At 73.3% G+C, this 115,343-nt stretch carries 70 protein-coding genes and 1 pseudogene (1 of these 71 running past the window's edge); 32 read left to right on the top strand and 39 right to left on the bottom strand.

The window, feature by feature from the left end; translation table 11 throughout:
• The 8 genes from AB0G84_RS20340 to pssA form a co-directional block, all read left to right on the top strand.
• Nucleotides 1-503, top strand: partial view of a TetR family transcriptional regulator gene (locus AB0G84_RS20340; RefSeq protein WP_361322248.1) — the 3' portion only. Its footprint begins 298 nt before the window's first position; only the last 503 of its 801 coding nucleotides appear in the window; the start codon falls outside the window, past its left edge; the stop codon is at nucleotides 501-503.
• Nucleotides 504-1,058: 555 nt separating this feature from the next.
• Nucleotides 1,059-2,396, top strand: coding sequence for a crotonyl-CoA carboxylase/reductase (gene ccrA / locus AB0G84_RS20335; protein ID WP_361322245.1), 1,338 nt, complete (start codon nucleotides 1,059-1,061; stop codon nucleotides 2,394-2,396).
• Nucleotides 2,397-2,418: 22 nt separating this feature from the next.
• Entirely contained in the window at nucleotides 2,419-4,431 is a 2,013-nt protein-coding gene (locus tag AB0G84_RS20330) for a protein meaA (protein ID WP_361322242.1), read from the top strand.
• Nucleotides 4,428-5,399 (top strand): CoA ester lyase, encoded by a 972-nt coding sequence (locus tag AB0G84_RS20325; protein ID WP_361322239.1) that lies wholly within the window; start codon nucleotides 4,428-4,430, stop codon nucleotides 5,397-5,399. The genes AB0G84_RS20330 and AB0G84_RS20325 overlap by 4 nt, the downstream gene beginning before the upstream one ends.
• Before the next feature lie 5 nt (nucleotides 5,400-5,404).
• A complete protein-coding gene (locus tag AB0G84_RS20320) occupies nucleotides 5,405-5,929 on the top strand; it encodes a MaoC family dehydratase (protein WP_361322236.1) in 525 nt (174 codons plus the stop codon).
• Nucleotides 5,930-5,934: 5 nt separating this feature from the next.
• Nucleotides 5,935-7,140, top strand: a complete 1,206-nt coding sequence (locus AB0G84_RS20315) for an acyl-CoA dehydrogenase family protein (RefSeq protein WP_361322233.1) — start codon at nucleotides 5,935-5,937, stop codon at nucleotides 7,138-7,140.
• A gap of 170 nt (nucleotides 7,141-7,310) precedes the next feature.
• Complete coding sequence (locus tag AB0G84_RS20310; RefSeq protein WP_066930416.1) at nucleotides 7,311-7,958, top strand: phosphatidylserine decarboxylase; 648 nt, start codon at nucleotides 7,311-7,313, stop codon at nucleotides 7,956-7,958.
• The gene (pssA, locus tag AB0G84_RS20305; protein WP_361322229.1) at nucleotides 7,945-8,805 is read left to right on the top strand and encodes a CDP-diacylglycerol--serine O-phosphatidyltransferase; all 861 of its coding nucleotides are present in this window, start codon (nucleotides 7,945-7,947) and stop codon (nucleotides 8,803-8,805) included. The genes AB0G84_RS20310 and pssA overlap by 14 nt, the downstream gene beginning before the upstream one ends.
• A gap of 229 nt (nucleotides 8,806-9,034) precedes the next feature.
• Here pssA and AB0G84_RS20300 read toward each other — a convergent pair whose 3' ends face one another.
• The gene (locus AB0G84_RS20300; protein WP_361322552.1) at nucleotides 9,035-10,177 is read right to left on the bottom strand and encodes a glycerate kinase; all 1,143 of its coding nucleotides are present in this window, start codon (nucleotides 10,175-10,177) and stop codon (nucleotides 9,035-9,037) included.
• A 276-nt stretch (nucleotides 10,178-10,453) separates the two neighbouring features.
• Here AB0G84_RS20300 and AB0G84_RS20295 point away from each other — a divergent pair, with 276 nt between their 5' ends.
• Both AB0G84_RS20295 and AB0G84_RS20290 read left to right on the top strand, forming a co-directional pair.
• Complete coding sequence (locus AB0G84_RS20295; RefSeq protein WP_361322549.1) at nucleotides 10,454-10,957, top strand: NUDIX hydrolase; 504 nt, start codon at nucleotides 10,454-10,456, stop codon at nucleotides 10,955-10,957.
• A gap of 38 nt (nucleotides 10,958-10,995) precedes the next feature.
• Nucleotides 10,996-11,805: a nucleotidyltransferase domain-containing protein gene (locus AB0G84_RS20290; RefSeq protein ID WP_361322226.1), complete on the top strand. Its 810-nt coding sequence runs from the start codon at nucleotides 10,996-10,998 to the stop codon at nucleotides 11,803-11,805.
• Here AB0G84_RS20290 and AB0G84_RS20285 read toward each other — a convergent pair.
• Entirely contained in the window at nucleotides 11,795-11,962 is a 168-nt protein-coding gene (locus tag AB0G84_RS20285; protein ID WP_361322223.1) for a hypothetical protein, read from the bottom strand. The two genes, AB0G84_RS20290 and AB0G84_RS20285, sit on opposite strands and share 11 nt — an antisense overlap.
• A 47-nt stretch (nucleotides 11,963-12,009) precedes the next feature.
• Between AB0G84_RS20285 and AB0G84_RS20280 the strand changes: the two genes are divergently transcribed.
• From AB0G84_RS20280 to AB0G84_RS20260, 5 genes are all read left to right on the top strand, one after another.
• Entirely contained in the window at nucleotides 12,010-12,663 is a 654-nt protein-coding gene (locus AB0G84_RS20280) for a TetR/AcrR family transcriptional regulator (protein WP_361322220.1), read from the top strand.
• Nucleotides 12,664-12,823: 160 nt separating this feature from the next.
• A complete protein-coding gene (locus tag AB0G84_RS20275; RefSeq protein ID WP_361322217.1) occupies nucleotides 12,824-13,195 on the top strand; it encodes a type VII secretion target in 372 nt (123 codons plus the stop codon).
• Between the two features lie 85 nt (nucleotides 13,196-13,280).
• On the top strand, nucleotides 13,281-14,879 hold the full coding sequence (locus tag AB0G84_RS20270; RefSeq protein ID WP_361322214.1) for a peptidoglycan-binding protein: 1,599 nt from the start codon (nucleotides 13,281-13,283) through the stop codon (nucleotides 14,877-14,879).
• A gap of 11 nt (nucleotides 14,880-14,890) precedes the next feature.
• Nucleotides 14,891-15,367 carry a protease inhibitor I42 family protein gene (locus AB0G84_RS20265; RefSeq protein ID WP_361322211.1) on the top strand — a complete coding sequence of 159 codons (477 nt, stop codon included), beginning with the start codon at nucleotides 14,891-14,893 and terminating at the stop codon, nucleotides 15,365-15,367.
• A gap of 17 nt (nucleotides 15,368-15,384) precedes the next feature.
• Nucleotides 15,385-15,798, top strand: coding sequence for a hypothetical protein (locus AB0G84_RS20260; protein ID WP_361322208.1), 414 nt, complete (start codon nucleotides 15,385-15,387; stop codon nucleotides 15,796-15,798).
• A gap of 10 nt (nucleotides 15,799-15,808) precedes the next feature.
• On the opposite strand, the gene AB0G84_RS20255 is transcribed toward AB0G84_RS20260, so the two are convergent.
• Together AB0G84_RS20255 and AB0G84_RS20250 are read right to left on the bottom strand one after the other, a co-directional pair.
• On the bottom strand, nucleotides 15,809-16,360 hold the full coding sequence (locus tag AB0G84_RS20255) for a methylated-DNA--[protein]-cysteine S-methyltransferase (protein ID WP_361322205.1): 552 nt from the start codon (nucleotides 16,358-16,360) through the stop codon (nucleotides 15,809-15,811).
• A gap of 10 nt (nucleotides 16,361-16,370) precedes the next feature.
• Nucleotides 16,371-17,843 carry an AlkA N-terminal domain-containing protein gene (locus tag AB0G84_RS20250; protein WP_361322202.1) on the bottom strand — a complete coding sequence of 491 codons (1,473 nt, stop codon included), beginning with the start codon at nucleotides 17,841-17,843 and terminating at the stop codon, nucleotides 16,371-16,373.
• Between the two features lie 325 nt (nucleotides 17,844-18,168).
• On the opposite strand from AB0G84_RS20250, the gene AB0G84_RS20245 reads away from it, so the two are divergent.
• On the top strand, nucleotides 18,169-18,396 hold the full coding sequence (locus AB0G84_RS20245; RefSeq protein ID WP_361322199.1) for a DUF5133 domain-containing protein: 228 nt from the start codon (nucleotides 18,169-18,171) through the stop codon (nucleotides 18,394-18,396).
• A gap of 193 nt (nucleotides 18,397-18,589) precedes the next feature.
• On the opposite strand, the gene AB0G84_RS20240 is transcribed toward AB0G84_RS20245, so the two are convergent.
• A complete protein-coding gene (locus AB0G84_RS20240; RefSeq protein ID WP_361322196.1) occupies nucleotides 18,590-19,612 on the bottom strand; it encodes a hypothetical protein in 1,023 nt (340 codons plus the stop codon).
• 181 nt (nucleotides 19,613-19,793) lie between these two features.
• On the opposite strand from AB0G84_RS20240, the gene AB0G84_RS20235 reads away from it, so the two are divergent.
• Nucleotides 19,794-20,603 (top strand): SMI1/KNR4 family protein, encoded by an 810-nt coding sequence (locus tag AB0G84_RS20235; protein WP_361322193.1) that lies wholly within the window; start codon nucleotides 19,794-19,796, stop codon nucleotides 20,601-20,603.
• Nucleotides 20,604-20,789: 186 nt separating this feature from the next.
• Here the strand turns inward: AB0G84_RS20235 and AB0G84_RS20230 are convergent, their stop codons facing one another.
• The 4 genes from AB0G84_RS20230 to AB0G84_RS20215 all read right to left on the bottom strand — a co-directional run bounded on the left by AB0G84_RS20230 (nucleotide 20,790) and on the right by AB0G84_RS20215 (nucleotide 26,023).
• Nucleotides 20,790-21,311 carry an O-acetyl-ADP-ribose deacetylase gene (locus AB0G84_RS20230; RefSeq protein WP_361322190.1) on the bottom strand — a complete coding sequence of 174 codons (522 nt, stop codon included), beginning with the start codon at nucleotides 21,309-21,311 and terminating at the stop codon, nucleotides 20,790-20,792.
• Between the two features lie 20 nt (nucleotides 21,312-21,331).
• Complete coding sequence (locus tag AB0G84_RS20225) at nucleotides 21,332-22,753, bottom strand: NAD(P)/FAD-dependent oxidoreductase (RefSeq protein WP_361322187.1); 1,422 nt, start codon at nucleotides 22,751-22,753, stop codon at nucleotides 21,332-21,334.
• A gap of 40 nt (nucleotides 22,754-22,793) precedes the next feature.
• Nucleotides 22,794-23,627 (bottom strand): inositol monophosphatase family protein, encoded by an 834-nt coding sequence (locus AB0G84_RS20220; RefSeq protein ID WP_361322546.1) that lies wholly within the window; start codon nucleotides 23,625-23,627, stop codon nucleotides 22,794-22,796.
• 488 nt (nucleotides 23,628-24,115) lie between these two features.
• Complete coding sequence (locus AB0G84_RS20215; RefSeq protein ID WP_361322184.1) at nucleotides 24,116-26,023, bottom strand: gamma-glutamyltransferase; 1,908 nt, start codon at nucleotides 26,021-26,023, stop codon at nucleotides 24,116-24,118.
• A 400-nt stretch (nucleotides 26,024-26,423) separates the two neighbouring features.
• On the opposite strand from AB0G84_RS20215, the gene AB0G84_RS20210 reads away from it, so the two are divergent.
• A complete protein-coding gene (locus AB0G84_RS20210; protein ID WP_361322181.1) occupies nucleotides 26,424-27,188 on the top strand; it encodes a Sir2 family NAD-dependent protein deacetylase in 765 nt (254 codons plus the stop codon).
• 275 nt (nucleotides 27,189-27,463) lie between these two features.
• Here the strand turns inward: AB0G84_RS20210 and AB0G84_RS20205 are convergent, their stop codons facing one another.
• The 15 genes and pseudogenes from AB0G84_RS20205 to hydA form a co-directional block, all read right to left on the bottom strand.
• The gene (locus AB0G84_RS20205) at nucleotides 27,464-27,976 is read right to left on the bottom strand and encodes a GNAT family protein (RefSeq protein ID WP_361322178.1); all 513 of its coding nucleotides are present in this window, start codon (nucleotides 27,974-27,976) and stop codon (nucleotides 27,464-27,466) included.
• 489 nt (nucleotides 27,977-28,465) lie between these two features.
• Nucleotides 28,466-28,669, bottom strand: a complete 204-nt coding sequence (locus tag AB0G84_RS20200; RefSeq protein WP_361322176.1) for an MbtH family NRPS accessory protein — start codon at nucleotides 28,667-28,669, stop codon at nucleotides 28,466-28,468.
• Between the two features lie 194 nt (nucleotides 28,670-28,863).
• Complete coding sequence (locus AB0G84_RS20195) at nucleotides 28,864-48,906, bottom strand: non-ribosomal peptide synthase/polyketide synthase (RefSeq protein ID WP_361322173.1); 20,043 nt, start codon at nucleotides 48,904-48,906, stop codon at nucleotides 28,864-28,866.
• A gap of 11 nt (nucleotides 48,907-48,917) precedes the next feature.
• Nucleotides 48,918-67,577 carry a non-ribosomal peptide synthase/polyketide synthase gene (locus AB0G84_RS20190; protein WP_361322170.1) on the bottom strand — a complete coding sequence of 6,220 codons (18,660 nt, stop codon included), beginning with the start codon at nucleotides 67,575-67,577 and terminating at the stop codon, nucleotides 48,918-48,920.
• 134 nt (nucleotides 67,578-67,711) lie between these two features.
• Nucleotides 67,712-69,061, bottom strand: a complete 1,350-nt coding sequence (locus AB0G84_RS20185; RefSeq protein WP_361322167.1) for a serine hydrolase domain-containing protein — start codon at nucleotides 69,059-69,061, stop codon at nucleotides 67,712-67,714.
• Nucleotides 69,062-69,236: 175 nt separating this feature from the next.
• Complete coding sequence (locus AB0G84_RS20180) at nucleotides 69,237-70,445, bottom strand: cytochrome P450 (protein ID WP_361322164.1); 1,209 nt, start codon at nucleotides 70,443-70,445, stop codon at nucleotides 69,237-69,239.
• Between the two features lie 1,736 nt (nucleotides 70,446-72,181).
• Nucleotides 72,182-72,787, bottom strand: a complete 606-nt coding sequence (locus AB0G84_RS20175) for a DJ-1/PfpI family protein (protein WP_361322161.1) — start codon at nucleotides 72,785-72,787, stop codon at nucleotides 72,182-72,184.
• Nucleotides 72,784-73,755: a DJ-1/PfpI family protein gene (locus AB0G84_RS20170; RefSeq protein WP_361322158.1), complete on the bottom strand. Its 972-nt coding sequence runs from the start codon at nucleotides 73,753-73,755 to the stop codon at nucleotides 72,784-72,786. Before AB0G84_RS20170 ends, AB0G84_RS20175 begins: the two co-directional genes overlap by 4 nt.
• 96 nt (nucleotides 73,756-73,851) lie before the next feature.
• Nucleotides 73,852-74,382, bottom strand: a pseudogene (locus AB0G84_RS20165) (class I SAM-dependent methyltransferase).
• Nucleotides 74,383-74,567: 185 nt separating this feature from the next.
• Nucleotides 74,568-75,812: an MFS transporter gene (locus AB0G84_RS20160; protein ID WP_361322155.1), complete on the bottom strand. Its 1,245-nt coding sequence runs from the start codon at nucleotides 75,810-75,812 to the stop codon at nucleotides 74,568-74,570.
• Complete coding sequence (locus AB0G84_RS20155; protein ID WP_361322152.1) at nucleotides 75,773-77,017, bottom strand: HEXXH motif-containing putative peptide modification protein; 1,245 nt, start codon at nucleotides 77,015-77,017, stop codon at nucleotides 75,773-75,775. The genes AB0G84_RS20160 and AB0G84_RS20155 overlap by 40 nt, the downstream gene beginning before the upstream one ends.
• Nucleotides 77,014-79,065, bottom strand: coding sequence for a M3 family metallopeptidase (locus AB0G84_RS20150; protein WP_361322149.1), 2,052 nt, complete (start codon nucleotides 79,063-79,065; stop codon nucleotides 77,014-77,016). The genes AB0G84_RS20155 and AB0G84_RS20150 overlap by 4 nt, the downstream gene beginning before the upstream one ends.
• A complete protein-coding gene (locus AB0G84_RS20145) occupies nucleotides 79,062-80,375 on the bottom strand; it encodes a tetratricopeptide repeat protein (protein WP_361322146.1) in 1,314 nt (437 codons plus the stop codon). Before AB0G84_RS20145 ends, AB0G84_RS20150 begins: the two co-directional genes overlap by 4 nt.
• Before the next feature lie 831 nt (nucleotides 80,376-81,206).
• The gene (locus AB0G84_RS20140; RefSeq protein ID WP_361322143.1) at nucleotides 81,207-82,208 is read right to left on the bottom strand and encodes a TIGR03842 family LLM class F420-dependent oxidoreductase; all 1,002 of its coding nucleotides are present in this window, start codon (nucleotides 82,206-82,208) and stop codon (nucleotides 81,207-81,209) included.
• Between the two features lie 96 nt (nucleotides 82,209-82,304).
• Complete coding sequence (hydA, locus tag AB0G84_RS20135) at nucleotides 82,305-83,714, bottom strand: dihydropyrimidinase (protein WP_361322140.1); 1,410 nt, start codon at nucleotides 83,712-83,714, stop codon at nucleotides 82,305-82,307.
• A 298-nt stretch (nucleotides 83,715-84,012) separates the two neighbouring features.
• Between hydA and AB0G84_RS20130 the strand changes: the two genes are divergently transcribed.
• Nucleotides 84,013-84,897 (top strand): ABC transporter substrate-binding protein, encoded by an 885-nt coding sequence (locus tag AB0G84_RS20130; protein WP_361322137.1) that lies wholly within the window; start codon nucleotides 84,013-84,015, stop codon nucleotides 84,895-84,897.
• Nucleotides 84,898-85,036: 139 nt separating this feature from the next.
• On the opposite strand, the gene AB0G84_RS20125 is transcribed toward AB0G84_RS20130, so the two are convergent.
• Nucleotides 85,037-86,305, bottom strand: coding sequence for an aspartate aminotransferase family protein (locus AB0G84_RS20125; protein ID WP_361322543.1), 1,269 nt, complete (start codon nucleotides 86,303-86,305; stop codon nucleotides 85,037-85,039).
• Nucleotides 86,306-86,355: 50 nt separating this feature from the next.
• On the bottom strand, nucleotides 86,356-87,198 hold the full coding sequence (locus AB0G84_RS20120) for a nitrilase-related carbon-nitrogen hydrolase (protein WP_361322134.1): 843 nt from the start codon (nucleotides 87,196-87,198) through the stop codon (nucleotides 86,356-86,358).
• Nucleotides 87,199-87,283: 85 nt separating this feature from the next.
• Between AB0G84_RS20120 and AB0G84_RS20115 the strand changes: the two genes are divergently transcribed.
• Nucleotides 87,284-87,913, top strand: a complete 630-nt coding sequence (locus AB0G84_RS20115) for an MFS transporter (RefSeq protein ID WP_361322131.1) — start codon at nucleotides 87,284-87,286, stop codon at nucleotides 87,911-87,913.
• A gap of 129 nt (nucleotides 87,914-88,042) precedes the next feature.
• Entirely contained in the window at nucleotides 88,043-88,189 is a 147-nt protein-coding gene (locus tag AB0G84_RS20110; RefSeq protein WP_361322572.1) for a hypothetical protein, read from the top strand.
• Here the strand turns inward: AB0G84_RS20110 and AB0G84_RS20105 are convergent.
• Complete coding sequence (locus AB0G84_RS20105) at nucleotides 88,173-89,669, bottom strand: amidase (protein WP_361322128.1); 1,497 nt, start codon at nucleotides 89,667-89,669, stop codon at nucleotides 88,173-88,175. The two genes, AB0G84_RS20110 and AB0G84_RS20105, sit on opposite strands and share 17 nt — an antisense overlap.
• Before the next feature lie 149 nt (nucleotides 89,670-89,818).
• Nucleotides 89,819-91,642 (bottom strand): gamma-glutamyltransferase, encoded by a 1,824-nt coding sequence (gene ggt, locus AB0G84_RS20100; RefSeq protein ID WP_361322126.1) that lies wholly within the window; start codon nucleotides 91,640-91,642, stop codon nucleotides 89,819-89,821.
• Between the two features lie 147 nt (nucleotides 91,643-91,789).
• Between ggt and AB0G84_RS20095 the strand changes: the two genes are divergently transcribed.
• The 3 genes from AB0G84_RS20095 (at nucleotide 91,790) to AB0G84_RS20085 (ending at nucleotide 94,696) form a co-directional block, all read left to right on the top strand.
• Nucleotides 91,790-92,533 carry a hypothetical protein gene (locus tag AB0G84_RS20095; protein WP_361322123.1) on the top strand — a complete coding sequence of 248 codons (744 nt, stop codon included), beginning with the start codon at nucleotides 91,790-91,792 and terminating at the stop codon, nucleotides 92,531-92,533.
• 87 nt (nucleotides 92,534-92,620) lie between these two features.
• On the top strand, nucleotides 92,621-93,718 hold the full coding sequence (locus AB0G84_RS20090) for an ionic transporter y4hA (RefSeq protein WP_361322540.1): 1,098 nt from the start codon (nucleotides 92,621-92,623) through the stop codon (nucleotides 93,716-93,718).
• A gap of 120 nt (nucleotides 93,719-93,838) precedes the next feature.
• Nucleotides 93,839-94,696: a polysaccharide deacetylase family protein gene (locus tag AB0G84_RS20085; RefSeq protein WP_361322120.1), complete on the top strand. Its 858-nt coding sequence runs from the start codon at nucleotides 93,839-93,841 to the stop codon at nucleotides 94,694-94,696.
• Nucleotides 94,697-95,053: 357 nt separating this feature from the next.
• Here the strand turns inward: AB0G84_RS20085 and AB0G84_RS20080 are convergent, their stop codons facing one another.
• Complete coding sequence (locus AB0G84_RS20080; RefSeq protein WP_361322117.1) at nucleotides 95,054-95,791, bottom strand: SDR family oxidoreductase; 738 nt, start codon at nucleotides 95,789-95,791, stop codon at nucleotides 95,054-95,056.
• A 227-nt stretch (nucleotides 95,792-96,018) separates the two neighbouring features.
• On the opposite strand from AB0G84_RS20080, the gene AB0G84_RS20075 reads away from it, so the two are divergent.
• The 4 genes from AB0G84_RS20075 to AB0G84_RS20060 all read left to right on the top strand — a co-directional run bounded on the left by AB0G84_RS20075 (nucleotide 96,019) and on the right by AB0G84_RS20060 (nucleotide 101,101).
• A complete protein-coding gene (locus AB0G84_RS20075) occupies nucleotides 96,019-98,307 on the top strand; it encodes an MMPL family transporter (RefSeq protein ID WP_361322114.1) in 2,289 nt (762 codons plus the stop codon).
• Nucleotides 98,308-98,371: 64 nt separating this feature from the next.
• Nucleotides 98,372-99,340, top strand: coding sequence for a non-homologous end-joining DNA ligase (gene ligD, locus AB0G84_RS20070; protein ID WP_361322111.1), 969 nt, complete (start codon nucleotides 98,372-98,374; stop codon nucleotides 99,338-99,340).
• 200 nt (nucleotides 99,341-99,540) lie between these two features.
• Nucleotides 99,541-100,599 carry a glutathione S-transferase C-terminal domain-containing protein gene (locus AB0G84_RS20065; protein WP_361322108.1) on the top strand — a complete coding sequence of 353 codons (1,059 nt, stop codon included), beginning with the start codon at nucleotides 99,541-99,543 and terminating at the stop codon, nucleotides 100,597-100,599.
• 202 nt (nucleotides 100,600-100,801) lie between these two features.
• A complete protein-coding gene (locus AB0G84_RS20060) occupies nucleotides 100,802-101,101 on the top strand; it encodes a hypothetical protein (protein ID WP_361322106.1) in 300 nt (99 codons plus the stop codon).
• Nucleotides 101,102-101,160: 59 nt separating this feature from the next.
• Here the strand turns inward: AB0G84_RS20060 and AB0G84_RS20055 are convergent, their stop codons facing one another.
• On the bottom strand, nucleotides 101,161-102,489 hold the full coding sequence (locus tag AB0G84_RS20055; protein ID WP_361322104.1) for a PLP-dependent aminotransferase family protein: 1,329 nt from the start codon (nucleotides 102,487-102,489) through the stop codon (nucleotides 101,161-101,163).
• Between the two features lie 121 nt (nucleotides 102,490-102,610).
• Between AB0G84_RS20055 and AB0G84_RS20050 the strand changes: the two genes are divergently transcribed.
• Entirely contained in the window at nucleotides 102,611-103,441 is an 831-nt protein-coding gene (locus tag AB0G84_RS20050) for an alpha/beta hydrolase (RefSeq protein ID WP_361322101.1), read from the top strand.
• 51 nt (nucleotides 103,442-103,492) lie between these two features.
• Here AB0G84_RS20050 and AB0G84_RS20045 read toward each other — a convergent pair whose 3' ends face one another.
• Nucleotides 103,493-104,305: a methyltransferase domain-containing protein gene (locus AB0G84_RS20045; RefSeq protein WP_361322098.1), complete on the bottom strand. Its 813-nt coding sequence runs from the start codon at nucleotides 104,303-104,305 to the stop codon at nucleotides 103,493-103,495.
• Between the two features lie 171 nt (nucleotides 104,306-104,476).
• On the opposite strand from AB0G84_RS20045, the gene AB0G84_RS20040 reads away from it, so the two are divergent.
• Nucleotides 104,477-106,087: an alpha/beta fold hydrolase gene (locus tag AB0G84_RS20040; protein WP_361322095.1), complete on the top strand. Its 1,611-nt coding sequence runs from the start codon at nucleotides 104,477-104,479 to the stop codon at nucleotides 106,085-106,087.
• 51 nt (nucleotides 106,088-106,138) lie between these two features.
• Nucleotides 106,139-106,603, top strand: a complete 465-nt coding sequence (locus AB0G84_RS20035) for a hypothetical protein (protein ID WP_361322092.1) — start codon at nucleotides 106,139-106,141, stop codon at nucleotides 106,601-106,603.
• Between the two features lie 31 nt (nucleotides 106,604-106,634).
• Here AB0G84_RS20035 and AB0G84_RS20030 read toward each other — a convergent pair whose 3' ends face one another.
• The 5 genes from AB0G84_RS20030 to AB0G84_RS20010 all read right to left on the bottom strand — a co-directional run bounded on the left by AB0G84_RS20030 (nucleotide 106,635) and on the right by AB0G84_RS20010 (nucleotide 110,434).
• Nucleotides 106,635-107,504 carry an amino acid ABC transporter permease gene (locus AB0G84_RS20030; protein ID WP_361322089.1) on the bottom strand — a complete coding sequence of 290 codons (870 nt, stop codon included), beginning with the start codon at nucleotides 107,502-107,504 and terminating at the stop codon, nucleotides 106,635-106,637.
• Nucleotides 107,501-108,145 (bottom strand): amino acid ABC transporter permease, encoded by a 645-nt coding sequence (locus AB0G84_RS20025; protein WP_361322086.1) that lies wholly within the window; start codon nucleotides 108,143-108,145, stop codon nucleotides 107,501-107,503. The genes AB0G84_RS20030 and AB0G84_RS20025 overlap by 4 nt, the downstream gene beginning before the upstream one ends.
• A 19-nt stretch (nucleotides 108,146-108,164) precedes the next feature.
• Nucleotides 108,165-109,094, bottom strand: a complete 930-nt coding sequence (locus AB0G84_RS20020) for a glutamate ABC transporter substrate-binding protein (protein ID WP_361322083.1) — start codon at nucleotides 109,092-109,094, stop codon at nucleotides 108,165-108,167.
• A gap of 13 nt (nucleotides 109,095-109,107) precedes the next feature.
• Complete coding sequence (locus tag AB0G84_RS20015; RefSeq protein WP_361322080.1) at nucleotides 109,108-109,851, bottom strand: amino acid ABC transporter ATP-binding protein; 744 nt, start codon at nucleotides 109,849-109,851, stop codon at nucleotides 109,108-109,110.
• 142 nt (nucleotides 109,852-109,993) lie between these two features.
• A complete protein-coding gene (locus AB0G84_RS20010) occupies nucleotides 109,994-110,434 on the bottom strand; it encodes a DUF6278 family protein (RefSeq protein ID WP_361322077.1) in 441 nt (146 codons plus the stop codon).
• A gap of 214 nt (nucleotides 110,435-110,648) precedes the next feature.
• Here AB0G84_RS20010 and AB0G84_RS20005 point away from each other — a divergent pair, with 214 nt between their 5' ends.
• Nucleotides 110,649-112,457, top strand: a complete 1,809-nt coding sequence (locus AB0G84_RS20005) for an SGNH/GDSL hydrolase family protein (protein WP_361322075.1) — start codon at nucleotides 110,649-110,651, stop codon at nucleotides 112,455-112,457.
• A 17-nt stretch (nucleotides 112,458-112,474) separates the two neighbouring features.
• On the opposite strand, the gene AB0G84_RS20000 is transcribed toward AB0G84_RS20005, so the two are convergent.
• The 3 genes from AB0G84_RS20000 to pcaC all read right to left on the bottom strand — a co-directional run bounded on the left by AB0G84_RS20000 (nucleotide 112,475) and on the right by pcaC (nucleotide 115,339).
• Nucleotides 112,475-113,254, bottom strand: coding sequence for an exodeoxyribonuclease III (locus AB0G84_RS20000; RefSeq protein ID WP_361322072.1), 780 nt, complete (start codon nucleotides 113,252-113,254; stop codon nucleotides 112,475-112,477).
• Between the two features lie 54 nt (nucleotides 113,255-113,308).
• The gene (locus tag AB0G84_RS19995; RefSeq protein ID WP_361322069.1) at nucleotides 113,309-113,950 is read right to left on the bottom strand and encodes an MBL fold metallo-hydrolase; all 642 of its coding nucleotides are present in this window, start codon (nucleotides 113,948-113,950) and stop codon (nucleotides 113,309-113,311) included.
• Between the two features lie 105 nt (nucleotides 113,951-114,055).
• On the bottom strand, nucleotides 114,056-115,339 hold the full coding sequence (pcaC, locus tag AB0G84_RS19990) for a 4-carboxymuconolactone decarboxylase (RefSeq protein WP_361322537.1): 1,284 nt from the start codon (nucleotides 115,337-115,339) through the stop codon (nucleotides 114,056-114,058).
• Between the last annotated feature and the right edge of the window lie 4 nt (nucleotides 115,340-115,343).

Below are 115,343 nucleotides of genomic sequence, written 5' to 3'. Positions count from 1 at the left end.
CGCTCGACACGGTCTGCCGCGGCATCAAGGAGGTCATGCGGATGTACGCGGCCTCCCCCGCGGTCTCGGTGGCCCGTTACCGCCTGACCCGCGAGGTGCCCACCCTGCGCGAGGCCGAGATCGCCTCGGTGGCCCGTTACGAGCGGCTGTTCACCCGGTACCTCCTGGGCCACTTCGACGAGGGCGCGCACCGCGAAGGCGACGACGACCCGCTGCTCGCCGAGGTCGCCGCGTCCGCCGTGGTCACCGCGCACAACCACGTCCTGCGCCGCTGGCTGCGGGCCGGCGCCGAGGGCGATGTCGAGGCACAGCTGGACCACGCCTTCGAGATCGTCCGGGAGACCTTCGGCGCCGGCATCGGCGCGGGCCGCACCGAGGCCGGCGGGCAGCCCCCGGCCTCGGTCTCGCGGGAGGGCGAGGTACTGGTCGCGGTGGCCCGTACGGACGCCCCGCTCGACGAGGTGATGCGGACGATCCGCAAGGCGATCAAGGAACGGAAGTAGCGGCCGGACGTTCCGCCTTCGCCCCGTCGCGCCCCGGACCCCCCGGGCACGACCGGGCCACGACCCGAATGGCCTAGTCCCGCCGGTGCGCACGCTGCGCACCGGCGGGACTTCTTTGCGTGACGATCAGGCCCCCGATCGGGGCCTCTGTTGCTCATGCGTGCCGCCTGAATGACATCTGAGAGAAATTCTTGGCACTCAGTGTCTTGTCGACTGGCACGCGGTGTCATACGTTGAGGGTGTCCGGGCGGCCGGCGTGCAGAGGACCTACGTGCGCCGGCTGTCCCACCAGTCGTACGTGACTGTCCGCCCGGATGCCTGCGTCACAGGCAACACCCAGCTGCCACTGGGTTTCGCGCACACCAGCGCTGCCACGGCACCGCGGCCGACGGCTCTGCGACCCCGCAGAGGCGCCGGAGCGGTGCCACCCCGGCCGAACCGACGGCACCACCCCCAGCACCACCCCTGACGTTCCCCCCAAGCCGTTCCCTCAACGGTTCCCCGAGCTCTCCACTTCGGTCGAGCAGGGGAGGCCCCAACCGCCGGAGGCACCCCGTGAACGAAATCCTGGACGCAATCCTCGCGCCCGACACCACCAGCGCCGACTTCGCCGGCCTGACCATCCCCGAGTCCTACCGCGCGGTGACCGTGCACAAGGACGAGGTCGAGATGTTCGCCGGCCTCGAGACCAAGGAGAAGGACCCGCGCAAGTCGCTGCACGTCGACGAGGTGCCGGTGCCCGAACTGGGCCCCGGCGAGGCGCTGGTGGCCGTGATGGCCTCCTCGGTGAACTACAACTCCGTGTGGACCTCGATCTTCGAGCCGATGTCGACATTCGGGTTCCTGGAGCGCTACGGAAAGCTCTCCCCGCTCACCAAGCGGCACGACCTGCCGTACCACGTCATCGGCTCCGACCTGGCCGGCGTGGTGCTGCGCACCGGCCCCGGCGTCAACGCCTGGGGCCCCGGTGACGAGGTCGTCGCGCACTGCCTCTCCGTCGAGCTGGAGTCCTCCGACGGCCACAACGACACCATGCTCGACCCCGAGCAGCGCATCTGGGGCTTCGAGACCAACTTCGGCGGCCTGGCCGAGATCGCGCTGGTCAAGTCCAACCAGCTGATGCCCAAGCCCAAGCACCTGAGCTGGGAGGAGGCGGCGTCGCCCGGTCTGGTCAACTCGACCGCCTACCGCCAGCTCGTCTCGCAGAACGGCGCGGCGATGAAGCAGGGCGACAACGTCCTGATCTGGGGCGCCAGCGGCGGACTCGGCTCGTACGCCACCCAGTTCGCGCTGGCCGGCGGCGCCAACCCGATCTGTGTCGTCTCCTCCGCCCAAAAGGCGGAGATCTGCCGGAAGATGGGCGCCGAGGCGATCATCGACCGCAACGCCGAGGGCTACAAGTTCTGGAAGGACGAGAGCACTCAGGACCCGAAGGAGTGGAAGCGCTTCGGCAAGCGCATCCGCGAACTCACCGGCGGTGAGGACATCGACATCGTCTTCGAGCACCCCGGCCGCGAGACCTTCGGCGCGAGCGTCTTCGTCACCCGCAAGGGCGGCACCATCACCACCTGTGCCTCGACCTCGGGCTACATGCACGAGTACGACAACCGCTACCTGTGGATGTCGCTGAAGCGGATCGTCGGCTCGCACTTCGCCAACTACCGCGAGGCGTGGGAGGCCAATCGCCTGATCGCCAAGGGCAAGATCCACCCGACGCTGTCGAAGACCTACACCCTGGAGGAGACCGGGCAGGCGGCGTACGACGTGCACCGCAACCTGCACCAGGGCAAGGTCGGCGTGCTGGCACTGGCCCCCGAAGAGGGTATGGGTGTGCGTGACGAGGAAATGCGCGCCCAGCACCTCGACGCCATCAACCGGTTCAGGAACATCTGAACCCCGAGGATTCGGGCTTGATATGACAGAGCGTCAGAAGGATCGTCCGTGGCTGATGCGGACCTACGCCGGCCACTCCACCGCCGAGGCGTCCAATGAGCTGTACCGGCGCAACCTCGCCAAGGGCCAGACCGGCCTGTCGGTCGCGTTCGACCTCCCGACGCAGACCGGCTACGACCCCGACCACGTCCTCGCCCGCGGCGAGGTGGGCCGGGTCGGGGTCCCGGTGTCCCACCTGGGTGACATGCGACGGCTGTTCCAGGACATCCCCCTGGACCAGATGAACACCTCGATGACCATCAACGCGACGGCCATGTGGCTGCTGGCGCTGTACCAGGTGGTCGCCGAGGAGCAGGGCGCCGACATCACCAAGCTGTCCGGCACCACCCAGAACGACATCGTCAAGGAGTACCTCTCGCGCGGGACGCACGTCTTCCCGCCGGGGCCCTCCCTGCGGCTGACCACCGACATGATCACGTACACGGTGGCGCAGATCCCCAAGTGGAACCCGATCAACATCTGCAGCTACCACCTGCAGGAGGCCGGGGCCACGCCGGTGCAGGAGATCGCCTATGCGATGTCCACCGCCATCGCGGTGCTGGACGCGGTGCGGGACTCCGGCCAGGTGCCGTCGGAGAAGTTCGGCGACGTCGTGGCCCGGATCTCGTTCTTCGTGAACGCCGGCGTCCGGTTCGTCGAGGAGATGTGCAAGATGCGCGCCTTCGGCCGCATCTGGGACCGCATCACCCGCGAGCGCTATGGCATCGAGAACCCCAAGCAGCGCCGCTTCCGCTACGGCGTCCAGGTCAACTCCCTCGGGCTGACCGAGGCGCAGCCGGAGAACAACGTCCAGCGGATCGTGCTGGAGATGCTGGCCGTCACCCTCTCCAAGGACGCCCGGGCCCGCGCGGTCCAGCTCCCGGCGTGGAACGAGGCGCTGGGCCTGCCGCGGCCCTGGGACCAGCAGTGGTCCCTGCGCATCCAGCAGGTCCTCGCCCACGAGAGCGACCTGCTGGAGTACGAGGACATCTTCGCCGGTTCGCACGTCATCGAGGCCAAGGTCGACGCCCTGGTCGAGGACTGCTTCGCGGAGATCGAGCGGATCCAGGAGATGGGCGGCGCGATGGCCGCGGTGGAGTCCGGCTACCTCAAGTCGCAGCTGGTCTCCGCGCACGCCGAGCGGCGGGCCCGGATCGAGGCCGGCGAGGAGAAGATCGTCGGCGTCAACTGCTTCGAGGGCACCGAGCCCAACCCGCTCACCGCCGACCTGGACACGGCCATCATGACCGTCGACCCGGCCAACGAGGCGCGGGTGGTGCAGGCGCTGCACGAGTGGCGGGACAACCGCGACGAGGTGCGGGCACAGGAGGCGCTGTCGGCGCTGAAGAAGACCGCGGCCGGCGACGGCAACCTCTTCGCGGCCACCCTGGAGTGCGCCCGCGCCGGCGTGACGACCGGCGAGTGGGCCTGGGCCCTGCGGGACGTCTTCGGCGAGTTCCGGGCGCCCACCGGCGTCTCCAGCGCCCCGCTGGCGGTCGCCGCCGAGGAGGGCAGCCCGCTCGCGGCGGTCCGCGAGAAGGTCGCCAAGACGGCCGCCGAGCTGGGCAGCGGCAAGCTGCGGCTGCTGGTCGGCAAGCCGGGCCTGGACGGGCACAGCAACGGCGCCGAGCAGATCGCGGTCCGCGCCCGGGACGCCGGCTTCGAGGTGATCTACCAGGGCATCCGGCTCACCCCGGAGCAGATCGTCTCGGCGGCGGTCGCCGAGGACGTGCACTGCGTGGGCCTGTCGATCCTGTCCGGCTCGCACGCCGAGCTGGTGCCGGACGTGCTGGCCCGGCTGCGCCGCACCGGTGTCGACGACATGCCCGTCATCGTCGGCGGAATCATTCCGTCCGCCGATGCGGCCGCGCTCCGGGAGGCCGGAGTGGCGGCCGTGTTCACCCCCAAGGACTTCGGCATCACGGAGATCATCGGCCGTATCGTCGACGAGATCCGGAAGGCCAACCAGCTCGACCCCCTGGAGGTCCCCGCATGACCCAGGCGAACCGCCCGCCGGGCGGCCGGCCGCGGCGCTCCTGTCTCGCGGTGCCCGGCAGCAACCCCCGCTTCCTGGAGAAGGCCCAGGGCCTCCCCGCGGACCAGGTGTTCCTGGACCTGGAGGACGCCTGTGCCCCGCTCGCCAAGGAGGGCGCCCGGCACACCATCGTCGACGCGCTGAACAAGGGCGACTGGACCGGCAAGACACGGGTCGTACGGGTCAACGACTGGACCACGCACTGGACGTACCGGGACGTCATCACGGTCGTCGAGGGCGCGGGGCAGAACCTCGACTGCATCATGCTGCCGAAGGTCCAGGACGCTCAGCAGATCGTGGCGCTGGACCTGCTGCTGACGCAGATCGAGAAGACCATGGGCTTCGAGGTCGGCCGGATCGGCATCGAGGCGCAGATCGAGAACGCCAAGGGCCTGGTCAACGTCGACGCCATCGCCGGCGCCTCACCGCGCCTGGAGACCATCATCTTCGGCCCCGCCGACTTCATGGCGTCGATCAACATGAAGTCCCTGGTGGTCGGCGAGCAGCCGCCGGGCTATGGCGCGGATGCCTACCACTACATCCTGATGCGCATTCTGATGGCGGCTCGCACCTACGATTTGCAGGCCATCGACGGCCCGTACCTTCAGATCAAGAACATCGAGGGGTACCGGGAGGTGGCCGGCCGCGCCGCCGCGCTGGGCTTCGACGGCAAGTGGGTGCTGCACCCGGGTCAGGTCGAGGCCGCCAATGAGGTGTTCTCGCCCTCCCAGGAGGACTACGACCACGCCGAGCTGATCCTGGACGCCTACGAGTGGCACACCTCGGAGGCGGGCGGCAAAAAGGGTTCGGCGATGCTCGGGGACGAGATGATCGACGAGGCGAGCCGGAAAATGGCCCTCGTCGTCGCCGGCAAGGGCCGGGCCGCAGGCATGATCCGTACATCCACGTTCGAGGCCCCGGAGGCTTAAGCACCATGCAGTTCGGCCGTACCTACGAAGAGTTCACCGTCGGCGATGTGTACAAGCACTGGCCGGGGAAGACCGTCACCGAGTACGACGACCACCTCTTCTGCCTGCTCACGATGAACCACCACCCGCTGCACATGGACAGCAACTACGCGGAGCAGACCACCGACTTCGGGAAGAACGTCGTGGTCGGCAACTACATCTACTCGCTGCTGCTGGGCATGTCGGTGCCGGACGTCTCCGGGAAGGCCATCGCCAATCTGGAGATCGAGTCGCTGAAGCACGTGGCGCCGACCTTCCACGGCGACACGCTCTACGGCGAGACCACCGTGCTCGACAAGACGCCGTCGAAGTCGAAGTCGGACCGCGGCATCGTGTACGTCGAGACCAAGGGCTACAAGCAGGACGGCACCCTGGTCTGCGTCTTCCGCCGCAAGGTCATGGTCCCCACGGCCGCCTACATCAAGGAGCGCGGCGGCGAGCAGCCCGGCCGCCCGGAGCTCAAGGCCCCCGCGGCCAAGAAGGAGAAGTGACCGCCATGACCCGTCTTGCGCAGACCGAGGGCCTGACCGACATCCAGCGGGAGATCCTCTCGACCGTCCGCGACTTCGTGGACAAGGAGATCCTTCCGGTCGCCACGGAGCTGGAGCACCGCGACGAGTACCCGACGCAGATCGTCGAGGGCCTGAAGGAACTCGGTGTGTTCGGGCTGATGATCCCCGAGGAGTACGGCGGGCTGGGCGAGTCGCTGCTCACCTACGCGCTGACCGTGGAGGAGATCGCCCGCGGCTGGATGAGCGTCTCGGGCATCATCAACACGCACTTCATCGTGGCGTACATGCTCAAGCAGCACGGCACGCAGGAGCAGAAGGACTACTTCCTGCCGAAGATGGCGGCCGGTGAGATCCGGGGCGCCTTCTCGATGTCGGAGCCGGCGCTGGGCTCGGACGTCTCGGCGATCTCGTCCAAGGGCGTGCGGGACGGCGACGAGTACGTCCTCAACGGCCAGAAGATGTGGCTCACCAACGGCGGCTCCTCCACGCTCGTGGCGGTGCTCTGCCGTACGGACGAGGGCCACCCGGAGGGCACCGCTCCGCACAAGTCGATGACGACCTTCCTCGTGGAGAAGGAGGCCGGCTTCGGTGAGGTGCGACCGGGCCTCACCATTCCGGGCAAGATCGACAAGATGGGCTACAAGGGCGTCGACACCACCGAGCTGATCATGGACGGGCTGCGAATCCCGGCCGATCGGGTGCTCGGCGGCCAGACCGGACGTGGCTTCTATCACATGATGGACGGCGTCGAGGTCGGCCGGGTGAATGTGGCGGCGCGTGGCTGCGGCGTCGCCCAGCGCGCTTTCGAGCTGGGAGTTTCCTACGCGCAGCAGCGACACACCTTCGGCAAGCCGATCGCCCAGCATCAGGCCATCCAGTTCAAACTGGCCGAAATGGCAACAAAGGTCGAAGCCGCCCATGCAATGATGGTCAATGCTGCTCGCAAAAAGGACTCCGGCCAGCGAAACGACCTCGAAGCGGGCATGGCGAAGTACCTGGCCTCCGAGTACTGCAAGGAGGTGGTGGAAGACGCCTTCCGCATCCACGGCGGCTACGGCTTCTCCAAGGAGTACGAGATCGAGCGCCTCTACCGCGAGGCTCCGATGCTCCTGATCGGCGAAGGTACCGCCGAGATCCAGAAAATGATCATTGGGCGACGGCTACTGGAGGAGTACCGAATCCAGGCGTGAAAGTCCCGTTTGGGGCGCTTTGGTCTAGACAAAGATCACACCCCGTCATTGTTCTTCGGCCATGGATTGGCTCTGGCTCTTGGCCAGTTGCCGCTCACAACCGATAGCATCCCGGGAAAGCCGCCGTCCCCCGTATCCCTACGCGGCCCCCTCCGCTACGAAGGTCATTCATGCCCCACAGCCAATCCTCTGCACCTCGCGGTCGTGTCCGCCTCGCGCGCGGAGCGTCGCCGTGGCTCCTGCCGACCGTTGCCACGGCAGCGGTCAGCCTCGCCCGGTCCCGCCGGTCGGGGCGCTGGGCCGCCGTTGCCGTGCCCACCACCGCTCTGGCGGCGGGCATGCTGTGGTTCTTCCGCGACCCCGAGCGGGAGATCGCCCAGGGTCGCGTCATCTCCCCGGCCGACGGCGTGGTGCAGAGCATCATGCCGTGGAAGGACGGGCGCACCCGCGTCGCGATCTTCATGAGCCCGCTGAACGTCCATGTCAACCGTGCGCCGCTGGCCGGCACGGTGACGTCCGTGGAGCACATCCCCGGCGGATTCGTTCCGGCGTTCAACAAGGAGAGCGAGAACAACGAGCGGGTCGTCTGGCACTTCGACACCGAGCTCGGCGACATCGAGATGGTGCAGATCGCCGGCGCAGTGGCCCGCCGCATCGTCCCCTACGTGCCCGAGGGCACCAAGGTGGAGCAGGGCGAGCGGATCGGCCTGATCCGCTTCGGCTCGCGCGTCGACGTCTACCTCCCGGAGGGCGTCGAGGTGGCGGTCGAGGTCGGCCAGGCGACCACCGCGGGGGTGACTCGACTTGACCGTGATTGATCCCGAGACACAGGCGGGCTGGGCGCCCGAGACCGACGAGGACGACGATGACATGCCGCTGTCCACGCGGCTGTCGATAGCGGACACCCTTACCCTCGGCAACGCCATCTGCGGCTTCATGGCCGTGTACTTCACCACCACGGGCGTGCTGATCCCGCACCTCACGGGGACCGAGGACGGCGGGATGGCCCGGCACAGCGCGGCCATGGCCGTGATCCTGATGCTGTTCGCCTCGGTGTTCGACCTCTTCGACGGGCTGGTGGCGCGCAAGCTGCGGGCCTCGGCGATGGGGGCCGAGCTGGACAACCTCTCCGACCTGATCAGCTTCGGACTGGCACCGGCGTACTTCGTCGTGACCTGGGGCATGGTCGCCCAGGACGCCCACCAGCGGGTGTCGGTGGTCGCGGCGGTGGTGGTGCTGCTGGCGGTGGTGCTGCGGCTGGCGCGGTTCTCCTGCATCCCGATGCGCGACGGCATCTTCCAGGGCATGCCGAGCCCCTTCGGCGCCCTGACCGTCGTCGCCATCGTCCTGCTGGAGCTGCCGTTCCTGCCGACGCTGCTGGCGATCCTCGGGGTGGCCTGGCTGATGGTGAGCCGGGTCGAGTACCCCAAGCCGCAGGGCCGGCTCGCGGTGGCGATGCTCAGCTGGATCGTGCTCAGCATGGGCATGCTCGCGGCCTGGGCGCTGGACGCCCCCGGCGGCCAGCTGCTGCTGCAGACCGGCTGCTCGCTGCAGGTGGTCCTGGGCGCGATGATCCCGCTGTTCGCGACGGCCCGGAGGGTGAACACCTTCCGCGACAACCGCCGCGAGTCCCGCGCCGAGGCGCGCGCCGCACAGCTCCGCTAGCGGGACACGGAGCACCGCGGCAGCACGCCGTACCACGTCAGGAGCCCCGGGCGAATTCCTCGCCCGGGGCTCTTGCGTTGCCGCCCGCGGGGCTCCCGCGTCACGGTCCGCGGGGCTCTCGCGTCGCGGTCCGCGAGGCTCTCGCGTCACGGTCCGCGGAGCTCCCGCGTCGCGGTCCGCGGGGCTCCGCCGTCCGCCCGGCGCGGCCCGGGCTCCGTCCGGCGCCGGCTCAGACCAGGAAGTCGCGCGCCAGCTGCTCCGCCGCCCGCTCCAGCAGCGGACCCGCCTGCGCCATGCAGCGGGCCGGGTCGGGCTCCAGGTCGGTCAGCGGGTACGCCCGGCGGATGCCGGCCCTCTCCAGCGCCTCCTGCGGCAGCCGGAGCCGACCGCAGACCGCGACCACGTCCAGGCCGGCGGCACCGGCCGCGGCGGCGACACCGGCCGGCGCCTTGCCGTGCAGCGTCTGCTCGTCCAGCGAGCCCTCACCGGTGATCACGAACGTGGCCCGGGCCAGCGCCGGGGCGAAGCCCAGGACGTCGAGCATCACCTCGATGCCGGGCCGGAACTCCGCGTCCAGGGCCACCAGCGCGCCGTAACCGATGCCACCCGCCGCGCCCGCACCGGGCGCCAGCGCGTACTCCGCGGCCTTGGGGCCCACCGCGCGCTCCAGCACCTCGGCGTAGTGGGCCAGCGCGGCGTCCAGCGTCGCGACGTCCGCCGGGCTCGCGCCCTTCTGCGGGCCGTAGACCGCCGGGGCGCCCTTCGGCCCCGTGAGCGGGTTGTCCACATCGCTGGCGAGCACGATCGCCGTGCCGGCCAGCCGCGGGTCCAGCCCCGACAGATCGGCCGTCGCCAGCTCCCGCAGCGGTCCACCACCGGGCGCCACCGGACGGCCGTCGGCATCCAGGAAGCGGGCGCCCAGCGCAGCGAGCATGCCCGCGCCGCCGTCGGTCGTGGCGCTGCCCCCGACGCCGAAGACGATCGAGGTGGCGCCCGCGTCGAGGGCCGCGAGCAGCAGCTCGCCGGTGCCGTACGTGGTGGCCGTCAGCGGCGCGAAGGCGCCGTCGGTGAGGTGCTGGAGACCGGAGGCCTCCGCCATCTCCACCACGGCGGTGCCTCCCCCAGCTGGGGATGCCCCCACGCGCAGCGCGAAGGTGGCCGTCACCGGCGCGCCGGTGGGACCGGTCACCCGCACCTCGTGGCGGGTGAAACCGGCCGCGAGGGCCGCGGCCACGGTGCCGTCGCCGCCGTCCGCGACCGGCACGGCCACCACGTCCAGACCGGGGACCACGCGCCGCAGACCGGCCGTGACATGCTCGGCGACCTCGACGGCGGTGAGTGAGCCCTTGAACTTGTCCGCGGCGATCAGCACCCGTGCGGTGGGTGTCCTTGCTGCGTCCGCCACTGTTTCCCCTTGCTTTCGAACTGGCAGTCGCGCCGCTGCGACCCTATCCGGCGAGCGGCCCCGCGAACAGGGCACTTCGGCCCGCCGGGCGCCCCAGGGCGCTCGGTGGAGGTGCATCTACGGGAACGACCGGCCAGGCCTGACAAGCCCTGCCGCGACTCCCCCGTCGTCCACCCGGGAGGGAGACGTCCGAAAGGGAGACGGAGGGGTGAGGGCAGGGCTTAGGCTCGCGCCGTGACGACCATGGACTACGCCAGCTACCTCGCCGGCCTGCCCCGCGTGCTCGCCGGGGCGGGGGCCGTCTTCCGCGACGCGGAGGGCCGCATCCTGCTCGTGGAGCCCAACTACCGCGACACCTGGATCCTGCCGGGCGGCACCGTCGAGTCGGATGCCGGCGAGTCGCCCCGCCAGGCCGCCCGCCGCGAGACCGCCGAGGAGATCGGGCTGGACATCGAGCTGGGCACGCTGCTCGCCGTCGACTGGGTGCGCAGCAAGGACCGGCCGCCGTTGGTGTCGTACCTCTTCGACGGCGGAGTGCTCAACGCGGCGCAACTCGCCGCGATCCGGCTGCAGGAGAGCGAGCTGCTGTCCTGGCGCATGGTCGACTGGGACGAGGCGCAGACGCTGGTGAACCGGGGGATGGCGCTGCGGATCGGTGCCGCCCTCCAGGCCCTCGCGGCCGGGCACGGCCCCGCGGAACTGGAGGACGGGGTACCGCCGTTGGGGGCGCACGGCACTGCGAAATGAGGTGCGGTCCGGTCCCGCGTGATCTTAGGGTCCGCGGTATGGACGAACTTGCCGCACGGATCGCCCGGGTGCCGGGCGTGGTCGGGGTGATGTTGGGCGGGAGCCGGGCACGGGGGACGCACCGGGCGGACTCCGACTGGGACCTGGGGGTCTACTACCGGGGCGCGCCGGATCTGGCGGCGCTGGAGGCGCTGGCCACCGAGGTGACCGGCGGGCCCGTCGAGGTCCACGGGCCGGGGGCCTGGGGTGCGTGGGTCAACGGCGGGGCCTGGCTCGTCCTCCCCGACGGCCGCCAGGTGGACTGGATCCTGCGGGACGTCGACCGGGTGCGGCGGGTGTGGCAGGAGTGCCGGGCGGGCCGGTTCGAGATCGGGGTCCAGACCGGTCATCCGCTGGGCTTCTGGTCGCCGGCCTATCCGGGCGAGGTGGCGCTGGGCCGGGTCCTGGCCGACGACGGCGGGGAGTTGGCCCAGTTGAAGGAGGAGGCCCAGGACTACCCGGAGCCGCTGCGGGCGGCGCTGACCGGCACCGCGGTGTGGGACGCGGGCTTCTCGCTGGCGATGGCCGGGAAGTCGTCCCCGGCCGGGGACGTGCTCCATGCGGCGCTGTGTCTGTCCCGGGCGGTGGGCGGTCTGGTCCAGGCGCTGCATGCACACCACCGCGTCTGGTGCCTCAACGAGAAGGGCGCGCTGGCGGCTGCCACGGCCCTGCCGGGTACCCCGTCCGGTTTCGCCGACCGCGCCGGCGCCCTGCTCGCCCGGCCCGGGGCCACGGCGGAGAAACTGCGCGCCACCCTGGCCTCGGCCGAGCATCTGGTGGCGGAGGTGCGCGGGGTGGTCAGCGACTGACGCCGACGGCGTGGCCGTGGGTCCGCGCGTCGGGGACGAAGTCGAGCATGGCGCGCGCCACGTCGGCGCGGGCGATGGCGGATCCGGCGGGTCCGGCCTCGACGGCGTGGCGGTAGCGGCCCTCGCCGGGCCCGTCGAGCAGGCGGGGCGGGCGCACCGACGTCCAGTCGAGGCCGCTGTCGCGCAGGACGGCTGGCTCGCGCCATGCCCGCAGACGCTGCCCCGACCGGAGGCGCCCTGACGCGCTCGCGCATCCTGGATGCCGCCGCCGCCCTGATGACCACCGTGGGCCTGACCCGTACGACCACCAAGCAGATCGCCCGGGAGGCCGGCTGCTCCGAGGCGGCGCTCTACAAGCACTTCCGCAACAAGGAAGAGATCTTCATCCGGGTGCTGCACGAGCGCGCCCCGCAGTTCTCGGCCGCGCTGGAGCAGCTCCCCCGGCGCGCGGGCGACGAGCAGGGCCCCGAGGAGCACCTGCGGGAGGTGGCGCTGGCCGCCGTCCACTTCTACCGTCGCTCCTTCCCGATGGCGGCCTCCCTCTTCGCCAGCCCCGAGCTGCTGCAGACCCACCGCCGCACGCTCCGTGAACTGGGCACAGCGGGACCGCAGAACGCCACCCAGCACCTGGCCGCCTACCTGGAGGCCGAACAGGCACGGGGCCGGGTCAGGCCCGGACTCGATCCACGGGCGATGGCCACACTGCTCATCGGAGCCTGCTTCCACCGGGCCTTCCTCGACCTGTTCTTCGACGGCGAGGCGCCGCCCGGTGCGCTGCAACCGGAGAGCGAGGAGGAGTTCGCGACCGAGACCGTACGGGCACTGCTCGCGGGGCTCAGCCCACGGGTCGGGGCGTAGTCCGTGGGTGGCCCCGCCCGACGGGTTCGGGTCGATCCGCCCTACGGGAAACGACCGGAGCCGGCCGGCCATTAGGATGCTCTTCGCGTGGCGAGTCCTGCGCATGCGGTGAACCCGCAGGACCGCGCGGGGCGTCACGGATGAACACACGGGGGGATCTATGGCCGGCAGTTCCGGATACCACGTCCAGCAGGGCGGCATGGACGCCGAGGCGAAGAAGCTCGACTCGGCCGGGGACGACACCGGTGACATCAAGTCCGGCATAGCCGACGCGGTCTGCTTCGACGACGACATGCTCGGCGGCTCCGATTCCGGCCCCGCCTACCGGGAGTTCTCCACCGCCTGGCAGGACGAGGCGAAGACCCTCGAGAGCGCGCTCCACGAACTCGCCGACAAGGTCCGGGCGTCCAAGGGCAATTACGACCAGGCCGATCACGAGGTCATCTCCCAGGTCAGCGGAGCGGCGGGCGCGGGGAACCCGTCGTGGACGACCAGGCCGGCCGCCGTGACCGACCGGTCCCCCTTCGGCTGATCCAGCGCCACGACGGTCCGCCTGGTCCGCCCGGTCCGCACCCTTCCGCCCGACGACACCGCACACAAAGGTCTTTTCACTCTCGATGGCTGAGCAGGGATCCACCACCGAGCGCCGCGCCAAGCTGGAGGCGTGCTACAAGCAGCTCCTCGACTGCGACGACAAGAACGAGATGATCAACCTGATCAACTCCGCCCTCGCGGTCCCGGCTCCGGTCGGCTCCGCCGGCACGCTGGAGCTGCTGGGCAAGCGCTACCGCACCCAGTCCAAGAACGCCGACGAGGTCGCCCACAAGGTCGACCAGGTGGCTTCCTCCGGACTGCCGGAGGTCTGGGTGGGCAAGGCCAGCGTGGGGGCGTCCGAGGTCGTCCAGGCCGCCGCCCGGGCGGCCAGGCAGATGGCCGAGGCCCTACAGAAGGGCGGCAAGGCCCTGTTGACCCTGAGCGACGCGGTCAGGGACGCCCAGAAACTGGACGGGACCGGTCGCGGCCAGCTGCACGAGGCGCTGTCCATCCTCGGGCCGGCGGACGGCTTCTTCGACGACATGGTGGACACCGACGAGGAGGAGGACGCGATCTGGCGGGCCGGCACGGCGGCCTCCGCCGGTGTCGAGAAGATGCGCTCCGCGGCCCGGTCCGTCGACGACGCGGCCCGCGCGGCCGCCCGCGACCTCAACAAGTTCGCCTCCGAGGCGCGGGCCGGCAAGATGCACACCAGCGGCCTCTCCGCCGCCGACAAGCTCGCCCTCGCCGACACCGCGGGCGTCTACGGCCCGGCGGAGATGAACGAACTGCTCAGCGCGAACGACCTGGAGCGCTCGGGCCGGTACATGGAGAAGATGAACGCCCGGGACCGCGCCGAGTTCGACAAGATGCTCGCCGAGTCCAAATCGCCGCAGGAACGCGCCTACTTGGTGAAGGCACTGGCCGCGGGCTACGACCTGGACGCCGTGTCGGACTTCCGGGAGAAGATCCACGGCAAGGACCCGGGATGGCTCCAGCGGCACCTCACGCCGGTGTCGACCGCCGCCGACAGCATGGACGACGAGGGACGCGCCAAGGACGGCAGGAACAACAACACCGACGACCAGGCCTTCGGCGACGAACGGTGGTCGCAGGACGGGAACACCTGCGTCCCGTCCTCCACGGTGAGCGCCCGGGCCATGGTCGACCCCGTCTACGCACTGGAGTTGACCGGCGGCCCGTCGGGCCAGGAGGACGACCCCGACGCCTTCCGGGAACGGCTGGGCGCCGAGCAGCAGCGGGTGCACGACGAAGGCGACGGGGACTACGACTACGACTTCCCGTTCTCCCGGCACCCCGACGGCATGGACAACGACGGCAAGACCACCGTGGTCAACAAGGAGATCAGCCCGCACACCGGTGCGTCGTACGACTTCCAGGAGACCAAGAGCGCCGATGCCCGGCGCGATGTGCTGCCGGACATCGAGAAGGCCGTGGCCGACGGCAAGCCGGTGCCGATCGGCGTCGAGGGGTACAAGGACGGTGACCGCACCGGCCACGCGATGATGATCATCGGCCAGGAGGGCGACAAGCTCCAGGTCTACAACCCCTGGGGCACCACCACCTGGGTCAGCGAGGACGACTTCGTCAACGGCCATATGGGCAAGGCCTCCGACAACCGCATGCCCGACGCCTACGCCGTCCACCTGCCCGCCGACTGAAGCGAACCACGATGCCCGACCGACTCCCGTACACCGCCCTCCGCCGGGCCCTCGCCCCGGCTCTCACCACGCTCACCGCCCTCGCCGCGCTCTCCGGCTGCGGGCTCTTCGGCCCCGCCACCTACGACACGGACGAGACCGCCATCGAGGCCGACACCGGCGAGGAGTTCACCCTGTCGGTGCCCTCCAGCCCCTCGCTCGGCGAGCGCTGGTACGTGGCCCCGCCGAAGCCCGACGCCGCGGTGCTGCGCGCGGTGGGCGAGGAACAGCAGAACTCGGGAAGCGACGCGGACGGGGCGGGCGACGGCAGCCAGCTCTTCCACTTCAAGGCCCTCCGCCCGGGAAGCACCAAGATCCGGCTGATCCACTGCCCGGTGCACGCCTGTGTCGACCAGGGCGACTCCGCCACCGCCTCCCCTGCCCCGCCCACCGGCTCCCCGACGTCGGACCGACCGACCTACCACAGCTACACCGTCACCGTGAAGTGAACGATTCCGAGACAGGCATGCATCCCACCCCTCCCCCAGGCAAGACCGACGACGAACTCGCCGCGCTCGATGTCGCCGCGCTGGTGCGCTACGGCTTCGGCTTCGGCGGCTCACACCGCGCCACGCTCTTCGGCGACGGGGCGGCGGGCGCCGCCGTGGCACTCGACCGGCAGGGCGTACTGCCGCGCGCGGTCGCCTTCCTCGCCGCGATCGTCCGCAGCGGCGGAACCACGTACGCGGCGGAGCTGCCCGAGCCGGTGCCGGGCGACGCCGCCGTCCAACTGGTGCGCGGCTGGCTGGAGTCGGCGGCGTCCGTGGTCCGTACCGTGGACGGCGAACAGGACGTCGCCCGCTGGCTGGAGTCCGTCGCCGCCCTCATGGCGCTCCGGCTGACCTACCGGACTCGCAGCGCCGGGCCCGGTACCGGCTGAGCCCCGGGCTTCAGCCACACGCCTCCGCCGGGAAGAGGGCGTCCTCGGTCCGCTCGAAGGCGAGCAGCCGGCGCTTGCGGTCCAGTCCGCCGCCGTAGCCGGTGAGGCTGCCGTCGGCGCCGACGACGCGGTGGCACGGGACGATGATGCCGACGGGGTTGCGCCCGTTGGCCAGCCCGACCGCGCGGGCCGCCGACGGGACGCCGAGCCGCGTGGCGAGCTGCCCGTAGGACAGCGTCTCGCCGTACGGGATGGTGCACAGCGCCGCCCAGACGCGGCGCTGGAAGGGGGTACCGCGCAGCGCCAGCGGCAGGTCGAAGGTGGTCAACTCGCCCCGGAAGTACGCCTCCAGCTGGGCAATGGCCTCGGCGAACGGCGGGGTGCCGGGGTCCGCCGGGGCGCCGAAGCTCTCCTGGGGCGGACGGTGGCGCTGGTCGGTCATATAGAGGGCGGTCAGGGCGTCCCCGGCGGCGACGAGGGTGAGCGGGCCCACCGGGGTGTCGTCCAGGACGGTGTGCGTCAGTGGGGTGTCGGGCGCGGGCCCGGATGCGGTAACGGTCATGGCTGGGGGCTCAGTTCGTCGGGAGGCGGTTGATGGGGTGGTCGTCGGTCGCCCAGAGGTACTGGACGGCGTAGGCGCGCCAGGGGCGCCAGACCGCGGAGTGCCGGACCAGGGCGGCCGGGGTGTGCGGCAGGCCCAATCCGGCCGCCGCCCGGCGGAGCCCGAGGTCGGTGGGGGTGAAGGCGTCCGGGTCGCCCAGTCCGCGCATGGCGATGGACTCCACCGTCCAAGGGCCGACACCGGGCAGGGCGGCGAGCCGGGCGCGGGCCTCGTCCCGGTCGCTGCCGACGCCCAGACGGAGCGCCCCGGAGTTCAGGGCGGCGATCACCCCGGTGAGCGTGGCGCGTCGACTACGGGGCATGGCCAGCGCCTCGGGGTCCAGGTCGGCGAGCGCGGCGACGGACGGGAAGAGGTGGCTGAGCCCGCCCCCGGGGTCGTCGACCTTTGCGCCGTGCGCCCGGACCAGCCGGCCGGCGTGGGTGCGGGCGGCCGCGGTGGAGACCTGCTGGCCGAGCACCGCGCGCAGGGCAAATTCCTCGGCGTCGACGGTGCGCGGGACCCGGCGCCCCGGCGCCTTGTCGACCAGTGGCGCCAGGTCCGCGTCCTCCCGCAGCAGCCCGTCGACGGCTTCCGGGTCGGCATCCAGGTCCAGCATCCGGCGGCAGCGGGCGATGGCGCCGGCCAGGTCGCGCAGATCGGTCAGGGCGAGCCGGCAGTCGATGTGGTCGGGGCGGGGGGCGAGTGTGACGATGCCGTGCCCGTAGGGCAGGCGCAGGGTGCGGCGGTACGCGCCGTCCCGCCACTCCTCGACCCCGGGGACGGCGGTGGCAGCGAGGTGTCCGAAGAGGTTGTCGGGGTTCAGCGGCTGGCGGAAGGGCAGCCGCAGCGCCAGCGTCCCGGGCGCCACCGCGCGCGGGCCGGGCGTGGCACGCCGCCGCAGCTCGGTCGGGGAGAGCGCGAAGACCTCCCGGACCGTCTCGTTGAAGGCCCGGATGCTGGCGAAACCCGCGGCGAAGGCGACCTCGGCCATCGGCAGTGCGGTGGTCTCCACCAGCAGCCGGGCGGTCTGAGCGCGCTGGGCACGGGCCAGCGCCAGCGGTCCGGCGCCCAGCTCGGCGAGCAGCTGGCGCTCTACCTGGCGGGTGCTGTATCCCAGTCGCACGGCGAGGCCGGGCACCCCCTCGCGGTCGACGACCCCGTCGGCGATCAGCCGCATGGCCCGCGCGACGAGGTCGGCCCGCTCGTCCCACTGTGGCGACCCCGGGCTGGCGTCCGGGCGGCACCGCTTGCAGGCCCGGAATCCGGCCTGCTGGGCGGCGGCCGCGCTGGGGTAGAAGCGCATGTTCTCCGGCTTGGGCGGCACGACCGGGCAGCTGGGGCGGCAGTAGATACGGGTCGTGATCACGGCGGTGTAGAACCAGCCGTCGAAGCGGGCGTCCTTCGACTGCACGGCGCGCAGACAGCGCTCGGTATCGGTGTGCATGCCCTCCAGGATTGCTCAGCGCCCGGGCCTCCGCTGGCGGAAATCCGACATCGACGTCGGGCTGCCAGGGCCTTCGGAACGGGCTCGGTACAGGTGTCGGTACGGGTGTCGGTACGGCTTCCACACCGCACCGTGTCCGTTCCGTACCGCGTCCCTTCTGCGCCGCACCGTGTCCGTTCCGTTCCGTACCGCACCGCGTCCCTTCTGCACCGCACCACTCCGCACCACAGCCTTTCCGCAACACACCGCACCGCAACGTTCCGGGAGTGGACCGCCGACGACCGGGCAACAGCGACTTGAACGGACGCGACGGAAGGAGACCACCGTGCTGATGGCTCACCCCGCAGTACTGCAGGGCCTTGTGCAGGAGTACCGGACGCTGGAGGCGTTGCAGGCGGAGCGGGGCGGCACGGAGGTCCGGCGGCGGATGGACGACCTCGCCTACACCCTGTGCACCTCCACCGGGACCCGCGATGTGCAGGCCGCACTGATCGCCGCCTGCCACCACCTGCCGGGCGCCCGGGTGGAGGACGACTCCGTCATCAGCCACTGAGCGGCAGGGGCCAGCTCGGCACCGGGCCGCGCGCGCCGACTGTCCGTCGAGGGCGGGTGGACGTCCGGACGCTCCGCCGGATCCGGTCCCGTGTACCGGGGAGAGGTATGTCGTGAAGGCAGCAGCGATCAATTCCTTCGGCGGACCCGAGGTCGTCGAAATGTCGGCTGAGGCTGGACGCGAGCGTGGTGGGTCAAGGATGTCCCGCGCCGAAGGGCGGACGGTCGCCTCCGGCGACCGCGCTCCGCGTGCGTTCAAGTACCGGTCGAAGCCCGTCCTCCACTGCACTGCGCAGCGGGTACCGCGGACGGACCTTGACATCCGTGGTGTCAAATCTGACGAACTGCGGCTGCCAGCTGACGTCGAAGGAGATGGCACCTTTGATCGCGAAATGCGTCCGGGGAGGGGGCACCCACCCTTCCGGATAGTCCGGCAAGCCGGGCGGCGTCCACTTCTCTCCGTCGGTGGCGCGAAGGGTCTCCGCGTGCTCTTGCAAAGCACGTAATGCCAGGATGCGGAAGTCGTCGTACTCCGCAGAATCCATGGGCACCAACAAAAGCACACGCTCAGGTGACACATCGTGCACTGTCTGCACCAGCTCCCACATGAAGCCGGGTCGTGTGCCTGCTACCAGTACCACCAGCTGTGCTCCTCGTATCAAGGTCAGCACGGTGTCCTGCCAGTCGTTCAGCGGGAGGTAGAGCCGTCGTGCACCGACCAGCGGTAGCTTTTCGTCGGGCCGGCCAACGGCCACCATCGGAGCCACTTTTCGCCGGAACGCGTCAGCCAGCTGCTCCTCCTGGGTGCGATAACTGTGGAAATGTGGTGCCGTCAGCCCCCGCAGGAGGTTGGTACGGGTACCCAGCGGCGCCTCCAGGGCCGTCCGCAGCTCGTCATCATCAAACACCCGGAGGTACAGGACGTAGCGCTCGCCCACCAACTCCTTCGATGAGTGGATGACGGGGGCTAGATGCTGCCGCCGAAGGCGGTTGAGGCGCATCCCTGCGGTCAGAAGGAGAAATCCCAGACCCATCAGGATCGTGGGAAGTCCGTAGGTTGCCCAAACCGAATGATCAACGTAGGGATTGTCACTGGTTGCGATGCGCCAGCGCATGAAGCCGGAGACCCCACAGAGCGCACCTGCGATGCGCGAGGTCCATCCGAACAGACCAAGGACAAACGCCCGCACCCGCGACTGCGCTGATATCGCAGGCACCGCCCCGGCCTGGTCTCGTCCCGCAGATCCTGGATCCGAGCATCGACGCTCTTCCCATCCCGCCCCCGATAGCCTAGCCACTCGTGGCCGTGCAGCCCTCGACCCGAGATTGCCGTATCCAGAGCGGTCGGACAAGCCGCTCGTTGCCCCATTGTCAGTGCGGTGCGCTTCACTGTCCGCCATGAAGCTCACGCAAGCGACCGTCAACGACCTGCTGGCCCAACTCGGCCCGGGGGACGGCTACATGTACCTGCCCAGCGCCCTGGACCCGCAGAACCTGACCGACCTCCTCAACAGCAGGTACGGCGCCCCGCGCACTCTCGTCCTCGACGGCTTCACCGATCCGACGGTCGATGATTCCAGGGGCGCGGCTCTCCTCGTTCCCTTCGAGGACCGGGCCGTGAAGATACGGGCGTGGGCTTACGGGGATCAATGGGTCGGCACGGGTACGGTGCGCGACGCAGAAGGGGTCCAGCGACCGGTGTTGGTGGTCGCGCACAGGGAGGTGCCAAAGCCTTTGGCGATTGCTCCGGATAAGAGCGAGGACGAGGACGTCGATTGGATGGAGCGGCTCAGAGGGATCACCGGCTGGACGCAGCCCGCCCAGCGGCCGGACATGGACTGGGCGGAGGTGGAGTCGCGCCTGGGCACCGCACTGCCGAGCGACTACAAGCGCATGGTCGAGACCTTCGGCAAGGGCGCCTTCGACGGATACCTGGACCTGAACCAGGAGCCGTGGACCGATCTCAGAGAGGACGGTCTGCTGATCTGGGCAGGCACTGAGCACGAGGACCTGTACTGCTGGAGGGCCGACGGCGACGACCCCGACCGTTGGCCCGTCGTGGTCCGGTCGTTCGACGGCGGAGACGTCTCCTTCGACTGCCAAGCCGCACAGTTCGTCTGCCGCATCCTCGTCGACCCGCACCACCCGTTCACGATGGCTCGTTATTTCGACACCCACTGGTTCATGAACTACCGGGAATGCGGCTGACCGAACCCCGCTGCCAACGGCATCCGCAGCCCGGTGAGCAGCGCCTTCGGGGAAGCGGGCAGAAACACCGTCTGCCGCGGCCTTGGCCGGGCAATCGGTCCCCTGCCGGGCCGGTGGCTCGGGTGCGAAGTCGGTCGTCGGCTCGGCGCGCCTGTTCCGCCAGCGGAGGCAGGCGGCGTGCCGCAGTCAGCGCACGTGTGTGGCGAAGGCTGCGTACGCCGGCTCGTCGAAGAGGACGAAGCGGATCTCGTCGGCGGCCGTCTCGACTTCCCGGACGGTCTCCACCGCGATCCGCGCCGCGTCGTCCATCGGCCAGCGGTAGACGCCGGTGGAGATGGCCGGGAAGGCGATCGTACGGGCGCCCAGTTCGTCGGCGATCCGTAGCGATTCGCGGTAGCAGGAGGCCAGCAGGTCGCTGCGGTCCTCGCCGGCCGAGTAGACCGGGCCGACGGTGTGGATCACCCAGCGGGCGGGGAGCCGGCCGGCCGTGGTGGCGACGGCCCGGCCGGTGGGCAGGCCCCGGCCGTACCGGGAGTCCCGTAGGGCGCGGCACTCGGCCAGGATCTCCGGGCCACCGCGCCGGTGGATCGCGCCGTCCACGCCCCCGCCGCCGAGCAGCGAGGAGTTGGCGGCGTTCACCACGGCGTCCACGGCCTGTTCGGTGATGTCGCCCTGGACGAGGGTGAGGGAGGTGCGAAGGGGGCTCATGGTGTCCGAGCGTAGAGCGGTCAGCGGCGGTTCGCGCGCAGACGGCGCCACACCGCCTTGGCGGCGTAGTGGCCGGACATGCCGTGCACACCGGGGCCGGGCGGGGTGGACTGGGAGCAGAGGAAGACGGCCGGGTGGGCGGTCTCGTAGGGGACGCGGGCGAGCTTGGGGCGGATGAGCAGCCGCAGCCCGGCCGCGGAGCCGGTGGCGGTGTCGCCGCCGACGTAGTTGGCGTTGCGGACGGCGAGTTGTGGCGGGCCGGCGACCGCGCGGGCCAGCACGAGGTCCCGGAAGCCGGGGGCGAAGCGCTCGATCTGCCGCTCGACGACGTCGGTGGCGTCGCCCTCCCAGCCGTTGGGGACATGGCCGTACGCCCAGAAGACGTGCCGGCCCTCGGGGGCGCGGGTGGGGTCGATCAGGCTGGGCTGGGCGGTGATCAGGAAGGGGACGGAGGGGTCCTGTCCGTGGACGGCGGCGTTCAGCGCGGCGGCGATCTCGCCGCTGGTGGGGCCGATGTGGACGGTGCCGGCGCGGCGGGCCTCCACGGCCGTCCACGGCACCGGCCCGGAGAGCGCATAGTCGATCTTGAAGACGCTGGGGCCGTACCGCACCTCGCGGTAGGCGTTGCCCAGGCCCGCGATCCGGGCCAGCGCCGTCGGGGAGGTGTCGAAGACGTACGCCCGGGCGGGCGGCAGGTCGTCCAGGCGCTTGACCTCGAAGTCGGTGTGCACCGCACCGCCGTGGGCGCGCAGCAGGCCGGCCAGCGCGTCGGAGATGGCCTGGGAGCCGCCGCGGGCCACCGGCCAGCCGTGGGCGTGCGCGGCGAGCGCGAACATCAGGGCGATGCCGGAGGTACCGATGCCGCCGAGCGGGGCGATGGCGTGCGCCGCCAGGCCGGCCATCAGGGCGCGGGCCTTCTCGTCCTGGAAGCGGCGGTTGAGGAGGGTGACCGGCTGCGCGGCGACCAGGCCGAAGCGCGCGTACGTCACCGGGTCGGTGGGCACGCCGAGCCACTGGGTGCGCAGGAAGTCCTGTGCCATGGCCTCCCACCGGCCGATGAACGGCGCGACCAACCGGCGGTAGGCGCCGGCATCGCGCGGCCCGAACGACATCGCCGTCTCGCCGACGGTGTGCGCGAGCACGGCGGCCGTGCCGTCCGGGAAGGGGTGCGCCATCGGCAGCTCGGGGTGCAGCCACTCCAGGCCGTACCGCTGCAGCGGCATCCGGGCGAAGGCGGGCGAGCCCGCGCCCGTCGGGTGCACCGCCGAGCAGGGGTCGTGCCGGAAACCGGGGAGGGTCAGCTCCTCGGTACGGGCGCCGCCACCGATGGTGCCGTGGGCCTCGAAGACCTCGACGGACATCCCACGGCGGGCCAGTTCGACGGCCGCCGTCAGGCCGTTGGGTCCCGCCCCGATCACCACGGCATCGAGCATCCTCGGCACCTACGCCACTCCCCTCACGTCCGACCCTCGTCGGTGAGGGTCAGTTGGCGGCCGCCAGCAGTCCGAGGATACGCCGCGCGGTTTCGGCATCACGCGCTGCCGTGAAGGGCAGTGCATTGCCGCCCTCGATCCGGAACGGCTTTCCTGCGACCGTGCCGCTCGCGCCGCCCGCCTCATGGACGAGCAGCAGCCCGGCGGCGTGGTCCCAGGCGTTCTCCCAGCTGAAGGCCGTGGCGTCGAGCTGGCCACGGGCTACGTGGAGGTACTCCAGGCCCGCCGAGCCACAGGGCCGCGGGGCGACCCCGCCGGTGTCCAGTGCGGCCAGTACCCGCTTCTCGTCGTCGGTGGTGAAGTCGTGGTGGGAGGTGGCGACGTCCAGGACCGCGTCCGCGGCGGGGCTGCCGGTGTGCAGCGGTTCGCCGTTGAGCTCGGCGCCGGCGCCGCGGCGGGCGGTCGCCATCAGGCCGAGGGCGGGGGCGTAGGTCCAGGAGGCCAGCACCTCGCCGCGGTGGGCGAGCGCGACGAGCGTGGCGAAGCCGGGGTCGCCGTGGACGAACTGGCGGGTGCCGTCGACCGGGTCGACGATCCAGACGGGGGCGTCGCCGTGCAGCGAGTCGAGCACACTGGGGTCGGCGTGCACCGCCTCCTCGCCGACCACCACGGAGCCGGGAAGCAGGGCCGTCAGGGCGGCGGTGAGGTGCTCCTCGGCGCGGCGGTCGGCGGTGGTGACGAGGTCGTGCGGGCCGTTCTTCTCGACGACGTCCTCGGCGGAGAGCTGGCGGAACCGGGGCATGATCTCGTCGGCCGCGGCCCGGCGGACGGCGGCGTCGACGGCGGCCAGGTCGAGCGCGGACAGGTCCGGCGAGAGGGTCATCGGGGTGGCGTCGACGGCCGTGGCGGCACGGGCGACTGCGCTGGCACCCGCGGTGGCGGTGGCGTCGGTGATCGCGGTGGCGGCGGTGATGTTCGTGGGGTCTCCCGAATCGTGGGGACGAAGTGCTTCGATCATGTGTCCATCGAACCACGCGCCACTGACACGGGGGCTGGAATTGATGTGAACTCCGGGTGCCGTGGAGGGCACGAGGTGGGGCGGGGACGGGGCGGGGGCGGGGAGCCGGGGCGGGGTGGGAAGCCAGGGCGGGGAGCAGGGGCGGGAGCCGGGGCGGGGCCGACCGGTGCGATCCGCGTCAACGGGCATGGTCGGGTCCGGCAGGTGCGGGCGGCTCCGGCCGGTGCGGGAGGTGCGGGAGGTGCGGGCCGTTCGGCGGCACCGGCTGTGTGTGGGCGGTTCGGTGGCACCGGCTGTGTGTGGGTGCGGCCCGCCGGCGGCTCAGCGGTCCTCCCGGCCGGCAGCTGATGCGCTCAGCGCCCGACCGCGTACCCCTGCATCCCCCGGGGATTCGCCGCCGCGGAGAGCACACCGGTCTCCGGGTCCCGGGCCACCGCGCACAGCCGTCCCTCGGACCAGGCCCCGCCCAGCGTGACCCGGTGGCCACGTCGCCGCAGGTCCTCGACGGTCCGCTCCCCGATGCGCGATTCCACCGTCACGCTGCCCGGGCGCATCCCGCGGGGGAAGAACGAGCCCGGGAAGGAGTCGTGGTGCCAGTTCGGCGCGTCGACGGCCCCCTGGAGGTCCAGCCCGCCGCGGACCGCCCCGCGCAGCGCCACCGCCAGGAAGAAGTGCAACTGCCACTGGTCCTGCTGGTCGCCTCCCGGGGTGCCGAACGCCATCACCGGGACGCCCTCGCGCAGCGCCAGGGACGGCGTCAGGGTGGTACGGGGACGGCGTCCCGGGGTGAGGGAGTTGGGCAGGCCCTCTTCCAGCCAGGCCATCTGGAGCCGGGTCCCCAGCGGGAAGCCGAGTTCCGGGATGACGGGGTTGGACTGCAGCCAGCCGCCGGACGGGGTGGCGGAGACCAGGTTCCCCCAGCGGTCCACGACGTCGATGTGACAGGTGTCGCCCCGGGTGGCGCCGCGCCGGTCGACCTCGGGCGCCACCTCGGACACCGCCCCGGACGGCGGCCCGGACCATGGCTCGGACACCGCCCCGGACCATGGCTCGGGCAGCGGCCCGGCCGGCCCGCGGGCGACGGTCGGCTCGCCCGCTCCGGGTGCGGATGCCTCGGGCGCGTCAGGGCCGTGGTCGCCGGTCGCGACCGCCAGAGCGTGCTTGCCCAGGCGTGGGACCCGGTCGTCCGGGCTGCCCGGCCGTAGCGCGTAGGAGGCCCGTTCACCGATGAGCGTCCGCCGCGCGGCGTTGTACTCCTCGCTGAGCAGGGTCTCCAGCGGCACCTCGGCGGCGTCCCCGTACCAGGCCTCCCGGTCCGCCATCGCCAGCTTGCCGCCCTCGATCAGCAGATGCACGTACTCGGGGCTGCCGTAGGCGGGCAACTCCTCCGGTAGCAGCGCGAGTTGTTGGAGGAGGACCGGTCCCTGGGACCAGGGTCCCGCCTTGGCGACGGTCCAGCCGCGCCACTCGTGGGTGACCGGCGCCTCGTAGGTGGCCGCGAAGGCGGCGAGGTCGTCGCCGGTGAGGGTGCCGGCGTGGCGTTCGCCCGAGGTGTCCATGGCAGGGCGGGCCGCGGACCCGGCGAGCGCCTCCCCGATGAAGCCCTCCCGCCAGATACGGCGGGCGGCGTCGATCTGCGCCTCCCGCCCGACCGAGCCGGCCGTCGCCTCCGCTACCAGCCGCCGCCAGGTGGCGGCCAACGGCCGGTTCCGCAGCAGCCCGCCCGGGGCGACGGCCTTGCCGTCGGGGAGGTAGAGCGCGGCGGAGGAGGTCCACTCCGTCTCGAAGAGCTCCCGGACCGTCTCGACGGTCTCGCCGATCCGCTCGACGGCGGGGTGGCCGTGCTCGGCGTAGCCGATGGCGTACCGCAGCACCTCCTCCAGCGACTTGCTGCCGTGGTCGCGCAGCAGCAGCATCCAGGCGTCGAAGGCGCCCGGGACCGCGGCGGCGAGCGGGCCGGTGCCGGGGACCAGGTCCAGGCCGAGCGAGGTGTAGTGCGCCACGCTGGCGCCCGCCGGGGCCGGGCCCTGTCCGCACAGCACCCGTACCGGCCCGTCCGCCGGCGCAAGGATGATCGGCACCTCGCCGGCCGGGCCGTTCAGATGCGGCTCCACCACGTGCAGGACGAAGCCGGCCGCCACCGCCGCGTCGAAGGCGTTGCCGCCGTCCTCCAGGACCGCCATCGCGGTCTGGGAGGCCAGCCAGTGCGTGCTGGAGGCCATCCCGAAGGTGCCTTGGAGGGTGGGGCGGGTGGTGAACACGGGCGGCTCCTCGTCGGGCGGGCGGTGGGTGAGTGAAGGAGCAGTGGGTGAGTGAGGGAGGGGGGGGCGAGGGGGGCGAGTGAGGAGTGGGTGAGCGGGGGGTGGGGTGGTCGATGCGCGGTGGGGGGCGGGGCGGGCACGGGCAGGGACGGCCGCCGTACGGCGCAGGTGGGGCGGGACGGTCACCGCATCCGCGCCTCCGTGACGCCGTTTCTCCGGGAATGATCAACGGACACCTACCCCGTGCGCCGTCTCCCCATGGCTCTGCGACGGCCAGCGATCTCCCATTCCTTGGGCAGCGCCCGGCCGGACGGCCTCGTCCGCGGTACGCCCCCGGGCCCGCCCCCGGGCGCCGAGAATCGGCAGGACGACGGGACCGGCCCCCGCGTACGCTCGGTCCATGGCCGGCACCGACACCCCACAGGATCCGCCCGCCCGGCGCCCGCTCGTCGCTCTGCTCAGCGGCGCCGGGATCTCCACCGACTCCGGGATCCCGGACTACCGCGGGCCCCATGGGCTCTGGCGGCGGGACCCCGAGGCCGAGAAGCTCGTCACCTACGACCTGTATATGTCCGATCCGGAGATCCGGCGGCGGTCCTGGCGGATGCGGCGGGAGAGCCCGGCGTTCCGGGCGAAGCCGAATGCGGCGCACGAGGCGGTGGCCCAGCTGGAGCGGTCGGGGACCCCGGTGCGGGTGATCACGCAGAACGTGGACGGGCTGCACCAGATGGCGGGCTTGCCGGAGCGCAAGCTGCTGGAGCTGCACGGCACGGTGCGGGCGGTCACCTGTACCCGCTGTCATGCGCGGTCGTCGATGCGGGAGGCGCTGGAGCGGGTGGCCGCGGGCGAGCCCGATCCCGCGTGCCTGGTCTGCGGCGGCATCCTGAAGTCGGCGACGGTGATGTTCGGCGAGCAGCTGGATCCGCAGGTGCTGGGCAAGGCGCTGGGCGTGGCGAAGGCCGCGGACGTCTTCCTGGCGGTGGGCACGACGCTCCAGGTGCAGCCGGCCGGTTCGCTCGCCGGGGTGGCGGCCGAGCACGGCGCGCGGCTGATCATCGTCAACGCCGAGCCGACGCCGTACGACGCGCTGGCCGCCGAGGTGATCCGCGAGCCGATCGGGACCGCGCTGCCCCCGCTGCTGGCCGCCCTCGAACAGCCCGGCTGAGGCGGTCCGGCCCGGGGCGTCAGCGACCAGCAGCGGGCCTCCACCGCCGCGCCGACCCGGGTGCCAGTCCCGCCGAGGGCCGAGGACCGAGGTGACGTCAGACCACCGAGCTGCTCGTCGGCACGTCAGACCACCGGGCTGCTCGTCGGCGCCATCTATCCACCGCTACCGGTGGGTGGCGTCGGTGGAGTAGCTGACGAGTGATCAGGAGGGCGGCACGCGGCGGGTGTTGAGCCCGGAGCCCGCCGGGGTGTGGGCCGGTTTCCGGGGTGCGCTCAGTGGTGGTCCTTCGTGGCGACCACCAGCATCTTCGTCACCGTGCCGTCCTCCCCGACCACATCGCGTACGTGCCGGAAGCCCAGACGGTCGCACAGGGCGAGGCTGGCCGTGTTCTCGGCGCCGACCATGCCGTAGACCTCCGCGAGGCTCAGCGTGTCGGCGGCGTAGTCGATCAGCGTCCGCGCCAGTTCGGCGCCCAGTCCCTTGCGCCAGTGTGCCGGCGCGAGGGCACCGATGACCTCGTACCCGTCGACGTTCCCGGTCTTCTTGATCTCCGCATGGCCGACGTAGGTGCCGTCGGACCACACCCCCCACACGTCGAACAGGTCCCTTCCGTAGATGTCGGTGAGGATCGCCTGGAAGGCCGCGCGGATCTCCGCTTCCGGGACGGCCTCCTGGCCCATCCACCGGCAGACGACCTCGTCGCTGAGGAGGCGCACGAAGTGCTCCTCGTCCTCGGTCCGGTAGGGGATGAACTCCATGCGGGCGGTGCGCAGATACGGGGTCATTCCGGGTCCTTCTCGTCGTGCGGATGGGACGGGAAACGGGAATGCGGCGCGGTGCGGACAGGGCGGTGCGCCGAGGGGGGAAGGGTGGGGCAGAGTGGGGCGAAAGGGTGCCGCAGGTTCGCGCCGCGGGGTGTGGGGGCGGCGCGGGCAGGTGGCGGCGGGCCCGTTCAGCGGGCCGTACGGAAAGCAGGCGGGCGGTGTCGCCGGTGGGTCATGGGGACAGGGCGCACACGATCGGCACAGTCCTCTCCCCCGTGGAAAAGCGTCAATTCCTCACCCGGGAAAGCGCCCACCGGGTGTCGCACCCACTGGTATAGCGCAAAGAACACCATGCGTCATCAGCCAGCGCCAAACCGAAAAGACCGGAATTTCGGACGTGTGCGGGCGGGCATGCCGAAGCGCCCCGTGGCTCTCACGCACGGCGAGGGCCACGGGGTGGACGGTACGTGCGGGGGCGGGCTGCTCTGCCGCGCCCCCGCGCGTCCGGGGTCAGGAGGCGGCGTTCTCCATGCGCTCGCGCAGGCTGCGGGGGCGCATGTCGGTCCACACCTCATCGACGTAGGCGGAGCACTCGTCCTGGGTGCCCTCCTTGCCCACCGCGGTCCATCCGGCCGGTACCTCCAGGTCGGCCAGCCAGAGCGAGTACTGGTCCTCGTCGTTGCGCAGCACCTGGTAGCGGGCGTTCTCGTCCATGTCATGTGCTCCTGTCGTCGGTTGGTGTTCTGACCACCGGTCCGTGGGGAGCCGGTGCCGTGGTGCGTCAGCGGGTGCGCCGGCCCGTGTGCGGCCGGTGCCGGGGTGCGTCGGCGGTGGGTCCGGTGCGTCGGGCGGTGCGCGCCGGCGGCGGCCGGTTCTGGTGCCGGTGCCGGTGCCGGTGCCGGTGCCGGTCACACGTTGTCCCGGGCGTGTTGGGCGATGCGGCGGAGGGCCTCGGCGAAGTCCTCGGCCACGGCCCGTACGGTGGCCTCCTCGTGCACCCCGGGCCGGTAGTGCCAGGTGAAGCCGAGGCGGCCGTCCTGGACCGCGCCGACCGCCTCCAGCAGGTGCGACCCGGTGTCACGGGGGTCGTGATCCTGCCCGACGGAGCCGAGCTCGGCGCGCACGAGTCCCCCGCCGGCGGCGGTGGGGCGGGCGTCCCACTGGCCCAGGTAGTTGAAGACGACCTGCCCCCGGCCGGTGCGCTCCAGGGCGGCGCGCACCTCCTCGGTGCCGTGGGTGCGCAGGGCGCCGAAGCCGAGGCCGTTGCCGGGGACGGCGCGGAGCTGCCGCCGGACCGACTTCACCAGCGCGCGCCAGTCCCGGGTCGGGCCGAGGTCGGTGCGGTCGGTGACCTGGAGGGTGACCGGGTGGACGGTGGTGAACCAGCCGACCGTACGGGAGAGGTCGACGCCGTCCACCACGTCCTCGCGGCCGTGGCCTTCCAGGTCCACGCCGACCCGGTCGTGGCCGGTCCAGCGGGCCAGGGCCAGGGCGAGGGCGGCGAGCAGGACATCGTTGATGCGGGTGCGGTAGGCCGTGGGGGCGGCCCGCAGCAGCGCCTCGGTGTCCGTCTCGTCCAGGGTGACGGTCACCGTCCCGGCCTCGCTCCCCGACCGTTCGGGGTCGTGGTCGACCGGGAGCGGGGCGGCGGCCACCGCGTCCTGCCAGTACGGCAGTTCGTGGTCCAGGCCGCCCTCCGCGACGTGCGCGGCCAGCCCCCGGGCCCAGTCCCGGAAGGGGGTGGTGCGTTCGCCGAGCGTGATCTCCCGGCCCTGTGCGGCCTGTTGGTAGGCGGTCTCCAGGTCGTCCAGGACGATCCGCCAGGACACCGCGTCGATGACGAGGTGGTGAGCCACCAGGAACAGGGCGGCGGGGCGGCCGGGGTCGCCGGTGAACAGCGCCGCGCTCAGCAGCGGCCCTCGGCCGATGTCGAAGCCGGCGTGCAGGGCGTCGGCCCGCTCGCGCAGGGCCCGGTCGGCCTCATCGGCGGACCGGCCGCTCAGGTCGTACCGGGACAGGATGCGGTACGGGGTGGCGGGCGGCGGCGGGTTGTGCTGGCGCCAGCGCCCGTCGTCGCCGCGGGTGAACCGCATCCGCAACGCGTCGTGGTGCACCAGGAGGGCGTGCAGCGCCCGTTCCAGCGCCTCCGGGTCGGGTACGCCGTCCAGTTCGAGCAGCGCGGACTGGTTGAAGTGGTGGTGGTTGGCCCGGGGGGTGGCGAGGAACCAGCTCTGGATGGGGGTGAGCGGGAGGTCGCCGGTCACCGGGCCGTCGTCGGACCGCTCCGGTCCGGTCGTCACGACGGTGGCCAGGTCGGCGACCGTCTGGTGGGTGAACAGGTCCTTGGTGGCCAGGTGCAGTCCGTCCCGGCGCAGCCGCGAGACCACCTGCATGACCAGGATGGAGTCACCGCCCAGTTCGAAGAAGTTGTCGTCGGCCCCCACCGCGTCGAGGCCGAGCACATCGGCCCAGATCCGCGCGATCCGGCGCTCGGTGTCGGTGCGCGGCGCGACCTGGCCGCGGGCGGCGCCGGCGGACGGGTCGGGGTCGGGCAGGGCGCGGCGGTCGGTCTTGCCGTTGGGGGTGAGCGGCAGCGCGGCCAGTGGTACGAACGCCGAGGGGACCAGGTGGGACGGCAGCCGGCGGGCCAGGGCAGCGCGCAGCCCGGGTACGTCCAGCGCCGCCGGCTCGCCTTCGGCCGGGACGACGTAGGCGACCAGGCGGGCCGGGCCGGAGGGCGGTGTGCCGGCCGCGCGGACCACGACCGCGGCGTCCCGCACCTGCGGAAGGCGCCGCAGGGCGCTCTCGATCTCGCCGGGCTCGATGCGGAAGCCGCGCACCTTGACCTGGTCGTCGGCGCGTCCGACGTAGCGCAGTGCACCGTCCGCGCCCCAGCGCACCAGGTCGCCGGTGCGGTACATCCGCCCGCCCGGCGCGCCGAACGGGTCGGCGAGGAAGCGGGCCGCGGTCAGGCCGGGGCGGGCCAGGTAGCCGCGGGCGAGTCCGTCACCGGCGAGGTACAACTCCCCGGTCACGCCGACCGGCACGGGGCGCAGGGCGGCGTCGAGCACATAGCTGCGGGCGCCGTCCAGGGGGCGGCCGATGGGCGGCGCGCCCGCCCCCGGGGTCAGCGGTCCGGTCCAGGTGGCCACCACGGTGGCCTCGGTGGGGCCGTAGGAGTTGATCATGTGACGGCCGGGGGCCCAGCGCTCCACCAGGTCGGCCGGGCAGGCCTCGGCGCCGACGATCAGGGTCCGCAGGTCCGGCAGGGCGCCGGCCGCCTCGGGCGGCACGGTGGCCAGGGCGGCGGGCGGGATCAAGGCGTGGGTGATCCGCCGGTCGGCGAGCACCTGGGCGAGCCGGTCGCCGAGCAGTGGCCCCTCCTCCCCCGCGACCAGCGTCACGCCGGCGAGCAGGGAGATGCACAGTTCCAGGACCGAGGCGTCGAAGCTCGGCGAGGCGAACTGCAGGACCCGGTCGCCGGGGCGCACCGCGTACCGGTCGGCGGCGGCGGCCGCGAAGCCGGCGAGCCCGGTGTGCGTCACCACCACCGCCTTGGGGGTGCCGGTGGAGCCGGAGGTGTAGATGACATAGGCGGGGTGAGCGGTCGTCAGGGGGGCGAGCCGGTCGCCGTCGGTGGGCGCCGTCGCGGGTCCCTCGGTGCACCAGACGTCCGCCGGGTCGTCCAGGACCAGCGTGGCCGCCGCGTCCCGCAGCATGAACTCCCGCCGCTCGTCCGGGTAGGCCGGGTCGACGGGGAGGAAAGCGCCGCCGGCCTTGGCCACTGCCAGCTGGGCCACCACCATCGCCGCCCCGCGGGGCAGGGCCAGGGCGACCACCCGCTCGGGGCCGGCCCCGTGGGCGATCAGCCGGTGCGCCAGTCGGTTGGCCGCGGCCTCCAGCTCGGCGTAGGTCAGCCGGCGGTCGCCGGCGGTGACGGCCGGCTCGTCGGGGTGCCGGGCGGCCCGCTGCTCGAACAGCGCGGGCAGGGTGGCCGCCGGGACCCGGCTGGCGGCGCCGGCGCCGTCGGCGAGGGTGCGCCGGAGGGCGTCGGCGGGGGCCAGCGGCAGCGCGCCCAGCGGCCGGCCGGGGTCCTCGGCGACGGCGGTCAGCAGGGTGGTCAGCTGATCGGTCATCCGCCGGGCGGTGGCCCCGTCGAACAGGTCGGTGCGGTAGGTGAGCAGTCCGTGCAGGGCGCCGGAGTCGGTCTCGGCGAACTCCAGGGTGAGGTCGAAGGCGGCCTCGTCGCGGTCCGGTTCGATGTCGCTGACCTGGAGCCCGGGCAGCTCCATCGCCGCACCGGGGGTGTTCTGCAGCACCACCATGGCCTGGAAGAGCGGGGTGCGGCTGGTGTCCCGGGCCGGCTGGACCTCGTCCACCACCCGCTCGAACGGCACGTCCTGGTGCGCGAAGGCGTCCAGGACGGTCTCGCGGACGTCCGCCAGGAGGTCGGTGAAGGACCGTTCGGGGTCGACCGTGGAGCGCAGCACCAGGGTGTTGACGAAGAAGCCGATCAGCCGCTGGCTCTCGGGTCGGTCCCGGCCCGAGGTGACGGTACCGACCGCGATGTCCTGCTGCCCGGACAGCCGGGCGAAGAGGGCCTGGGCCGCCGCGACCAGCGTCATGAACAGCGTGCTGCGGCGCGCCCGGCCGAGCTCGGTGAGCCGGCGGGCCGTCTCCGCCGGCAGCACCAGGCCAGTGGTGGCGCCGCGCCGGTTCGGTACGGCCGGGCGCGGCCGGTCGGTGGGCAGGTCCAGCGGGGCGACACCGGCCAGCCGCTCCTTCCAGTGCCGCAATTGGCCGTCGGCGGCGGGCCCGGTGAGCACGGTCCGCTGCCAGTGGGCGACATCGGCGTACTGGACCGGGAGCGCGGGCAGCTCGGCCGGGGTGCCGGTGAGCGCGGAGCGGTAGAGCTGGGCGAGGTCGCCGGTGAGGACGCCGGTCGACCAGCCGTCGGTAATGATGTGATGGAGCGTCAGGGTCAGTATGTGGTGGTCCGCCGCCAGCCGGATCAGTCCGGCCCGCAGCAGGGGCCCCTGGCGCAGGTCGAAGGGGCGGGTGCGCTCCTGTGCCAGCAACTCCCCGAGGCGGGCGGTGCGTTCGGCGCCGGGCAGCGCGGACAGGTCGTGCAGCGGCAGCGGGACGTCCGACGGCGGGTGGACGATCTGGACGCCCTGGCCGTCGACGGAGTCGAAGGTGGTGCGCAGCGACTCGTGCCGGGCCGCCAGTGCGGTCAACGCAGCCGCGAGCGCAGCGGCGTCCAGCCGACCGCGCAGGCGGAGCGCCAGCGGGGTGAGGTACGCGGTGCTCTCGGGTGCGAACGAGTCCAGGAACCACAGGCGTTGCTGGGCGGCGGAGAGCGGCAGCGGGACCTCCCGGCCGACCGGGACGGGGCCGGCCGACGGGCGGGCGGAGCCCTCCGGGGCGCCGAGCAGGTCCGCCAGCGCGGCCGGGGTCGGGTGGCTGAACACCGCCCGCGGGGTCAGCTCGGCGCCGAACTCCTCCGCCAGCCGCGAGGCCAGGCGGATGCTGAGGATGGAGTCCCCGCCGGCGGCGAAGAAGTCGTCCTCCACACCGACCTCGGCGGTGCCGAGCACCTCCGCCCAGATCCGGGTGACCCGCAGCTCGGCCGCGGTACGGGGGGCGACCGGCTCGGTCCGGGCGGGGGCGGCGGGCGCGGGCAGCGCCGCACGGTCCACCTTGCCGTTGGCGCTCAGCGGCAGCGCGTCCAGCGGGACGTACGCGGCGGGCACCAGGTAGTCGGGCAGGACCTGCCGGGCGTGGCGGGCCAGCGCCTCGGGGTCGATACCGTCCCGCCCCACCACGTAGGCGACCAGTTGCTTGGCCCCGGAGATCCCCTCGCGGGCCGCCACCGCCACGTCCGTGACGTCCGGGTGGGCCGCCAGGGCGCTCTCCACCTCACCGGGCTCGACCCGGAAGCCGCGGATCTTCACCTGGTCGTCGGCGCGGCCGAGGAACTCCACGGTCCCGTCCGGGCGGCGGCGGGCGAGGTCGCCGGTGCGGTACATCCGGCTGCCGGGTGGACCGGACGGGTCGGCGACGAAGCGGGCCGCGGTCGCGCCGGGCGCGTCGAGGTAGCCGCGGGCGACGCCCTCGCCGGCCAGGAAGAGTTCGCCCGCGGTGCCCGGCGGCACCGGCCGCAGGCGGGCGTCGAGGAGGTGCACCCGCATGTCGTCGAGCGGCTGGCCGATGGGCACCGTGCCGGGCACCGCCGCGGCCTCGGTCAGGGCGTGGGCGGTCGCGAAGGTCGTGGTCTCGGTCGGCCCGTAGCCGTCCACCACGGTCAGGCCGGGGCAGGCGGTCAGCACCCGGCGCACGGCCGCGGCCGGCACCACGTCACCCCCGGTCCACACCTGGCGCAGCCCGGCGAAGCAGTCCGGCGCGTCCTGGGCCAGCAGCCGGAACAGCCCGGCCGTCAGCCACAGCGCGGTCAGCTCCGCCCCGGCCGCGAGGCGCCGCAGGAGGGTGGCGTCGACGGCGCCCGGCGGGGCCACCACGATGCGCCCGCCGTTCAGCAGCGGCGCCCAGACCTCGAAGGTGGCGGCGTCGAACGCCACCGGTGAGTGCAGCAGGACCCGCTCGCAGACGGATCCGCCGAAGCGGCTGTCGGTGGCGAGCGCGGCCACATCGCGGTGGCGCACTCCGACGGCCTTGGGGACGCCGGTGGAGCCGGAGGTGAACATGACGTACGCCAGCCGGTCGGGGTCCGCGGGCGCGGGCGGCGGACCGGCAGCAGGGCCGTCAGTGCGGGCGGCGGTGACCTCCTCGGCGGTCAGGTGCGCGGTGACGCCCGCCCGGGCGAGCAGGGCGCGCCGGCGTTCCTTGGGGGCGCGCAGGTCCAGCGGCACATAGGTGCCGCCCGCCTTGAGCACCGCCAGCTGGGCGACGACGAGTTCGGCGGAGCGGTCCATCAGCAGCGCCACCCGGCCCTCGGCGGGCAGTCCGGCCGCGGCCAGGCGGTGGGCCAGGCGGTCGGACCAGTCGTCGAGTTGACGGTACGTCAGTTCCCGATCGGCATCGGTGAGCGCGAGGGCGTCCGGGGTGCGCCGGGCCCGCTCGCTGAAGAGCCGTACCGGCGAACGTCCCGGGACCCGGCGCGCGGGGGCGTTCCAGCGGCGCAGCACCGCACGGTCGTCGTCGGTGAGCAGGTCGAGTCCGTCCACCGTGCCGTCGGCGCCGTCGGCGAGCGCCGTTAGCAGGGTCCCCAGGCGGGCCGCCGCGCGCTCCACCGTGGCCCGGTCGAAGAGCTCCGGGTCGTAGGCGAGGTCGAAGCCGAGCCGGTCGGCGAGGAAGGCGCGCAGGCAGAGCGGGAAGGTGGGGGCGTCCTCGGCCCGCACGTCCGTGATGCGGATGCCGGCCCCGGCCGCGGCGGCTTCGTCGAAGGGGTAGTTCTCGAACACCACCATGCTGTCGAACAGCGCCTCGCCGGCCGGGAGTGCGCTCAGCGACTGGATGCGGGACAGCGAGACGGAGTCGAAGCGGCGGGAGTCGCTCTGCTGTTCCTGGAGTTCGCGCAGCCAGGGCAGGACGGGGCGGGTGCCGTCGATCCGGACCCGGGTCGGGACGGTGTTGATGAACATGCCGACCATCGACTCCACACCGGGGAGTTCGGCCGGGCGGCCCGAGACCGTGGTGCCGAACACCACGTCCGGCCGGCCGCCGTAGCGGGCCAGCAGCAGCGCCCAGGCGCCCTCCACCAGCGTGTTGACGGTCAGCCCGGCGCGTGCGGCCACCGCGCGCAGCCGGTCGGAGGCCTCGCGGGGCAGCTCGGTGTGGACCTGCTCGGACGCCCGGGCACGGTGCGCCTCGGCGGGCAGCCGGTCGTACGGCAGCGGGGTGCGGGCGGTGAACCCGGCCAGTGCGTCTGCCCAGTGCCGCTCGGCCCGCTCCCCGTCCTGTGCGGCGAGCCACTGGAGGAAATCCCGGAACGGCCGGCGGGCCGGGAGGGCCGCGGACCGCCCCTGTGCGGCAGCGGCGTACTGGGCGCAGACGTCGGCGAAGAGCTGTGCGGTGCTCCAGCCGTCGAGCATCAGGTGGTGCGAGGTCCACACCAGCACGATCTCGTCGCCGGGCAGCGCGGCCACCGCCATCCGGCTCAGCGGGGCGCGGGTCAGGTCCAGTCCGGTGGCGCGCTCCTCGGCCAGCAACCGGTCCAGCGCCCGCTCCTGCTCCTCGGGGGTCAGGGCGCGCCAGTCGTGGTGGACGACGGGCAGCGCGGCGTGCCGGTGGACGACCTGCACCGGGTGCGGCAGGCCCTGCCAGTGGACGCTGCTGCGCAGCGCCGGGGTGTGGTCGGCGACGCGCTGCCAGGCCGCGGCGAAGGCCCGCGGGTCGGCGATCCCGGCGATGCGGACCGCCGTCCGGTCGCAGTAGGCGCCGGCCTCGTCGACCAGGCCGTGGAAGAGCATGCCGGCCTGCAGCGGGGTCAGCGGATGGATGTCCGCCACCTCCCGGCCGTCGCCCGCGAGCAGGTCCACCTGCCGCTGGTCGAGGCCGGCGAGCGGGAAGTCGGAGGGGGTCCGGCCGCCGGCGCCCGGCGCCGCACAGTGCGCGACGAGGTCCTCCAGCGCCGCCACGGTGTCCTGGGCGAGGCGGCGCACGGTGGACTCGTCGTACACGGCCGGCGGGTAGGTCCAGCCGAGTTCGAGCCGGCCGTCCTGGACCACGCCGGTCACCTCGAGCAGGTAGCTGCGCTCCTCGTCGGGGTCGGCGTCGCGCCCGGCGGGCGGCAGGGCGGCGCGGTACAGCCCGTCCTGCGCCGGCCGGTCGCCGGCCGCCACGTCCCACTGGCCGTGGTAGTTGAACCCGATGAGCGGCCGGGGCGCCTCGGGGAGCGCGGCCGACGGTGCGAGGTGGCGCAGCGCCCCGTAGCTCAGGCCGTGCAGCGGCACGGCGCGCAGCTGCTCCTTGACCGACCGGAGGGTCTCCCGCCAGCCGGCGTCCGGGCCGACGGTCAGGGCGAGCGGGAACTCGGCGGTGAACCAGCCGACGGTGCGCGACAGGTCCAGGTCCTCGAAGAGGTCCTCGCGCCCGTGGCCCTCCACCCCGACGAGCACGGTGTCCCGGCCACTCCAGCGGCTCAGGGTACGGCCCAGCGCGCTCAGCAGGACGTCGTTGACCTGGGTGCGGTAGACGTCCGGCACCCGGCGCAGCAGGGCGTCGGTCGCGGCCCCGTCCAGGCGTACGGTCACGGTCCGTGCCGCGCCGTGCGGGTTGCGGCCGGCGCGGTCGGCGGGGAGGTCGGCGGGCGCGGCGCAGGTGCGGCGCCAGTACGGCAGGTCGCCGTCGAAGCCGCCGGCGCGGGTGTGCCGCGCCAGCCGGTCGGCCCAGTGGCCGTAGCCGCTGCTCACCGGCGGCAGCGCGGCCGGGCGACCGGCGGCGGCCTGCCGGTAGGCGGTCTCCAGGTCGGCCAGCAGGATGCGCCAGGACACCCCGTCGACCACCAAGTGATGGGCGGTGAACAGGAGTTGGCAGGGCCGGTCGGGTCCGCGGTCGAAGAGCAGGATCCGTACCACCCGGCCGGCGGCGGGGTCCAGGGAGGTCTGTGCGGCGGCCGCCGCGCGCTGCACCTCCGCTTCCCCGGCCGCCTCGTCCAGTCCGGTCAGGTCGTGGTGGGAGCAGACCTCCCCCGGGGCGGTGGGCAGCGCCTCCTGGGTCCAGGTGTCGTCGGTGCGGTGGAACCGGGTGCGCAGCGCGGCGTGCTGGGCCACCAGCGCCTCGGCGGCGCGCCGGAGCGCCGGCAGATCCGCGCCGGGGGCCAGCTCCAGCCGCTGGGTCATGGTGAAGTGCAGGGCGTCACCGGGGCGGCGCCCGTCGAGGTACCAGCGCTGGATGGGCGTGAGCGGGGCCGGCCCCACCGGGGCGGCCTCCTCGGTGCGTACGGAGTCCATGGCGCCGGTGCGCAGGGCGAGTTCGGCGACGGTCTGGTGCCGGAAGACGTCCTTGGAGGTGAGGGCGTACCCGGCGCGGCGGGCCCGGGAGACGATCTGGATGCTGAGGATCGAGTCGCCGCCCAGCGCGAAGAAGTTGTCCTCGACCCCGACCCGGGGCACACCGAGCACCTCGGCCCAGATGGCGGCGAGGTCGGCCTCGGTGCCGGTGCGCGGGGCGAGGTGACGGGTGCCGCTGTCCGGCTGTGCCATGGGCGCGGGCAGGGCGCGCCGGTCCGTCTTGCCGCTGCTGGTCCGGGGGATCCTCGCCAGCGGGACGAACAGCGCGGGGACCATGTAGTCGGGCAGGGTGCGCCGCAGCTGCACCCGGAGTTCCTCGGCGGCGGGCGGCTCGGTGCCGCCGGGCACCACGTAGGCCACCAGCGTGGTGCGGCCGGCGTGTTCGCGGGCCACCACGACGGCGTCGCCCACGCCGGGGTGGGCCAGGAGCGCGGCCTCAACCTCGCCGGGCTCGATCCGGAAGCCGCGGATCTTGACCTGTTCGTCGGTGCGCCCCAGGAACTCCAGCAGCCCGTCGGCCAGGCGGCGCGCCCGGTCGCCGGTGCGGTACATCCGGGTGCCGGGCGGGCCGAAGGGGTCGGCGACGAAGCGCCCGGCGGTCAGGCCGGGCCGGCCCCGGTAGCCGCGGGCGACCTGGGCGCCGGCGAGGTAGAGCTCACCGGGCACACCGGCCGGGACCGGCCGCAGCGAGCCGTCCAGCACATAGGCGCGCAGGTTGGCACCGGGCCGCCCGATGACGGGGTACGCGGTGTGGTCGGTGAAGCGCCCGTAGACGGCGTCGACGGTGCACTCGGTGGGGCCGTAGACGTTGTACGCAGTGGTGCCGGGGATCTGCTGGAGCCGCTGCCACAGGGCCGTGCCGACGGCTTCACCGCCCACCATCACCACCCGGGGGCGGTGACCGGTGGTGAACAGCCCGGCGGCCAGCAGTTCGTGCAGGAAGGTTGGGGTCACATTGACGCAGTCCAGGCGGTGTTCGGTGATCTCGGCGAGGAAGGCCGCCGGGTCCAGGCGGACGTCCTCGTCGATCAGGTGCACCTGCTGTCCGAGGGCCAGCAGCAGCGGGCCCTCCCAGGAGGTGTCGAAGGAGAAGGAGGCGCTCAGCGCGGCGCGCAGCCGGCCTCCGTCGGGGGTGTGCGGTGCGACCAGCCCGGTGAGGTGGTCGTGGCAGAGGTTGACCAGCTGGCGGTGTTCGACCGCGACGCCCTTGGGCGTTCCGGTGGAGCCGGAGGTGTAGTTGAGGTAGGCGGTATGGGCGCCGCACAGCGGTGCGGTGCGGTCGGCGTCGGTCGGGTTGTGGACCGGCCGGCTCTCCCACGGGGCGTCGCGCAGGGTGTCGGGGGTGAGCTGGGCCTGTGGGGCGGCGTCCGCGAGCAGGAACGCCACCCGCTCCTCGGGCAGGTCCGGGTCGACGGACAGCTGGGTGCCCCCCGCCTTGAGGACGGCGAGCAGCGCCACCACCATGTCCGAGGTGCGCGGCAGCCGTACGGCGACCACGCGCTCGGGGCCGACGCCCAGCGAGATCAGGTGGTGGGCGAGCCGGTTGGCGCGGGTGTTGAGCTCGGCGAAGTCGAGTACGGCGTCCCGTGCCACCAGGGCGGTGGCGTGCGGGGTGCGGGCCACCTGCGCCTCGAACAGCTCGGGGAAGGTGGCACTCGGGACGGCCAGTTCGACGCCCTGCCCCTGCTCCAGCGCCTGTCGCCGCTCGGCCTCCGACAGCAGCGGCAGGTCCCGCACCGGGCGGTCAGTGTCGTCCGCGACCGCCTCCAGCAGCAGGCGCAGCCGGCCGGCCAGCCGCTCGACGGTGTCCGGGGCGAACAGGTCGGTGTTGTACTCGAGGTAGCAGGTCAGGCCGTCGTCGTGGGCCACGAAGTCGAAGCCGAGGTCGAAGGCGGCGCTCCGGCCGGGCGGTTGGACGGTCTCGACGGCCAGCCCGGGCAGCTGCGGTGCCCGGCCGCCGAGGTTGTGCAGGGCCACCATGACCTGGAACAGCGGGGTGCGGCTGGTGTCCCGCTCCGGCTGGAGCTCATCGACCAGCCGCTCGAAGGGCACCTCCTGGTGGGCGAAGGCGTCCAGCACGGTGGTGCGGATCCGCGACAGCAGCGCGCCGAACGGCTCCTCGGCGCACACCCGGGTGCGCAGCACCAGGGTGTTGACGAACATGCCGACCAGGTGCTCCAGTTCGGGGCGCTCGCGCCCGGAGGTCACCGTGCCGACGGCGATGTCCTCCTGGTCCGCCCAGCGGGCCAGCAGCACCGTGCAGGACGCGAGCAGCGTCATGTACAGGGTGGCGTCGGCGCGGCGGCCGGCCTCGCGCAGCCGGTCGGTCAGCGCGGCGGGCAGCGGGAGCTCCAGGAGCGCGCCGCTCTTGGTCCGCACCGCGGGCCGCGGCCGGTCGGTGGGCAGCTCCAGCGGGGGCACCCCGGCCAACTGCTCCTTCCAGTAGCCGAGTTGTTCCTCCACCGCGGCGGTCCGGGAGCGCTGCCAGGCGGCGTGGTCGGCGTACTGGAGCGGCAGCGTGGGCAGCTCCGGGCGGCGACCGTGCAGGGCCGCGGCGTACAGCTCGCCGAGGTCCCGGCCGAGGACCGCGGTGGACCAGCCGTCCGTGACGATGTGGTGCATGGCCAGGGTGAGCACCTGCTCGTCCTCGGCGAGCCGGACGAGCCGGGTGCGCAGCAGCGGCCCCGTGCCCAGGTCGAAGGGGGTGGCCGCCTCGCGGGCGAGCAGGTCGTCCAGGGCGGCGGGCCGGTCGGCCGGCGGGACGGCCGACAGGTCGTGGTCCGGCAGTTCCACCGGGCGGGGCGGGTGGACCTCCTGGCGGGCCTGGCCGTCCTGCTCGGTGAAGGTGGTGCGCAGCGTTTCGTGCCGGGCGACCAGGCCGTTGAGGGCGGTGTGCAGGGCGGCCCGGTCGAGGTGTCCGCGCAGGCGCAGGGCGAAGAAGGTCAGGTACGCGGTGCTGCCGGGCTCGAAATGGTCGAGGAACCACAGGCGTTGCTGCGCGAACGACAGCGGCAGCGGCGCCGTGCGGTCGGCCGGGGGGATGGGATCGGCGGCCGGGACCGGTGCGGGCGCCGGGTGGGGGCCACCGGGCGGGCGGCGGTCCGCGGCGGGGGCGGGCAGCGCGGCGGCCAGGTCGGCGATGACGGGCGTGGTGAACAGCAGCCGCGGCGAGACCTCGGCCCCGCACAGCGCCCGCAGCCGGGCGGCGACGCGGATGGCGAGGATCGAGTCGCCACCGAGCGCGAAGAAGCTGTCCCCGGCGCCGACCTCGCCGACGTCCAACACCTCGGACACCACCCCGGCGACCAGGCGTTCCGCCGCGGTGCGCGGAGCGATCCGGTGTGCGCCGACGGCGAAGCCGTCCGGGCCGGGGGCGGGCAGCGCCCGGTGGTCGAGCTTGCCGTTGACGGTCAGCGGCAGCGCGTCCAGCACGACGAAGGCGGCGGGCACCATGTGCGCCGGCAGGGTCTGCTCCAGGTGGGAGCGGAGGGCGGCGGGGGACGGCGGGGCGCCGTGGCCGGTCCCCACGACATGGGCGACCAGCCGCCGCACCCCGGGGGTGTCCTCCCGCACCCCGACCACGGCGGTGCTGAGCGCGGGGTGTGCGGTCAGCGCGGCCTCGATCTCGCCGGGCTCGATCCGGAAGCCCCGGATCTTGACCTGCTGGTCGGCCCGGCCCAGGTACTCCAGCGTGCCGTCGCGGCGCCAGCGGGCGCGGTCCCCGGTGCGGTACATCCGGGTGCCGGGCGGGCCGAAGGGGTTGGCGACGAAGCGCCCGGCGGTCAGGCCAGGACGGCCTAGGTAGCCGCGGGCCAGGCCCTCCCCAGCCACGTACAGTTCGCCGACGGCACCGGGCGGGACCGGGGCGAGGTCGGCGTCCAGCAGATGGACCCGCAGGTCGGGCAGGCCGGTGCCGATGGTGCTGCCGGTGGCCCGGGCCACCGTGGCGCGGTCGAGCGGCGCGTAGGTGACGTGCACCGTGGTCTCGGTGATGCCGTACATATTGACCAGCACCGGCGCGGTGTCCGGGTGCCGCTCGTACCAGTCGGTGAGCCGGCGCAGGTCGAGCGCCTCGCCACCGAAGATCACCCGCCGCAGGGCCAGTCGCCCGCCGAGTTCGGGGTGTTCGGCGTCCGCGCGCATCAGCGGGTAGAACGCCGACGGCGTCTGGTTGAGGACGGTGACCCGCTCGTCCGCCAGCAGGCGCAGGAACTCCTCGGGGGACCGGGCGGTGTCGTACGGGACGACGACCAGCCGCCCGCCGTGCAGCAGGGCGCCCCAGATCTCCCAGACCGAGAAGTCGAAGGCGTAGGAGTGGAACAGCGTCCAGACGTCGTGCTCGTCGAAGCCGAACCGGTCCCGGGTGCGGGAGAACAGCCGCACCACATTGGCGTGCGGGACGACCACGCCCTTGGGCAGGCCGGTGGAGCCGGAGGTGTGGATGACGTAGGCGGGGCTCTCCGGCAGTGGGCGGCGGGCCGGGGCCGGTCCGGTGGCCGGGCGGGCGGCCAGGTCGGCGCGGACCGCGGGGTCGTCCAACATCAGCCGCGGCACGGTGCTGTCGCCCGCTCCCCCAGCGACCGCGCCGGTGGTGGTGGTGGTGACCAGCAGGGCGGGAGCGGTGTCGGCCAGGAGGTGGGCGAGGCGTCCGGCGGGCAGCTGGGGGTCGAGGGGCAGGTAGGCGGCGCCCGTCTTGAGCACCGCCACGATCGCCACGAGCAGGTCGGTCGAGCGGGGCAGGGCGAGCGCGACGAAGCGCTCGGGGCCCGCTCCGGCCTCGGCCAGCCGGTGCGCCAGCCGGCCCGCCCGCGCATCGAGTTCGGCGTAGCTCAGGGCGTCGTCCCCGCAGGTGACCGCGGTGGCACCGGGGGTGCGCGCGGCCTGCTCCTCGAACAGGTCCACCAGGGTCCGCCCGGGGTGGCCGTGCTCGGTGCCGTTCCAGTCCACCAGCATCCGGTGGCGTTCCTCGGCGGTGGTGCAGGGCAGTGCGCGCAGCGGCCGGTCAGGGGCGGCGGCAATCCCGTCCAGCAGCAGGCACAGCCGGTCGGCGAGCGACCGGACGGTGGCCTCGTCGAACAGGCCCGAGTCGTAGGCGAGGTCGAAGCCGAGGCGGTCGCCGTGGTGGGCGCGCAGCACCAGCGGGAAGTTGGTGGCGTCCCGGGAGGCGACGTCCAGGATGCGTACGCCGGCGCCGGAGGTCCGGGACGCGTCGAAGGGGTAGTTCTCGAAGGCGACCATGCTGTCGAACAGGGCGGTGCCCGCCGGTACGTCGCTGAGCGGGGTCAGTTGGGCCAGCGAGACCGCCTCGAAGCGCCGGGACTCGGCCTGGGCCTCCTGGAGGTCGTGCAGCCAGTCGACGGCGGTGCGGTGCCCCTCGACCCGCACCCGGGTGGGCAGGGTGTTGATGAACATGCCGACCATCGACTCCACCCCGGGCAGGTCGTCGGGCCGGCCCGAGACGGTGGTGCCGAACAGCACGTCCGCTTCGCCGCTGTAGCGGGCCAGCAGCAGCGCCCAGGCGCCCTGGACCACGGTGCTGAGGGTGAGGCCGCTGCGCCGGGCGGTGCGCTGCAGGGCCCGGGAGCGGTCGGCGGTCAGGCTCACCGCCACGACCTCGGCGGAGCGGGCGCGGTGGGCCTCCCGCTGCGGGCGGTCGTAGGGCAGCGGCGTCGGTGTGGCGAAGCCGGCCAGCACGGTGCGCCAGTGCTCCTCGGCGGCGGCGCCGTCCCGGTCCGCCAGCCGGCGGACGTAGTCGCCGAAGGGGCGCCGGGCGGGTGGCGTCCGCTCCTCGCCGGCGACCAGCGCGGCGTACTCCTCGCACACCTCGGTCAGCACCTGCGCCAGGCTCCAGCCGTCCAGGATCAGATGGTGCGAGGTCCACAGCAGCCGCAGCCGGCCGCCGGGCAGCTGGACCAGGGTGAGCCGCATCAGCGGTGCGGTGCCCAGGTCGAGGCCGGTGGCCAGGTCGTCGGCCTGGAGCCGGGTGAGCCGGTCGGCGCGCTCGTCGTCGTCCAGGTCGCGCCAGTCGTGGTGGACGACGGGCACCGCGGCCCGGCGGTGCACCCGTTGCAGCGGCGCCGGCACGTCCTCCCAGACCACGGAGGTGCGCAGCACCGGCGTCCGGTCGACCACCCGCTGCCAGGCCCGTGCGAAGGCCCCCGGGTCGTGCACCCCGTCGAGCAGCAGCCCGGCCTGGTCGAGGTAGACGTCGACGTCGTCGTCCCCGCCGACCAGCCGGTGGAAGAGCATGCCCTCCTGGAGGGGGGTCAGCGGGTAGAGGTCCTCGATGCCCCGCCCGTCGCCCACCAGCCGGTCCACGCCGGCCTGGTCCAGTCCCGCCAGCGGGAAGTCGGAGGGGGTGCGGCCGCCGGCCTCGGGCCGCGCGCAGTGCGCGACGAGGGCGGCCAGCGCGCGGACCGTGCCGTCGGCCAACTCCCGTACGGTGGCCGCGTCGTGCACCTGGTCGCTGTAGTGCCAGGTCAGCTCCAGGGCGCCGTCGGCCACCACGGCCGAGACGTCCAGCAGGTGGTCGAGGACCGCGTCGGCGGCCAGGTCGCGGCCGGGCGCCGGGCCGGCGGGTGCGAAGTCGGCGCCGTGCGGGGTCTCCCACTGGCCGTGGTAGTTGAAGCACACCTGGGGCAGCGGAACGTCACGCAGGGCTTGGGCCGCCGGGTCGGGCGATCCCAGACGGGCCAGCGCCTCGTGGCCGAGGCCGTGCCGGGGGACGGCCCGCAGCTGTTCCTTGACGGCCTTGAGCGTGCCGCCCCAGTCCGGTTCCGCTGCCGGGCCGTCGAGGGTGAGCGTGACGGGGTACTGCGTGGTGAACCAGCCGACGGTCCGGGACAGGTCGAGGCCGTCGCCGTCGGGGCCGCTCAGCCCCTCGCGGCCGTGGCCCTCCAGGGTGACGGTCACCCGGGGGCTGCCGGTCCAGTCGGCGAGCACCCGGCCCAGCGCGCTGAGCAGCACGTCGTTCACCTGCGTGCGGTAGACGCCGGGCACCCGGCGCAGCAGCGCCTCGGTGGTGTCGCGGTCCAGGCGGCTGTGCACGGTGCGGACCGACCCGGCGCGCGCCGGCCCCGGGCGGTCGACCGGCAGCGGGGTGCGCGCGGCGGCGCTCTGGGCGCTCCAGAAGGGCAGGTCGGCGTCGAGTCCGCCGTCCTTCACGTGCCGGGCCAGTGCGGTGGTCCAGGTGGTGAACGGGGTGGTGGCGGGCTCCAGTTGGACCGGGCGGCCGGCGGCGGCCAGGCGGTAGGCCACGGCCAGGTCGGCGAGCAGGATCCGCCAGGAGACGCTGTCCACCGCCAAGTGGTGGGCGGTCACGAACAGTTGGGGGCGTTCCTGCGGCCCGGCCAGGAACAGCGCGGCGCGCAGCAGGGTGCCGGCGGTCGGATCGAGGGCGGTGCGGGCCGCGTCGGCGGCCTCGGCGCGGGCGGCGTCCCGGGCGGCTCCGGTGGCCCCGGCCAGGTCGTGGTGGGCCAGGAGGCCGGGGGCTACCGGTGCCCCAGGGTGCTGCTGCCAGGTGTCGCCGGTGCGGACGAAGCGGGTGCACAGCGCGGGGTGGTGGGTGACCACGGCGCGCAGGGCCGCCTCCAGGGCGGCCGGGTCGAGGTCGTGCGGCAGGTCGAGCAGCATCGACATGGTGAAGTGCCGCAGCGGCCCGTGGCCGGCGAAGAACCACTCCTGGACGGGGCCGAGCGGGGCCGGTCCGGTGGGCTCCGGCTGCCGGGGCACGGTGGCCGGGGCGGTACGGGCGTCCACGGCGGCGGCGAGGTCGGCCACGGTCTGGTGGGCGAAGACGTCCCGGGACGTCAGGTGCAGACCGGCGGCGCGGGCCCGGGAGACGGCCTGGATGCTGAGGATCGAATCGCCGCCCAGCTCGAAGAAGTTGTCGGTGGCGCCCACCCGGGTCAGCCCCAGCACCTCGCACCAGATCCCGGCCAGCCGCCGCTCGGCGGGGGTGCGCGGCGCCACGAACTCCCGCTCGCGCGGGGCGGCGTCGAGGTCGGGGGCGGGCAGCGCCCGGCGGTCCAGCTTGCCGCTGCTGTTGAGCGGCAGGGCGTCCAGCACGACGTAGGCGGCGGGCACCATGTGGGCGGGCAGGGTGCGGGCGAGGGCGGTCCGCAGCCCGGACGCGCTGGGCCGCCCCTCCGCCGCGGGCGCCACATAGGCGGCGAGCTGGGCGTGGCCGTGGCCGCTGTCGACGGCGAGCACGGCCGCCTCGGCGACCTCCGGCAGGGCCAGTAGCGCCGCCTCGATCTCCCCCGGTTCGATGCGGTGGCCCCGGATCTTGACCTGGTCGTCGGCGCGGCCCAGGTACTCCAGCCGCCCGTCGGCCGTCCAGCGGGCCAGGTCGCCGGTGCGGTACATCCGGCTGCCGGGCGGGCCGTACGGGTCCGCGGTGAACCGTGCGGCGGTCAGCCCGGGGCGGTGCAGATAGCCGCGGGCCGTCTGGTCGCCGGCGAGGTACAGCTCTCCGCCCACGCCGGGCGGCACCGGCTGCAGCCGGTCGTCGAGGACGTAGGCGCGCACATTGGCCAGCGGCCGGCCGACCACCGGCCGACCGTCGCCGGTGATGCGGCACGACAGCGCGTCGACCGTGCACTCGGTGGGCCCGTAGAAGTTGTACGCGGCGGTGTCCGGCAGCCCGGACAGCTCCCGCCACAGCGCGGGCCCGACCGCCTCGCCGCCGAGCATCAGCACCCGCGGCCGGTGCCGGGGGTCGGTGAGCAGCCCGGCGGGCAGCAGTTGCCGCAGGTAGGAGGGGGTGAGGTCGAGGAAGTCGAGGCGGTGGCCGACGACGTACTCGACCAGGGCGGCCGGGTCGAGCCGGGTGGCCTCGTCGACCAGGTGCAGCCGGTGGCCGTCGGCCATCAGCAGCACCCCTTCCAGCGAGGTGTCAAAGGAGAACGACGCGGTCAGGGCCACCCGCAGCGGGCCGCCCCCGGCCTCGGCGACGAAGCCGTGCCGGTGCGCGGCCAGCAGGTTCACCAGCGAGCGGTGCTCGACGGCCACGCCCTTGGGGCGGCCGGTGGAGCCCGAGGTGTAGATGACGTAGGCGGTGGTGTCGGGGCGCAGCGGGGCGCGGCGGTCGGCGTCGCTGGGGTCGGCCGTGGGCGCGTCCGGGGGGACGGCGGCCAGCGCGGCCTCGTCGAGCACCAGCGCCGGCCGGGCGTCGTCCAGCAGTAGGCGGGCCCGTTCCACGGGCAGTTCCGGGTCCACCGGCAGGTAGCCGGCGCCGGACTTGAGGACGCCCAGGAGCGCCACGATCGTCTCGGCGGTGCGCGGCAGCCGCACCGCGACCAACTGCTCGGGGCCGACGCCCCGTTCGATGAGGTGGTGGGCCAGCCGGTTGGCGCGGGCGTTGAGTTCCGCGTAGTCCAGGGTGGTCGCGCCGGCCACCAGCGCCGTCCGGTGCGGGGTGCGGGCGGCCTGTGCCTCGAAGACGTCGGGGTAGGTGGCCGGTGCGACGGGCAGGGCGGTGCCGTTCCAGCCGTCGGTCAGCCGCCGCCGCTCGGCCTCGGCGAGCAGCGGTACCTCGCCCAGCGGCCGGTCGGGGTCGGCCGCCACGCCGCCGAGCAGGAGGAGGAGCTGGTCGGCCATCCGCGCCACGGTCGCGGCGTCGAACAGGTCGGTGCGGTACTCCAGGAGCCCGGTCAGGCCGTCCCCGTCGGGCACAAACTCCACGCTCAGGTCGAAGGTGGCCGACCGGCGGGGCACGGTGACGCTCCCGGTGGTCAGTCCCCGCAGCCCGGGGGCCACCGGCGGCGCCGGGTGGAGCAGGACCATGACGTCGAAGAGCGGGTTGCGGCCCGGTTCCCGGACCGTCCCGAGGGCCTCCACCAGCCGCTCGAAGGGCGTTTCGTCGTGGGCGAAGGCGTCCAGGACGGTGGCGGCGGCGGTGTCCAGCAGTTCGCGGTAGGGACGGGCGGTGTCGACGGGGCAGCGCAGCACCGTGGTGTTGACGTAGAAGCCGACCGCGCGCGCCAGTTCGGTGCGTCCGCGTCCCGGCGTCAGGGAGCCGACGGTGATGTCGTCCTGGCCCGACCAGCGGGCGAACAGCGCCTGGCAGCCGGCGAGCAGCGCGGCGAAGAGCGTGGTGCGCTGGTCGGTCGCCAGCTGCCGCAGCCGGGAGGCGGTGTCGTCCGGGACCCGGAAGGTGTGCACCGCGCCCGCCTCCGGCTCCGCCCCGCCGCGGGGGCGGTCCAGCGGCAGCTCCAGCGGCTGCGCCCCGTCCAGTTGCTTGGTCCAGTAGGACAGCTGCTCCTGCAGCAGGGCGCCGGAGAGCCGTCCGCGCTGCCAGACGGCGAAGTCCGGGTACTGCGTCGCCGCCGGTGGCAGGTCCGGGGTCCGTCCGTCGGCGAACGCATCGTGCAGGGTGCACAGTTCGTCCAGGAGCACGCCCATCGACCAGCCGTCGGTGACGATGTGGTGCGCGGTCAGCAGCAGGACGTGCTCGTCGGGGCCCGTGCGTACCAGCAGGGCGCGCAGCAGCGGCCCGGTACGCAGGTCGAACGGGCGGGAGTACGCGGCCAGCAGCACCTCGTCGAGCCGCTCCGCGGGGCTCCGCCCGGATGCGCCGTCCGACTCCTCCGTGAGGTCCCGCAGCGGCAGCGGCACCGGGGCGGGCGGCTGCACCGTCTGTACGGGCCGCCCGTCGAGGTCGTCGAAGGTGGTGCGCAGCGCCTCGTGGCGCTCGACCGCCGCGTCCAGCGCCCGGGAGAGCACGGACCTGTCCAGGCCGCCGGTGAGCCGTAGCGCGACCGCGCTGTTGTAGCGGGCGTCGCCGGGGCGCAGCCGGTCCATGAACCACAGCCGCTGCTGGGCGAAGGAGAGCGGCAGCGGCTGCGCGCGGTCCGCGCGCGGGATCGCGGGCCGGGCGCCCGCCGCCCGCCCGCCGGCCTTGCCGGCCAGCCGGCGGCGCAGCGCTTCCTGGAGGTCCTGCGGCAGGGCCGCGGCGCGGCCTTCGTTCGAAGACGTCATGTCGTCGGTCCTCACCGTTCGTCGTGGTCGTGGGTGCCGCGTGCGGCGTCTTCGAGTTCACGCAGGACGTGCTCCTCCACCAGCTGCGCCAGCGCGGCGACGGTGCGGGAGGCCAGCACGTCCCGGGGGGTCAGGTCGACCCCGAAGGCCTCGTTGGCCCGGGTGGCGATGTGCAGGCTGCGCAGCGAGTCGCCGCCGATCAGGAAGAAGTCGTCCTCGACGCCCACCTCCGTCGCCAGCGCCTCGGACCAGATGTCCGCCAGCACCTCCTCGGTGGGGTTCCGCGGGGCGGTGCGCCCGGCCGGCGCCGCTTCCGGTTCCCCGCTCGGCGCGGGCAGTGCCGCGCGGTCGGTCTTGCCGTTCTCGGTGAGCGGGAACCGCTCCAGGACGACGAAGGCCGCGGGGACCATGTGGCCGGGCAGGGAGCGGGCGGCGAACGCCCGCAGCTCCGGCGCGGACGGGGCATCGGCGTCGGGCACCGCGAGCAGGTGGGCCACCAGCCGGGGCGTACCGGGCTCGTCCTCCCGCAGGGTCACCACGGCGTCCCGTACGGCCGGGTGGCGGGAGAGCACCGCCTCGACCTCGCCGGCCTCGATGCGGTGGCCGCGCAGCTTGATCTGGTGGTCGGTGCGGCCGAGGTGGTGCAGGTCGCCGTGGGCGTCGCGCCGGACCAGGTCGCCGGTGCGGTACATACGGGTTCCCGGCGGCCCGAAGGGGTCGGCGGTGAAGCGCGCCGCGGTCAGCCCCGGCCGGCCGAGGTAGCCGCGGGCCAGCGCGGCGCCGCTGATCCACAGTTCGCCCGGGACGTTGTCGGCGACCGGCCGCAGCCGCGCGTCGAGCACGTGGACGCCGGTGGCGGGCAGCGGGCGACCGATCGGCGGCGCCCCGCCGTCCGGGCGCAGCGGCCCGGACCAGGTGGCGACGACGGTGGTTTCGGTGGGCCCGTAGGAGTTGATCATCCGGTGGTGCGGGGCCCACCGGGCGGCGAGTTCGGCGCCGCAGGTGTCCGCGCCGACGATCAGCGTGCGCAGGTCCGGGAGCGTGCCGGGGGTGTCCGGCGGCAGGGTGGCCAGGGCGGCCGGCGGCACCAGGGTGTGGGTGATGCGCTCGGTGCGCAGCACCTCCGCCAATGGGGCGCCGAGCAGCGGGCCGGGCGGCGGTACCACCAGACAGGCACCGGCCGGCAGCGCCATGCACAGCTCCAGCACCGAGGCGTCGAAGCTGGGGCTGGCGAGGGCCAGGACCCGGTCGTCGGGCCGGACGCGGTAGTGGTCGGCCTCGGCGGCGGCGAAGCCGGCGAGACCGCGGTGGGTGACGACGACGCCCTTGGGGGTGCCGGTGGAGCCGGAGGTGTAGATCACATACGCCGGGTCGTCGAGGTCGAGGGGGCGGACGCGGTCGCGGTCGGTGGGGCGGTGACCGGGGGTGCCGTCCGCGCCGGCGTCCAGCAGCTCCCGGACCTCCGCCTCCCGCAGGGTGAGGCCGGGGGCCGCGTCCCGCAGCAGGAAGGCGATCCGCTCGTCCGGGTAGCCGGGGTCCACCGGCAGGTACGCGGCGCCCGCCTTGGCGGTCGCCAGCTGGGCGACGACCATCTCGGGCGACCTGGGCAGCACCAGCGCGACCACCTCGCCGGGGCCCGCGCCGCGGGCGATCAGCCGGTGGGCGAGGCGGTTGGCGCGCTCCTCCAACTCACCGAAGGTGAGCCGGAGTTCCGGCCCGTCGAGGGCGGGAGCAGCGGGCCTGCGGTCCACCGCCCGCTCGATGAGGTCGGGCAGGGTGGCGGGCGCGACCCCGGTGTCCGCCGGCCGCGCGGACCGGCCGGTGAGGCGGTCCCGTTGGTCCGGGGGCAGCACGTCAACGCCGTCCAGGGACGGCGCGGCGGTGGGGGCCGCCAGCGCGGCGAGGGTGTGGACCAGCTGGGCGGCCAGCGCCCGGGCGGTGGATTCCTCGAAGTACCGCGGGTCGTAGCCGAGTTCGACGCTCAGCCGGGTGCCGGGCGAGACCACCACCGTCAGCGGGTAGTTGGTGGCCTCCCGGGCGTTGAGACCGCGGACCCGTACGTCGTACGCGGTGGCCGCGGCGTCGTTGATCGGGTAGTTCTCGAAGACCACCAGGCTCTCGAAGAGCGGCGCCCCGGGCGGGAGTTCGCTCCAGTCGCGCAGGTCGGACAGGGCGACGTGCTCGAAGCCGCGGGCGTCGGCCTGTGCGGTCTGCAGGCCGCGCAGCCAGTCGGCCGGGCACGCGTCGCCGGCGACGTCGAGCCGCACCGGCAGGCTGTTGATGAACAGGCCGGTGATGGCGTCGGCGCCGGGCAGGTCGGCGGGCCGGCCGGAGACCGTCGAGCCGAAGCAGACGTCCCGCTCGCCGCTCCAGCGCGACAGCAGCAGCGCCCAGGCGCCCTGGACGACGGTGTTGAGCGTGAGGTGGTGCGCGCGGGCGAAGTCCTGTAGCGCGGCGGTGCGTTCCGCGTCCAGCTGCTGCGACAGCCAGGTGCCGGCGCGGGTGACCGCCCCCGGCGCCGGACGCCGGTCGTAGGGCAGCGGGGTGGGTGCGGCCAGGCCGGCCAGCGCGCGGCGCCAGTGCGCCTCGGCCGGGGCCGGGTCGTGAGCCGCGAGCCAGGCCGCGTAGTCCGCGTAGGGCCTGCGGTCCGGCAGCCGGGGCGCGGTGCCCGCGGCCAGTGCGGCGTGCGCGGTGAAGACGTCCGACAGGACCTGGAAGACGCTCCAGCCGTCGAGCAGCACATGGTGGAAGGTCCACACGACCCGCACCTCGGACGGGGACAGCCGGACCAGGGCGATCCGCAGCAGCGGCGCCCGGTCCAGGGCGAGTCCGCGGGCCCGGTCCTCGGCGAGCAGCCGTTCCAGCGCCGCGTCGCGGGCGTCCGGCGCCAGGTCGCTCCAGTCCGCTTCCGTGACGGGCAGGGTGACCGAACGGTGCACGGCCTGCAGCGGTTCGGGGACCCCGGCCAGCACCACGGCGGTGCGCAGCACCGGGGTGCGGTCCACGACGTGCTGCCAGGCGGCGGCCAGCTGCCGGGGCTCGCGCACCCCGTCCACGACGAAGGTGACCTGCTCGACGTAGAGGCCCTCGGCGGGCTCGTCGAGCCCGTGGAAGACCATGCCGGTCTGGGTGGGGCTCAGCGGGTAGAGGTCGGTGACGTCCCGGCCGTCCCCCACCAACCGGTCGACGGTCTCCTGGTCGAGGCGGACCAGCGGGAAGTCGGAGGGGGTGCGGCCCCCGGCACCGGGCCGTGCACAGTGCCGCACGATCTCTCGTAGTTCCGCGACGAGTTCGCCGGCCAGCCGTTCCACGGTCGAGGGCAGGTGCCGGTGGGTGGAGTACGACCAGGTGAACTCCAGGCGCTTGTCCACCACCGAGCCGACCACGTCGATCAGGTGGGGGCGCTCCGCCGCCGGGTCCATCCCGCCCGCCAGCCCGCCGTACGGCGCGTGCAGCAGGCCGTCGTCCGCGGCGGCGTGCCAGTCCTGGTGGCCGAGGTAGTTGAAGGCGAGCTGCGGGGTGGGCGGGAGCCCCTGTGGTGCGGGGGTGCGCAGCCGGCGCAGTGCGCCGTGGCCGAGGCCGTGCCGGGGCAGCGCCCGCAGGCCCTCCTTCGCCGCCTTCAGGGCCGTCGCGAGGTCGCCGTCCGGCGGCAGGTCCAGGGCGAGGGGGAACATGGTGGTGAACCAGCCGACGGTGCGCGAGAGGTCGACGTCGTCGAAGATCTCCTCCCGGCCGTGGCCCTCCAGTCCGATGAGCACCCGGTCGTGGCCGGTCCAACGGGCCAACACCCGGCCCAGGGCGCACAGCAGGACGTCGTTGATCCGGGTCCGGTAGGTCTCCGGCACGTCCTGGAGCAGCTGTCGGGTCTCCTCGGCCGCCAGCCGGACGGTCACGGTGTCCTCGGAGGCCGCCGTGTTGGGTCCGGTGCGGTCGGTGGGCAGCTCGGCGTGGCCCGCGAGGCCGGTCCAGTACGGCAGTTCGTCGTCGAAGCCGCCCGCCGCGGTGTGCGCGTGCAGCCGCTCCGCCCAGCTGCGGAAGGAGGTGGTCCGGGGGCCGAGCGCGGCCCGGTTCCCGGCGTGCGCCGCCCGGTAGGCGGCATCGAGGTCCTCCAGGAGGATGCGCCAGGAGACCGCGTCCACGACCAGGTGGTGGGCGGCCAGCAGCAGCACCGGGCGGTCCTGCTCGTCGCCGGGCCGGCACAGCGCGGCCTTCAGCAGCGGGCCGCGGGCCAGGTCGAAGCCGGCGGCGAGCGCGTCGGCCAGCCTCCGCAGCTCCACGGCGCGGTCCTGCGCGCGGACTGCCGACAGGTCGTGGACGTCGAGTGCGGGTGCCGCACCGGCCGCGGCGGTGTGCTGGCGCCAGCCGCCGTCACCGGTGGGCTCGTAGTGCGTGCGCAGCATGTCGTGGTGCTCCAGCACGGTGGCCAGCGCGGCGCGCAGCGCGCCCTCGTCGGTCCCGGGGAGGAGCCGGAAGGCGACCGACTGGGTGAAGTGTCCGGGGTGGTCGGGCAGGGTCTCGAAGAGCCAGTGTTGGACGGGGGTGAGCGGCACCTCGCCCACCGCCGGGCCCTGTTCGGCGGTGGACCCCGCCGCCGGCAGCTCCGCCGCGGCCGCCGCCAGGGCGGCGACGGTCTGGTGCACGAACAGGTGCCGCGGGGCCAGGTCGAGCCCGGCGCGGCGGGCCGCGGAGACGATCTGGATGCTGAGGATCGAGTCCCCGCCGAGCGCGAAGTAGTTGTCCTCGGCCCCCACCGCCGGAACGCCCAGCACCTGGGACCAGATGTCGGCGAGCAGCCGTTCGGTGTCGGTGCGCGGCGGTACGTGGCCGGCCGGGGGCGCGGACCAGTCGGGGGCCGGCAGCGCCCGCCGGTCGAGTTTGCCGGTGGCGCCCAGCGGCAGCCGCTCCAGGGGGACGACGACGGCGGGTACCAGGTGGTCGGGCAGCCGCGCGGCGAGGAAGGCGCGCAGCGCGGCGGCGTCGGGGCGGGCCCCGTCGCGGCCGACGGCGTAGCCCACCAGCCGCTTGTGGCCGTCGGTCTCGACGACCCGTGCGGCGGCCCCGGCCACCTCGGGGTGGCGGGCCAACGCGGCCTCGACCTCGCCGAGTTCGATGCGGAACCCGCGGACCTTGACCTGGTCGTCGGTGCGGCCGAGGTACTCCAGCTGCCCGTCGGCGGCGCGGCGCACGAGGTCGCCGGTGCGGTACATCCGCTCCCCCGCCGGGCCGAACGGGTCGGCGAGGAACCGGCGGGCGGTCAGCCCGGGCCGGGCGTGGTAGCCGCGGGCCACCCCGCTGCCGGCCAGGTAGAGCTCGCCGGGCACCCCGGTCGGCACCGGCCGCAGCCGGGCGTCCAGGACGTAGGCGCGGGCCCCGGCGAGCGGGCTGCCGATCGGCGGGGTGCGGTCGGGGTCGGCGGGGTCGCAGTACCAGGCGGTGGCGTAGACGGTGGCTTCGGTGGGGCCGTAGATGTTGGCCACCCGGCAGCCGGGCACCGCGGCCCGGACGTCCCGGACGGTGCGGGCGGCGAGCCCTTCCCCGGCCAGCACCACGGTGTCCGCCGCGACGTGGACGGTGTCCTCGGCGAGCAGCCGGCCCAGGGCCGAGGGGACGGCGCTGAGCAGGCTCGCGGTCCAGGGCTCGGTGCGCTCGGCCAGCGCCAGCAGGTCCGGCACCAGGTCCACGCAGCCGCCGCAGAGCAGCGGGCAGAGGATCTCGAAGACCGATACGTCGAAGGTGAGCGAGGTCGCGGCCACCACGTGGGACAGGCCCCGGCTGCCGAACTCGCGCGCCGCCCAGTCGGCCAGGGCGGCCACCGAACCGTGGGTGACCACCACGCCCTTGGGCAGGCCGGTGGAGCCCGAGGTGTGGATGGTGTAGGCGGGGTGCGCGGGCAGCAGGGGGCCGGACCGCTCGTCGTCGCCGAGGTCGGCGGCGGAGCGCTCCGCGAGCCGCCCGGCCAGCGCAGGGTCGTCCAACAGCAGGCGCACCGCCGGGCCTTCGGGCAGCCGGCCGGCCACCTCGCCGGTGGTGATCACGATGTCCGGCCGTACGTCGTCGAGGAGGAAGCCGATCCGCTCGGCGGGGTAGGCGGGGTCGACCGGCAGGTATCCGGCGCCGCTCTTGAGGACCGCCAGCAGGGCCACGACCAGGTCGGCGGTGCGCGGCAGCGCGAGCGCCACGAACCGCTCCGGGCCGGCGCCGGCGGCGATCAGCAGCCGAGCCAGCCGGTTGGCGCGGGCGTTCAACTCCCCGTAGGTGAGCCGGTCGGTGCCGACCAGCACGGCCGGGGCGTCGGGGCGGCGGGCGGCCTGCTCCTCGAAGACCTCCGGCAGCACCCGCCGGGGCGCGTCCACCACCGGTCCGATGGACCGTGCGATCAGGTGCGCGCTCTCCTGCTCGGTGAGCAGCGGCAGGTCCGCCAGCCGGCGCTCCGGATCGGTGGCCATCCCGGACAGCAGGGTGCGCAGGAAGCCGCCGAGCCGCTCGACGGTGCCGGCGTCGAAGACCGCCGGGTCGTAGTCGAGGGACACCGCCAGTCGCTCCCCGGGGGCGACGACCACGCTGAGCGGATAACTGGTCGGCTCCAGGTCGCGTTCCTGCGTGATGTACAGGCCGTGCCGGGCCAGGGCGTCCGCGTCGTAGGGGTAGTTCTCGAAGACCACGATGCTGTCGAACAGGGCCGTCCCGCCGGGCAGTTCGCTCCAGCCCTGGAGCTCGGCCAGGGAGACGAAGTCGTGCCGGCGGGACTCGGACTGGGCCGCCTGCAGCGCGCGCAGCCAGTCCAGGAGCGGGCGGTCGTCGTCGATCCGCACCCGGGTGGGCAGGGTGTTGATGAACACGCCGACCATGGACTCCACGCCGGGCAGCGCGGCGGGGCGACCCGAGACGGTGCTACCGAAGACCACGTCGTCGCTGTTGGCGCAGCGGCCGAGCAGCAGGCCCCAGGCGCCCTGCAGCATCGTGTTCATGGTGAGGCCGGCCCGCTGCGCGGTCTCCCGCAGCCGGGCGGACTCCTCGGCGTCCAGCGTGAGGCGCACGGTGTCCGAGGAGGAGCTGCGGTGGGCCTCGGCGGGGGTGCGGTCGCGCGGGAGCTCGGTGGGCGCGGTGAAGCCGGCCAGCACGGTGCGCCAGTACTGCTCGGCCTCGGCGCTGTCCTGCTCCGCCAGCCACCGCAGGTAGCTGCCGAAGGGGGCGCGGGAGGGGACCTCGGGGCGGCGGCCGGCGGTGAGCGCGGCGTACCGCTCGAAGACCTCGTCGACGACCTGGGCCGCGCTCCAGCCGTCGAGCAGGATGTGGTGGAACGTCCAGATGAGCCGCACCCGGTCGGCGGAGAGCCTGATCACGGTGAGCCGCATCAGGGGCGCGGTGGCGAGGTCGAGGCCGGCGGCCCGGTCCTCGGCGAGCAGGTCCGCCAGGGCGCCTGCGCACCGGTCGGCGCTCCAGCCGCTCCAGTCGTGGTGGGTGACCGGAACGGTGGCCCGGGGCCGGACGATCTGCAGCGGCCGGGCGGTCTCCTGCCACACCAGGCAGGTGCGGAGCATCGGGTTGGCGTCGGCCGTGCGCTGCCAGGCCGTGGCCAGGGCCACCGGGTCGGTGACGCCGGTGAGCAGCAGTTGGACCTGGTTGAAGTAGGCGTCGGAGGACGGGTCCACCAGCCCGTGGAAGAGCATGCCGGCCTGCATCGGGGTCAGCGGGTGGACGTCCTCCACCGCGCGCCCGTCGCCCACTACCCGGTCCACGGTGGCCTGGTCGAGCCGGGCCAGCGGGAAGTCGGAGGGGGTACGGCCGCCGGCGTCCGGGCGGGCGCAGTGCGCGACGATGTCCGCCAGCGCGGCGAGCATGCCCTCGGCCAGCGCGCCGACCGTCTCCGCGCGGTGCACGCCACGGCTGTAGTACCAGGTGAGGTGGAGGCAGCCGCCCTCGACCCGGCCCACCACGTCCAGCAGGTGCGGCCGGACGGACCCGGGTGCGGCAGCGCCGTCCAGGCCGTCGGGCACCGCGCGGATCAGGCCACCGCCGTCACCGGACCAGTCGAACCGACCCAGGTAGTTGAAGCTGATCGAGGGCTGGGGGGCGGCGTCCTGCCCGATGCCGGACGCCAGGTGGCGCAGCGCCCCGTGACCGAGGCCCCGGCCGGGTACGGCGCGCAGCTGCTCCTTGACGGACTTCAGCGCGGCCCCCCAGTCGCCGGCGGGCACATCGAGGGCGACCGGGAACAGGCTGGTGAACCAGCCGACCGTACGGGACAGGTCGACCCCGTCGAAGAGGTGGTCCTCGCGGCCGTGCCCCTCCAGGCCCACGGCGTTGGTGGACCGGCCGGTCCAGTCCGCCAGCACCCTGCCGAGGGCGGTGAGCAGCACGTCGTTGATCTGTGTGCGGTAGCCGGCCGGCACCTTCTGCAGCAGGTCGGCGGTCCGCTGCGGGTCCAGGCGGACGGTGACCGCGTCCAGGTCGGCGATGGTGTTGGTGCCGTCGGCGTCCACCGGCAGGGCGTCCGCGCAGTGTGCGGCGACCGCGCTCCAGTGGGCGGCCTCGCCGGCGAAGCCGCCGGCCGCGGTGTGCTCCCGCAGCCGGCGGGACCACTCCCGCACGGAGGTGGTGCGGGCGGGCAGGCGGACCGGCTCACCGGTGCGCGCCTGGCGGTAGGCGGTCTCCAGGTCCTCCAGCAACACCCGCCAGGAGACCCCGTCGACCACCAGGTGGTGCACCGTCAGGAACAGCCGCGGCGGGTGGGCGCGGGCGCCGGTGAAGAGCCGGGCGGCCAGCAGCGGGCCGTCCGCCAACCGGAATCCGGCGTGTGCCGCGGCGGTCGCCGCGTCGACCGCGGCGGTGGCCTGGGTGTCGGTGAGTCCGGTCAGGTCGCAGGTGCGCAGCAGCCGGGGGTCCGCGTCGTCCGGGGCGGGGACGTCCTGCCGCCAGGTGCCGTCCGCGCGCTGGGTGAAGCGGGCCCGCAGCGCGTCGTGGTGGGACCACAGGGCGGCGAGCGCCCGTTCCAGCGTCGCCGGGTCGGGGTCCTCGGCCAGTTCGATGACGACGGACTGGTTGAAGTGCCCGGGGGTTCGCGGGGCGGCGTCGAGGAACCAGTGCTGGATGGGGGTGAGGTCGACCTCGCCCGCCACCGGGCCGGTGCCCCGGACCGGGGCGGACGACCCGGAGGCGGCGGCCAGCGCCCCGATGGTGGGGTACCGGAACAGGTCGCGGGGGGTGAGGGTCAGGCCCGCGGCGCGGGCGCGCGAGACGACCTGGATGCTGAGGATCGAATCGCCGCCCAGCATGAAGAAGTTGTCCTCGGTGCCGACCCGACCCAGGCCCAGCAGGGTGCTCCAGATGTCCGCGAGGATCCGCTCGGCCTCGGTGCGCGGCGCGATGTGCGCCGCCGCGGTGGCGGCGGACCAGTCGGGGGCGGGCAGCCGGCGCCGGTCCACCTTGCCGTTGCCGGTGAGCGGCAGCGCCTCCAGGGTGACGAACGCGGCGGGGACCATGTAGTCGGGCAGCTCGGCGGCGAGCGACGCGCGCAGCGCGGCGGCCGGCGGCACCGTCGCCCCCGGAGCGGCCACGAGGTGGGCGACCAGGCGTTTGCGGCCGCCGTCCGCCGGTGCGGTCACCACCGCTTCGGCGACGGCCTCGTCGCGGGTGAGCCGCTCCTCGATCTCGGCCGGTTCGACGCGGAAGCCGCGGATCTTGATCTGGTCGTCGGCGCGCCCCACGAAGTGCAATTCGCCGTCCGCGCTCCAGCGGACGAGGTCACCGGTGCGGTACATCCGGGTGCCGGGCGGGCCGAACGGATCGGCCAGGTAGCGCTCCGCGGTCGCACCGGGCCGCGCGTGGTAGCCGCGGGCGAGCCCGGCCCCGGCGAGGTAGAGCTCGCCGGGCACGCCCGGCGGCTGCGGCTGCAGCGCGTCGTCGAGGACGTAGACCCGGGTGTTGTCCAGGGGGCGTCCGATGGGCAGGGTGGCCGGCAGCGGGTCACCGGCGGTGAAGACCCGCCGGGTGGCGAAGGTGGTGGTCTCGGTGGGCCCGTAGCCGTCGACGACGGTGAGCTCGGGGCAGGCCTCCAGCACCCGGCGCACCGCCGCGCCCGGCACCGCCTCACCGCCGGTCCACACCTCCCGGGCACCGCGCAGGCAGCCGGGGTCCTCCTGGGCCAGCAGGCGGAACAGCCCGGCAGTCAGCCACAGGCAGGTGACGCCCCGTTCGGTGATCGCACGGCGGACGGTGGCGGCGTCCACGTCCGACGGCGGGGCCAGGACGGCCCGCCCGCCCCGCAGCAGCGGTACGAAGAGCTCGTAGGTGGCGGCGTCGAACGCCTGCGGGGAGTGCAGCAGCACCCGGTCGTGCGCGGCGAAGGCCCGGTCGCCGGCGAGTGCGACGACGTCCCGGTGGCGCACCGCGACGCCCTTGGGGCGCCCGGTGGAGCCGGAGGTGAACATCAGCTGGAGCACGGTGTCGGGGTGCACCGCCGGTGCGGGCGCACCGGCGGGGGCAGCGGGCCGCGCCTCGTCCGTCACCAGCAGGGTGCGCCCGTCCGGCGCGACCTCGGCGGCGGTCCGCTGCCAGGCCTCGTCGGTGAGCACCAGGTCCGCGCCGCTCGCCGCGATCAGCTCCCGCAGTCGCTCCTGTGGAGCCCGGGTGTCCAACGGGACGTAGACGCCACCGGTGCGGGCCAGCGCCAGCTGGGCGACGACCAGCGCGGCGGACCGGTCCATCAGGACGGCGACCGCCCGCTCGGGGCGCACCCCTTCGGTGTTCAGCCGGACCGCCAACGAGTCGGCAAGATCGTCGAGTTGACGGTACGTCAGCAGATCACCGCCGGTGGTGCTGGTGTTGCCGGTGGTGCCGGTGTCCAGGGCGACGGCGTCGGGAGAACGGCGCACCTGGGCGGCGAACAGCCCGGCGACGGTGTCCTCGGCCAGGGGGACGGCGGTGTCGTTCCACTCCTCCACCACCTGGTGGCGGCGGGCGGCGGTGAGCAGCGGAAGCCGGGCGGGCGGGCGCTGTGGGTCATCGGCCAGGCCCGCCATCAGCACCGTCAGGTACTCGCCCAGCCGCTCGACGGTGGCGACGTCGAACAGCTCCGGGTCGTAGCCGAGGCGCAGGGCGAGTGCGTCGCCGGGGTAGGCCACCAGGGTCAGCGGGTAGTTGGTGGTCTCGATGCCGTCCAGGCCGCTGATCCGCAGCCCGTGGGCGGCGGCGAGGTCGTCCCCGACCGGGTAGTTCTCGAACACCACGATGCTGTCGAACAGGCCGGCGCGCTCGGGCAGTTCGCTGAACGCCTTGAGTCGGGCCGGCGGGACGAAGCCGAAGCGCCGGTCCTCGGTCTGGGCCTCCTGCACCCCGCGCAGCCAGTCCAGCGCGGTACCGTCGGCGGGCACGGTCAACCGGGTGGGCAGGGTCGCGATGAACAGGCCGTTCATCGCCTCCACGCCGGGCAGCTCGGGCGGCCGACCGGAGACGGTGGTGCCGAAGACCACGTCGGGCCGGCCGGTCAGCCGGGCCAGCAGCACCGCCCAGGCCCCCTGGATGAGGGTGTTGAGGGTCAGTCCCGCGCTCCGGGCCACCTCGTCGAGGCGGCGGGTGGTGGTGGCGGGCAGGGAGACCCGGACCGCCGCGGTGGATTCCGCGCGGTGGGTCTCGGTGGGCTCGCGCTCGTAGGGCAGCGCCGTGGGTTCGGCGAGGCCGTCCAGGCGGCTCCGCCAGTGCCGTTCGGCCTCGGCGTCGTCACGCCCGCGCAGCCAGGCCACGTAGTCGCGGAACGGCCGGCGGTCGGGCAGGTCCGGCGCGTCGGGCGCCCCGACGGCGGACTCCGGGTCGCGCAGCAGCGCATGGCAGCCGAAGACGTCGGACAGCACCTGGAACAGGCTCCAGCCGTCCAGCACCAGGTGGTGGAAGGACCACACCACCCGCACCTCGGTGTCGGACAGCCGTACCAGGCTCAGTCGTTGGAGCGGGGCGGCCTCCAGGTCGATCCCGCGCCGCCGGTCCTCGTCGAGCAGCCGGTGCAGCCGGTGCTGCCGCTCCTCCTGCGACAGGGAGCGCCAGTCCAGGTGGGTGACCGGTACGGCGGCCCGCCGCTCGACCACGAAGAGCGGCTCGGGCACGTCCCGCCACACCACGCGCCCGCGCAGCACCGGGGTGTGGTCGGACACCCGCTGCCAGGCCGCGGCCAGCGCCTGCGGGTCGGGCACCCCGTCCAGTGCGAAGGTGAGTTGCTGGAAGTAGACGCTCTGGTCGTCCTGGGACAGCCGGTGGAAGAGCATGCCGGCCTGGGTGGGGGTGAGCGGATGGATGTCCTCGACGGCGCCGGCGTCTTCCCCCACCAGCCGGTCCACGGTGGGCTGGTCGAGCGCGGCCAGCGGGAAGTCGGAGGGGGTGCGCCCGCCGGCGCCGGGGCGGGCGCCGTGCCGGGCGATCTTCCCCAGGGCGTCGGCGAACCGGCCGGCGAGCCCGGCGACGGTCTCCTCGTGATGCAGGTTCGCCGAGTAGAACCAGGTGAACTCCAGGGCGTCGCCGTCCAGCCGGCCGACGACCTCCAGGGCATGCGGCCGGGTGGCGGCCGGGTCGGCGTCCAGCTCCAGCGGCCGGTGCGGCCCTTGGTAGAGGCCGCCGTCTGCGTCCGGCAGGCCGAACCTGCCCAGGTAGTTGAAGCTGATGCCGGCGGTCGGGGCGGCGGGCAGACCTGCCGGACGCCGCAGGTAGCGGTGGACGCCGTAGCCGAGACCGCGGCCCGGGACCGCGCGCAGCTGCTCCTTGACCGACTTGAGCACCGTGCCCCAGTCGGCGTCCGGTGCCACGGTGAGGGCGACCGGGTAACGGGTGGTGAACCAGCCGACGGTGCGGCTGGTGTCCACGTCAGCGAACAGCTCCTCGCGGCCGTGGCCCTCCAGGTCCACCGGGGTCCGGTCGCGGCCGGTGAAGCCGTGCAGGACCCGGCCCAGCGCGCTGAGCAGCACCTCGTTGACCTGGGTGCGGTACGCGCCGGGCAGGGTGTGCAGCAGGACCGCGGTGTCCTTGGGGGCCAGGCGGACGGTCACCGAGCGGGCCGAGGCGTAGGTGTTGGCGCCGTCGAGGTCGGTCGGCAGGTCCGGCTCGCAGCTGCGGGCCAGGTCGGTCCAGTACGCCGCCTCGTCGTCGAAGCCCCCGGCGTCGGCGTGCCCGGTCAGCCGGTCCGCCCAGTGGCGCAGCGGGGCGGACTTCGCGGGCAGCCCGGCGCCCTCCTGGCCGCACCGGGCCCGGTAGGCGCGGTCCAGGTCCTCCAGCAGCAGCCGCCAGGAAACCCCGTCGACCACCAGGTGGTGGACGGCCAGGTGCAGGACCGGCGGGCGGGCCCCGCCGCGGTCGTGCAGCACCGCGCGCAGCAGCGGCCCCCGGCCGAGGTCGAACGGTCCCAGGTGCGGCGCGTCCTGCTCGGGGCCGGTGTGGCGGTGCAGCGCCACGGGAGCTGCCGCACGGTCGATGTGCTGGCACCACCGGCCGTCGGCGTCGCGGACGAAGCGGGAGCGCAGCGCGTCGTGGTGGGCCACCACGTCCTGGAGGGCCTTCTCCAGCGCCGCGCCGTCCAGGTCGGCGGGGAGTTCGACGGACAGGGTCTGGCCGAAGTGGCCGGCCCGTTCGGCATCGGTCTCGAAGAGCCAGTGCTGAATGGGGGTCAGGGCCAGGGTGCCGGTGGGCTCCACCACCGTACGGCCGGGGTCGGCGGCGGGGCGCCCGGCGGCGTCCGCGCACCGGGCCAGCGCGGCGACGGTCTGGTGGCGGTAGACATCGCGGGAGGTGAGGGCCAGGCCGGCCTGCCGGGCCCGGGCGACCAGCTGGATGCTGAGGATCGAATCGCCGCCCAGGGTGAAGAAGTTGTCGTCGACCCCGACCCGCTCCACCCGCAGCACCTCGGCCCACACCGCCGCGAGGGTCCGCTCGGTGGCGGTGCGCGGGGCGACGTGGTCCGTCACGGTGGCGGTCCAGTCCGGCGCCGGCAACCGGTCGCGGTCCAGCTTCCCGTTGGGGTTGAGCGGCATCGCGGTGAGGACGACCACGGTGGCGGGCACCATGTAGTCGGGCAGCCGGCGGCCGAGCGCCCGCCGCAGCGCGGTCGGGTCGAGCTCCGCCCCGGGCGCCGGTACGGCGTACCCGATCAGGCGCCGGTGGCCGTCGCCCTCCTGGGTGGTGGCCGCGGCCTGGGCCACGCCGTCGCAGGCCAGCAGCGCCTCCTCCACCTCGCCCAGCTCGATCCGGAAGCCCCGCACCTTGACCTGGTGGTCGACGCGGCCCAGGTACTCCAACTCGCCGTCGGCGGTCCACCGGACCAGGTCGCCGGTGCGGTACATACGGCTGCCGGGCCCGGCGAAGGGGTCGGCGAGGAAGCGGGCGGCGGTCAGCCCGGGGCGCCGCAGGTAGCCCCGGGCCAGCCCACCGCCGCCGAGGTACAACTCCCCGGTCACGCCCGGCGGTTGGGGCCGCAACTTGCCGTCCAGGACGTAGGCCCGGGTGCGGGCGACCGGCCGGCCGATCGGCGGGGCCTGTTCGGGGGTGTCCGCGCCGGCGAACCACGCGGTGGCGTACACCGTGGCCTCGGTCGGCCCGTAGATGTTGGCGATCTCGCAGCCCGGCATCGTCCTGCGCAGCTCCCGCACGGTCTGTGCGGGCAGCGCCTCCCCGGCCAGCACCACGGTGTCGGCGCGGAGGGGCCGGGCGTCCGGCGTCAGGAGCCGGGAGAGCACCGACGGCACCCCGCTGATCAGCCCGGCCTGCCGCGCGGTGGCACCGGTTCCCTCGGCGAGCGCCGGCAGGTCGGCCACCACCTCGACGGTGCCGCCGCACAGCAGCGGACAGAGGAGTTCGAAGACCGAGACGTCGAAGTTGAGCGAGGTGGTGGCCATCACGTGGGACAGCCGGTCCGGACCGAACCGTTCGCTCGCCCAGGCCGCCAGGTCACCCACGCTGCGGTGGGTGACCACCACCCCCTTGGGGCGGCCGGTGGAGCCGGAGGTGTAGATGACGTAGGCCGGGTGACCGGGGTCGGCCGGGCGCACCCGGTCGGCGTCGGTCAGGTCGTGCTCCGCGCAGCCGGCCAGCAGCTCCGCGGTCGCGGGCTCGTCGAGCACCAGCGCCGCGGTGCCCTCGGGCAGGCAGCCGGACGTCTCCCGGGTGGTGAGGACCAGGGCGGGCCGGGCGTCGTCGAGCAGGAAGCGGATCCGGTCGGCCGGGTAGCCGGGGTCCACCGGTAGATAGCCGGCGCCGGACTTGAGCACCGCCCACAGCACGACCAGCAGGTCGGCCGAGCGCGGCAGGGCCAGCGCCACCAGGGACTCAGGCCCCACGCCCCGGCCGGCCAGCAGCCGGGCCAGCCGGTTGGCGCGCCGGTTGAGCTGGTCGTAATGGAGCCGGGTCCCGCCGGACACCACGGCGGTGTGGCCCGGCGTGCGGGCGGCCTGCTCCTCGAAGAGCGCCGGCAGCGTCGCCTCCCGGCCGCCCGACCGCGGCGGGTTCCAGGCGTCGAGCAGGGTGCGCCGCTCCTCGTCGGTCAGCAGCGGCAGCTCTGCCAGCGGCTGGTGCGGGCCGTCCGCCATCCCGGCCAGCAGCAGATGCAGCTGCCGGCTCATCCGGGCCACCGTCCCGGCGTCGAACAGGTCGGTGTTGTACTCGACGACCAGCCCGAAGGACCCGTCGGCGCGCGGCAGGAACTCCACCACCAGGTCGAAGCGGGCGGACGGACGCGGCAGCGGGTGCTCGTCGATCCGGACTCCGCCGGCCTCCCCGGGGTGCACCATGGCGGTCTGCTGCACCACCAGCACCTGCACCAGCGGGGTCCGACTGGGGTCCCGGGGCGGTGCCAGCTCCTCGACGACCTGGTCGAACGGCACGCCGTCGTGGCTGAAGGCGTCCAGCAGCGTGGTCGCCATGCCGTCCAGGAAGCCACCGACGGTGGCGCTCTGGTCGACGTCGCACCGCACCACCAGGGTGTTGACGAAGAAGCCGGTCACCTCCTCCAGCTCCCGGCGGTGGCGGCCGTTGGTGACGGTGCCGAACGCGATGTCCCGCTGGCCGGTGTACCGGGAGAAGAGCACCGCGGCCGCCCCGGAGAACAGGGTGAACAGGGTGGTGCCCCGGGCCCGGGCGAGCCGGGCGAGCCGGTCGGCCAGCTCCGCGGGCAGCTCATGGCGGTGGACCGCACCGGCCGTGCTGCGCACCGGCGGCCGGGGCCGGTCGGCGGGCAGGTCGAGCGGTGCCACGCCGGCCAGCTGCCGCTTCCAGTACGCGAGGTCGCCGGCCCGGCGCTCCGGGGCGGGCCGGGTGTGCTCCCACACCGCGAAGTCCGGGTACTGCAGGGCTGGTTCGCGCAGTCCGTCGGGGGTGCCGGCGGCCTCGTGACCGTAGAGCGCGGCCAGCTCCCGTACCAGGATGCCCACCGACCAGCCGTCGGTGACGATGTGGTGCTGCGCCAGCAGCAGGACGTGGTCCTGCGCGGCGAGGCGGAGCAGCAGGGCGCGGGTCAGCGGCCCCTTCTCCAGGTCGTGGGGCCGCTGCAACTCCTCGGCCAGCAGCCGGTCGACCGCGTCCAGGCGCCGGTCGGCGGGCACCGTACGCAGGTCGGCGGTGCGCAGCGGCAACGCGGCGGCGCCGTCCACCCGTTGCGCGCCCCGCCCGTCCACCGTGGTGAAGGTGGTGCGCAGCGCGTCGTGGCGGGCGGCGAGCCGGTCCAGGGCCTGGCCGAGCGCGGCGGTGTCCAGCGGGCCGCGCAGCCGCAGTCCGACGCCGGTGTGGTACTCGGCGCCGCCGGCCGTGAGGTCGTCGAGGAACAGCAGCCGCTGTTGGGCGCCGGAGAGCGGCAGCAGCTCCGGGCGCGGGCCCGCGGTGATCGGGGCCGGCGGCCCGTCCCCGTCGGCCACCTCCCCGACCAGGGCGGCCAGTTCGGCCACCGTCCGGGCCGTGAACAACTCCCGCAGGCTCAGTTCGGCACCCAGCTCCGCACGGATGCGGGCCAGCACCCGCACGGCCAGTACGGAGTCGCCCCCGAGGTGGAAGAAGTCGTCCTCGACCCCGACCGGGTGCACGCCCAGCACCTCGCTCCAGGCTGCCGCGACGGTCCGTTCGGCGGGCGTCCGGGGCGCGGTGTGGCCGCTGCCCCGGGCCGGACCGGGCGCGGGCAGCGCCCGGCGGTCGACCTTGTGGTGCGCGGTCAGCGGGAACGCATCGAGGACCACCACGGCGGACGGGACCATATGCGCCGGCAGCCTGCCGGAGACCGCCGCCCGCAGCTCATCGGGGTGCGGGGGCCGGGCGGCGTCGGCGGCCGTCACATAGGCGACCAGCCGCTGCCGTCCGGGCTCGTCCGCACGCAGGACGACGACGGCGTCGCCGACGGCCTGATGCTCCGTCAGGACGGTTTCGATCTCGGCCGGTTCGACGCGGAACCCGCGGATCTTGACCTGGTGGTCGGCCCGGCCGAGGAACTCCAGCTCGCCGTCGGCGTTGTGGCGGGCCAGGTCGCCGGTGCGGTACAGCCGGCTGCCGGGCGGCCCGGCGGGGTCGGGCACGAACCGGGCGGCGGTCAGACCCGGCCTGCCGAGGTAGCCACGGGCCACGCCCTCCCCGCCCACGTACAGCTCCCCGCCGGTCCCCGGCGACACCGGCCGCAGCTGGGCGTCCAGCAGATGGATGCGGGTGTGCGGCAGCGGCCGGCCGATCGGCGGGGTCCCGGCCCCGACCACCAGCGGCCCGGTCCAGGAGGCGACGACCGTGGTCTCGGTGGGCCCATAGGAGTTGATCAGCCGGCGGCCCTCCGCCCAGCGGTCCGCCAGGTCGGCCGGGCAGGCCTCCGCCCCCACGATCAGGGTGCGCAGGTCCGGCAGCGGGTTGCCGTCGGCCGGGGCGGGCAGCGTGGCGAGCGCGGCCGGCGGGATCAGCGCATGGGTGATCCGGTGCTCCCGCAGGACGGCGGCGAGTTCACCGCCCAGCCAGGGCCCGCCCGGCGGCACGACGAGCGTCGCGCCCGACAGCAGGGAGCTGCACAGCTCCAGCACGGCGGCGTCGAAGCTGGGGGAGGAGAACTGCAGGACCCGGTCGCCCGGGGAGACGGCGTAGCGTTCGGCCGCCGCGGCGGCGAAGTGGGCCAGCCCGGTGTGCGGCACCACCACGCCCTTGGGGGTGCCGGTCGAACCGGAGGTGTAGATGACGTAGGCCGGGTGGTCGGGGTGCGGCGGGGTGAGCCGGCCGGCGTCCGGTATCTGGTCCGGACCGTCGGCCCGCCGGATCCGGGCCGGGTCGTCGAGGACCACCGCCGGGGCGGCGTCGGACAGCAGCAGGGCCCGGCGTTCGTGCGGGTACGCCGGGTCGACCGGCAGGAAGGCGCCTCCCGCCTTGGCCACCGCGAGTTCCGCCACGATCAGCTCCACCGAGCGGGGCAGCACCAGCGCCACCGTGCGCTCCGGCCCCACCCCGTCGGCCACCAGCTCGTGGGCGAGGCGGTCGGCCCAGACGTCGACCTCGCGGTAGGACCAGCTGCGCCGGCCGTCGGTCACGGCGGGCGCCTCGGGAGTACGGGCCGCCCACCCGGCGAACAGCTCACCGAGCGGGGCGCGGGCCACCGGACGGACCGGGCCGGCTCCAGGAACCGGCGCTGCGGTCCGGGGCTGCGGTAATGCGGGCACGGCTGCGGGGTTCTCGTGCTGGTCCGTCATGGAGGTCAGTCCTTCGAGGCGGGGACGAGTGCGGCGGAAGGGCGAGCGGCCGGGTGAGCGCTCCCGGCGGTCAGGGGGCGGGAGGTCTGGGCGCGCGGACGGGGGGGAGGCGCGCGTGACCGCCCGTCGGCGGATCAGGCCGGGCCGGTGCGGCGTGCCGTACGGCCGGAGATCTGCAGCCGGTCGATCACTCCGGTGCCGGGGTCGCACAGGAAGTGTCCGCCGGGAATCCTGCGGCCGGTGGCGGGGTCCACCAGATCGCAGGCGAGGTCCGGATGGCACACCAGGGGAGCGGGGGTGTCACCGTTGACGGACAGCGCCAGGGAGCCGTCCGCACCGGCGCTCACGCGGTATTCGACGGTGCCGTTGCGGTAGGTCCCGGCGCACCCGGCAGGCGGCAGCCCGGGATCGCCGGCCCGCGCGGCGGGGGCCGGCGGCAGGACCAGCCCGGTGATCCCGGCGAGCTCGTCGGCCAGCGCGTGCCACAGGGCGGTGCCGCCGTTGGCGTTGCTGGTGAAGGCGACGACATCGCCGCTGACCGGTTCGGCCCGCAGGAAGCAGGACGTGCCCTGGGCGTTGCCGTCGTGGCCGCACCACTGCCGCGCCCCGTCGTGGAAGAGCGCGACGCCCAGGCCCCACCCGTCCGCCAGCACTCCCGGGTGCGCGCCCGGCACCGGGTGGCGCATCTGCGCGGCGGCCTCGGGCGGCAGTACGGACCGCGGACCGTGCCCGGTCAGGGCGCGGCCCAGGGTGAGCAGGTCTTGAGCGCTGGCCAGGAGGGCACCGGCCGGCGCCTCCACCGGGGCGAGGGTCTGCCGCACCGGCAGGACCCGGCCGGAGAGCGGGTTCGCGGAGTGGCCACAGGCCACCGATCTCGCCGGTACGGGCGCGCCGAGGAAGGCGGGCACGGTGCCCAGCGGTTCGAGGACGATCGCGCGCACCGCCTCCTGCCACGACATGCCGGTCACCTCCTCGATCAGCCGACCGGCCGCGACATAGCCGGCGTTGGAGTAGGAGAAGCCGGTGCCCGGCGGGCACACCGTCTCGGCGGCGTACCGGGACAGATAGCGGGCCGTGGTCACCCCCGTCGCCTCGTCGGAGTCCGGACCGGTGGGCAGACCCGCGGTGTGGCTGAGGAGTTGACGGATCGTGATAGCCGGGGAGGTCCGTAGCTCCGGCAGATACAGGCCGAGGGGATCGGTCAGGGAGAGGTCTCCGTCGGCGGCCAGCAGCAGCACGACGGCGGCGGTGTAGACCTTGGTGACCGACCCCAGCGGCACCGCGGTGCCGGTACCGAACGGCTCGCCCGTGGTGGCGTCGGCGATGCCGGTGTGCACGGTGTAGGTCACCCCGCCGGTGTGCACGGCGAGTTGGGCGCCGGGCACCTGGTGGGCGCGCGCGAGGGTCTCCAGACTCTCGTGTAACCGGCTTCGTATCTCGGTGGGCTGCCGGCTTACTACCGGGGCAGTCGTGGCGTACGGCATGAGCAGGGAACTCCCGTCACTAGTGATTCTTGGGGCGGGCCGTGCGCGTCTGCCGTGCCGGCGTCCGTCACGGCGGGCACGGTCCCGTCCCTCGTCCTAAGCGCCGAGGTGCACTCGGCTGCGGCAGGCGTCGCGCTCCCCCCCACGGCGGGCGGAGCGGCGGTCCGTCGAGGCGCTAACGCCGCTGCACCTCCAGGGGGAGGCGGCGCGCGCTGACGATGACCGCGGGGTTCTGCAGCTCGACCTCGCGGTGACAAGGGATCGTCATGGTGCAGAAACGATCCAGCATCTCCCCCAGGGCGATCCGGGCCTCCAACCTGGCCAGCGGGGCCCCGAAGCAGAAGTGGATGCCGTGGCCGAAGGTCAGGTGCCGGTTGGGGCTGCGGGTGACATCGAAGACGTCGGGGTCGGCGAACCGCTCCGGATCGCGGTTGGCCGCGGCCAGATGGGCCATCACCACCGAGTCCGCGGGCAGGGTGTGGCCGGCCAGTTCGACCTCACGGGTGGTGCGACGGCCCAGCTCGGGGAACGGCGGGAGCCAGCGCAGCACCTCCTCCACGGCGCCCGGCAGCAGCCCGGGATCGGCGCGCAGCCGGTCGGCCGCCTGCGGGTACCGGTCGAGGGTGAGCGCGGCGTTGCCGAGCAGCGCGGTGGTCGTGATGTGCCCGGCCACCAGCAGCAGGGCGACGAAGCCCACGATCTCCTGGTCCGTCAGGCGCACACCGTCCACCTCCGCCGCCAGCAGCCGGTCGGTCAGTCCGTCGCCCGGGTGCCTTCGGCGGTACCGGATGTGCTCGAGGAAGTAGCCGTTCATCCCCCGTACGGCGGGCGCGATGGAGTCCAGCGCCTGCTCCAACTCGGCCAGGTCCAGCGCTTCACCGAGACCGTCCCCGGCGAAGAGGGTGGCCGCCCACTCCTGGAACATCCGGCGGTCGCCGGCCGGTACGCCCAGCAGCTCGGCGATCACGATGATCGGGAGCGGGTAGGCCAGCGCGTCCATCAGGTCGAACCGGTCGCGGTCCGCGACGGCGTCGAGGAGTTCGCGGCAGACGGTGTGGATCCTGGGCTCCAGTTCGGCCACCACCCGCGGGGTGAACGCCTGGCTGACCAGGGTGCGCAGCTTGTGGTGCTCCGGCGGGTCCATGCCGACGAAGTTGCCCTGGCGGAAGGTCTCGAAGTCCGGCTGGGAGGGGACCAGGCCGGAGAAGTCCGAGGAGTACGTGGCCGGATCGGCGAGCACGGCCGCCACGCTCCGGTAGCCGGCCACCTGCCACACCTTCTGGTCCTCGTCGTAACGGACCGGCCCCGCCTCCCGCAGAGACCGCCACCGCTCGACCGTGGCGTCGAAGGCGAAGGGCGCCTGGCTCAGGGGGTTACTCGTCACCGGTTCTCCCGTGGCAGTGCGGAAAGGGGCATTCCTCGCCGGCAGTTGCGCCCGGAAGCGACACCCGGCCGTACGCCCTGGATAACCGCGTCATGGCGCGACACATCCCACTCACCAGTACCGCCTTTGCTTGATCTTGCGTCACATTCCGAGTCCCCCGGGCCGTCGGTGGAGGAATTCACCGCAGGCCGGAACCGCTGAAAGGCTCTCCGTCCGTACCGGTCACCGACCGCGCGGGCACGCGGGAATGCCACAGCCGCGCCCTTCCCGCCCCTGACGACACCAACAGGGAACGGGCGACGGCATCCTGCTGGCTCCGGTGCCCGGCCGCACGGCATGACTGCTGCGGCAGTGGGGAGACACGGGCCTTCTGATGCGCGGCAGGACGACTGTCGGTGCTCCGGCCGGTACGGCTAGGGCCGACACCGGGCCCGCGGCGGTTTCCCGGACCACTTCGACGCCGGGGCGGCCAGCGCCCTCAGACACTCGGCGCAATGCCGTCGTCGGCGGCCGGGCCCGAGAGCGCCACGGCCGGGATGCCGGTCGCTCACGGACGGGGTGCGCGGCGGATTGCCGCCGGCCGCGCGCGTCCACGCCCGAGCGCGGACGACTGATGGGCCCTCAAGGGGTGCGCCTGACGACTCGCTCCACAAAACTGCGGGAACCCTCCCCCACCATCTGTTGACCCAAGGGCGTTCAACGGCACATCCACCGCCCGCCGCCTCTTCACGACGCATACCCCCCACTCCCCTGGCATACGGCATACGAGAACTCGCCCTCAAGCACATCGCAGCCGACCACACAAGGGCCACTGACATCCGAAAGGGAGAACGAGAGCAGAGTATGTATTACCGCCAAGTACTGTTCGACGTTCCCAGCAATCGGCCCCACCGAAGCCTTTTACGCCAGTTCGATGTGGCCACAGTCTTCACTCCCGGGCATACGATAGCAACCCCCCAAAGCTTCACCCTGAGTAGTTTTCCCTCGCATTTACTCTGCGATTCCGCAGCCACCGAGGGACTCCTGATACAGGAGGGGCAAAAGAATCGACTTTCCGTTCGAGTTCGAACGCGGAGGGTGGGCGCCACAACTCCAGCCCCCCGCGGGCCCGTCGCGCCGCAGGGGCCCACCCCTCCCGCTCACTCACCCCCTCAGCGCCACCTCTACCCCTCTGACCTCCACACCTGCGGAACGAGAAGAGCAACCGACCAGGGGCCACGACGAGATCCACCAGCCCCGGAGCGCCCCCCGGAAGGTCGTCCACGACGCGGAACGACGCGGAACGCCCCGGACACCGGCACGCCGGCAGACAACAGGAACGCACCTCTCCACCTGGCCGAATCCATGGTCGACAGTCGGCCAGTCAGGGCCTCCGTACGCTGTCCGACTTTCGCCTGCCAATTCTTGGCCGGATATCTCGCCTGGCGCGATGGCGCCCCCGAAAAAACCTTCGCGCGGGAATGGTTAGCGGAAATGAACGGCCGTGCGAGATGTCGACGGCCGGCCGGGGAACCTCCCCGAGAAGCCGGTCACCCGGCCGCCCGACTCCGCGACCGGACCCCGGAACCGAGCCGAGCCGAAACGGCCCGGGTCCGGTTGCCGGCTCGTTCAAAGGCCCCTGAGCCGGCCTTCGCGCGTCGGGCTCAGGGACCGGGGCGGTCAGAGTCTCAGGACCGCTGCCGGCCCCCAGGGCACGTCCCCGTAGGAACCACGGAGCGCTGAGCGGATCAGGGCCGTCAGACGGCGACCGGCTCGTCGGCGAGGTAGGGCGGGGCGGGCTCGTACTGAACGTACCGGCGGACCGCGCGGGCGTGCTCACGGCCGTGCAGACGACCGATGAGCCAGAGGGCCATGTCGATGCCGGCTGAGACGCCCTGGCTGGTGATCAGGTTCCCGTCAACGACGAAGCGGGCATCGCCGACCACCGTGATATCGCCCCTGGCCCGGAGGGCGTCCTCGAACTCGTGGTGCGTGGCGACCCGGCGGCCGCGCGCCGAGCCTGCCTCGTGCAGGAGGAGGGCTCCGGTACACACACTGGTCGTCCAGGCGACGCTGGCCGCGGTCTTACGGATCCAGTCGATGAGCACGGGGTTGGACACTTCGCGACGGGTCCCGTTGCCTCCCGGAACCAACAGAACGTCCAGCGGAGGGTGGTCGTCCAGGGTGTGGTCCGGCAGCACCCGCATGCCCTTGTTGCAGCGGACGGCGCCGGGGCGTTCGGCGATGAGCACCGCCGTGTCGGCATGGTCGCGCAGCATGGAGGAGGCGGTGAAGACCTCCCAGGGCCCGGTGAAGTCCAACTCCTCTGCGCCGTCGAAGGTCAGCAGGCCATAGGTGGTCATACGTACTCCCTGGTGGATCGGAATCGGTCGCGGTAGTCGGACGGTGCGACACCCAGGTGCCGGTGGAACGCGCGGCGTAGCGTCTCCGCGGTCCCGAAGCCGTACCGCCGCGCGAGGGTCTCGACGGGGTGGTCGCCCTCGGCGAGCGCCCGCTTGGCGGCCTCGATGCGTACCCCCTCGACGTACGCCGCGGGCGGGATGCCGAGCTCGGCGGTGAACCTGCGCTGCAGATGACGGGGGCTCAGCCCGGCGTGCGAAGCGAGCTCGGTGATGCCGTGCCGGGCACCGGGATCGGCGTGGATCGCCGAAACCACCGCATGGATGGGGTCGGTGGCCGGCTGCGTCGACCACAGCGGCACGCTGAACTGCGACTGGGTGCCGGGGCGGCGCAGGAACAGCACCATCTCCTGCGCGGTGGCGTGGGCGACCTCCCGGCCCACGTCGTCCTCCACCAGGGCGAGTGCCAGGTCCATCCCCGCCGTCACCCCCGCCGACGTCCACACCCGCCCGTCCCTGAGGAAGATCGGGTCGCAGTCGACGACCACTTCGGGGTGCTCCCGTATGAGCTGCTGCTCGCGCGCCCAGTGGGTGGTCACCCGCCGCCCCCGGAGCAGTCCGGCGGCGGCCAGGAGGAACACCCCGCTGCAGACCGAAGTGACGCGCCGGGCACTGGCCCCTGCGGCGGCGATCCAACGGGTGAGCGCCGGATCGTGCCGGGCCTGGTCGACACCGCCGCCGCCCGCCACCACCAGGGTGTCGATGTCCGCGGGGTTCAGATCGGCCATGCCGTAGGGCGCATGCACCGAGAGACCACTGGCGGAACGCACGGGTCCCGGCTGCGGTGCCGTGATCCGGCAGGAGTATCCGTCGGTGAGCTGGTGGGCGTGCTGAAACACCTCGTACGGGCCGAAGAGGTCAAGGGGCTGGAAGCCCTCGAAGATCACAAAGACGATGCGGCGCTGCTCCACCCCTCCACCCTGTGTCCCGGCCCCGGATGGCGTCAACGACGGCCACCCCACGCTTTGCGCCGTACGGTGCGACACCCGTTCAGGCACGTACCGGGATCAGGTGGTGGCCAGCAGCAGGTCCTCTCCACTTGACGGGCGGAGGCCGTCGGCGCGGTCGGCGAAGTAGCGTTCCGCCAGCGAATCCCCCGACACGTGCCGGGCCTCTTCGAAGCCGGCTTCGCGGGCCAGTGCCAGCATCCCGGGCGGGGTGTAGAAGCTGAATGCCCTGGCCGAGTGCGACCAGACGGTGGCGCTTCCACGCCTGGGGGCCGGGCTGGTCGACCTCGAAGATCCGCAGGCGGGAGGCGATCTCCGGCCTACGCTGGGCAAAGGTGTCCAGACCGGCTCCCAGGATGACGTACTGGGTGACACCGCGGTCGACCTGCTCAACGATCAGGTCCTCTCCTCGATGAATCGGGCGCGGGCCACGATCGCCGCCCGGAACCCTCTGGTGGCGTGCGGGTCCATGTCGGGGCGGCGGCGCCAGTCATCGTCGGGAGCCACCAACCGCAGGCCGATCTCATCCTCGAGCACATGCGGTGGTGGGTCGACCTGTACGTGCGTGGCACGCCACAGGGCGGTCCGCACGGCAGTGCTGTCCGGCGTCTCTCTCCGATGCCCCGCTACGGCGCCGGACGACCGCGGCGACCGCGGCGACCAACAAGGGTGGGGCGTTCAACCGGACCCGCCCGCCGCCCGCTTCGGCCCGGCCGCCTGGTTCGGCCGCGGCGAGGCCGGCAAAGCGGTGGAGTCGACCACCGGCCTCGTGGTCATCACTGGGCCCCCGGGAGCAGGGAGCGGGAGCGCAGCACCGGCCAGGACGCGAAGGAGACCGCGGCCATCACGCCGAAGTAGACCCAGGTCCCGCTGCCGAGCAGTGCGCCACCAAGGATGGGACCGGCGAAGAACCCCAGGTAACGGATTTCCAGAGCCCCAAAGAAGGCCCCCTTCTCCACGTCCGGTGCGATGCGGTGGGTGATGAGGTCGGCCATCGGCATGAGGATCGCCTCGCCAACGGTCCAGGCGAGCACACCGACCAGCAACACCCACAGACGGCCCTCGGACGCCCCCCAGCAGGCGAAGGACACGGCAAACCCCGTACAGCCCCATGCTGCCTGCACGGGCATGGACGTGCGCCGGGCGAGCCATTCCGCCGGCCATTGGTAGACGAAGCCGAGGACAGCGTGCACGGCGAAGACCACGGCGAACAGCGTGGGCGCCCCCTCTCCGGCCTCGCCCTTCAGATAGAGGGGGATCATGGACTCGAACTGAGCGAAGACCAGGGTTATCAGCACGGCTGAGATCAGCACCCGTCGGAACCGCCCGTCGCGCAGTGACCGCGTCCACGCCCAGCGCTCCTTGCGAGCGGCCTCCGATCGGACATCCAGCGCCCCCAGTGTGCCTCGCCTGGCGTGCACCAGGACCAGGCAGAGAGCGAACAGGGCTGCGGAGACCCCGAACAGGGCACGGTGGGAGATTCCGTAGGCGGCGGCACCGAGCAGCGGGCCGAGTGCGGCGCCCACCGACAGGGTCATGAACCGCATCCGGAACACGAGCCCGCCGCCCTCTCCTGCGGCGAGGCTCATGAGCTTCTTCAAGGACGGCCCGACCAGCATCAGCGCGCCGCCCAGGCAGACGATCAGCGGCAACACCACCACCGGCACGGTGACCACCGCCAGCGCCGCACTCAACAGGCTGTAGAGGGCAAAGCCGACGCGCAACAGACTCCCGGCCCCGGCCCGGTCGGTGATCACGCCTCCGGCGAGCGCGCCCACTGCGCCGACCAGGGCGATCGAGCCGGTGAACGCGCCGATCACGGCCAGCGGCAGGGAGGTGATGTCGGCCAGGTAGAGCGCGAGGAAGGGAATCATGGAAAAGAAGCCCACGGAGTTGATCAGGGAGCAGATCACGAGGAGCCTCACGGTTCTGTCCGCTATGAGGTTCCTGAAGCCCGCCGGCACCTGGGTCGTTTCTGCCATCAGGCGGCCTGCTCCGTCTCTGCCCGCATCTGCGCCCACAGCACCTTGCCTGCCTCGGTGAACGCCGCAGAGGGCTCGCCTTCGATCTCGTCGAGGCCCTTCTTGAGCAGACCGGCGTTCTGCTGGGCCAGCTCGCGGTGGATCTCCAGGCCGGTGTGTGCGTGGGCGCGGCGGTGGAAGGCGGTGATGCGGGCGAAGGCGTGGGCGGCCATGAGCATGCCCCACAGAGGCCGTGCGTCCTTGCGGACGGGGGAGTTGAACGTGGTGCCTTCGGCGACCGTCACCAGGGGGTCGAGTTCCAGGATCAGCATCAGCCGCAGGTGGGAGTTCTCGTGCAGCAGGTGCTCGGCGGTGTAGTGGGGGGCGTGGAAGGGCTGAGCCGCTTCGGAGAGGAACACCGCGCCCATCAAGATCGCCTCGGTGAAGGAGGAGTGGAATTGCGAGGCGTAGGGCACGAACAGGCGGGTGTAGGCACGGATCTCGGAGGAGAGTTCGGGCCACACGTCCTGTATCAGGGCGAAGGCCCGGGAGATGCCGGCGATGTTCTCCTCGCTGACGTCTCGTACGGCGAGGTCGGAGCGGGGGTAACCGGGCTGCGGTTCGTGGGAGTTCATCGAGGTGAAGTGACGGGCGATCCACGGATCGGTGTTGTCGATCTCGATGTCGGTTCCAGCGATGACCGGCCGCCGCATGCGTAGCGTGTTCCCCAGACGCGGCTCGCTCTCGCCGAGGACGTAGGAGGTGGGGAGGACCGCGGAGCCATCGCGGATCGCCCCGTCGCCGCCTTCACCGATCACCAGCCGGTCCACGGCGGTGTCGAAGACCAGATGATGCGGTTCGCCGGGGAAACGCACTTCGGTGACCGGCTCGGGCAGGACCAGCTCGGTGCCTGCGGTGTTCGATCCAGGGCCGGTGGCGTAGGGGAGGGCGACAAACCGCGCGAAGTGCCGGGACCAGGTACGGACGAAGTCGGCGTCCTTGCGCTGCGCTGCGAGCATCAGCTGCCGCCACAGGTAGGAGAAGAACGGGTGGGAGAGCATGCGGTGCGTCTGGTCGGCGTCCAGAGCGGCGAACCGCTGCCCCCAGAGGGCCAGCTCGGTCTCGGTCTGCTCTCCTCCGAGCTGCCCGAGTCGCTTGATCACCTTCGGGACGGAGGCGCGGAGCTTTGCCACATAGGCGTCCAGGACGGGATCGTCGTCCTGCGCGAGGGCGAGCTCGGCGCCCAGGAAGTCGATGCTGCTCATGCTGGTGTCCTCTTCGTAGGGTGCGGTGACGGTGCGGTGCCCTGCAGTCCGCGCCGACGAAGGAAGGGCTCGATGCGTGGCTGACCAAGACCGGTGAGTTCGCGGAACATGGCCATCGCGTCACGGGATCCGCCTGCGGCGAGCATCCTGCGGAACAGCTCGCCGCCTGCGCGGGTGAGGCCGCCGCGCTGCTCAAGTGCCTCGACAAGGTTTGCAGCGATGATCTCCGACCACAGGTAGGAGTAGAAGCCCGCGCCGTAGGGGCCGTGAAAGACGTGGTCGAAGTAGCCGGACCGGTAACGGGGCGGAATCTCGGGCAGCGTGTGCAGGCCCCAGCGGGCGGCGCCCTGCGCCTCGATCCGCGCGGCGTCCACGCCGGATGCCTCCCCGTCGGGGAGAGTGTGCCAGGCCCAGTCGACCACGGCTGCGCCAAGGATCTCCACCAGCATGTGCACGCCGCCGGTGCTGCGCTGCTCGTTCAGGTGCTTGATCCACTCCTGGGGCAGAGGCTGTCCGGTGAGGTGATGCCGGGCGTAGTGGTTGAGGAGTTGTGGGTGGAAGGCCCAGGTCTCGTAGACCTGCGCGGGTGCCTCTGAGAAGTCGCGGGGAACACCGGGGGCCGAGTGCGCGGGGTACTGGACGTCGGAGAGCAGAGCGTGCAGGGCGTGGCCGAATTCATGGAAGAGGGTGACGACTTCGGATGCTTCGAGCAGGCAGGGACGTCCTTGCCCTGGCGGGGCGAAGTTGAAGGTGTTCACCACGACTGGCCGTGTTCCGGTGGCGTGCGCCTGGGGGCGGAGTATCCCGGTCCACGCGCCGCCTCGTTTGCCTGGCCGGGTGTGGGCATCGACCAGATAGAGGCCGACCGGGTTGGCGTTCTCGTCCGTCACGTCGAAGACGCGGGCTCCGGGATGGTGGGCTGGGATGTCGTGCCGCTCTTCGAATTCCAGCCCGTACAGGATGCGCGCACTGTGGAACAAACCGCGGGTGATGACGGCATCCAGCTCGAAGTACGCGCGGATTTCCGCTGCCGGCCCGTTGTTCCCCCGGGCCACCGTTGCCGCGTAGTGAGCCCAGTCCCATGCCTGGATCCGGTGTCCTGCCGCGGCCTCCAGATCGCGCCGCTCTTCTCGCGCCGCGTGCAGGAGCGGTTCGGTCAGGCGGTGGAACATGGCCTCCACCGCCTCCGGAGTTCCCGTCGTCTGCTCCTCTGTCGCCCACGCCGCGAAGGTCGGATAGCCCAGGATGCGAGCTTGGCGGGCTCGCAACAGGGCGATCCGCCCGGCCCGTTCCTCGTTGCCCGCCCCCCGGCCGAGCGATTTCTCCAGCAGGAGCCTGCGGGTCTCGCGGTCTTGGAGGTGAGCGAGTGCCGGCTGGCTGGTGGCAGAGGCGAGAGGCAGCACATGCCAGGGCGCGGGCTTCCCTCTCCGGGATGCCTCTTCGGCCGCGGCCGCCATCTGGTCGTCCGGCAGGCCGTGCAGGGCGACCTGCCCTTCCACCACAAGGGCGTTGGCGTGCATGCCCCGGATCAGTTCCTGCCGGTAGGCGGCGCACTCACGGGAGAGCTCACGGTTCACCGAACCCAGTTCGCGGGCGATGCCGGCGGGCAGCATGGCCCCGGCCCGCCGCACCCGCCGCCACCAGAACTCGGTGAGTGCGCGCGCCTGGGGCTCAGCGATCCGGCCGCGCTGGGCGTAGACGGCATCGATGCGGGAGACCAGCCGCTGGTTACGCACGATCCGCCCCTCGTGGCGGGAGAGGAGGACCGCGATGTCGCGCTCCAGGCTGGCCAGCTCCGCGCATCCTCCGGCGGTCACCTGATGGGTGAACGCGTCGTGGATGTACTGCACCTGGACGCCCGAGAGGTCGAGCGCCTCGATCGTGTTGGCGAAGCCGGGGGGCTCCGCGCTCTCCGCGACAGCGGTGATCCGGCGCTCCCGCTCAGCGATGGCCTGCTCCAACGCTGGCACGTAGTGCTCGGGGCGGATGTCGGAGAACGGCTGAATCCCGTACGCGCCGGAGGGCCCCAGAAGCGGATTCGGGTTCAACGGGCTTCCCGCATGCGGGTGGCCAGCTCGTTCACGGCCCATTCCTTGAGCGGGGCGACCGCCTCAGTGGTGCAGATGTCCCGAAGCAGAATCAGCGGGGACAGGGCCTGTCGGTCGAGCGACGCCGAAGCCACCAGCGCGCCGTGGGCCTGCTCGGCCTGTTCCAGTCGAATGGAGCAGCGAGCGGCCTGGCAGTGCGCGTAGGACGCGTACGGCGCGCCCAGGCGTGCCGCAGTACGGTAGGCGTCGCGGGCCTCGGGGACGCGGCTCTCGCCCATGAGGAAGTCGGCTAGGCGCACGTGGGCCTTGGGGTCGAGCGGGTCCCACTCGGTCATACGCCGGTAGAACTGCTCCGCGCCCTCGATGTCTCCGCGCGCCTTTGCCGAGCGGCCGGAGGTCTCCAGCACCGGGTGGACGTTCTCCAGCGCCAGCAGTCGGGTATCGGCGTCCGCGGCCGCCACGGCTTCCATGGCGTACTTCTCCGCGAGTTCCAACTGCCGCTTGACCTCGGCATGGTTGCCCTCGAAGAACGGGATGAACGCGACGCCGCGCCAGTAGATCGAGACATGCAGGGGCGCTATCTCCTTCCCGGCCTGGTCAGCGACCTCATCGGCGGCCTTGAGCCAGTGCCGCATGTCCGCCAGCGCCTTGTCCTTGTCGCCCTTCGCGCACAGCACGATCATGTGGGCGGCGGCCCCGTACCGCACGGCTGGGTCGAAGTCCTTGCACCGGGCGATGGTCTCCATCACCCTGCGAGCCCGCACGAACGCCGCTGCCGCGCTCTTGGCATCCGGAGCGAGCTGCGCGGCGGCGTTGTGCCGGAAGTAGGCCAGCCGCAGGGCGTCGAGACTGCTGCCGCTACCGTCGGGGGGTACGAGGTCGGCGATGGTCTGCCAGAATCCGAGCTTGGCCAGCGCGGTCACCAGGCGGGACCGGTCGGCGCTGGACAGGCCGGCCCAGTTGTCGGCCATGCCGCACAGATGTTTCCAGGGGGCCGACCGCACGGCCTCGGGAAGGTCGCGGGGGTCTTCCGGGTTGGGCTGCTCGGGCTGCTCCGCCTTCAGGGCCTCGCGCAGCAGTCCCAGAGAGGCGATCTGGTAGACGGGGATGGGCAGGCCCTCGGCCAGGCGGCGGCCGACTTCGGCGGTGCACTGGGCGTGCAGCGGGCCGCCGGGGGTCTCCAGATCGAAGTACGGGCCGAGCAGTTGACGCGAGCGAGGTGTCGGCTCGGGGACGAAGGTGTCCTGCGGTGGCTCTTCCATCGGGGCCAGGTGCTGGATGGTCCCCTTGGTGCGCAGAAACTTCTCCACCGGCAACTCCTCTGTCGTGATCTCTTGTGCGATGTGAAGCACGACGGCCGCAAGGGGGAGTTGACCCCCTTGCGGCCATCGGCAGCCCGCCTGTGACTAGGTGGGCGAGGTCACCTGGTTGAAGATCAGACGGCCGGCGCGTAGTAGGCCACGCCCGAGACCGTGAGACCGAACTCCTCGGCCAGCTCGTCGGTCTCGACCTCAACCTCGGTGATCTGCTCGGCGTTCATTTCTGAACCTCCTGAAGTGAGAAGTACCTCCGGGGATCCGGAAGTACCCCGAACATAAATTGCGCCCTTGAGGTCCTCAAGTGGCCTGATTTTTTTATGAGTTGACGGAAGGCTGGGCTCCGGTGCCGGGCACAAGAGGGGCAATGCATCGGTTTGATCACCGCCTCCAGGTTGTGATCAGGTAACGAACCGCCCAGCCGCGAGTCAGGGGTTTCCCGGAAGGGCATCCATACGCACCCCGCACCCGACCCCCCGGTCTGGGGTCAATGCGCGCCACGCAGGGCGATGGGTCGACCAAGGCCAAAGAAAGTGACCCTCGTCACACCCGCTCCGCCTTCATGTCCTGCAACGGGACTCCTGGCGCCCCTGCACAACTGCTGCCCCGTCGCATGGATGGCCAGGGTGGTGGCGGGGCCCAGCAGGAGCCCCAGAGCCACGAGTCCGACGCCACCGAGTGAGCCCAAAGGCTCCGCTGCCACCGACATCACCGCCGGCGGCGCGGCACCGCGCTCCCGGCCGTACGGCCGGGTCGTCCCGCCACCCCGTACGCACCGGACCATCCGGCCGTACGCACCCCACGGCCAGAGAGGAAGACCCCTGCTCAGTCGGCGAACGCCGGGAGGATCTCTGCTCCGTAGGCGTCGATGGTGGATTCCTTGGCGTCGTGCATGGCGTAGACCGCGAACTGGTCGACGCCGAGGTCCTGCAGCCGGCGCAGCTTCTCGATGTGGGCGGACACCGGGCCGAGCAGGCAGAAGCGGTCGACGATGGCGTCCGGTACGAAGCCGGTGTCGGGGTTGTCCGCCCGACCGTGGTGCGAGTAGTCGTACCCCTTGCGGGCCTTGATGTAGTCGGTGAGCTCGTCGGGGACCATGCCGGAGTGTGCGCCGTAGCGGGCGACGAGGTCGGCGACGTGGTTGCCGACCATCCCACCGAACCAGCGGCACTGCTGGCGGGCGTGGTCGAGGTCGTCGCCCACGTAGGCGGGTGCGGCCACGCAGATCGTCACGGCGGACGGATCGCGACCGGCGTCCGCCGCGGCCTGCCGCACGGCCTTGATCATCCACTCGGTGAGGAAGGGGTCGGCGAGCTGGAGGATGAAGCCGTCGGCCAACTGCCCCGTCATGGCAAGGGCCTTGGGGCCGTAGGCGGCCATCCACACCGGCAGCCTGCCGTTCTTGATCCAGGGGATCTTGATGCGGTGCCCGCCGACCTCCGCCTCCCGGCCCTCGGCCAGGTCACGGATGGTGCCGATCGCCTCGCCGAGCCGGGCCAGGGTGTTCGGCGGCCGTCCGGCCACTCGCATCGCCGAGTCGCCGCGGCCGATGCCGCAGACGGTGCGGTTGCCGTACATCTCGTTGAGGGTGGCGAAGGTGGAGGCGGTGACCTCGGGGGTGCGGGTGGAGGGGTTGGTGACCATGGGGCCGACGATCAGGCGCTTGGTGTGTTCCAGGATGCGGCTGTAGATGACGAACGGTTCCTGCCACAGAACGGCCGAGTCGAAGGTCCAGCCGTAGCGGAAGCCCTGGCGCTCGGCGCGGCGCATCAGGTCGACGACGGCGGAAGCAGGCGGGTCGGCCTGCAGGACAACTCCGAAGTCCACAGTGGCGCTCCTTAACTGCCTTGACGGCCTTGACTGGCTGGACGGCCTTGACTGGCTGGACGGCCTCGGCTGACTGCTGGGACGGCCCTGGCTGCCTCACATGAGGTACTGGCAGGTGCCCCGGGGGATGTACTGGCCGTGCCCCGCGCGACCGGTGAACTCACGCCGGTCGATGACGAGTTCGCCGCGCGAGAGGACCGTCTCGACCTGTCCGGTGAGCCGTTTGCCCTCGTACGCCGAGTAGTCGACGTTCATGTGGTGGGTCTCGGCGGAGACAGTCTGCTCCGCGTGCGGGTCGTAGATGACCAGGTCGGCATCGGAGCCGGGGGCGAGGGTGCCCTTCTTCGGGTAGAGGCCGAACATCCGGGCCGGGGAGGCGCAGGCGATCTCGATCCAGCGGCGGCGGCTGATCCGCCCCTCCACAACGCCCTGGTGGAGCAGGTCCATACGGTTCTCGATCCCGGGCATCCCGTTGGGAATCTTGGAGAAGTCGCCCCGGCCGAGCTCCTTCTGGCCCGCGAAACAGAAGGGGCAGTGGTCGGTGGAGACGACCTGGAGGTCGTTGGTGCGCAGCCCGCGCCACAGCGCCGCCTGGTGCTCGCGCGGCCGCAGCGGCGTGGAGCAGACGTACTTGGCGCCCTCGAAGTCCGGCTCGGCGAGGTTGTCGGTGGACAGGAACAGGTACTGCGGGCAGGTCTCGCCGAAGACGTTCAGGCCCTTGTCGCGGGCCTGGGCGATCTCGGCAACGGCCTCCTCGGCGGAGACATGGACGACGTAGAGCGGTGCGCCGGCGACCCGGGCCAACTGGATGGTGCGGTGGGTGGCCTCGGCCTCCAGCAGGACGTGGCGGACCTCGCCGTGGTAGCGCGGGTCGGTGCGGCCCTCGGCCAGCGCCTGTTCGACCAGGACGTCGATGGCGATGCCGTTCTCGGCGTGCATCATCACCAGTCCGCCGTTGCCGGCGGAGCGCTGCATGGCGCGCAGGATCTGCCCGTCGTCGCTGTAGAAGACCCCGGGATAGGCGGTGAACAGCTTGAACGAGGTGACGCCTTCGGCCACCAGGAGGTCCATCTCCTTGAGGGTCTGCTCGTTGACGTCGGAGAGGATCATGTGGAAGGCGTAGTCGACCGCGCACTTGGCGTCGGACTTGGCGTGCCAGGTGTCCAGGCCGGCGCGGAGCGAGGCGCCGCGGGACTGGACCGCGAAGTCGACGATGGTGGTGGTGCCGCCCCAGGCCGCGGCGCGGGTACCGGTCTCGAAGTCGTCGGAGGAGAACGTCCCGCCGAACGGGAAGTCCAGGTGGGTGTGGGCGTCCACGCCGCCCGGGATGACGTACTTGCCGGTGGCGTCCAGGACGCGGTCGGCGGACTCCCGCCAGCCCTCGGCCCAGGGACTTCCGTGTGCGGCGAGGGCGGCGACCCGGCCGTCCTCGATCAGGACATCGGCGTGGATCTCATCGGCGGCGGTGATCACCAGTCCGCCCTGGACGACCGTACGGTTCACCATCTCAGCTCCCTACCTGACGCCACGTCACAGCTGGTCTACACCCGTAGATTCCGGTCGGAGAAGGAGACACCGTAGAAGCATGTCACCCACCGTGGCAATACCGTGACGGGTGATCAATGGGGCGGTACGTGTTGCCCCGACGATCAGCCGCCCGGTTCAACCCGGGCCCGCTCCCGGGGGTGCGGGGGTGGCCGGATGGGCAGGTATCCGCCGACGCTGGCGGGCAATCCTCGCGTGCGCCACTTCATCAGGACGGACGACATACGACGACATTCAGCGCACGGAGGGGCGGCAGGTCATGGAGCGGAACACGCCATGGGAATTCTCCGACGACCGGGGGCGCCTGGTGGTGGCCGGGAGCCGGCCGTTGCGGATCGTCGCCTACCTCCAGGCGGGGGCGACGCTGTGGGACCACGGGATACGCCCGGCGGCGGTCTTCGGGTCCCCGCACGACGGCGCCTCCCCCGACCCCGCCAAGGGCGGTGAACTGCCGCTGGCGGAGATCCCGTACCTCGGCGCGGGTGCCGGGCTGCACCCGGACACCCTGCTGGAGCCGGATCCGGACCTCGTGGTGGCGGTGACCTACGACGGCGAGCAGGTCTACGGCCTGGAGCCGAAGACCGCGCTGGAGCTGGAGCTGCACGTCCCGGTCGCCACCGTCGCGGTGGGCCCGGGCCGGAGCCTGCCCGAGGTCCGGGAGCGGTTCGCGGCGCTGGCCGGCTCGCTGGGACAGGGCGAACCACGGGGCTCGGCACGGGAGTTGGACGCCGCGGAGGACGCGCTGCGGCAGGCGACCGGCGGTACGGCACGGCCCCGGGTGCTGGCGCTGTCCGCCGCGGGCCCCGAGCGGGTGCACCTGGCCCGGCCCAGCGCCTGGCCCGATCTGCGGGCGCTGGCCGAGCACGGCGTCAACCTGCTGGAGCCGGCCCCGAGCGGCGGGGTGAACTGGTCCACGGTCGGCTGGGCGGAGGCCGCGGAGCCGGCCCCCGACCTGGTCCTGATGGACGTACGGGGCAACGCCGCCCGCCCCGAGGCCCTCCGGAGCGATCCGCACTGGCGGGCGCTTGAGGACCGGGCCCGGCTGCTGCCGTGGAACCCGGAGGCGTCGTGCAGCCGGCGGGCCCACACCCGGTTCTTCACGCGGGTCGCCGACGCGGTCCGGGACGCCGCGGCCACGGCTTGACGCCACCTTCCCCCGGGAGCCCCGGAGGCACGGCCGGGCGGGACGGCGGTGCTCGCCGCCCCGCCCGTAGGACGGCGGTGGTCCGCTGAGCCCGGAGGACGGCGATGGTCCGCTAGCCCCGTCGAGCGACGCGGTCTCGTTACGTCCCGGACAGCGTCCGCTGGGCGGACCCCAGCGCCTCCGCGAGGAGGCGGGCGCCCTCCTCCGCCTCCGCGACGGTCAGCGTCATCGGGGGCGCGATCCGCAGCGAGGCGCCGCCCTGGCCGCCCTTGCCGATCAGCAGGCCGCGCTCCCGGGCGGCCTCCAGGGCCAGTGACGCGGCCTCCGGCGAGCGCTCGTCGGTGCCGGGCCGGACGAGTTCGAGGCCGATCATCAGGCCCCGGCCGCGTACCTCGCGGACCACGTCGAGGCCCGCGGTGACCGCCCGCAGCCGCTCGATGAGCAGTCCGCCGACCCGCCGGGCGTTGCCCTGGAGGTCGTGTTCGAGCAGGTAGTTGAGGTTGGCCAGGCCGGCGGCCATGGTGACCGGGCTGCCGCCGAAGGTGGAGATGGAGTTGGCGGTGAGCGCGTTCATCACCTCGGCGCGGCCGACCACCCCGCCGATGGACATGCCGTTGCCGATGCCCTTGGCGAAGGTGAGGAGGTCCGGCGGGCCGTTGTCGGCGTGCGCCTGCCAGCCCCAGAAGTGGTCGCCGGTGCGGCCCCAGCCGGTCTGCACCTCGTCGCTGATCCACAGGATGCCGTGCCGGGCCAGCACCTCGCGGAACGCGGCGTAGAGGCCGTCCGGCGGTGCGGTGAAGCCGCCGACGCCCTGGACGGGCTCGGCGATCAGCGCGGCGATGCCGCCGGCGGTCTGCTGGAGCATGTCCTCCAGGTCGGCGACGCAGGCCGCGAGGTAGTCGCGGTCACCGAGCTCCGCGTACGGGCCGCGGGTGCGCACCCCGCCGTGGACGTAGAGCGTCTGGAGGGGCGAGAGGCTGGTGGGCGACCAGCTCTGGTTGCCGGTGATGCCGACGGTGGAGAAGGACCGGCCGTGGTAGCTGTTGCGCATCGCCAGGATCTGGTTGGACCGGCGGTGGGCGGTGGCCAGGAGGAGGGCTGCGTCATTGGCCTCGGTGCCGGAGGTGGTGAAGAAGACCCGGGCGTCGGGGATGCCGGAGAGCGCCGCGATCCGCTCCGCCAGCTCCACCATGGGGCGGGAGAGGTAGAGCGTGGAGGTGTGGATGATCCGGCCGGCCTGCTCGGCGACGGCCTTGGTCACCTCGGGCAGGGCGTGCGCCGTCATGGTGGTGAGGATGCCGCCGAAGAAGTCGAGATAGCGGTTGCCCTCGGCGTCCCAGACATGGCGGCCCTCGCCGTGGGTGAGCTCCAGCGGCCGCTCGTAGTAGAGGCTGAGCCAGGAGGGCATCACGGCCTGGTGGCGGGCGTGCAGGCCGGGGCCTTCGTGTGCGGTGTGGGTCACGGCTGCACCAGCCCGTCGTAGGCGTCGGGACGGCGGTCGCGGTAGAACGCCCACTGCTGGCGGACCTCGTCGATCAGCCCGAAGTCCAGGTCGCGGACGACCAGTTCCTCCTTGGAGTCGCTGGCGACCTCGCCGACGAACTGTCCGCGCGGGTCAACGAAGTAGCTGGTGCCGTAGAAGTCGTTGTCGCCGTACTCCTCCACGCCGACCCGGTTGATCGCCGCGATGAAGTACTCGTTGGCGACGGCCGCGGCGGGCTGCTCCAGCTTCCACAGGTAGGCGGACAGGCCGCGGGAGGTGGCCGAGGGGTTGTAGACCAGCTGGGCGCCGTTGAGGCCCAACTGCCGCCAGCCTTCCGGGAAGTGCCGGTCGTAGCAGATGTAGACCCCGACCTTGCCGACGGCGGTGTCGAAGACCGGCCAGCCGGCGTTGCCCGGCTTGAAGTAGAACTTCTCCCAGAAGCCTTTGACCTGCGGGATGTGGTGCTTGCGGTAGCTGCCCAGCACCGTGCCGTCGGCGTCGATCACGGCCGCGGTGTTGTAGTAGAAGCCGGACTGCTCGACCTCGAAGACCGGGACGACGATGACCATGCCGGTCTCGCGGGCGAGGTCCTGCATCCTCCGCACGGTCGGCCCGTCGGGCACCGGCTCGGCCCAGCGGTAGTGCTCCGGGTCCTGGACCTGGCAGAAGTAGGGGGCGTTGAACACCTCCTGGAAGCCGATCACCTTCGCGCCCTGCGCGGCCGCGGCTCTGGCGTACTCCTCATGCTTCGCGATCATCGATTCGGTGTCGCCGGTCCAGGTCGCCTGGACCAGTGCGGCACGCACAACATCGGCCATGAGCTGCTCCTTGTCGATGCGTCAGCCTGCGGCCCCACGCGGGGATCTCCACGGGTGGAGGCGACCGTAAGCCCCGTCACGCACCGTGGCAAGACCATCTCTCCCGTGGCGCGCCCCCGGAGGAGCGAAGGCCTCGCCCCCGGGCGCCGACCGCGCCTCCGGCGCCCGGCTGATGACCCCGCTGCTGCTGGGCTCGCCGCTCCATCCCGTCAACGCGACGATGATCGCCACCTCGCTGGTGGCCATCGGCCGGGACTTCCACGTCGGCGCCGCACGGACCGCCCGGCTGATCTCCGCGCTGTACCTCTCCAGCCCGGTGCCGCAGCCCTCGATGGGGCGGCCGGCCGACCGCACCGGCCCGCGCCCGGTCTTCCTCGCCGGCGCGCTGTGCGCCTGCGCCGCGGGCCTCATCGGCGCACTGGCGCCGACCTTCACCCTGCTGATCGCCTCCCGGTTCGTCCTCGGCATCGGCACCGCGGCGGCCCCCCTCCCCGCGGCGATGGCGATGCTCCGCGCCGAGTCCCGGAGGATGGGCCGCCGCACCCCGCGCCGGGTGCTCGGCCGGCCGCCACGCTCTTCGGCGTTCCGCAGGGCCTGGCGTCCACCGGGATCCAGGCCGCGGTCTACGCCCAGGCCCCGGCCGACGGTGTGGGCGCGGCGGCCGGGCCGCAGCGCACCGCCCAGTACCTCGGCGCGCTCACCGCCGCCGGCCTGATCGGGCTGGTCTACGGGCCGCGGGCCGCCGACTCCGGCCTGCGCCCCTCGCCCTGACCTGCCTCGTCCTGGGTCTGCTGCGGCTCGTCCTGACCCTCGCGGACCACACCCTGCGGGCCCCACGCGAGGCGTGAACCGCCCGATCCCCACCACGTCACCCTCGTCACCGACGCGATGCGACCTGGCCGAGGCGGCGCACCACAACAGCCTGGAGCGGATCTTCCCGCGGCTGGGCGGGACCGACACCACCGAGGCGGTGCTCAGGCTCCTGGGGTGACCGGGGCCGCCGCGCGCTCCTCCGGGTGGCCGGGCGGCCGCCGCTCGTGCCAGCGCAGGGCGTCCTGTAGCTGCGCGGCCAGCGAGACCAGCCGGGGCTCGCTGTGCGACGGGCCGAGGAGCTGGGCGCCCAGCGGCAGCCCGTCGGCGCTGAGGCCCGCGGGGACGCTCACGCCCGGCCAGCCGAGGACGTTCCACGGCCAGGCGTACGGGCACGCGGCGATCATGGCTTGATCCGTACGCCAGCCGCTGAGCCCGGCGAGGGTGCCGATGCGCGGCGGCGGGGTGGCGGTGGTCGGCGTCAGGAGGACGTCGTACGGCCCGAACAGGGCGCCGATGCGCTGCTGTTGACGCCTCTCGACGGCGCGGGCCCGACGCAGGACGGGGCCGCCGAGCAGCCGGCCCAGCCGCGCCGCCGCCCGCGTACGAGGGTCCAACAGCGAGCGGTCGGGGACCCGGGCCGCCCACTCCCCCACCCCGACCGTCGCCCGCGGCACGAAGGCCAGCCCGACCAGTCCGTAGTCCGGCTCGGCCTCCTCGACGAAGTGGCCGAGGCCGGCCAGTTTCCGGGCCACCCCGGTGACCGCGGCCCGGACGTCCGGGTGCAGCGGCTTGCGGGTGAAGGTCTGCGCGGGCTTCCAGGAGAGCGCGATGCGCAGCCGCCCGGGGTCGCGGCCGGCCGCCGCACGGGCCTCGATGGCCGGCGGCCGGTGCAGATCACCGTCGTGGTTGCCGCTCGCCACGTCCAGCAGCAGCGCCGCGTCCTCGACCGTACGGGCCAGCGGTCCGATGCCGGTGATGCCCTGGAAGGACTCGGGGTCGGGCCAGGTGGAGATCCGGCCGCGCTGCGGCTTGATGCCGACCAGGTGCGACCAGGCGGCGGGGATCCGGACCGAACCGGCGCCGTCGGTGCCCAGCGCGGCGGGTACCAGTCCGGCCGCGACCGCGGCGGCCGAGCCCCCGGACGAGCCGCCCGGGGTGTGCGCGAGGTTCCAGGGGTTGCAGGTGTCGCCGAAGGCCGGGCCCTCGGTGAACGGCCACTGGCCCAGCTCGCACGCGTTGGTCTTGCCGACGATGATCGCGCCGGCCGCCCGCAGCCGCCGTACGACCTCGGCGTCGCGCTCCTTGGGCGGGAACTCCCCGGCGCAGCCGAACGCGGTCGGCTCGCCCGCCACGTCGGTGTCGTCCTTGACCGCGACCGGCACCCCGAGCAGCGGCAGCCGCTCCCCGGCCGCCAGCCTGCGGTCGGCCGCGGCGGCGTCGTCCAGTGCCGCCTCGGCCCGTACCCGCCGGAAGGCGTTGACGGTGCCCTGGGTGGCCTCGATGCGCTCCAGCGACCGGCGGACCAGGGCGGCCGAGGACACCCGTCCCTCGGCCAGTGCCCGCGCCTGCTCGGCCAGCCCCTCCCACTCACCGGCCGTCGTACCGGCACTTCCGGCCGGGACCCCGGCCGCGCTCTCCTGGCTCTCGTCAACGCTCACGCTGCGTGCCCTCCCTGGGACCGCTCATTCGAACGAACGGTCCCAGGAGGCTAATCGCCACCGCGACGCCCATCAACGATGCCGCGCGGCGCGGCACATCGACGACACACGGACGGCACACAGCGGGCGTGCGCCGCCCGCACGGGCGGTCAGGAGTGGTGGACCACCATCGCCGAGCCACCGCCGCGGCGGACCCGTTCGGCCGCGGCCAGCCAGCGGCCGTCCGGCAGCCGCTGGATGCCGGTCGCCGCCCCGATCTCCGGGTTCTGTTTGAAGGTGTGCCCGAGCGCTTCGAGTTGCGGGCGCAGCGGGCTGTTCCACAGGGCGGGTTCGAGCTCGGTGGCCGCGGCGTTGCGCTGGCTGGCGCGGGGGGCGGCGATCGCGTCGACCAGCGGCATCCCGCGGTCCAGGTGGTTGAGCAGGGTCTGCAGCACGGTGGTGATGATGGTGGCGCCGCCGGGCGAGCCCAGTGCCAGCACCGGCCGCCCGTGGTGCAGCACGACCGTCGGGGAGATGGACGAGCGGGGACGCTTACCGGGGCCCGGGAGGTTCGGGTCGTGGACCGCCGGGTCGGCCGGCGCGAAGGAGAAGTCGGTCAGCTCGTTGTTGAGTAGGAAGCCGTGGCCGGGGACGACGATGCCGCTGCCGCCGGTCTGTTCGATCGTCAGGGTGTAGGCGACGATGTTGCCCCATTTGTCGGCGACGGTGAGATGGGTGGTGTTCTGGCCCTCGTACGTCGTGGGGGCGGCCTTGTCGGCGGCGGCGCAGCGCGCGGGATGGCGCGGGTCGCCGGGGGCGAGCGGGCTGGTCAGCGCCTTGTCGTCGTGGATCAGGCACTCCCGGGCGGCGGCGAACCGCTTCGAGGTCAGGCCCTTGACCGGTACGTCCTCGGAGGCCGGGTCACCGACCCAGCGGCCGCGGTCGGCGAAGGCGATCCGGCTGGCCTCGATGTAGCGGTGCAGGAACTGCTTCTCGGTCATCCGGGAGAGGTTGCTTTTCTCCAGGATGTTGAGCGCCTCGGCGATGCTGGTGCCGCCGGAGGAGGACGGGCCGATGCCGTAGACGTCCAGGCCGCGGTAGGTGGTGTGGGTGGGCGGGTGGCTCAGGGTGCGGTAGGCCCGCAGGTCGGCCGTGGTGAGGTGGCCGGGCCGTACGGTGCGCGGGGAGCCGGCGCGCACCGGCGGCCGGTTGACCGTACGGACGAGGTCCCGGCCCAGCGCGCCCCGGTAGAGCGCGGCCACGCCGTGCCGGCCCAACTCCTGGTACGTACGGGCCAGATCGGGGTTCTTCAGGGTCGAGCCCACCACCGGCAGCTTGCCGCCGGGCAGGAAGAGGTCCGCGGTCGCCGGGAAGTCGCGGAAGCGCGCCTCGTTGTCGGCGGTCTGCTTGCGGAAGGTCTCGTCGACGGTGAAGCCGCGGGCGGCCAGCCGCTGGGCGGGGCGCAGCACGTCGCCGAGGGAGCGGCTGCCCCAGGTGCGCAGGGCGGTGTCCCAGGTGGCGGGGGTACCGGGGGTGCCGACGCCCAGTCCGCTGGTCACGGCCTGGTCGAACGGTATCGGCTTGCCGTTCTCCAGGAAGAGGTCCTTGCCGGCGGAGCGCGGGGCGGTCTCCCGGCCGTCGAGGGTGCGGACGCTGTGGGTCCTGGCGTTGTAGTAGACGAAGTAGCCGCCGCCTCCGACGCCCGCGGAGTAGGGCTCGGTGACGCCCAGCGCGGCGGCGGTGGCGACCGCGGCGTCCACCGCGTTGCCGCCCTTCTTGAGCACGGCTATGCCGGCGGCCGAGGCGTCCGGGTCGACGCTGGAGACCGCCCCGCCGGACCCGACGGCGACCGGCGTCTTGTCGGGGGTGGCCAAGGGTGCGCGGGGTGCGGGGTGCGGGGGCGCGGTGGTCTCGGCGGCGGCCGGGAACGCCACCAGGGAGCCGGTCAGCGCGGCGGCCGCTCCCAGGACGGTGAGACGTCGGGCTCTGGTCATAACCGGGGTTTCCTCCAAGGCGTTGCACGAGGGGGCGGCAGGGGCCGGAGCCTACTCGGGCAACCACCCCGAGGACAGGGGGCAATTCGGGTGCCTCCACCCCCTGCCCTCGAACGCACCTCCGGTGTGCCGCTACGCTCCCCCGCCATGGATGACACCCTGCTGCTCCTGACCGTCGCGGTCGCCGCGCTCCTGGTGGGGCTGGCGGCCGGCTGGGCCGTGCAGTCGGCGGCGGTACGCCGGAGGCTGGCCCGTGAACAGAGCTTCTTCGGGCTGCCGGACGGCTCGGAGTGCGTCCTGGTCACCCACCGGGACAGCTCCTCGGCGCACTGGAGCATCCCCCGCCATGACGCGCTGGCGCTACTGGGGCTGGCCGCGGTGGTCGAGAACTGTGGCGCCCACCCGGAGGTGGCGCCGCACGACACCGGCCTCCAGGGCTTCGGCGCCCGCACCGAGTTCTGTGTGGGCGACCCCACCGCGCACCGGCGGCTGGCGGCGCACCTGGCCAGTCTGCTGCCGGGCGTCGCGGTGCACCCGGGCGACGAGTCCGGTGCGGGCCGGGGCACCTTCGACATCGGCGGCTCGACGTACCGGATGGAGCCCGGCGCGGTGGAGTACGTGCTGCTGGCGAGGCTGACGGCCGGCGAGGGCGGCCGGCCGGTGTTCCTGGCGGCCGGCCAGCGCCCGGTCACCCACCGGGCCGCGGTGCGCCACCTCGTCCGCAACCGGGCCCGGCTGGCCCGTAAGTACGGCCTCGACGGGCAGTTCTGCCTGCTGCTGAAGGTGGTCAACTCGCAGGCGTACGGGCCCGATGTGGTGGAACTGGTCGCCGATGTCACCAAGGCCGCGACCACGGCGGCGGAGGCCAGGAGCCACCGGGCCACGACGTGACCGGGCCGGGCCGGCGCGCTGCGGGTAGGGCCGACCGGCGCAGCCGCCGGGCGGGCACCCGGGCCGTCTGCCAGGCTCTATGGCGTGATCACCGGAGCCCTTCGGACCGCCCTGCACCGGACCGGTGCGCTGCCGGTGCTGGCGGTGGTGGTGCTGGCCCTGACGTGGGGGCGGTCGCTGCCGGCCGTCGTGGTCGCGCTGGTGTCCTGCCTCCTCGCCGGGGCGGTGCTGTCCGCGGTGCACCACGCGGAGGTGATCGCACACCGGGTGGGTGAGCCGTTCGGCTCGCTGGTGCTGGCGGTGGCGGTGACCGTCATCGAGGTCGCGCTGATCGTCACGCTGATGGTCGACGGCGGGGACAAGAGCGCGGCACTGGCCCGGGACACTGTCTTCGCCGCCGTGATGATCACCTGCAACGGCATCGTCGGCCTGAGCCTGCTGGTCGCTTCGCTCAAGCGCAGGGTGGCCGTCTTCAACGCGGAGGGCACCGGCGCGGCGCTGGCGACGGTCGCGACGGTGGCCGGCCTCAGCCTGGTGCTGCCGTCCTTCACCACCAGCAAGCCGGGCCCGCAGTTCTCCACCCCCCAGCTGGTCTTCGCCGCGCTGTCGGCGCTGATCCTCTACGGCTTGTTCGTGACCACCCAGACCGTCCGGCACCGGGACTACTTCCTGCCGGTGACCTCGTCCGGCGAGGTGATCGACGCCGAGGAGCACGCCGAGCCGCCGACCCGGCGGACCGCGCTGCTCAGCCTGGGGCTGCTGGCGCTGGCGCTGGTCGCGGTGGTCGGGCTGGCCAAGGCGGTCTCGCCGACCATCGAGTTGGGGGTGCTCACCGCCGGTCTGCCGTCGTCGGTGGTGGGGATCGTCATCGCGCTGCTGGTGCTGCTGCCGGAGACCATCGCGGCGGTCCGCGCGGCCCGCCGCGACCGGGTGCAGACAAGCCTCAACCTGGGACTGGGCTCGGCGATGGCGAGCATCGGGCTGACCATCCCGGCGGTCGCGCTGGCCACGGTCTGGCTGCCGGGTCCGCTGCTGCTGGGCCTGGGCGCCAGCCATCTGGTGCTGCTGGCACTGACGGTGATCGTGGGCACCCTGACGGTGGTCCCGGGCCGGGCCACACCGCTGCAGGGCAGCGTCCATCTGACCCTGCTCGCCGCGTACATCGTGCTGGCCGTCAGCCCGTGACGCAGCCGCCGTCCCGCGGTGCCAGCCGCCGTCCCGCGGTGCCAGCCGAACGGGTACGGAACTCCGCGCTCCCGGTGTCGCTCCCACCCCCGCCGGGGGCCGCATGAGACCACGTGGAGGGTGAGGTGGGATAAGCACACAAATTCCCGGCGGTGGTTCCTCCGGGCCGCGGTGGCGCTCGGCGCGCTCTCCGCGGGCCGCGCGGTGTTCGGCCCCGACCACGGGGCTCCCGCGGCCGGCACGGCGCAGCGGGGGCGGGGGCGGCCGTCCGGCCCGGACACCGCGGTGCCCTCCCACCCCGACGCAATGCGCAGGACCGAGGCCTACCGGCTCCGGCCGATGGCCGGCGAGACCTCCCGCTCCGGCCCCGGCGCCTCACCACCGCACCCCGAGGTCGCCCACGTCCTGTCCACCGCCCGTCAGGAGATCTTCCTGACCTTCGACGACGGGCCCCACCCCCACTACACCCCGGAGATCCTGCGGGTCCTGCGTCGGCACGGCGCCCGGGCCACCTTCTTCGTCGTCGGCGAGCGGGCCCTGGCCTTCCCGCGGCTGCTGCGCGACATCGCCGACGACGGCCACGCCGTGGGCAACCACACCTGGTCCCACCTCCAGCTGACCACGCTGCCGCCGGGCGCGGTCCGCGGTGAACTCGGCCGCACCAGCAGCCTGATCGACGACGTCCTGGGCGCGGCCCCCGACCTCGCCCGCGCCCCGTACGGCGCCTGGGACGCCCCCTCGCTGAGCATCTGCAACGAGCTGGGCATGTCTCCGGTCGGCTGGGCGGTCGACTCGGCGGACTGGACGACCCCCGGGGCACGGAACATCGCGGACACCGTCGTGCAGCAGATCCGCCCTGGCGCGATCGTGCTGTCGCACGACGGGGGCGGGTGGCGCGGTCAGACCGTCGAGGCGCTGGACCGGTACCTGCCGCGGCTGCTGGACGAGGGCTACCGTCCGAACCGCATCGAGCCCTGACACCGGCCCGCACGGGACCGGCCGGCCGCCGCCACCGGGCGGCCGGAGAGCCTCCAGACCACGGGACAAAGGGCATCAATGGGCGAGAACGGTCACCCCGCGTGCTGACACTGGTGTCAATGGTTTATCGTTCAAACGCAGGCGGGCTCCCCCCGTGCCCGCCGTGCCGCCCCGGCCGAATTCCCCCGTTCGGCCGGGGCCTCTCCTTTTCCGGCGGCTTCTCCGGCCCTTTCCGGTCACTACCGCCCTCTTCTCCGGTCGCTACCGGTTGGACGCTGGCCCCTTCCGGTCGCCCACCGGTCGCCCTCCGGCCGCCCTCCGGTCCCTTGCGAAGCGGACCGGTTCCCTTGCCGGCCGCTATCGCAGATGCGACGCCCCGTTCACATCGAGCACCGCCCCGGACGACCAGACCGCGTCCGGTGAGGCGAGGTAGTGCACGGCCGACGCCACGTCCTCGGGCGCGGCGACCCGGCCGAACGGGCTCTGCTGCCGCACCTCGTCGGTGAGGCGCTCGGCCACCCGCTCGGTCTGGACAAAGCCCGGTGCCACGGACGCCACGGCGATGCCGTACGGCGCGAGGTGGACCGCCAGCGACTGGCCCATGGCGTGCAGCGCCGCCTTGGCCGCGCCATAGGCGGGGTGGTCCGGCTCGCCGCGGAACGCCCCCCGCGAGCCGATGTTGACGATCCGCCCCTCCACCTCCCGCTCGATCATGTTCCGCGCCGCGCAGTAGCTGGTGTGCGCCGCCCCCAGCAGATTCACGTCCACGATCTGCCGCCAGGCGTGCTGCCAGTCCTCGAACGACGTACGGTCCAGCGGGTGCGCGGTGTTGGTGGCGGCGTTGTTGACCAGGACGTCGACGCCGCCCAGCGCCGCCACGGCCGCCTCCACCACCGCCGCCGCCCCCTCCGGCGTGCTCACGTCCCCCGGCACCAGCACGTGTCCCCGGCCCGTAAGCCCCGCGTACGCCTCCTCCGCCGCGGCGCGCCGCGAGGCGTAGTGCAGCGCGACCCGGTCGCCGGCGGCGGCGAACCGCTCGGCGACGGCCCGCCCGATCCCTCGTGAGGCCCCGGTCACCAGTACTGCCCGGCTCATGCGGCCACCCTCCCTCAGCAGTTCGGCCCAACCCTCGTGCCCGACGCAAACGATCTTAAGGAGTCCGCGGAGCCCCCGCCGCACCGGGCGGCGCTCCGACTCCGGCGGCCTCTCGTGCCCCCGGGTGCGCATGCCGCCCCCGGGTGCGCATGCCGCCTCCGGGGAACTGCCGTTGAATGCGGAATGTCCGCGTCTGTCGAGCAGTGCCGGCCCCACCGGGAGCACAGATGTCGCCACCGAAGTCCCCGGGCCCGCCCACCGCGCCGGGCACGCCCCCGAAAGAAGCACTGCGGCGTCTCGGGGAATGGTGTGCCCGTCACTGCGTACTGGTCCTCGTGGCCTGGCTGGCCGTCCTGGCGGGCTTGCAGGTCCTGCAACACGCTTACGGGGGCGAGTACTCCGACAACTTCGCGCTGCCGGGCGTGCAGTCGACCAAGGGCCGCGATCTGCTCCAGCAGCACGAGCCGAAGGCCGGCGGCTACAGCAGCCAGGTGGTGCTGCACGACGCCCGGCCGCTGACCGGCTTCCGCAGCCAGATCGACAGCGCCGTCACCGCCCTGGGCAAACTGCCGGACGTGCTGTCGGCGCAGAGTCCGCTGCCCCCGCCCGGCGCACCCCCCGCCAAGCCGCCGCCGGGCACGCCGAACATCGGCCCGCTGTCCACCGACGGCCGGACGGCGTACCTCACGGTCCGCTTCAGCGTGCAGCCCTCCACCCTCGGCCCGGGCTACCTGCCGGGCGTGGACGCGGCGGTGCAGCCGCTGCGCACGGCGGGCGTGGAGGTGGAGTACGGCGGGCCGCTCGGCGAGCTGGCCCGGCCCCGGCCCGACGACCGGGTCAGCGAGGCGATCGGCTTCGCGGTGGCGATCCTGGTGCTGCTGGTGGGTTTCGGCAGTGTGCTGGCGGCCGGGGTGCCGCTGCTCACCGCCCTGCTCAGCGCGCTCTGCGGGCTCGCCTGCCTGGGGCTGCTCGCCGCCGCCTTCCTCTTCGCCACCGTCTCCCCGACCCTGGCCACCATGATCGGCCTCGGGGTGGGCATCGACTACGCGCTGTTCCTGATCACCCGGCACCGGCAGAACCTGATGGACGGCGCGGATCCCGTCACCGCCGCCGGGCGCGCCGTCTCCACCAGCGGCCGGGCGGTCCTGGTGTCCGGGTGCACGGTCATCATCGCGCTGATGGGGCTGTGGGTGTCGGGCCTGACCTTCATCGGCAAGCTGGGCGTGGCGGCCGCCGTCACCGTGGTCTCCGCGGTGCTCGGCGCGCTCACCCTCGTCCCGGCGTTGCTCGGCCTGATCGGCCGCCGCATCGACCGGCTGCACGTCCGCCGGCCGATCGCCGAGACGGACGCCGGGCCGGGCGAGGAGGTGCGCGGAACCTGGCACCGGTACGCGCGGCGGGTGGAGCGGCGGCCCTGGTGGTACCTGGCCGGCGGGGTGGTCGTGGTGTGCGTGCTGGCCATCCCGGTCTTCTCGATCCAGCTGGGCCACATCGGCGACGGCGCCGACCCCAAGTCCTTCACCGACCGGCGCGCCTTCGACCTGATGTCCTCGGCGTTCGGCCCCGGCTCCAACGGCCCGCTGACCGTCGTCATCGACGAGACGCAGGTCCCCCCGGCAGACCGCAAGATGCTGGCGGACCAGGCCCAGCAGGCGCTCGCCCACGTCCCCGGCGCCGCCCATGTCACCCCGCTCAAGGCCACCCCGGACGGCGAGGTGCTGATCGCCACCGCCTACTCCACCCAGTCCCCGCAGAGCGCCGACACCACGGCCCTGGTCAACCGGCTCAAGGACGACACCCTGCCGCAGGCCGTACGGGGCACCGACGGGCACGGCTATGTGACCGGGACGACGGCCGGCCAGGTGGACTTCCTGGACATCGTCGCCAGCCGGCTCCCGCTGATCATCGCGGTGGTGGTCGCGCTCGCCTTCCTGCTGATCCTGATCGTCTTCCGCGGGGTGCTGGTCGCGGTGAAGGCGGCGGTGCTCAATGTGCTGTCGATCGCCGCGTCGTACGGCGTGGTGGTCGCGGTCTTCCAGTGGGGCTGGGGCGGCCCGGCGCTCGGAGTCTCGGGCACGGTGCCGATCGAGAGCTACGTACCGATGATGATGTTCGCGATCGTCTTCGGGCTGAGCATGGACTACGAGATCTTCCTGCTGTCGCGGGTGCACGAGGCCTGGCTGCGGACCGGCGACTCCAGGGGGAGCGTGGCGCACGCCCTGGAGATCACCGCCCGGGTGATCACCTGCGCCGCGCTGATCATGGTGAGCGTCTTCGCCGCCTTCATCGTCAGCGACAACATCGTGGTGAAGATGCTGGGGCTCGGCCTGGCCGTGAGCGTGCTGATCGACGCCACCGTGGTCCGGCTGCTGCTGGTCCCCGCGGCGCTGACGCTGCTGGGCCCGCGGGCCTGGTGGACGCCCCGCTGGCTGGACCGGATCCTGCCGCACGTGCGCACGGAGGGCGAGGAGCAACTGCCGAGCAGCCCACCGGCGGTCCCCGTGCGCCGCCCGTAGCGGCGGCGCGACGGACGCGCCGGGCCGCGGTGCGCCGGGCCGCGGTGCGCCGGATGATCGGAACATGGCCCCGACTGCCGAGCAGGGCTCGGCCCCCTACCCGCTGATCCGGCCGATGCTGGCCACGATCGGGCCGCTGCCCGACGAGCTGGAGGAGGCGGACTGGGCGTTCGAGGCGAAGTGGGACGGGGCCCGCTGCATCGTCAACACACCCGGCGACGGCACCGTCCGGCTGGTCACCCGGGCGGGCAACGACGCCACCACGACCTATCCGGAACTGGCGCCCCTGGGTGACCAGCTGCGCGGCCGGCCGGTGGTGCTGGACGGCGAGGTGGTGGTGCTGGACGCGCGGGGGCGGCCGGACTTCGGGCTGTTGCAACGGCGGATGGGCGTGGTGAACCCGCGCCGGACGGCCCGGCTGGCCATGGAGCACCCGGTGCACCTGATCCTCTTCGATGTGATGTACCTGGGCCGCTCGCTGCTCGGCACGCCGTACCACGAGCGCCGGTCGGTCCTCTCGGGGCTGCGGCTGCGCGGCCCCAACTGGTCGACGCCCGCCTATGTGGTGGGCCATGCCCAGCAGGCCTGGGAGGCCTCGCTGCAGGGCGGGCTGGAGGGGGTGGTGGCCAAGCGGCTGACGTCCGCGTACCTGCCCGGACTCCGGTCACCCGAGTGGCGCAAGACCAAGCATCTGCAGACCCTCGACGTGATCATCGGCGGCTGGACGGAGGGCCACGGCAGCCTCGCCGGACTCCCCGGATCGGTGCTGGCGGGCGTGGCGGAGCCGGCCGGGCTGCGGTACGTCGGCTCGGTCGGCTCGGGGCTGTCCGACCAGGAGCGCCATGAGCTGGCCCGCTACCTGGAGGTGATCCGGCTGGACCGCTCCCCCTTCGTCAACGCCGTGGACACGGTGGGCGCGCACTTCGCCGAGCCCCGGCTGGTCGCCGAGATCACGCTCACCGGCTGGACCTCCGCGGGACGGCTGCGGCACCCGATCTGGCACCGGCTGCGGCCCGATCTGACGCGGCTGTAAGCGCCCGCACCCACGGGCGGGGCAGAGACGGCTGCCCCGGGAGGGGAGGAGCCCCACGGTGAATCCTGAGGTACGGCCGGGCAGCAGGCACCGGCATACGGCGCCCGATGCGCCGGGCGGCTGATCCCGGGGGATTTCCCCGCCGCCACGGGAAGGCTCGCCCTGAGCACCTCGCACCTCGCGGACGGAAGGAGCCGGTGGTGTCCCCCCACCCCACCGAAGGCCACACCACGTGCGGCAACACCGAGTACGGCCGGACGCAGTTCAAGCGCTCCCGGAGTCACTTCGCCGACCGCATCACGGCGGACGGCCGCGACGGCTGGCCGGTCGAGGCCGGCCGCTACCGCCTGGTGGCCAGCCGTGCCTGCCCCTGGGCGAGCCGGGCGGTGATCTCCCGGCGGCTGCTCGGCCTGGAGGACGCGCTCTCCCTCGCCATCCCCGACCCCCTCCAGGACGACCGCAGCTGGCGCTTCACGCTGGATCCGGACGAGCGTGATCCGGTGCTCGGCATCCGCTTCCTCAGCGAGGCCTACGACGCCCGCGAGCGGGGCTACCCCGGCGGGGTCAGCGTCCCCGCCGTCGTCGACGTACCCAGCGGGAAGCTGGTCACCAACGACTTCCAGCAGATCACGCTCGACCTGGCGACGGAGTGGGCCGCGCTGCACCGGCCCGGCGCGCCCGACCTGTACCCCGAGGCGCTGCGCGAGGAGATGGACGTCGTCATGGCGGGCGTCTACCGGGACGTCAACAACGGCGTCTACCGGGCCGGTTTCGCCACCGGCCAGAGCGACTACGACGCGGCCTTCCACGATCTCTTCCGGCGCCTGGACCTGCTCTCCGAGCGGCTGTCCGACCAGCGCTACCTGATGGGTGACCGCATCACCGAGGCGGACATCCGGTTGTTCACCACGCTGGTCCGCTTCGACGCCGTCTACCACGGCCACTTCAAGTGCAACCGGTTCAAGCTGGCCGAGGACCCGGTGCTCTGGGCGTACGCCAAGGACCTGTACCAGACGCCCGGGTTCGGTGACACGGTCGACTTCCACCACATCAAGCAGCACTACTACCGGGTGCACACGGGCATCAACCCGACCGGCGTGGTCCCGCTCGGCCCGGACCTCTCCGGCTGGCTGACCCCGCACCACCGCGAGGAGTTGGGCGGCCGGCCGTTCGGCGACGGCACGCCGCCCGGCCCGGTGCCGGCCGCCGAGGAGGTGCCGCCCAGCGGACTCCCCGAGCGGCTCCGGCTCGGGGCGTGACGGCCCGGGCGCCGCTCCTCTCCGCCGAGCTCCTGCCGTGTCCCCGCCGAGTCCCTGCCGCGCCCCGCCGCTTCCCCGCTGAGCCTCCGCTGACCGGGACGCCCGGACCGTGAGACCCTGAGAACACACAGGGACACAGCACAGCAAACGGTGCGCACTGGGCGATGCGCGAGGCCCGCGATCCACGCGAGGAGTGAGCCCGATGAGGATGGTCCTGAAGGCCCAGATACCGACCGAAGCCGGCAATGAGGTCCTCCGCAGCGGCGGCATGCCGAAGATCATGGAGGCCGCCATCGCCGCCCTCAAACCGGAGGCCGCCTACTTCACCCTCGACGACGGCGACCGCACCTGCTACTTCTACTTCGACATGCAGCAGTCGTCGCAGATGCCGCCGGTCCTGGAATCGTTCTTCATGGAACTGAACGCCAAGGTCTCGATCCAGCCCGTGATGAACATGGACGACCTGCGCATCGGCCTCGGCGACCTGATGAGCGGGACCTGAGCCGACCCGGCGGGACCCCACGGCCCCCAGCGGCAGCCGGGCGACCTCCGGGCGCCGCCTCACTCCGGCCCGGTGTCCTCCGGCGTGCCGTGCGCCAACTCGCCTAGCACGCCCAGCGCTTCGGCCAGTGCGTCCAGCGGCGGTGAGGCCAGCGCCAGCCGTACCGCGCTTGGCGCGTGACCGGCGCCGGCGGCGAACGCCCCGGCGGGGGTGACTGCGATGCCGCGCCGCGCGGCGGCGGCGACGAAGGTGTCGGCGCGCCAGGGTTCCGGCAGCTCCCACCAGCAGTGGTACGCCTGCGGGTCGGCGCGCACCCGGAAGCCGGCTAGCCGTGCGGCGACGATCCGCTGGCGGGCCGCAGCGTCCTCGCGCTTGGCCGCCTCGACGGCCGCCGCGGTCCCGTCGGCCATCCAGCGGGTCGCCGCCTCCAGCGCGAAACGGGAGGCCGTCCAGGTACCCGACCGCAGCGCCGCCGCGAACTCCGGCACACCGCCCGCGGGCACGGTGAGGAACCCCAGGGACAGCCCGGGCGCCAGCCGCTTGGAGAGGCTGTCGACGACCACGGTGCGCTCGGGCGCATGCGCCGCGAACGGCGGCAGGTCGGCGCGGAGGAACCCATAGATCCCGTCCTCGATCACCTGGATGTCCAACTCCCGCAGGAGTACGGCGAGTTCGCGACGTCGCTGGACGGGCATCGTGATGCCCAACGGGTTGTGCAGGGCCGGCTGGAGGTAGACGGCGCGCAGCGGGGCGGCGGCCCGGAGCGCCTCGGGGGTCAGGCCGTGCTCGTCCATCGCGAGGGGGACGAGGGTGACACCGAGGCGGGCCGCGATGCCCTTGACGACCGGGTAGGTGAGGGCCTCCACGCCGAGCCGTTCGCCGGCCGGGACCAGGGCAGCGACCGCGGCGGCCACCGCCTGCCGGCCGTTGCCGGCGAAGAGCAGCGCCCCGGGGTCCGGGGCCCAGCCGGCCCGGGCGAGATGCCCGGCCGCGGCCCGGCGGGCGGCGGGGGTGCCCGCCGCCCCCACCGGGCGCAGCGCACCGGCCAGCACGTCCGGATGCAGCAGCTGCTGGAGGCTCGCGGCGAGCAGTGCCGGCTGGTCCGGCAGCACCGGGAAATTGATCTCCAGATCGATCCGGGCCTCGCCCGGCTCGGCCAGCGCGGGTTCGGCCGGGGGCGCACCGGTCCGTACGAAGGTGCCGCGGCCGACCTCGCCCACCGTCAGGCCCCGCCGGCTCAGCTCCTGGTACACCCGTGCCGCCGTCGAGTTGGCGATCCTGCGGTCGCGGGCGAACCGGCGCAGCGGCGGCAGCCGGTCGCCTGGCCACAGCCGGCCGGCCGCGATGTCCGCCGCCAGCCGGTCGGCGATCGCGCGGTAGTCGTCCATCAGCCACTCCCCGGTCCGGATCGGTGCACCCAACATTGCACCGAGAACATTGTTTTTATTGCACCGAGAGATTGCCCCTCATAGCATCGAGGAGTCAAGCCACGACAGAGGGGACGCACAGGTGGGTACGGCCGCTTTCGAAGAGATCACCATCGGGTACGAGGACGTGGGCGGCGGTGAGCCGCTGGTGCTGGTGCACGGCCACCCGTTCGACCGCTCGATGTGGCGCCCACAGGCCGAGCACTTCGGCCGCGCCGGCTGGCGGGTGATCGTCCCGGATCTCCGCGGGTACGGGGAGACCTCGGTGGTGCCGGGCACGACCCCGCTGGAGACCTTCGCGGGCGATCTGGCCGCCCTGCTCGACCGGCTGGGCGTCGAGCGCTGCGTCCTGGGCGGACTGTCCATGGGCGGCCAGATCGTCATGGAGTGCTACCGCCGCTTCCCGGACCGGATCCGCGCCCTGGTCCTCGCGGACACCTTCGCGGCGGCGGAGACGGACGAGGGCAGGGCCGCCCGCTACGCCATGGCGGACCGCCTGGTCCGCGAGGGGATGTCCGGCTATGCGGACGAGGTCCTGGCGAGGATGGTCTCCCCGCACACCCTCGCGACCCGGCCGGACGTGGCCCACCACGTCCTGACGATGATGACCGGCGCCCCGCCCGAGGGCGCGGCGGCGGCGCTGCGCGGCCGCGCCGAACGCCCCGACTACGGCGACCTGTTGACGCGGGTCAGGGTTCCGGTGCTCACCGTCGTCGGGGCGGACGACACCTACACGCCGCTCAGCGACGCCCAGGACATCCACCGGCGGGTGCCGGACGGCAGGCTGGCGGTCGTCGACGGGGCGGCCCACCTGCCGAACCTGGAGCGGGCGGAGGAGTTCAACGCGGTACTCGCGGAGTTCCTCGCCACCCTGCCGTCGACGACCGCACCGGCCGGCCGGGCGGTCGGCTGACCAGCCCCTCGCCGCCGGCTGCTCCACGGCAGGGCGGCGGCGAGGAGCCCCCTACGCGGGCACCCGCCCGTACCCCAGCAGCGCCGTGTGCGGCAGCACCAGCGCACCATCCGGGGTCACGAACTCAGCTGCCAGCGCGGTGAAGTGACGCCGTATCCGCTCGATGCCGGCCGGCCCCTGGCTGCATACGATCCGGCCGATCGTCGCCACACCGGCCGCCGGGCCGCTCCACCACTCCTCGGGCGTCGTCCGGTGGTCCCAGGACAGCGCGCGGCAGCCGGCGTCCGTCAGCCCCGCCCCGCGCAGCATCCCGGCCAGGCCGTCCACCGTCCGCGGGAAGTCGTCCTCCGGGGCCAGCGGCGGCAACTCCGCCGGGCGCTGCACCCCGGCCGCCTGGACGGCCCGCCCGAGCAGCGCCTGCCCCGGGGCCGCCGGCGCCGCCCAGATCGTCAGCGCGATCCACCCGCCCGGCCGGGCCACCCGGCGCAGCTCGTCCAGCGCAGCCCTCGGCCGGCCGACGTGGTTGAGCACGAAGTTGCCGACCACTGCGTCGAATTGACTGGTGCGATAGGGCAGTTGGGGCAGTGCGGCAATCTGGACCCGGGCACCCGGGGCGGCGCGGCGCGCCCGGCGGGCCATATCGGGCTCGGCGTCGACGGCGGTCACCACCGCGCCGCGCACACCGGCCGCCGCGGCGACCGAGCCGGCGCCCGTCCCGACATCCAGGACCCGCACCCCCTCCCCCACTCGGGCGGCATCCAGCAGCCGGGGCACCGGATGCGCACAGAGCCGCCCGAACCCCGCCTCGTACGCCGACGCGTTCCCCGCCCACGCCCGGCGCTCACTCTCATCGAACGGCGTCACCGCCGACCTCCCCGACTTCCTCCGGAATCACGGGTGTTACCCACCCGTAACCTACCGATGGGTTACCACAGGTAAGGGACGGACCTTACTCTCCAGTCAATTCGGGCCTCGTACGCCCCACCTGTCCGACGACAGCGTACGGTCGGCCCGCTTCGAGATCTGGAGCAGAAGATGACGCCCTCCCGCACGACTCTGCGTGCCGCGATCGGCACCGTCTCGGCGGCCGTGCTGGCCACCACGGTCCTCACCGGCGCACCGGCCCACGCCGCCCCCTCAGCACCGGAATCCGCCCGCAGCACGGCACCGGCCGCCGCGTCCGAAGCGGCCGGCGTCCGGTTCGTCGACATCGCGGGCGACGGCGGGACCACCCTCAAGGCGAACGTCTTCACCCCGGCCGGCGCCGACGGCACCCGGCGCTACCCGGTCATCGTGCTGCCCACCAGCTGGGCGATGCCCCAGGTCGAGTACCTGGCGCAGGCCGAGAAGCTGGCGGACTCCGGCTATGTGGTCGTCGGGTACAACTCACGTGGGTTCTGGCAGTCCGGCGGGCAGATCGAGACCGCCGGCCCGCAGGACATCGCCGACGCCTCGAAGGTCATCGACTGGGCGCTGGCCCACACCCCGGCCGATCCTGACAAGGTCGGCATGGGCGGCGTCTCGTACGGCGCCGGCATCAGCCTGCTGGCGTCCGCCTTCGACAAGCGGATCAAGGCGGTTGCGGCGCTCAGCGGCTGGGGCGACCTGATCGGCTCGATCTACAGCGGGCGCACCGAGCACCGCCAGGCGGCGGCGGTGCTCGGCGGGCTGGGCACCGTGACCGGGCGGCCGAGCCCCGAACTGCAGACCGTCCTCAAGGACTTCCTCAGCGGGAACCTCGCCAAGGAGAAGGACCTGATCGCCTGGGGGAAGAAGCGCTCCCCCGCCACCTACGTCGACCGGATCAACGCCAACGGCGCCGCGATCATGCTGGGGAACGCCTGGGGCGACTCCCTCTTCCCGCCCAACCAGTACGCCGACTTCTACGAGAAGCTGAGGGGCCCCAAGCGGCTGGAGTTCCGGCCCGGCGACCATGCGACGGCCGAGGCCACCGGGCTCTTCGGACTGCCCAACGACACCTGGACCAACACCCAGCGGTGGTTCGACCACTACCTCAAGGGCGCCGACAACGGCATCGACCACGAGTCGCCGGTCCTGCTCAAGTCCCGCTCCACCGGCGCCTACGAGGGCTACCAGAGCTGGCAGGACGTCCCGTCCGCACACCGGCGGATCGAGCTGGACGGCAGCCGGCAGATCAACACCAACTGGGACTCCGGCGCCGACGGCGGTCTGATCTTCCTCTCCAGCATGCTGGACCAGTTCTTCCGGCTGCCGCCGATGGCGTCGATCCCGCTGCTGCCGCGCTCGCTGGCCGCCGTCTGGAAGTCCGACCGCTATGAGACCGGACAGCGGGTCCGCGGCACCACCCGCCTGCACACCACCGTCACCAGCACCGCGGAGAGCGGCACCGCCGTCGCCTACCTCTACGACGTGGGTCCGCTGGGCCTGGGCAAGCTGGTCACCCACGCGCCGTTCACCTTCCACGGCAAGACCCCGGGCCGGCCCTTCGGCGTCGACCTGGACCTGTTCTCCACCGCGTACGACGTACCGGCCGGGCACCGGCTCGCGGTGGTCGTGGACACCGTCGACCCGCTCTACCTCGAGCACAACCCGAGCGGCGCCCGGCTGACGTTCTCCTCGCCGGCCGACGACCCGTCCTACGTCTCGGTGCCGGTCCGCGACTGAGCGCGGGTGCGGCGGGGCCCCGGGCGGCGGGCCTGCGGCATGATCGTGAGCATGGGGAACCCCGCGCCGCACCCGCACCTGCCCACGACCGAAGCGGCGGTCGCCGCCGTCCGGGAGGTCGCCCACGCCCACCGCCTGGAGCTGACCGTCACCGACGACATCGGCGCGGACCGGACCTCCCGCCGTACCGCCGCCGGCGCCTTCACGGTGCTGGACCCGGACGGTTCGCTGCCGCACGAGGCGTTGGTGGAACTGGGCGGCTCGCCGGCCGTCACCGTCCGGCTCTTCCCGGAGGACGATGCGCTGATCACCGTGGAGGGGGTGGAGTTCGCCGATGTCTCGCGGGACGCGGTGCCGGCGTTCCTGCGCTCGGTGTACGGCGGACTGGCCCACGTCCGGACGCGGTTCTTCCCGCCGGGGCAGTGGCTGGTGGTGCCGCTGCCGGGCGATGAGACCTACCGTGAACCGGTCCTCCCGGCAGGACTCAGCCCCTGGCTGGCGCGGCGCGTCCGCTGACGGCCGGGGCGCGGTCGGCCGCCAAGGGCGGTCACCGGGCGGGCGGCTGGTGACCTCCGGTCAGGAGGTTGCCCGGCTCGGCGGCGGCCACATCGACGGCCTCGACCTTGGGGTTGCGCCGCTGTCGCCGGGAGACCCAGTTGGCCAGCCAGGACAGCAGCATGCACATCCCGATGTAGACCGGCGAGATGATCATGACGACCGGGATGAACGGCAGGCCGTAGTCGAGGTTGGACGCGATGAGCTTGCCGGCGTGCAGGAACTCCTCATAGGTGATCAGGAAGCCCAGTGAGGTGTCCTTCAGGGCGACCACCAGCTGACTGATGATCGCGGGCAGCATCGCCCGGACCGCCTGCGGCACCAGGACGTGCGTCATCACCTGGGTCTTGCGCATGCCCAGCGCGTACGCGGCCTCGCGCTGGCCGCGGTCGACGGCGTTGACGCCGCTGCGGAAGACCTCGGCGAGCACCGAGCCGTTGTAGAGCGTCAGGCCGGCGACCAGGGCGGGCAGCGGCGCGACCTGGAGCGCCACATAGATGAAGAAGATCATGACCAGCAGCGGCATGGCGCGGAAGAACTCCACCACCAGCGTGCAGACCCAGCGGACCGCCCGGTGCTCGGAGAGCCGGCCGGTGGCCAGCACCGCGCCGAGCGCCAGCGACAGCACCGCCGCCAGGGCGAAGGCCTTGAGGGTGTTGCCGAGGCCGCGCAGCAGCAGCTCCTGGATCCCCTTGTAGAGGAACGGGCTCCACTTGGCCGCGGTGAACTGGCCGGTGGCGAAGAGGAGGTAGAGGACCCAGCCGATCAGGGCCAGGATCGCGACCGTCGCGCCGAGGCCGTAGAGGCGGTGCCGCGCCCGGGTCCGCGGGCCCGGGACGTCGTAGAGGGCGGTGGTGGTCATCGGGTCACTCCGTAGTGCTTCTCCAGGAAGTTGAAGAGCGCGCTGATGGTCAGGGTCACGATCAGGTAGCCCACGGCGATCCAGACGAAGGTCCAGATGATGTTGTAGCCCAGCTCGCTGAGCGGCTTGTAGACGCCGAGCAGCTCGACGACGCTGAAGGCGCCGGCGATCGCGGAGTTCTTGGCGAGGGCGATCAGCGTGGAGCCGATGGGCGGGATGACGGACCGGAAGGCCTGCGGGAGGACGATCTCCCCGAGCGTCTGCGGAAAGGTCATCCCGAGGCTGCGGGCCGCCTCGCCCTGGCCCGTCGGCACGGTGTTGATGCCGGACCGCACCGCCTCGCAGATGAAGGCGGAGGTGTAGCAGCCCAGCGCCAGGATCGCGAAGAGCTGGAAGGGCAGCACCAGGCCGAAGCGCGGTAGGCCCAGCACCACGGCGAAGAACAGCAGGGTCAGCGGCGTATTGCGGAGGACCGTCACCCACGCGGCGCCGAACGCCCGCAGCGAGCCGACCGGTGCGACCCGGAAGGCCGCCATCAGGAAGCCCAGGACGAGCGCCAACAGCGAGGCGTAGAAGGTGAGTTCCACGGTGCCCAGCAGGCCGTCGGCGTAGAGGGAGAGGTTGTCGAGGAGAACGTTCATCGGTCGGTTCCTTGGCTCCTCAGGTCGCCGGGTAGCGGTCGATCGGGGGCGGCGTCGGGGCGGGCACCCCGGACAGACCGAGGGTGGCGTTGTAGGCCTTCTTCCAGTCGCCGTTCTTCTCGGCCGCGGCGAGCGCGTCGTCCAGCGCGAAGCGCAGCGCGTTGTCGCCCCGCGGCACCCCGATGCCGTACGGCTCCTGGGAGAACGGCTTGCCGACCACCTTCAGCTCTTCCGGCACCTTGGCGGCGTAGCCCAGCAGGATCGCGTCGTCGGTGGTGACCGCGTCGACCTGGTAGGTGAGCAGGTTGTCCACGCACACCGAGTAGGTGTCGTAGGCGACCAGCACGGCCTTGGGGTACTCGGCCTGGATGCGCTGGTAGGGGGTCGATCCGGCGGCCGAGCAGACGCGTTTGCCGGCCAGGTCCTGCGGGCCCTTGATGTCGTTCTCGTCGGCGCGCACCAGCAGCGACTGGCCGGCCATGTAGTAGGGCCCGGCGAAGCCCACCAGCTTCTTGCGCTTGTCGTTGATGGTGTACGTACCGACGTAGAAGTCGATCTGGCCGTTCTGCAGCGCCGTCTCGCGGTTGGCGGAGGCGATGGTCTTGAACTCGATGGTGCTCGGCGGGAAGCCGAGGGCGGCCGACATCATCCGGGCGATCTCGATGTCGAATCCGGAGTAGCGGCCGGACGCCGGGTCCCTCTCGCCGAGGTAGGGCTGGTCCTCCTTGACGCCGATGATGAGGTGGCCGCGACGCTTGGCCTTCTGCCAGGTCGGGGAGTCCGGCAGCCGGAAGTTGCGGTTGACGGGGTAGGTAGGCAGCTGGTCGGCCCGGGGGCCCTTGACCGGCGGGCTGCCCTCCCGGCCGCAGCCCACCAGGGCCAGTACGAGCAGGGCGAGCACGAGGGCCGGCAGGGCACGGCGCCGGCGCGTGGAGTGGAGGTGCGGCATCGCGGCGCCCCGTTCAGTGCTTGAGGATCTTGGAGAGGAAGTCCTTGGCCCGCTCGCTGCGCGGTGCGGTGAAGAACTCCTCGGGGGTGCGGTCCTCGATGATCCGGCCGTCGGCCATGAACACCACGCGGTTGGCGGCGGAGCGGGCGAAGCCCATCTCGTGGGTGACCACGACCATCGTCATGCCCTCGCGGGCGAGCTGGCGCATCACCTCCAGCACCTCGTTGATCATCTCCGGGTCGAGGGCGGAGGTCGGCTCGTCGAAGAGCAGCGCCTTGGGGTCCATGGCCAGCGCGCGGGCGATCGCCACCCGCTGCTGCTGGCCGCCGGAGAGCTGCGCCGGGTACTTCTCGGCCTGGTCGGCGAGCCCGACCCGGTCCAGCAGTTCGCGGGCCCGCCGTGCGGCCTCGTCCTTCTTCGTCCGGCGGACCTTGACCGGCGCCAGCATGACGTTGGCCAGCACGGTCTTGTGGGCGAAGAGGTTGAAGGACTGGAAGACCATGCCGACTTCGGCGCGCAGCTGGGCGAGCGCCCGGCCCTCTTCGGGCAGCGGCCGGCCGTCCAGCTCGATGGTTCCCGACTCGACCGTCTCCAGGCGGTTGATCGCCCGGCACAGGGTGGACTTCCCGCCGCCGGAGGGCCCGATGACCACGACCACCTCCCCGCGGCCGACGGTGAGGTCGATGTCCTGGAGGACATGCAGCTTTCCGTAGTGCTTGTTGACCCCGCGCATCTCGATCAGCGCTTCACCGGCCATATGCAGTCCTGCCCACTCTCATCCGTACAGCGGAGAGCCCGCAACCTACCGGGGCAAAAGGGGCAGTTCCCCACTGACACGCACGCGTCAGCGGATAGGGGGCGATAAGTCAGCTAAGCCAGTCGGCCGCCGATCCGGCGGATCAGGTCTCGGAGACCTCCGCACAGACCTGGGAGAGCTCGGGCGCGCCGGTGTCGGCCCAGTCATGGCCGGCCGCCACCACATCGATCTCCCGCCCGGAGGCCAGTCGGACCACCGGCCGGCCGTCCGGCCACACGTGCCAGACCGCGCCCCGGACCGTGCGCACGAGGACCGTGCCGAGGTAGAGACCGGCGTCGTTGCCCAGCCAGGGCAGCACTTCCGGGTCGTCCCGCCAGACCGGCTGGAGCTGGTCCAGTAGCTCCAACGACCGTACGGAGTCGTCCAGTTCCACCCCCGCGGCGGCGGCCTGGGCCCGGAGCAGCTCACATTCGGACAGCAGCTCGACGACGCTGTCGGGATCGGCCCGCACCGACTCCGCCAGCGGCACGGACCGGTGCGCACGGTGCCGCTTGCGCCACTTGTCCAGGAAAGACATGTTCATGGTGTGCAGGGTCCCACCGGAGGTGTGGCCGGGGCCACAGGCGCGCGGCGCGACTGGGCGCCGTTCGCCACCTTGACGGCTCCCCGCCACCTCCCTACGTTCATGGCGCCCGTATCGGATCGGCCAGATCCGCCGGCCCCCGCTCTCGCCTCGGGGGACGGCCGGATCGCAGTGCACACCTGCCCGTTGACGCCTTCCGGAGGGACCCGGACCGATGCAGCTACGACGACGGAGCGCCCTGGCCCTGCTGCTCGCCGCACTGGTGCTGCCGGGCGCCACCGCCACCACCGGGGCGGCAGCCGCCGCGCCGCACGACGCCCGCCCCCAGCCCCTGTCCCGGTTCTTCGACAACACCGCCGTCAGCGACAACTCCCGCCCCCGGGCAGCCGACTTCGACGGTGCGGGCCACTCGCTGTCCGCCCAGGACCTGGCGGCGGCCGGCTGGTCGCCCGGGGCCGCGCTGACCCTCGACGGGGCGCGGCTGACCTGGCCCCGTACGGCGCCGGGCGCACCGGACAACGTGCGGGCGGCCGGGCAGGCGGTGGCGGTGCGCGGCCGGGGCGACGCGCTGACCTTCCTGGTGGCCGGCACCGGCGGCACCGCTACCGGCAGCGGCACCGTGCGCTACCGGGACGGCTCCCGCAGCCCCTACGAACTCACCGCGCCCGACTGGCGGTCCGGCCCGCTGAGCACCAAGGCGGTGACCCTGCCGCACCTCAACGGCGGGCAGGAGCGGCCAGCCACCGGAGTGCGGCTGTACGCGGTGGCCGTACCGCTGCGGCCGGGGCGGGAAGTGGCGTCCGTGGTGCTGCCCCGGCTGCCGCGCTCCGCACCCACCCTGCACGTCTTCGCGGTGTCGGTACGGGACACCGGGCGTGGCCGGACCGGGAGTTGGGCGGCGAGCACCGCCGGCTACCGGGCGGTGGGCCCCTGGACGGACCGTACGCTGCGGCTGGTGGTGCACAGCGGCGCCGGCGGCCCGCGGGCGCGGATCCGGATCGCCAACACCTTCGCCGCGGCGCCGGTGGAGATCGGGGCGGCCAGCCTCGCGCTGCGCGGCTCCGGCGCGGCGGCGCGCAGCGCTCCGGTCCCGCTGACCTTCGGCCGGGGCCGGGCCGGGGTCCGGATTCCGGCCGGCGCCGAGGCCTTCAGCGATCCGGCGCCCTTCACCGTGCCGCCCGGGGCCGATCTGCTGGTGAGCCTGTACCTCCCGGGGACGGTCGCGGCGGCGCCGGTGCACCAGGAGGCCGCCCAGCTGTCGTACCTCGGCGCGACCGGCGGCGGGGACCGGACCCGGGACACCGGTGGCGCGGCCTACCCGGAGACCCTGTCCGTCTGGCCGTTCCTCACCGGGGTCGATGTCCGGGGCGGTCCCGGTTCGGTGGTGGCGCTGGGCGATTCGATCACCGACGGGGTGAGGTCGACGGCCGGCGCCAACCGCCGCTGGCCGGACGTGCTCGCCGCCCGCTTCCAGACCCAGCGCGCCCTGCCCCGCTACGGGGTGCTCAACCATGGGATCTCGGCGAACCGGGTGGTCACCGACCGCTATCAGGGCGACGGGGTGAGCGCCGACACCGGTGGGGTCAGCGCCGGGCACCGGCTGGAGCGGGACGTCCTGGCGCAGCCCTCGGCGCGCACGGTGGTGGTCTTCGAGGGCATCAACGACGTGCGCTGGGGGACCACGGCGGACCAGGTCGTCGCCGGTCTGCGGGCGCTGGCCCGGCGCGCGCACCAGCGGGGACTGCGGGTCGTGGTGGCCACCCTCGCGCCCTGTGCGGGCTACGCGGACTGCACCGCCACCGTGGAGGCCCGGCGCAGCGCCGTCAACGCGGCGCTGCGCGGCCGGGCCGGCAGCGCCTTCGATGCGGTCTGGGACTTCGACGCCGTGCTCCGCGATCCCGGGCAGCCGCAGCGGCTGCGGCCCGCCTATGACAGCGGGGACCACCTCCACCCCGGTGACGCCGGGCTGAAGGCGCTGGGCGAGGCGGTGGACCTGCGGGCGCTGGTACCCGGGCGGGGGTGAGGCCCGCGGCCCGGACGTCAGACGTCGAGGTCGACCACCACCGGAGCGTGGTCCGAGGCGCCCTTGCCCTTGCGCTCCTCGCGGTCCACATAGGCGTCCGAGACGGCCTTGGCGAACGGGGCGTTGCCGTAGACCAGGTCAATGCGCATCCCGCGGTTCTTGGGGAAGGCGAGCTGGCGGTAGTCCCAGTAGGTGTAGGGCCGGTCGTACTTGAGCGGGCGCGGCACCACGTCCGTCAGCCCGGCCTCGCGCAGCGCCGACAGCGCGGCACGCTCGGCGGGCGTGACATGGGTGGCGCCGACGAAGGCGGCGGGGTCGAAGACGTCCTCGTCGGTCGGCGCGACGTTGTAGTCGCCGAGGACCGCGAACGGGCGGGCGCCCGCCGCGTCCTCGGCGACCGCCTTCCGCAGCGCCTCGAACCAGCCGAGCTTGTAGGCGTAGTGCGCATGGTCGACCTCGCGGCCGTTGGGGACGTACACCGACCAGACACGGGCCGGGCCGCAGGTCGCCGAGACCGCGCGGGGCTCCTGCACGCCCTCGTAGTCCGGACCGCCGGGGAGGCCCAGGACGACGTCCTCCAGGCCCACCTTGGACAGCAGGGCCACGCCGTTCCACCGCCCGTTGGCGTTGACCGCGGCCTCATAGCCGAGCTCGCGCAGCTGCTCGTGCGGGAACTGCTCGGCGGTGCACTTGGTCTCCTGGATGCACAGCACGTCCGTGCCGGTGCTCTCCAGCCAGGCCAGCAGCCTCGGGAGGCGGGCGGTGATCGAATTGACGTTCCAGGTCGCGATGCGCATGTCTGTAAACCTACAGCGCGCCACCGACAGGCCGGGCCCGCCGGCGGCCGGGCCTCAGCCGAGCACGGCGGTGCTGCCGGGGGTGAGCCGGCCGTGGTCGGTACCGCCCAGCTTGTCAATCATGGAGTCGTAGATCGGGCGGGCATGGTCCTGCAGCAGGCTGTCGTGGATGTCGATGGCCCGCCGGGGCGCGACCGCGCGGACGTAGTCGATCACCTCGGCGACCTTGTTCCAGGGCGCGTGGACCGGCAGCAGCAGGGTGTCGACCGTACGGCCCTCCGGGACCGTGAGCGCATCGCCGGGGTGGAACACCGCCCCGCCGTCCAGCAGGTAGCCGACGTTGGTGATGCGCGGGATGTCCGGGTGGATGACGGCGTGCAGCTGGCCGTGCACCTCGACGTCGAAGCCGGCCGCGGTGAAGGTGTCGCCCTCACCGACGGTGTGCACCCGGCCGGGGAAGGCGGCCGAGATCTGGTCGGCGACGCTGGCCAGGGTCCAGATCTCGGCCCCCGGGTTGGCCTCCATCCCCGCCCGGAGCCGCCCGGCGTCGAAGTGGTCCAGGTGCTCATGGGTGATCAGGATCGCGTCCGCGCCGACGGCCGCGTCCTCCTCGCTGAACGCGCCCGGATCGATGACCAGCGTCCGCCCGTCCTTCTCCAGCCGGACACAGGCGTGGCTCTTCTTGGTGAGTTCCATGGCCCCATCTTGCCGCGCACGGGCCCTGCTCAGGGGGCGTTCGGGGGCCTTTCGCGGCACCCGGGCGCGGGCCGGGGCACCTCGTCCGCGCCCGGCCGGGACGCCTCAGTGCTCCGGTGTGGTCTCCTCGCGGATCACCCGCTGGGCCACGGCGAAGGCGGAGTTGGCGGCCGGGACCCCGCAGTACACGGCGGTGTGCAGGAGGACTTCCTTGATCTCCGTCGGGGTGAGGCCGTTGCGCAGGGCCGCGCGGGTGTGCAGGGCCAGCTCCTCGTGGTGACCGCGGGCGACCAGCGCGGTGAGCGTGATGACGCTGCGGGTCCGGCGGTCCAGGCCGGGACGGGTCCAGGTCTCGCCCCAGGCGTAGCGGGTGATGAAGTCCTGGAAGTCGCCGGTGAAGTCGTCGGCCGCGGCCTGCGCCCGGTCGACGTGGGCGTCGCCGAGGACCTCCCGGCGGACCTTGATGCCCGCCTCGTACGTGCCGCCGCGGTTCTGATCCGGCAGGGCGAGGCCGGACTCGATGGCGGCCGGCGGCGCCTGCGGGACGGGTGGGGGCGCGATCTGCGGCTTGGGCGCGGCGGCACCGAGGGCGGCCTGGCCGCCGGGGCCCGGCTTGTCGTGCCAGGCGGTGCTGAAGTGCCGGATGAGGAGCTCGGTGACGGCCGCGGGCTGCTCGACGGGGGCGAGGTGGGAGGTGCCGGGCACCAGCGCCAGGCTCGCGTCGGGGATGCCGGCGACCAGGGTGCGGGCGTCGGTGGTGGGGGTGACCTGGTCCTCGGAGCCGACCACCACCAGCGTGGGGACGCCGACCCGGCCGAGCGAGGACCGTACGTCGAAGGCGGCCAGCGCCTCGCAGGCGGCGATGTAGCAGCCGGGGTCGGTGGTGCGCACCATCTGCACGGCCCACTCGACGATCGCGGCCTGGGCGCCGGCGAAGCCGGGGGTGAACCAGTGCTCGGGCGAGGAGCGGGCGATCGGGTCGAGCCCGTTGGTACGGATGACCACCCCGCGCTGGCGCCAGGCGTCGGCGGTCCCGTAGCGCGCGGAGGAGGACACCAGGGCGAGGGAGGTGACCCGGTGGGGGCGGGTGAGGGCCAGCTGGGTGCCGATCGCGCCGCCGATGTTGCAGCCGGCGTAGCCGAAGCGCTCCACGCCGAGGGCATCGAGGGTGGCGACCAGGCGGTCGGCCAGCTCCGCGATGGAGGCCGCCGCGTGGGCGGGCGAGCCGCCGTGCCCCGGAAGGTCGAAACGGATGACCCGCCAGTGGCGGGCCAGCTCGGGGATCTGCCGGTCCCACATGTGCCAGGTGGTCCCGAGAGCGGCGCCCAGGACGAGTACGGGGGCGTCGTCGGGGCCGTCGATCCGGTGCTGCAGGGTCTTCTCACTCACCCGG

It is taken from the genome of Streptomyces sp. NPDC020742 (assembly GCF_040641675.1).
Taxonomy (GTDB): Bacteria; Actinomycetota; Actinomycetes; order Streptomycetales; family Streptomycetaceae; genus Streptomyces.
The sequence above is the reverse complement of the archived record's forward strand: the minus strand, read 5'-3'. Positions and strand labels throughout refer to the sequence as shown.

Coding starts and splice junctions, on each gene's coding strand:
- AB0G84_RS20330 (WP_361322242.1), top strand. CDS start 2,419: ATGACAGAGCGTCAGAAGGATCGTCCGTGGCTGATGCGGACCTACGCC.
- AB0G84_RS20325 (WP_361322239.1), top strand. CDS start 4,428: ATGACCCAGGCGAACCGCCCGCCGGGCGGCCGGCCGCGGCGCTCCTGT.
- AB0G84_RS20320 (WP_361322236.1), top strand. CDS start 5,405: ATGCAGTTCGGCCGTACCTACGAAGAGTTCACCGTCGGCGATGTGTAC.
- AB0G84_RS20315 (WP_361322233.1), top strand. CDS start 5,935: ATGACCCGTCTTGCGCAGACCGAGGGCCTGACCGACATCCAGCGGGAG.
- AB0G84_RS20310 (WP_066930416.1), top strand. CDS start 7,311: ATGCCCCACAGCCAATCCTCTGCACCTCGCGGTCGTGTCCGCCTCGCG.
- AB0G84_RS20295 (WP_361322549.1), top strand. CDS start 10,454: ATGGACTACGCCAGCTACCTCGCCGGCCTGCCCCGCGTGCTCGCCGGG.
- AB0G84_RS20290 (WP_361322226.1), top strand. CDS start 10,996: ATGGACGAACTTGCCGCACGGATCGCCCGGGTGCCGGGCGTGGTCGGG.
- AB0G84_RS20280 (WP_361322220.1), top strand. CDS start 12,010: ATGCCCGCAGACGCTGCCCCGACCGGAGGCGCCCTGACGCGCTCGCGC.
- AB0G84_RS20275 (WP_361322217.1), top strand. CDS start 12,824: ATGGCCGGCAGTTCCGGATACCACGTCCAGCAGGGCGGCATGGACGCC.
- AB0G84_RS20270 (WP_361322214.1), top strand. CDS start 13,281: ATGGCTGAGCAGGGATCCACCACCGAGCGCCGCGCCAAGCTGGAGGCG.
- AB0G84_RS20265 (WP_361322211.1), top strand. CDS start 14,891: ATGCCCGACCGACTCCCGTACACCGCCCTCCGCCGGGCCCTCGCCCCG.
- AB0G84_RS20260 (WP_361322208.1), top strand. CDS start 15,385: ATGCATCCCACCCCTCCCCCAGGCAAGACCGACGACGAACTCGCCGCG.
- AB0G84_RS20255 (WP_361322205.1), bottom strand. CDS start 16,360: ATGACCGTTACCGCATCCGGGCCCGCGCCCGACACCCCACTGACGCAC.
- AB0G84_RS20250 (WP_361322202.1), bottom strand. CDS start 17,843: ATGCACACCGATACCGAGCGCTGTCTGCGCGCCGTGCAGTCGAAGGAC.
- AB0G84_RS20235 (WP_361322193.1), top strand. CDS start 19,794: ATGAAGCTCACGCAAGCGACCGTCAACGACCTGCTGGCCCAACTCGGC.
- AB0G84_RS20230 (WP_361322190.1), bottom strand. CDS start 21,311: ATGAGCCCCCTTCGCACCTCCCTCACCCTCGTCCAGGGCGACATCACC.
- AB0G84_RS20220 (WP_361322546.1), bottom strand. CDS start 23,627: ATGACCCTCTCGCCGGACCTGTCCGCGCTCGACCTGGCCGCCGTCGAC.
- AB0G84_RS20210 (WP_361322181.1), top strand. CDS start 26,424: ATGGCCGGCACCGACACCCCACAGGATCCGCCCGCCCGGCGCCCGCTC.
- AB0G84_RS20205 (WP_361322178.1), bottom strand. CDS start 27,976: ATGACCCCGTATCTGCGCACCGCCCGCATGGAGTTCATCCCCTACCGG.
- AB0G84_RS20200 (WP_361322176.1), bottom strand. CDS start 28,669: ATGGACGAGAACGCCCGCTACCAGGTGCTGCGCAACGACGAGGACCAG.
- AB0G84_RS20195 (WP_361322173.1), bottom strand. CDS start 48,906: ATGACGTCTTCGAACGAAGGCCGCGCCGCGGCCCTGCCGCAGGACCTC.
- AB0G84_RS20190 (WP_361322170.1), bottom strand. CDS start 67,577: ATGACGGACCAGCACGAGAACCCCGCAGCCGTGCCCGCATTACCGCAG.
- AB0G84_RS20185 (WP_361322167.1), bottom strand. CDS start 69,061: ATGCCGTACGCCACGACTGCCCCGGTAGTAAGCCGGCAGCCCACCGAG.
- AB0G84_RS20175 (WP_361322161.1), bottom strand. CDS start 72,787: ATGACCACCTATGGCCTGCTGACCTTCGACGGCGCAGAGGAGTTGGAC.
- AB0G84_RS20155 (WP_361322152.1), bottom strand. CDS start 77,017: ATGAGCAGCATCGACTTCCTGGGCGCCGAGCTCGCCCTCGCGCAGGAC.
- hydA (WP_361322140.1), bottom strand. CDS start 83,714: ATGGTGAACCGTACGGTCGTCCAGGGCGGACTGGTGATCACCGCCGCC.
- AB0G84_RS20130 (WP_361322137.1), top strand. CDS start 84,013: ATGGAGCGGAACACGCCATGGGAATTCTCCGACGACCGGGGGCGCCTG.
- AB0G84_RS20125 (WP_361322543.1), bottom strand. CDS start 86,305: ATGCCCTCCTGGCTCAGCCTCTACTACGAGCGGCCGCTGGAGCTCACC.
- AB0G84_RS20120 (WP_361322134.1), bottom strand. CDS start 87,198: ATGGCCGATGTTGTGCGTGCCGCACTGGTCCAGGCGACCTGGACCGGC.
- ggt (WP_361322126.1), bottom strand. CDS start 91,642: ATGACCAGAGCCCGACGTCTCACCGTCCTGGGAGCGGCCGCCGCGCTG.
- AB0G84_RS20095 (WP_361322123.1), top strand. CDS start 91,790: ATGGATGACACCCTGCTGCTCCTGACCGTCGCGGTCGCCGCGCTCCTG.
- AB0G84_RS20080 (WP_361322117.1), bottom strand. CDS start 95,791: ATGAGCCGGGCAGTACTGGTGACCGGGGCCTCACGAGGGATCGGGCGG.
- AB0G84_RS20075 (WP_361322114.1), top strand. CDS start 96,019: ATGTCGCCACCGAAGTCCCCGGGCCCGCCCACCGCGCCGGGCACGCCC.
- ligD (WP_361322111.1), top strand. CDS start 98,372: ATGGCCCCGACTGCCGAGCAGGGCTCGGCCCCCTACCCGCTGATCCGG.
- AB0G84_RS20060 (WP_361322106.1), top strand. CDS start 100,802: ATGAGGATGGTCCTGAAGGCCCAGATACCGACCGAAGCCGGCAATGAG.
- AB0G84_RS20055 (WP_361322104.1), bottom strand. CDS start 102,489: ATGGACGACTACCGCGCGATCGCCGACCGGCTGGCGGCGGACATCGCG.
- AB0G84_RS20040 (WP_361322095.1), top strand. CDS start 104,477: ATGACGCCCTCCCGCACGACTCTGCGTGCCGCGATCGGCACCGTCTCG.
- AB0G84_RS20035 (WP_361322092.1), top strand. CDS start 106,139: ATGGGGAACCCCGCGCCGCACCCGCACCTGCCCACGACCGAAGCGGCG.
- AB0G84_RS20030 (WP_361322089.1), bottom strand. CDS start 107,504: ATGACCACCACCGCCCTCTACGACGTCCCGGGCCCGCGGACCCGGGCG.
- AB0G84_RS20025 (WP_361322086.1), bottom strand. CDS start 108,145: ATGAACGTTCTCCTCGACAACCTCTCCCTCTACGCCGACGGCCTGCTG.
- AB0G84_RS20020 (WP_361322083.1), bottom strand. CDS start 109,094: ATGCCGCACCTCCACTCCACGCGCCGGCGCCGTGCCCTGCCGGCCCTC.
- AB0G84_RS20015 (WP_361322080.1), bottom strand. CDS start 109,851: ATGGCCGGTGAAGCGCTGATCGAGATGCGCGGGGTCAACAAGCACTAC.
- AB0G84_RS20010 (WP_361322077.1), bottom strand. CDS start 110,434: ATGAACATGTCTTTCCTGGACAAGTGGCGCAAGCGGCACCGTGCGCAC.
- AB0G84_RS20005 (WP_361322075.1), top strand. CDS start 110,649: ATGCAGCTACGACGACGGAGCGCCCTGGCCCTGCTGCTCGCCGCACTG.
- AB0G84_RS20000 (WP_361322072.1), bottom strand. CDS start 113,254: ATGCGCATCGCGACCTGGAACGTCAATTCGATCACCGCCCGCCTCCCG.
- AB0G84_RS19995 (WP_361322069.1), bottom strand. CDS start 113,950: ATGGAACTCACCAAGAAGAGCCACGCCTGTGTCCGGCTGGAGAAGGAC.